Source organism: Sorangium sp. So ce1014, assembly GCF_051521505.1.
GTDB lineage: Bacteria > Myxococcota_A > Polyangia > Polyangiales > Polyangiaceae > Sorangium.
In genome coordinates this window covers 9,147,977-9,263,319 of the sequence record NZ_CP150356.1, presented here as the reverse complement: position 1 = coordinate 9,263,319, position 115,343 = coordinate 9,147,977, and the positions used below count along the sequence as shown (strand labels likewise).

Genomic DNA, 115,343 nt, shown 5'->3' with positions numbered 1-115,343 from the left:
CTGCCCGCCTTCCCGGAGCTGCCGGCGCAGGCTGAGGATCTCCTGGTCCACCGCCACGTTGATCACCCCGGCTTCCTGGAGCGAGCGTTTCCGGCTCCGCGCCGCTTCGAGGCGCACGCTCAGGGAGCGCGTCTCCTCGTTCGGGTAGCTCGGCGTGAACGGGAGCGGCGGCGGCGCGTCCGCGGCGGCGAGAGGGACGGGCTCCGTTCCCGGCAGCTCGAGATCCATGGTGATGTAGGGTTCTCGTTCGGCGCGCGACAGGGGCCAGTAATCGTGGCATGTGGGTGTGTCCTGATCACGGTCCTGACGGGATGGCGTCAGGTCGAGCGGGCCCCCCGCTCCGAAGACGCGCCGGTAGATATCGTTTCGGAACGGCTTGATGCCGCGGCCGATGCCGACGAGCGTGAGTTCCTGCCGCGCTCGCTCGTCGACGTCTTGCCGGGTGCAAAGGCGCCGGAAGTTCGAGAGCAGCCGCGGGTTCTTGGTGGCCGTGTCATACATGCTGTTGAAGTGCACGTTCCGGGGAGCACCCTGCACGATCGCTTCGACCGCCACGTCGACGTCGGCTGCGCCGATCGGCGCTTTCGCGGCCATCGCCATGCTCCAGAGCTGCTCGAGCACGAGCTGGCACAGATAGACGGAGCCCCCCGTGTGCCTGAAGAGCCTCGCGTGCACGAACCCGTCGACGGCAGCGCCAGAATCGGTGAGGTGGAGCGAGAGCTCCTTAACCTGAGCCGGGGACAGGTCGTCGAGCTCGACCTCGATGCCCACGTTGAAAGGAGAGCGGAGCTCATCCTCGATGAGGCGCGACGGGTGGGCCGCCCCTGACAGCACGATCTGGAGACGGTCGAGCCGCTCTTCGACAGCTCGCAGGTTGAAGAGGGACCGAATTTGACTGAAGAACTGCTCCTTGAAGCGGGCGTCGATCAGCACGTCGATCTCGTCGACGAAGACGACGAGCCGCTCCTGGAACGTCGACAACCAGTAGAGGAAGGTGTCCTCCGGATAGTCCGGCTGGATGTTATCGCTGGCGAGCTGCGCGCTGCGAGAGACCGCGCTCAGGAAGCGACGCCAGAACGCGTCGTAGTCGTCGATGGGGAAAGGCGAGAGATCCACGAGCGCGCATCGGAACACGCTCGGCTCGAGGGCGCTCATCGTGCGCACGATCAGGCTCGATTTACCGCTCTGCCGCGGGGCCACGAGGTAGGGGTATCGCTGGTTTTCCTCGATCTCTTTCCTGAGCTCGCGGTCCGCGCGCCGTTCGATGTACGACTTCCCGCTGAACGTCCCCGCCGCGCGGTAAGGGATCCCGGAGCTCATCCGTAGTGCCTCTTGTCGCCGAGGCGCGCCAGGAGCACCTCGGCGGGGAGCCCTGCTCGCGCGGCCTCGAACAGCTCATAACAGATGCACTGAATCGCTCTCGGGTGGCGGTTCGACATGCGGATGATCTCGCTCCGGTGCGCTCGTGCCACCTTGTGCGCGGGGTGTGGCAACAGCGAGAGCAGCCTGTCGATCCCTGCGTCCGAGAGCGGCTCCACCTGGATCGCGAGCCACCCGTCCCTGTGCTTCGGGTTGTGGAGCCCACGCGCCGCGAGGAACTCATGGATGGAACAGGGCAGACAGACGACCACGCGCACGCTCTGCTCGTAGGTCACCGCCAGGTGATGGAGAGAGGGGACGAACAACCGGGCGACGTCCGGCGTGAGGTGCCCGAGCTCGTCCAGCAGCAGGGCGATGGGCTGCCGGTCGGCCACCTCGGCGAGGTCCACCCAGTCGTCCGCCTTGCCGAACTGGCGTCGGACGAGCTCGAAGAAGCGCTTGTAAAAAGCGTTTACATCATCGGTTCGAAGCGACTGCAGATCGAGGTAGCATGTGCTCCTGCTTCGGCTCAGCTGCTTGTGGGTACGCACGAGGAGGCTGGATTTGCCCACCTCGTAATCGCCGCTGATCACGACCAGCGGGTGCCGCTCGAGCGCGGCCCCAAGCTCATGATCGCATGTGCGCTCCACATAAGAGGGCTTATCGAGCTTGAGGGCGCCGCGCTTCTGGAAAGGGTTGTCCCGCGGGATCTCGGGTATCTCCGGTGGATCCGGCGGGGGCTGCTCGCCGGGGGATTTACGTGGCAGCGCTTCCCGGAGGCCGATGATGACGTCCTTCCATGCCTCGTCCCGCACCGCCCAGCTCGTCACGGCCTTTCCGTTCCGCGGGAGCGCCTCGAGCTCGGCAAAGGGCGCATCTTGCCAGACGCACTCGCGCAGGATGATCGGGATTACCTGCGCTTCACCAGCGCGGCACCGCGCAAGCGCGCGCTTCACCTCGAGCTCGTTGCAGTAGTCGGACGCCAGGAAGTCAGCGCTGACGAGGAGCAGGATCACATGAGCGGCCTCGAGGTGCTCGTCGATCGCAGCCTGGGCGTCGTCGCCGGCGTCGATTTTCCGATGGTGCCAGCCCCTGATCACGCCGCGCCGCATCAGCGCTGCGAGGTGGGCTTCGAGCTCATCCCGCAGCGATTCGTCCTTGTAGGAGTAGGAGAAGAAGACGTCGATAGGGGTTGGCATGGTGCTTCGCCGAGGCGGCGCGGCCGACGGTGCGGAGTATACACGACCCCCTGCCGGCTGGGCAGCGGCCCCTCGCCGAGCTCGATGAGCTGCGTGGCGCGCCCGGACCATTGCACGTGCCGAGCGCGGGCGCTTCGCCTACCGGCCCGATGGCGACGGCTAGGCGATCGGTCACCGCACCTGCGCGGTCCGCGCCGAGGCCGCGAGCTTCACGGTCACGCCCACGGAGACCGCGGGCGACATGGCCGCGGCCGCGCCGGCGCGCTTGGAGACGGTGTCCATCGCGCGCGGCCTCGCGCAGCGCGCGCTCGGGCCGGGCGAAGGGCGCGTCGAGCAGGACGGGCACCTCGCGCTCGCGCGCGGCGACGTGATCGAGCACCTGCGCAGCGCAAGGGCGCTGGCGCTGGACAGGGTGGTACGCTATGGGCCGGAGCGATGAGTGAGGAGCGTGAGCCGATGTCCTCGAGTGCCCAACTTGCAAGGGGCGGATGAAGCTCGTCGCCATGGTGACCGAGCCCCGGAACATCGCCCGCTTCCTCTCCGCGCTCGGCGAGCCGACGGATGTTCCAGCACGCTCTCCCGGCGTCCACGCGGCGGCCGCCGTACTGGAAGAGCACCGTTCTGCGCCGCAAGGCGCCCGGTGACGCCGCATAGCGTCTCGCGACGCGCCCCCCGGGCCAGACCAACGCCCGGACGGACACGTGTGCCCACGGTACGCCGATGGGCCCCGTAGCGCGCTCGGCGCCGCCCGGACCACGCTCCGCTCTTTCGACCCAGGACCGAGCCATCACGACGCTCGCGGTCCCACCCTTTCGGTTTGCTGCGCTACACTTCTTCGCGCTGCGATCCGGCTTTTTTTACCTACGCGCTGCTACCAGGCAGCTCGCGACGGAGCACGCGCTCGATCTCCTCTTGCACGACGCCGACTCGCGCGTTAAACACTGAACCACATGGTTCAGTGTTCGAGTGCCCGCCTCGATGCTTCCTTCGCCGCGCTTTCCGACGCGACCCGGCGCGGCGTTCTGGAGCAGCTCGGACGAGCCGACGCTTCGATCACGGACCTCGCCGAGAAGTTTCACATGACCCTCACGGGCATGAAGAAGCACGTCGGCGTCCTCGAGCGGGCCGGCCTCGTCACCACCGAGAAGGTCGGCCGCGTGCGTACCTGCAAGCTCGGTTCGCGCCCGCTCGACGAAGAGACGGCGTGGATCGAGAGGTACCGCCAGCTCTGGGCCGCACGCTTCGACGAGCTGGACAAGGTCATCGAGGAGCTGAAACGAAAGGAGAACGTCGATGGACGCAAGTAAAGAGAGTGAGCCCAGATTGACGAGTGATCGCACGACGGTGGAACCGAAGTCTGATCGCGAGATCGTCGTCACACGGACCTTCGATGCCCCGGCGCGCATCGTGTTCCAGGCGTGGACCACGCCGGAGCTGTTCAGGCGGTGGTGGATACCGAAGTCGATGCCCGTGCCTCTACTTTCCTACGAAGCGGATATTCGCGCCGGCGGCGGCTACCGCCTGGTCTTTGGTCACGACGCCGCGCAGCCGATGGCGTTCTTCGGCACGTACCTCGAAGTGACACCGCATTCGCGCATCGTGTGGACGAACGACGAAGCGGGCGACGATGGCGCCGTCACGACCGTGACCCTCGAGGAAAAAGGCGGCAAGACGCTGCAGGTGCTGCACGAGCTCTATCGATCGAAGCAAGCGCGCGACGCCGCCCTGGCCTCGGGCGCGTACAGCGGGATGGGCGAGACGTTCGAGCAGCTCGATGAGCTCCTCGTCACGCTTTGTACGACGGCGCGATCGTCCTGAAGCCATCGCGCGGGAGGGGCGCCGGGGAGCGCGACGAGCGCGGTCCTCCTTCTCGGCGCTGCGCATTCACGCGGGCGGCGCGAGGCGCACGAGGGCCGCCGCCTCGGCACGCGCGCGAAGAGGGCGCGGAGCTCGGGCGGGATTCTCTGCAAATGCACGCGTCGCGGAGGGCGCGACGGATTTTCTCTGGATGATGCTGCTCGGCGCAGGCAGCTTCCTCGGGGTGGACGTGGCCGTCGCCGCGGCCGCACTCAATACGCTCGGGCTCGTCGTGCTCGGTTATCTCGCCATCGCGCTCCTGCGCAGACGCTACGAGGGCAAGACGCTCGTCGCCGCGTCAGCATGCGCGCTTCTCGGGATCGGCTCCTCGTAGATCGCCGCGATGTCCGCGGCGGGATTCAGCGCGGGTCTTTACAGCTCGGTCGCCGCGCTCGCGTTTTACATCCTCTACACGCGCCGCGGCGCGGCCTGCTTTCCGGCGGCCGGTCGTCATCGAGTGGTGTTCCTGGCGGGACTGTTCCGCGGGGGCGAACCGGTGCGATCCGTCGGATGCTCCGCGGTTTTGGGAGAGTGTGACGACGGATCGCACCCCTTCGGGAGGCATGGGCCCAACCCGGGCCCAGCGGCCACGCCCCGGGCCTGGGGAGCTTGCCCTGACCGAGCCGTCACCTCGGGCGGCCGTGCTCGCCTCGCTCGCCAGCGCCCTGAGCCGCGCCGTCTCCCTCGGGGATGAGGTGGCGGCCCGGGTCGTTCACGAAGCGATCGGTCGGCTGCTCGGGCTGCCGATGGCACTGGAGGGGTGAGCAGGCCTGGGCCGAACGTCAAGCCCGCCGCATTCTCCGTCCCATCCCTGCCTCCTGGTGCCTCCGGGGGTGTCCACGGAAGCGGGGCAGGACCATCCCGTTTTCGTGGACGTAACCGTCGGGCAAGGCTCGCAAGTCGATGTCGGGGCGCATGCGAAGGCAGGGCGCATCGGTCCGTCAGCGGCACACCGCGCGGAGGGCGATGAGACCATGCTCTCGCGCGCCGACCGCTGCGCGGCCCGCTCCGGCGCGGGGCTCGACCTGGGGTGCGTACAGGTGTACGTTCATACCCATGGGACGCCTCTCGACCGTGCTCCGCGAAGCCCGCCGCGCCGCCAAGCTCAGCGAGCGGATCCTGAGCGGCATGGTGGGCCTGACGGAGGAGCGGCTCCTCAGCCTGGAGGCTGGAACGGCCGAGGCGACCCCGGAGGAGCTCGATGCCTACGCGACCGTCTTCGGGCTGAACATAGCCGACTTCGCGGAGGGGAAGGCGAGGCAGGCGCGCCTGACGCAGATGTTCTTCCGCTCGAGCGCCGATGGCGGCGCTGCCGCCCTGGATGAGCTCATCCTGACGGGCGCTCAGCAGGGGATCGGCGAGTTCGTGCGCTGTACGCGGGACATCGCCGCGCTCGAGGCCCTGCTCGGCCACCCCATGCCAAAGGCGCTGCCGGTCCCCCCGACCGCGCTCATCGAAGGCGACAGCGCACCCCCGCATAAGGCCGACCGGCTCGCGAGCTGGCTTCGGGCGGAGCTCGGGCTCGGCAGCGAGCCTATCCCTTCGATGATAGAGCTCCTCAAAGACGTGCTCGGCGCTCACGTCGTCTGGGTCACGCCCGATCAACTGCACCCGACCATCGAAGGCGCCCACGCGAGCGAGCCGCGCGCGGCGGTGCTCGTGAACCTCGTCGAGGGGCCCTCCTGCTGGTGGCGCACGCGGATGACGCTCGGTCACGAGCTCTGCCACCTGCTCTGCGACCAGGATCAGAGCCTCGATCGCATCGCGCTCTTCAGCCCGCACGCCGAGAGGAAGGAGCTGCGAAGGCGTTGGAACCTGTTCGACGGCTTCGAGCGCATCGAGCGCCGGGCGAGCGCTTTCGCGGCCTGCCTGCTCGCCCCGGAGGAGGCGGTGAAGGCAGCGGTCGGTACGCGTGACGTTACGAGCGAGGAGGCAATCACGCGCGTCGGCCAGACCTTCGGGCTGGGCCGGACGACGGCCATCAACCGCCTTCAGCATGTCTTCGGGCTCAGCCAGGAGGTCCGGCGCGCCATGGCTGCGAGGAGCGCGAGCCACTGGCCGTTCATCGACCATCCCGACTGCGTTCGCGGAGGCATCGGGCTGCGCGACGGCGTGCTCCGGGATCTAGCCATCGACGCCCTGGCCGCTGGGAAGATCGACCGGGTGCGTGTGCGCGGGTACCTGCGCTTGCCCCTCACGGAGCCTCTGGCGGAAGATGCGCGTCTGACGCCGGAGCAGCGGGCGCCGGTGCGACGGCGGGAAGACCGGATCCGGGCGATCGCGCAGCAGCACGTGGAGGCGAACCTGGAGGACGGGGCCGCGTACGTCGCCGCCGAGGTGCGCGAGGAGAGCGGAGCGTTCCGGGTGGGGCTCAAGCGGCGCTATCCGGTCGAGGGTGAGGGCTCAGCATCCTGCGGCTACGTGATCCTCTCGTATGGGCTCGGCGTCGTCGACGCGCGGCTCGAGGGCTCGCGGTCCTGAACGGCTCAGGGGGGCCGAGGGCTCGGTGTCCTTCGGTTCGCCCTCCTGAAAAAATCGTGGCGGCGATCCCTCAGCATTTCCTTCTGCCGGTGTACTGAGGCTCATGGCGAACGTCGTAGGTCCACAACGGGGCGCTGAGGTCTGCCACCGGGAGCAGTCGAGGCCGAACCGTTGCGTGCCCGCGTGCGCGTGCATGGTCTTGGCGCGGCTCGGCCGCGCGATGGAGGAGGACTCGCTCTGCGCCGCCTGGGTCGGGAGCAAGAGGGGCTTTTCTTTGGCGGATGCGGCCGCCGCGGTCGGCGGTCATTCGATGGGCCTGGATATGGATAATCCCTCCAGCTATGTCTACCTGCGCACGCGGCTCGCCGAGCCCTGCTGGATCATCGCCCAGATGTTCGCAGCGCCGCTGATGCGTATCGCCCAGGCCCTCGCGCGCCCGCCGGCTCCCTCCCGCTTCGGCGCGCTCACGAACGAGCCTTTGGGGTCTCTCCACGCGGTCGTGCTCGTGAGCGCGGATGCCGCGGGCTTTCACTATCTCGACCCGTTCTATCCCGTCGACCGTCAGCCGCTGGTGCTGTCAGAAGAGCAGTTTGCCGAAGCCTGGCAGGGCCAGGTCGTGATCGTCGCGACGTGAGGGCCAGCGTTACCCGCGCGCGTCGCCGGCGGGCTCGCGCGCCGGGTGGGCGCCGAGCTGCTCTGCGTAGGGCGCGGCGCGCTCCTCGACGTCGGTCCGCACGAAGACCTCGCCGCCGTCGACGAGCAGCCGCGCGAGGCTATCGAGCAGCGCCGGGCCCATCGCGAGGCGCTTCTCGTGCCGCTTCTTCCACCACGGATCGGGGAAGTGCAGGAAGAACCGCGCGACCGACGCGTTGGGACGGAACCGCGCGAGGCGCGCGCGAGCGCCTCGCGCGCGCCTCGCGCGCGTCGGCGTTGAGCGCCCGCACGTGCCCGCCGAGGCCGCGCTGCTTCAGGCGCGCGTCGACGACCGCCGTCCACTTGAGGCAGATCTCCAGGCCGAGCAGCCGCGCCTCGGGGCTGGCCGCCGCGCGCTCGAACAGGAAGCCGCCGCGGCCGGGGCCGATCTCGATCTCGACGGGGCCGGAGGCGGGTAGGAAGTCTAAGAGCTTTTGTGGATGTCAGGAAACTTCGCTCTTTCTAGCCCTCACGTCGAGTCGAGTGCACACACCCTCTTCTGTTGCGATCTCGCTCGCGTGAGGAAATCCCAGAAAAATGAAGATGTTGGCTGACCATGTTGTGAGCGAGGTCCACCACCGTGAGCTACCGTGACCCCTTGCAATCGGGCACGCGCGGGCGAGCCTCAGTTGGAACGCATCGAAATTATTAACCTTTGCGCGGAACGCACTTCCGTCCCAGGAAAGATCTGGCGGGATTTCTGACACACGCAATTAGCCGGACCCATTGCGCTTCTGCGCCGACCTCCGCCGCCATTCCGGCAAGCGGACGACAAGCAGCGCGATCCCGGGGAGCAGCACGATCCCGGCGAAGAGCAGCAGGACCGACGTGAACCGCGCGGCGGACGCGCCCAGCGCCGCGTAGGTGGCCGAGATGCCCAGGTTGGCCAGGGCCGTCACCGTGAAGAACGCGCGGCGGGGCATGCGGCCCGCGCCGGCGAAGACGACCGATGCCTCCGAGAGCACCGGCACGCCGCGGAAGAGGAGCAGGAACCAGGGGCCGTGTCGCTCGGCGGCGCGCGTGAGCCGCGCGAGCTCGGCCTCGCCCACCATTCGATGCAGGGCCGGCGCCCCCGCCCGCGCGCCGAGCAGGTAGCCCAGCCCCGCGCCCGCCGTCATGCCCGCCCAGGAGACCGCCGTCCCGCGCCAGAACCCGAGCAGGCCGCCCGCGGCCGTGCTCACGAAGCTCGAAGGCACCGGCAGGACCACATCGCCCGCGAGCAGCCCCCCCAGCACGAGCGCCGCCGCGCCGCCCGAGGGCGGGGCCGCGAGGAGCGCCCGCGCCGCCGCCTCGAGGCGGTCCGCGAAGAGGAAGAAGGGCACGAGGATGGCCAGGAGGAGCAGGCCGGAGAAGCCGGCCCAGCCCCGCCAGGAGCGCCGCGGGCGCGCCGGTGCGCCGGGGAGGCGGGGGCCCGCGGGGGGAGGGGTCGATCCAGGGGAAGGCGGCATGCAGCGCTCGGGTCCGGGGAGGGGCCGGCCCGTCGCGAGGAGGAGCTGGCCGGCCGGCGAGGAAGTATAGGTGTTCTGGCCCACGCGGCATAACATCGACAGGCGTCCGCGGCCGGGGCTCCCTCCCGGCGCCGGGCGCTCGCGCCTCGCTCGCGCGATCTCGCTGGAGCAGGAGACACTTAGCATGACAACCCCTGACGATCTGTGCGCCGCCCTCGGCGCCCGCAATCTCTTCGACCCCGGGCACCCGGCCGATCCCTATCCGTTCTATGCAGAGGCCCGCCGCGGCGCCCCCGTCTTCTTCAACGCGCCGGCGAACAGCTGGTTCGTCACGCGCGCGGAGGACGTGATGGCGGTGCTGCGCGACACGGAGCGCTTCTCCTCGAAAAACCTGATGAGCCCCAGGACCCCGCTGGCGCCCGAGGTCGTCGCCGTGCTCGGAGACCCCGAAGCGTGGCTGCCGACGCTGCTCACGACCGATCCGCCCGACCACACGCGGCTGCGCGGCCTCATCAACAAGGGCTTCTCCCCGCAGCGCGTCGCCGCGATGGAGCCGCAGATGCGGGCGCTCGCCGACGAGCTGATCGACGGGTTCGCCGCCGAGGGCCGGGCGGATCTGGTCCCGCGGTTCGCGTTCCCGTTCACGGCGCTCGTGATCGGCGACATGCTCGGGATGCCGCGCGCCGACATCGATCTGCTCAAGCGCTGGTCCGACGGCTGGATCAAGCTGGTCTGGAACGCGGAGCCCGTCCCGCAGCTGGTGGAGGCGGCGAAGGGGCTGCGCGCGTTCCAGCGCTACTTCGCCGAGGTGATCGCGGAGCGCCGGCGGAGCCCGGGCGACGATCTGCTCTCGGCGCTGATCCGGGCGCATGAAGACGGCGAGGCGCAGCTCAGCGAGGAGGAGCTGATCGCCGTGCCCATGCAGCTGATCCTGGCCGGGCACGAGACGACGCTCTACCTGATCGGCAACGCGCTGGCGCTGCTCCTGGAGCACCCGGCGCACCTCGCCGCCGTGCGCGAGGACCCGGCGCGGCTCGGCCACGTCGTCGAGGAGACGCTGCGGCTCGACTCGCCGCTCCTCTGGCTCGCGCGGCAGACGACGACGGAGGTCGAGCTGGCCGGCGTGAAGGTGCCGGCGCACGCGACGGTCCAGCTGGCCATCTGCTCGGCCAACCACGAGGAGAGCGTGTTCGGCGAGCCGACGACCTTCAACCCCTGCCGGCCGAACGCCGATCGGCATTTCTCCTTCGGCCGGGGCACCCATTTCTGCCTCGGCGCGCCGCTCGCGCGGCTGGAGGCCCGCGTCGCGCTGGAGCAGCTGCTCGCGCGCCTTCCGAACCTGCGCCTCGACCCGGATCATCCGCTGGAGCGAGCCCGGATCATCGGCTTCCGTGGCTACGAGCACCTGCACACGCTCTGGGGTTTCTGAGGCGGTCGCCCGCTGCGGGTGACCGACGCTATCGGACTCCCGTGTGAGCGCTATGCCTGGCAGCAGAACGTCGATGGCGCGACCGGCAGCCGACGAAGGCAAGTTTGGCGTCTTGCTCATCGACGCAAAACTGTGGTAGCGGCGTCGAGCGGATCATCTGCTCCAGGTAGAAGCGCCGCAGCCGGCGTCGAGGCGGCCCAGCACGGCGCGGCCGGCGTCGAGCTCCTGGAGCGCGAGCGGATCATCTCCTTCAAGCGAGGCGGCTCAACAGCTGGCCTTCTTCGGGAGGCGCCCCCCTGGCTCTCCAGGGCCTCGATGCCGGCCGCGCCGCGCTCCAAACGTCGGCCACGGCTCCAGCGCACCGGAGTCACGGCGCCGACGATCCTGCTTTCGGCTTCGTTAGTTTGAACTCCGGGAACCCGGTCCATGCCTCGTCGAGCCACGATAGCCGGCCATCATCCTCATAGTTAACGAGCATCGCCGGAATCAGGTAGAGCGCACTATATAGCGCGTGAAAAGCATCGATGCCGACGCCTTGTGTCTTATGGGATCTCCCCGCTCCAGCAACTTCCACATCAGCTTCCCAAAACGGAGAGGATGGCTTGGGTCGGTGCTCGGGTGCCCACACTCGAACCCGGATGCTATCTTGCGTCCCACTCGGAAGCGTCAGACTGATGGTACGTTCCGCGATCACGTCCCGCATGCCCCACCAGCTAGCGCGCTCTTTGGCGATGTCAAGCGCACTGGCTCAACAGGAGCCCAGGCACTTCTTCTGCCCGTTCTGGCGCGCCTGTTCGCAGATGCTCCTCATGAGCATGGGCGCGCGCTCGTCACAGTAAAGCTCCCATCGCGTCGACAGTGCAAAGCATGCAGTAGGGCAACTGGAACGGCATTTCTTGTAGCCCGTAGCCCGCCCTTCGTTGCTCTCCGAAAGGCAGTGAAACGTTTGCGGACGCGTCATGAATACCTCCAGCGCCGATCCGCACATAAGTCTCCATACGTTGACCCCAACATCTACCGCATCTTGACACCTTTCTTCTGCTGTGGTCGACTCGCCATGCTCTATTGTTTCCTCGTCCAACAGAGCCATTGATCCAGATGTCGGATTAGCCGTGCATGAAGGTATGAAACAGCAAATGAGAGCGGCGGCGATGGTGTTGAATGTTCGCATGCCCACGCTATTGCGACCTGTGTGCCTGGCTTGAGTGTGCTGCCAAGAGCCGCACCCAATGAACACAAGGCGTTTCGGTTTCTCAAGCTTCAGACTGAAGGCGGTTGAACAGTCATAGCCCGCCGAACGGCCAAAGGGCGCAAGGCGGCAGGTCGTCGGCCCTATGCTTCCGTTTGTAGCGGAAAGCCCTCGGTGGAGGTGTTCGTCAGCCATCTGGTTGGCGAACAGCCACCGCTCAGAAACCCGCAGCGCCGCGATGATTCGGCTTGACTATGGCGACGCCATCGCCCTCACGCGACGTGCACCTCGACCGCTGCCAAACCTAGCGGCGAAAAGGGGCCGCGCCGAGCTCACGCCCGGTGCCGAACTCGCCGGCGTCGCGCCCGCTCCGCGCCGAGGGGCGCGCGCCGGGCGAGGTGCTGCGCGAGATCGCCGCCCTGGCGAAGCTGGCCGAGGACGGCGGCGGGTACGGCGCTCCCCCAACGCCATTGGATGCGCGTGGTTCAGCATCGCTGCCCGGCAGAGCAGAAGCCAGCCCCGCGCGTGGGGCCACCCGCCCCTGGTCAGAAAGTCGGCCCGCGCGGCACGCAGCTTGCTCCTGGCCATCGGAAGCGGTCCTGGCCGGGTAGGTGAGCTTGCCCCCGGCATCGGAAACGGTCCTGGCCGGGTAGATGAGCATCCCCCCGGCATCGGAAACGGTCCTGGCCGGGTAGCTGAGCTTGCCCCCTGGCATCGGAAACGGTCCTGGCCGGGTAGCCGAGCTTGCCCCCGGCATCGGAAACGGTCCTGGCCGGGTAGGTGAGCTTGCCCCCGGCATCGGAAACGGTCCTGGCCGGGTAGCTGAGCTTGCCCCTGGCATCGGAAACGGTCCTGGCCGGGTAGCTGAGCTTGCCCCTGGCATCGGAAACGGTCCTGGCCGGGTAGCTGAGCTTGCCCCTGGCATCGGAAACGGTTCTGGCCGGGTCGCTGATCGACCCGGATCATCGCTGGAGCGAGCCCGGATCATCGGCTTTCGTGGCCACGAACACCTCCAGACGCTCTTCTGAGGCGCGGGCACACCGCCGGCGCGATGCATTGTAGTCTGGACGGGAAGATTGCCACGGCGCCGGCGCTGTGCGTGCGGCAAGCGCCGCCCGAGGCGCGGCGCGGCCGTACCGGCGCGTTTCAGGGGCGGTTAGCGCCGCGCGTCAGGAATTCACGCTAGAATATAAACGCCCCGACCGAAGCGTGTTAAGCAGGCGCCGTGTCCGACCAGCTCAGCTCGGATCTCGCCTCGCTGCGGATCCAGCGGGACGTCGATCCCGATCGGCGGAGCCCGCTCCGCACCGCCCTCATCGCCGTGGTCGCGCTCGCGGCGGTCGCCGGCGCCGCCGTGCTCGTCGCGCCGAGGGCGCAGAGCGCGATCTTCAAGACCGAGGTCGCCACCACCGAGATCGCGCTTGTCTCGCCAGCGCAGGCGTCGATCTCGGTGACGTCGACCGGGTATGTGGTCCCGCAGGTCGTGTCCCGGGTCGGGGCCAAGCTCCCGGGCCGCATCGCCCGGGTGTACGTGAAGGAAGGTGACGTGGTGAAGGCGGGCGACCCGCTCGTGGACCTCGACGACGCCGACCAGAAGAGCCTCGTCGCCGCGGCCCACGCCAAGGTCGCCGCGGCGCGGGCGCGCGCCGTCGCCTCCCGGGCGAGCATCGTCGAGGTGGAGCAGCAGGTCGCGCGGGAGCGGGCGCTCGTCGAGCGCCAGGTGACCGGCCGCGCCGCGATGGAGGACCTGACCGCGCGCGCGCACTCCCTCACGCAGTCGGCCGCGGCCGCCGAGGCCGAGGTCAAGGCCGCGGCAGCCGACGTCGAGAGCCTCCGGATCACGCTGGCCGACAGGAAGATCGTCGCGCCGATCAACGGCACGATCATGTCGAAGCCGCCGGAGATCGGGGAGGTCGTCGGCCTCGAGCTGCCGCACCTCGTCGAGATCGCCGATTTCACGTCGCTCGTCGTCGAGACCGATGTCCCGGAGACACGCCTCCACCTCATCGAGCCCGGCAAGCCGTGCGAGGTCGTCCTCGACGCCTATCCCTCGAAGCGCCACCGGTGCACGACGGTCGAGATCGGCAAGCGGGTGAACCGCGCCAAGGCGACCATCCCGGTCAAGGTGAAGTTCGTCGGAGAGGCGAAGGAGGCGCTGCCAGAGATGAGCGCGCGGGTGAGCTTCCTCGCCGAGGCGCTGTCCGAAGAAGCCATGAAAGAGCCGCCGAAGCGGGTCGTCCCGGAGGCCGCGGTGGTCGAGCGGGCCGGCGCCAAGGTGGTGTTCGTCGTCGACCAGGGCGCGGTGAAAATGGTGCCGATCAAGGTGGGCGGGCCGGCGCCGGGCGGGCTGGAGCTGCTCGACGGCCCGGCCCCCGGGACGCGCCTCGTGGTCAAGCCGTCGGCCGACCTCGAGGATGGCCAGAAGATCAAGGAGAAGGGAAAGGGGAGCGAATGACCGACGGGTATCGCGACGCAAAGCCGAAGGCCATTGTCGAGCTGCAGGGGGTCGGCAAGACCTATTTCCGCGACAAGGAGCCGATCGTGGTGCTCGATGACATCACGCTCGATGTCCCGGAGGGGTCGTACGAGGCGCTGATGGGGCCCTCGGGCTCGGGCAAGTCGACGCTCCTGAACCTCATCGCCGGGCTCGACCGCCCCACGCGCGGCACCGCGCGCGTGGCGGGGCAGGACCTCACGCGGATGAGCGACGGCGAGCTGGCGCGCTTCCGGTCGAAGACCATGGGCTTCATCTTCCAGGCCTACAACCTGATGCCCGTCCTCACCGCCGCCGAGAACGTCGAGCTGCCGCTCCTGCTCACGAGCCTCTCGGCCTCCGAGCGGCGGAAGCGCGCGCAGACGGCGCTGCGCGTGGTCGGGCTCGAGGAGCGGATGGGCCATTATCCGCGGCAGCTCTCCGGCGGCCAGGAGCAGCGGGTGGCGATCGCGCGGGCGATCGTGAACGACCCGACGATCATCGTGGCGGACGAGCCGACCGGCGATCTCGATCGCAAGAGCGCCGATGAGATCCTGACGCTCCTGGAGAAGCTCAACAAGGAGTTCAGGAAGACCATCCTGATGGTCACGCACGATCCTCAGGCCGCCGAGCGCGCGACGGTGACGCGCCGGCTCGACAAGGGGAACCTGTCATGAACCTCGTCTCCGTCGCCGCCAGGAACGTCCTCCGGAACAAGTTCAGGACGCTGCTGACCGTGATCGGCGCGGCGGTGGCGGTGCTCGCGTTCGTGCTCCTCCGGACGGTGCTGTCGGCGTGGAACGTCGCCGCCGACCACGCCGCGAAGGACCGGATCGCGACGAGGCACAAGATCTCGTTCATCTTGCCCTTGCCGAAGCGTTACATGACCACGCTCCGCGAGGTCCCCGGCGTGACCGAGGGGACGTTCATGAGCTGGTTCGGCGGCAAGGACCCGCGCGACGCCAGCAATTTCTTCGCCTCGATGGGGGTCGAATCGGCGACCTTCTTCAAGGTCTACGACGAGATTGTCGTCCCGCCCGAGGACATGGAGCGGTGGCAGGGCGACCGCAAGGGCGCCATCGTGGGCGACGTCCTCGCGACGCGGCTCAAGGTGAAGGTGGGCGACACGGTGACGCTGGAGGGGTCGATCTACCCCGGTCCGTGGCAGTTCAACGTCTCGGGGATCTACACGGCGTCGCGCAAGTCGATGGACAGGTCGCAGTTCATTTTCCATTACGACTACCTGAACGAGTCGATCCCCGAGCGGGACCGCGACCAGATCGGCTGGATGGCCGCCCGGATCGACGATCCCTCGCGGAGCGCCGAGATCAGCGCCGCCATCGACAAGATCTTCGACGAGAAGGACATCCAGACGGCGACGATGAGCGAGCGGGCGATGAACCTGTCGTTCATGGCGATGATGTCGGCCGTGCTGACGGCGCTCAACGCCGTGTCCATCATCATCCTCCTCATCATGATGATGATCCTCGGCAACACCATCGCGATGGGCGTCCGGGAGCGGTCGCGGGAGTACGGCGTGCTGCGCGCGCTCGGGTTCGAGCCGAAGCACGTGAGGATCTTCATCATCGGGGAGGCGGCGACCGTCGGGCTGCTCGCGGGGCTCGCCGGGCTCGCGATCGCCTATCCGATCATCGAGCTCGGGATGGGCCGGTGGCTGGAGGAGAACATGGGCGGCATGTTCCCTTACTTCCGGATCGAGCCCTCGACGATGGTGCTGGCGGTGCTGCTCTCGATGGGGCTGTCGCTGCTCGCGTCGCTCCTCCCGGCGTACAACGCCTCGAAGCTCTCGGTCACCGACGCGCTCCGGCGCGTGGCCTGAGCGAACCGACGTCGCAGCCTGTCCACGACCCCCTGAAAGCGGGAGAGAGCGCTCATGATCCCCGTCGCCTACAACGTTCGAAATCTGGTGGTGCGCAAGACGACGACCGTCGCGACGGCGGCCGGGCTCGGCCTCGTGGTGTTCGTGTTCGCCTCGGTGTTGATGCTCGCGAACAGCGTGGAGCGGACCCTCGGGCGCACCGCGCAGAGCGACGTCGCGCTCGTGATCCGGAAGGGATCGGACGCCGAGATGGCGAGCAGCGTCGAGGAGCAGCAGATCGGCTTGATCCTCGCGAGCGCCGAGGTGGCGAAGCGGCAGGACGGCAAGCCGGACGGGGTGGGGGAGGTCGTGGCGGTCATCCTCCTCGACAAGCTCGGCACGGAGGGCGTCTCGAACGTCCAGGTGCGCGGCGTGACCGATGACGTGCTCGCGTTCCGCTCGCACGTGAAGATCGTCGATGGCCGGCCGGCGCAGCCGGGCACGGACGAGGTGATCGTGGGGCAGGCGATCTACGGCCGCTTCAAGGGTCTGTCGATGGGCGAGTCGTTCGAGCTCCGCAAGAACCGGCCGGTGAAGGTGGTCGGCGTGTTCTCCGACGGCGGCTCCTCGTCGGACTCCGAGGTCTGGGCCGATCTGCACACGGCGCGCTCGGCGTTCGGCCGGGAAGGGAGCGTGTCGTCGGTGCGCGCGCGGCTCGCCTCGGACAGCAAGTTCGACGCGTTCGAGGCGTCGATCGAGCAGGACCGGAACCTCGGGCTCGAGGTGATGCGCGAGAGCGACTATTACGAGAAGCAGTCCGAGGGCACGAGCATGTTCATCAAGGGGATGGGCGTGCTCATCGCCGTGTTCTTCTCGATCGGCGCGATGATCGGCGCGATGATCACGATGCACGCGTCGATCGCCAACCGGCAGCGCGAGATAGGCACGCTGCGGGCGCTCGGCTTCTCCCGGATGAGCATCCTCACGTCGTTCCTGATCGAGTCGATCCTCCTCGCGATGGTGGGCGGGGCGCTCGGCGTGCTCGCCGCGCTCGGGATGCGGTTCGTGCGCTTCTCGATCATCAATTTCGCGAGCTTCTCGGAGATCGTGTTCACGTTCGAGCCGACGCCGGGGATCCTGATCGGGTCGGTGCTCGTCGCGGTGGTGATGGGCGTGCTCGGGGGCTTCTTCCCGGCCCTGCGCGCGGCGCGGATCAGCCCGATCCAGGCGATGCGGGGGTAGCTCGGGCGGGACCCGGGCGCCGGGGGTCGAGCACCTGGGCATGGCCCGCGGCGTGCTCTACGTTCGCCCGGGGGGAACGGCATGCCCACGGTCACCAAGGCGATTTACGTGAACTTCGCGGCTGGGAGGAGCGCGGACCGGATGGAGCGGCTCTCTTCCCTGGTCCAGCGGACGGAGCTGAACTCCCTGGTCATCGATGTCCGGTCGAACGGAGGAGCGCTCCTCCTGGAGAGCGACGAGGCCACGAGGGCCCGGCTGGAGGCCCTTCGTCACGCCGGCATTTACCTCATCGCCCGGCTCGTCGCGTTCAAGGGCGGTCCACGCGGCTGGTACGATCCCGGCTCGGAGGAGCGATGGCGCGAGATCGCGGAGATCTCGCTCCGGGCGTTCGACGCGGGCTTCGACGAGGTGAACTACGATTACGTGCGCTATGGCGCGGCGCGCGAGCCGCGGTCGCGGACTCCGATCCACGAGAGGACGCCGACGATCCGCGCGTTCTTCGAGTTCCTTCGCGCGGAGGTCGGCGACGCGGCGTCCCGCCCGATCTCGGCGGACCTGTTCGGGATCACGCTCCTCGGGCCGCAGGACGGCATCGGACAGCGGCTCGAGGATGCGGTGGAGCTCTTCGATTACGTGATGCCGATGCCGTACCCATCGCACTGGGGCCCCGGCAGCTTCGGGCTCGCGAACCCTGCCCATCACCCGTACGAGACCCTCCACGCGTCGCTCTCCGCCGGCTGGCGCCGGGTCGCCGATCTGCCGGGGCGGATCGCGCAGCTGCGCAGCTGGGTGCAGGCCTTCGATCTGGACAGCTCGCGTCCGATGCGGCGGTACAAGTACACCCCGTGGCACATCCGGCAGCAGATCCGGGCGATCGACGACGCCGGCTGCGCCGGCTACGCGGCGTGGAACCCCCGCTGCGACTACGAGGAGAGCGCGTTCCTCCCGGCGCGACCCGACCTGGGTTGAGGTGAGCCCGCCTGTTGCGGCTGGACGAGGGCGGCTGAAGGGTCGCTTGTGCCCGCCGCTGATGCAGCCTATCGTGGGCGTGGACGATGCTGCTGGGACACGACGCGCTGAGGAACCTCTGCCGGGCGCGCGACCTGCTCTCCGAGGTGCACGACGCGAAGCTGTCGATCGAGGACGTGGCGCGGGAGGTGGCGATCTCTCCTTATCACTTCATCCGGCAGTTCGAGGCGGTGTTCGGCGTGACACCGCACCAGTATCGCATCCGGCAGCGCCTTGACCTGGCCAAGCAGCTCCTGGCGGCCGGGCGGCACTCGGTGACCGGCGTGTGCATGGAGGTGGGATTCTCCAGCCTCGGCAGCTTCAGCGCTCTGTTCGCGCAGCGGATCGGCGTGCCGCCTTCGGCCTACGGGCGGCGGCTGCGCGCGAGGGTCCAGGTGCCGGGCACCCTCCCGTGGGAGCTCGTCCCGGGGTGTCTCAGCCTGATGGGACGGCTGCCGCCGGACGCCTTTCGCAGTTTTCGAGAAGCGTGAGCCGGGCGGCCCTGGCAGAGTCGGCCCAGACCCATCCGCTCAGCGAGGAGAACGATGAAGATCAAGCTCAACAGCATCATGGTCGAGGACCAGGACCGAGCGCTGAAGTTCTACACGGAGGTGCTCGGCTTCAAGAAGAAGCACGACGTTCCCGTCGGCGAGTACCGGTGGATCACCGTTGTATCGCCGGAGGGGCCCGACGACGTCGAGCTCGTGCTGGAGCCGAACGCCAACCCGGCGGCGAAGACGTTCCAGCAGGCGATGTTCGCGCAGGGCATCCCGCTCACCGCGTTCGAGGTGACGGACCTCCGGGCCGAGTTCGCGCGCCTCAAGGAGCGCCAGGTCGCGTTCACCCAGGAGCCCACCCCGATGGGCCCGGTCATGATGGCTGTGCTCTCGGACACCTGCGGGAACCTGATCCAGCTTTACCAGCCGCTGTAGTGGCTGGCGCCCAGGCGCCGCTTGCCTGGAGCGCGGTTCATGGGGGTCCGTATCCCTGCGAGGGGTTGCGCAGCGCCCCGCAGATCCCTCCGAGCGCCTCTCCCACCCTCGGCGTCCAGCCGAGGCCGCGCAACCTTGTCGCGTCGAGGGCGGCATCCCTGGCCAGGAAGCTCGCCAGGGGGCCGTGCGCGGCCTGGGCCTCGGCGAGGCTCCACGAGCGCACGGGCACCCCGGCGACCTCGCCGACCGCCGAGAAGAGGGTCGCCATGGGCTCAGGCGACGCGTCGGCGGCGTGGAACACGCCCGTCGCGTCCGACTCCAGCAGCATCGCGTAGGCCACCGCCAGATCCCGCACGTGGACGGTGGACCAGCGGTTTGCGCCGTCGTCGATGTAGCGCGCCACCCCCGCCGCGCGGGCGGTTTGCACCATGTGCGCCACCGGACCTGCGCCGTCGCCGTAGACCATGGGCGGCCGCACGACCACACCCCGGGCGCCCTTCGCGCCGAGCACGCGCGACTCGGCCGCCACGAGCCACTCGAGCGGCCCACCGGGGTTGACCGTCTCGTCCTCCGACACGGGCACCCGCGACGACCGGGCCCTCGGCGCCCCGGTGGTCGTGATGAAGACGCCGCCGCGCATGGCCGAGAGCATCGCGGTGACCGCCGCCGCGTCCGTGGCCGCGCGATCCTCTCCCATCGTGGCCGCGGTGTGCACCACGCCGTCGCCGGCCGCCGCCTCGCGCGCAAGCACCTCCGGCTGATAGAGATCGCCCCGGATCGGCGCCGCTCCGCAGGCGCGCACCCTCGCTTCCGACGCGTCGCTGCGCGCGAGCCCGCGCACGCGGTGGCCGCGCGTGACCAGGGCGCGCGCGACCGCCGCGCCGATGAATCCGCTCGCACCGGTGATGAAGATGTCCATGTCTGGCTCCTTGTGGGTTGGTGGTCGGAGCCTGGCGGACGCCGGACCGGTCCTCCATGTGATAGCGTCCACCTCCCTTTTGCGATCGTCCAATGCCCGATGTCCTCACCTCGCTGCTCCGCCACGTGCGCATCGAGACCAGCCTCTTCGGCCATATCGAGCTCGGCGCCCCCTGGGGGGCCCGCGTCGGCCCGCGAGAGGTCGTCTTGCTGCACCACGTCCTCGAAGGCGAGATGTGGCTGGAGCTCGATGGCCGGGAGATTCATGTGGATCGGGGAGACCTGCTGCTCTTGCCGCACGGCGCTCCCCACTGCCTCCGGCACCGACCCGGGGCGCCGGTCGCAGACGAAGGACGCTGGCCCTCGCCTCCTGCGCCGGGGGTACAGGCGGTGCAACACCGGCTGGGCGGTGACGGCCCGAGGACGGTGGTGCTCTGCGCCGCCATGAGCCTCGCCGGCGCCGGACGGTCGCTGCTGCTCCGCGCGCTGCCCTCGGTGGTGCTCCTCGACGGCGGCGCGGGCGAGCCGGTGCCCGGCCTCGGCCGGCTCCTGGACGGCATCCGCGACGAGGTGCGCAGCCGGCGGCCGGGCGCGCCGGTCATGGCCGCTCGTTTTGCGGAGCTGCTCCTGCTGCAGGCGATCCGCGCGGAGCTCGAGCGGCCCGCGCCTCCTGGCTCCTTTCGCGCCGCCCTCGCCGACGAGCGCGTCGCCCGCGCCCTCGACGCGCTCTACCAGGCCCCGGAGCGCACATGGACCGTGGCCTCTCTCGCGCGGCAAGCAGGCATGAGCCGCTCGGGCTTCGCTCACGCCTTTCGCGAGCAGGTGGGGGAGAGTCCTCTCCGGCACCTGATGCGCTGGCGCATGGAGCTGGCGAAGGAGAAGCTGCGAGAGCGCCCCGAGCTCGCCCTCGCCGAGCTGGCGTCGTCGGTGGGCTACCAGGACCAGGCCGCCTTCAGCGTGGCGTTTCGCCGGGAAGTCGGGGTCCCGCCGGGCGCCTACCGCTCACCGCATCGGCGGATCTCGTGACGGCGTTGTTTTGATCTGCTCGACGAGACCCTCGAGGAGGTCATCCGCCCCGGGCTCCGCCGCTACTTCGATTGCTGACCTACCCCTCCGTGAGATCGCACGCCCCGCGGTTCGGAGCTTCCAGGCGGGCCGGCACCAGGATCCGGACCGGGGGCGGCGCGCTCATGGCAGCTCCCGGCCCGGGCGCGAGCGTGAGGCGCAGCTCTCCGCCCGCCGGCATCGACCGGAGAGCGATGTATACGCCGCCGCCGCGAGCCGCCTTGATGGCGCCCAGCAAGACGCGAAAGAGCGCGCGCGTGAGGGTGTGAGGGGCGGCCTCGACCACGACGGGCTCGACCTCCTCGAACGTTGTCGTGACGTCGCAGACCGCCGACTCGACTTCGAGCAGCTCCGCGATGTCTCGCACCAGCGCGTCGAGCACGACCGGGCGCGGCGCGAGGGGCTCGTCCAGCGCGAGCGCTCGCCACAGCGCAGCGCGGCGCCGGAAACGGCGCACCAGGGTGGCCGCGAGCTGGAGCAGATCGCGCGTCTGGGTGAACAGGTTCGTGGCGAGATGCTCCGCGGCGATCTCGATCCTGAGGCGCGCCGCCGCCTGCACCTGGAAGATGTCGTGGAGCAGCCGCTGCAGCTCCTCCGTGGGCACGTCCCGCGCGGCGAGCACACGCTCCATGTCCCGCTCCAGCCGCCCGGCCAGAAGATCCATCTCGATGCCGTGCGCGGCGCAGAGCATGATCTCGTGGAGCCGCCTGCCGACCTCCGGCCTCCTGACCGAGACGCTGAGCACGCCGGACACGGCCCCTCCCTCCCGGAGCGGGATTCCATGGCACGCATGATCTTGGAATTCTTGAATGAAATGCTCCGGACCCACGATCTCGGTATAGCCGCCTTCGGCGAGCGCGGTGCCGACGCCGTTCGCGCCCGAGGTGCTCTCCTCGAGCAGCGCACCGGGGCCGGGCACGCGATCGAGACCGTGGACGCTCTGCTCGTCACCGCGGACATCCAGGACAATCGCTCGCGCGTCTCCCAGAACGACCGCGTGGCGCTCGCCGCCCGAGGCTCGGCTGAGCGCGCAGAGGTAAGGCTCGGCAGCGTGAAGGAGCCCTCGGTGCCGCTCGCGCAGGCGTTCGGTATCGAGCGAGCTCAGGCCGTCGGCGCGAGGACGGTTCGGGTTGGCTCCTCCCTCATGCGAGCGCACCCAGGCCCGAAGCACATGAGGACGCAGCTGGTCCGCATCAAGGGCGCCGATCGAGCGGTAGAGACGTCCCGCCTCGAGCGCTGATTCCAACCACGCTACCATGAGCCAGCCCCCGTCGTTCGAGCGCGCGGTTGCGCTCGCCCTCTTCTGCGGACCTGCATGGATTGTACCCTGTAGGGTCCCACAAGGGGGCAGTCGTGAGGGATGGAACTAGTCAATTCTCTCCCCTCTCAGGAAGATCGCGGACAGAATGCAGGTACCCACCGTCCTGATCGTGGATCAACGTGATGCACAACGCGAGGCGATCCGCGGTACGCTCGAGGTCGCAGGGCTGCGGGTCAAGCTGGCGGCGACGATCGCGGAGGGCCTCGAAAGAGCCCTTGAACAGCCAGATCTGGTGTTGCTCAGCCTCGATCTTCCGGAGAGCGAGCGGTGTGATCTCTGCCACCGCCTCCAGGTGTCGCCGGACACCGCGGCCCTCCCGGTGCTGCATGCCACGCAGTCCCCTGCGGCCGCCGGTCAGCCCCCGACGTTCGCGACGTTCAATTGCTGCCGTGCCAGCTCGCGTGCATGGCCGCCCGAGAGCCTGCTCCTGATGACGGCCGTGCGCGCGCTGCTCGAGGTGCACGCGGCGAAGGCCGAGAGCGCCGAGAGCGAAGAGCGGTTCCGCGCGACCTTCGACCAGGCGGCGGTGGGGATGGCCCATGTCTCGTTGGATGACCGCCTGCTCCGTGTGAACCCGAAGCTCTGTGAGCTGCTCGGGTACACCCGCGAGGAGCTGATGGCGCTCCGCGCCCGGGACCTCCGGCACCCGGAGCACGCAGAGGGAGCGCTCCGGCAAGTCCACGCGCTGGGCGATGGGGTGATCCGCTCCTCCACCACCGAGGAGCGCTGCCTGCGGCGGGACGGCTCGATGCTCTGGGTCGCGGTCACGCGCGCGCTCGCTCGCGACCGCGCGGGGGCGCCGCTGTACATCGTCGAGGTCGTGAACGAGATCGTGCGCCCCAAGCCGACCGAGGAGGCGCGGGAGCGGGCGCTCGCCTGCGAGCGCGTCGCGCGCATCCGGATCGAGCTGGCGGAGGCGCGCCTCGTGCGCCTCCAGACGTTCACGTCGGCGCTCTCGTGTGCGGTGACGCCGGCGCAGGTGGCCGAGGTGGTCCTCACGCTGGGGCTCGCCGCGCTCTACGCCGACGCAGGGTACGTCGCGCTCCGCGCGGAGGAGGGCATGCTCGATGTCCTCCTCGCGCCCGGGTACCCACAGGAGATCATCGAGCGTCTCCGCCGCATCCCCCTGTCCACGCGTCTACCAGCCACCGACTGCATCCGTACGGGCCAGCTGCTGGTCTTCGAGTCGCCCGAGGCGTATCGGGCTGCCTATCCCGACGCGCCGATAGGGGATTGGGCGAAGACCCGGATCTGCGTCCCGTTGACGCTGGGCGACCGGACACTCGGCGTGCTCGGGGTCACCTACCTCGACGCCTGGCGGATCGGCGAGGACGACCGGCGCTTCATGAGCACGCTCGCCCAGCAGTGCGCGCAGGCCCTGGAGCGCGCGCGCCTCTATGAAGCCGAGCTGCGGGCGCGGCGGCTGCGCGAGGAGGCGCTGGCCATCGCGGCGCACGACCTCCGGAACCCGCTGTCGTCGATCCTGCTGGCGGCGTCCCTGCTCGAGCGGTCCGCCGCGGCGGACGCGGCGGGACAGCCGATCCGCGATCGCGCGCAGCGGATCAAGCGCGCCGCGGAGCGCACGATCGAGATGCTCCGCGAGCTCCTCGACGCCGCGACCATCGAGGCGAAGAGCCTGAAGCTGGACATGCAGCCGTGCGAGGTGGGCTCGCTCGTCAACGAGGTCATCGAGATGCTCTCGCCGATCGCCGAACAGAAGCAGATCCGGCTCCGCGCCCTCTTGCCGGGGAGCACCTTGCAGCTCACCTGCGACCGTGGTCGCCTGCTCCAGGTGCTGTCGAACCTCGCGGGCAACGCCCTGAGGTTCACCCGTGAAGGGGGCGAGATCACGATCGGCGCGGAGCTCCAGGGCCCCCATGTCCGCTTGTCCGTCAGCGACAGGGGCGCGGGGATCGAGCCCAAGGACCTGCCGCGCCTGTTCGATCGCTACTGGCAGGCGCGGGCGACGCGCTGCGCGGGCGCGGGGCTCGGGTTATACATCGTCAAGGGCATCGTCGAGGCGCACGGGGGGCAGATCTCGGTCGACAGCACGCTCGGGGTGGGGACGACGTTCTCCTTCACGATCCCGGTCGCGAGCGAACCTTGATCCTCTCCGCCTCCGCGGGCGCCAGGGTCTGCCGCACCAGCTCTCGCACGTAGACGAGGCGGTCGGCCGGCGTGCCGAGCGCGCTCAGCCCCTCGTAGAGCCCGGCGAAGAACGCCGGAAAGAAGACCGCCGAGAGCGCGGCCACCACGCGATGCGCGGCCGCTCGCTCATCGAGCCCGGGCACCGCCGCCCGGACGAGATCGCGCAGGCGCAGGATCACGGGCGCGAAGAGCGTCGGGAAAGGACCGCTGTAGTCGTCGACCTGAAACGCGTCGTGCAGGTGGGCCCTGCTCAGGTTCGGGTAGCGCAGGCAGCCCTCGAGGTAGTAGCCGAGCAGCTCGCCGAGCGCCGCCGTCGGATCGTCGGGAATCCGGGCGAGGAGCTCCTCGCCGTCCTCGAGCATGTGGCGAATCGACCCCTCGAGCGCCGCCGCGAGCAGCGCCTCCTTCGAACGGAAATAGTAGTTCACCGCGGCGATGTTCACGCCGGCCGCGGCCGCGATCTTCCGCACCGTCGCCTGCCCGACGCCGTGCTGCTCGATCTGCTCGATCGCGGCGACGATGAGCCTCTGGCGCGGATCGTCCGCGTGGGCGGGGCGGTCTCGATCGTTCATACGATTGTTTGAAACGCACCTTGACGACCCGGCTCGCAGGCGTCAACAAGTAAAACATATGTTTCAATCATCTGTTTTACCAGGCGCTGGAGGTGCACCGATGGTCGATCGGCGGAGGTTTCTCACCCACACGGCGGTCGCGGGCGGCGCGGCCGCGCTCGGCTACGCGTCGGGCCGCCGTGGGCTCGACAAGGAGGTCGCGTCCGCGCGGTTCCACGGCGACGACGTGCTCGGGCAGGGCCAGGCGGCGGGCGTCTGGCACCGCTACAAGTTCATCGGCCAGCCGGTGATGGACGCGCAGATCGTGTTCTGGCTCGGCCTCTCGTCGATGGGCCTGACCGACGTCGGCGAGGTGCTCGACACCGCGACGCGCATCCGCCCGGGCGAGGAGCGCTCGTGGTTCGAGCAGTGGCTGGCCACCGCGAAGCGCGTGCAGGGCTACGGCGAGGAGGCGGAGGCCCGCGGCCATACGCGGAGCGCCGCGTCGCACTTCCTCCGCGCGGGCGCGTACTACCGGGCGGGGCTGATGCGCTATGCGGATCGCGCCGATCCTCGCCTCGTCGAGGCGACCGTCGCGGGGCTCGACCTGCACGGGCGGGCGCTCCGCATGCGGGGCTACGACTCGAGGCAAGTCGACATCCCCTACGAGAGCGGAGTGCTCCACGGGCGAGTCCACTACGCGCCCGGGGTCGCGCGCGCGCCCACGATCGTGCTGCAGCAGGGCCTCCACGCATGGCCCGAGGATACGATGTGGGTCGTCGACGGCGCGCTCCAGCGGGGCTACCACGTGCTCTCGTTCCACGGCCCGGGCCAGGGCGCCTCGCTGCGCCTCCACGGGCACCCGTTCCGGCCCGACTGGGAGGTCCCCGTGGGCCGCGTGCTCGACTTCGCCGAGCGCGACGAGCGGCTCGACGCCGGCCGGTTCGTGCTGATGGGCCTCTCGTTCGGCGGCTACCTCGCGCCCCGAGCGGCCTCGCGCGAGCGCCGCCTGCGCGCCCTCGTCGCCAACCCGGGCGTCGTCAGCTGGCGCGACGCGATGCTGCGCCACTTCGCCTCGATGCCCGGTCTGCTCGAGCTGCACAGGCGCGGGCCCGCGGCCTTCGACCGCGCCATCGACGCCGCGTCGGTCGTGCTGCCCGACGCCCGCTGGTACTTCGACGACGTGACCTGGAAGCACGGTGTCTCGACGCCGCACGAGGTGATCGACGAGCTCGGCAAGTACGACAACAGCGACGGCGTCGCGGACATCCGCTGCGAGACGCTGGTCATGGAGGGCAGCGCCGAGGACGCGTCGCCGGGCGAGTCGGAGCGCCTCTACGGCGCGCTCCGGTGCCCGAAGCACATGATGGTGTTCGACGCGAGCACGGCGTCGCAGGTGCATTGCCAGGGCGGCAACCAGCTCCTGGCCCAGGCGCGGCTCTTCGACTGGCTCGACGAGCGGGTGGCGCGATGAGGCCCGCCGATCGTGCCGCCGCGCGCTCCGCGGAGAGGCGAGGAGGGGCCCGCTCCCGACGCAGCGCGCGGACCTCGCGGCTCCTCGCCCTCGCGGCGCTCCTCTGGGTCGTCGCGCCGGGCGCGGCGTGGGGCCAGTTCCCCGACCTCGTGGACCTGAGCGCGCAGTACATGCCGGGCACCGCGCTCGAGGATCCGCGCCCCACGCGGGCGCAGGTCACGTCGTACGAGGTGAGCGCCAACGTGCCCATCCCCCTCGGAGAGAAGACGTTCCTGATCCCGGGAGCGGCGTACCACGTCGAGGCGGTCTCCTACGCCGACACCCTGCCCGGCTTCGACTCGCTCCGGGCCTTCCACTCCGTCGATGTCCCCGTGCTGTTCGTCCAGCTCCTCCCCCGCGACTGGTCGCTCGCGCTGCGCGTCGCGCCGGGGCTGGCGGGCGACTTCGAGGGCTTCGACGGCGGGCTCGCCCGCGTCAGCGCGCTCGGGCTCGCGACCCACACGCTCTCGGAGCGGCTCGTCCTCGGGGGCGGAGCGCTCGCGTCGTTCAGCTTCGGCACGTTCCTCCCGCTGCCAGCGGCCTATGTCGACTGGACGCCGACTCCGTACTTCCGTTTCGAGGCCTTCCTTCCCGGCTTCGCGACGGCGAAGCTCCTGTTCTCGGATCGCGTCGAGATCGGCCTGCGCGCGGACGTGGCGGGGAACGCCTACGCGGTGCGTGACGCGCGCGTCGCGGGCGCGTGGCCCTGCGCCGCCCAGCCGGCCGACGACCCGGCGACCGAGCAGGATGAGCGGTCGGCGCGGCCTGAACAGTGCGTCGATCACATCGCCTATTCGGTCGCGACCGCGGGCGTGACCCTCGGCGTGCGAGCCGTCGGGACCGTGTGGCTGACCGCCCAGGCGGGGCACAGCCTGTTCCGTCGCTTCGAGCCGATGAACGCCGACGACGACGGCATCCCCGGAGGTGGGCAGAGCATGCCGGACGTGTTCTTCTTCCGCGCCGGCGCGACGTGGCGTATCCCGAAGAGCTGAGGCGCGTGGGGGCGAGGCGCACACGAGCCGCCCCCGCCGCCGGACCGTTGATGGCGGCTCGACGCCGGTGCATCCTCCGCCTCATGCGCCCGGGAGAGGTCATCGACAGCCGCTTCGAGATCGAGCGCGTCGCGGCCTCCGGCGGGATGGGGACGATCTACCGCGCCGTCGACCGGGCCACCGGGGCGCCGGTCGCGCTGAAGCTCCTCGGCCAGCCCGACCGCAGCGCCTCGCACCGCTTCGAGCACGAGGCCCGGATCCTCGCCGAGCTCGATCACCCGCGGATCGTCCGGCACGTGGCCCACGGCATCACCCCCGACGGGGTGCCCTACCTCGCCATGGAGTGGCTCGACGGAGAGAGCCTCGCGCAGCGCCTCGCCCGCCAGAAGCTCGACCTCGAGGAGAGCCTCGCCCTGCTCCGCGCGACCGCCGAGGCGCTCGGGGCGGCGCACGCGCGGGGCATCGTCCATCGCGACATCAAGCCGGGCAACCTCCTGCTCGTCGGCGGCGAGGTCGCCGGCCTCAAGGTGCTCGACTTCGGCATCGCCCGGATGAAGCGCACCATCGGCGCGCTCACGCGGACCGGCTCGGTGATGGGGACACCGGGCTACATGGCCCCGGAGCAGGCCACCGGCGACCGCGACCGCCTCGACGCGCGGGCCGACATCTTCTCGCTCGGCGCGGTGGTCTTCGAGTGCCTCACCGGCAGGCCGGCGTTCCAGGGTCAGCACGTCATGGCCCTCCTCGCCAAGCTCCTCATGGAGGACCCGCCGCGCGTGCGGCACCTGCGGCCCGACCTGCCGCAGGAGCTCGACGACTTCGTCGCCCGCATGCTCGCGAAGGACCCGGAGCAGCGGCCGCGCGACGGCTCGGCCGTGCTCGAGGCGCTCGAGGCCCTCGAGCGCGATCCGAGCAGCGGCCTGGCCGCGCCGTCGGTGCTGTACGAGGCGATCACGACGGGCGAGCTCCGGCTGCTCTCGATGGTGGCCGCGAAGGAGCTGCACCCGGCCGCCTCCGACGGCTCGGCCAGCACGCTCGTCGTCGCCGCCATGCCGGGAGATCTCACGAGGAAGCTCCACGCGAGCGCGCAGCCGTTCGGGGCGCGGGTGGACGCGCTCGCCGACGGGACGATCGTGCTGTCGATCACCGGCGTGGGCGACGCGGTCGAGCAGGCCGCGCGCGCGGCGCGGTGCGCGCTGACGCTCGGCCAGGTCTTGCCGGACGCCTCGGTCGTGCTCGCGACCGGCCGGGCCGAGCACACGGGCCGCTTGCCGGTCGGGCCCGTCATGGACCGCGCGGCCGCGCTGCTCGCCCTCGCCGAGCGCGAGGCGTGGGCGCGCCCGGAAAAGAGGCCCGATCCGGTGCGGATCGACGACGTGACCCGGGCGCTGCTCGACGCGCGCTTCGAGATCGAGGCGGCGCGGTCCGGCACGTTCTTCCTGCTGCAGGAGCGCGAGGTCGGCCGGTCGGCGCGGACGCTCATCGGAAAGCCGAGCCCCTACGTCGGCCGCGACAGGGAGCTCCGGAACCTGCGTGAGCTCCTGGAAGACAGCTTCGGCGGGCCCGAGCCGCGCGCCATCGTGATCACCGGGCCGCCCGGGATCGGCAAATCCCGCCTGCGCTTCGAGCTCATCGAGGTCCTGCGGGAGCGGCACCCCGACCTCACCATCGCGGTCGGTCGCGGCGACTCGCTGAGCGCCGGGTCGCCGTTCTCGCTCCTCGGCTCCGCGCTCCGGGGCGCGGCCGGGATCACCGGGGGCGAGCCCGCCCCGGCGCAGCGCGAGCGGCTCCTCTCGCTCGTCGCGCGCGCCCCGGCGCTCGGGCCGGGTCAGACGACGCGGATCGCCGCCTTCCTCGGCGAGATCGTCGGCACGCCGTTCCCGAGCGAGGCCGATCCGAGGTTCCAGGAGGCGCGGCGGAGCCCGGCCCTGATGGCCGACCAGATCCCGCTCGCCTACCTCGACTTCATGGAGGCGGCGTGCGCGGCGGGGCCGTACCTGCTCGTGCTCGAGGACATCCAGTGGGGCGACGCGGCGTCGCTCAAGCTCATCGCGCGGGTGCTCCGGGAGCTCCGCGACCGGCCGTTCGCGGTGCTCTACCTGGCGCGCGTCGAGGTGCGCAAGGCCTTCCCCGTCCTCTGGGAGGGCAGCGAGCTCCACGAGATGACGCTCGGCGCGCTGCCGCGCCGCGCCGCCGAGGAGCTCGTGCGGCAGATGCTCGGCGACGGGTTCCCGCCCTCGGAGGTGGCGCGCCTCGTCGAGCGCGCGAGCGGCAACGCCTTCTATCTGGAGGAGCTCATCCGGGCGGTCGCGGAGGGGCGGGCGGACAGGCTGCCGGAGACGATCCTGGGCATGGTCGAGGCGAGGCTCGAGGCGATCCCTCCGGAGGCGAGGCGGCTGCTCCGGGCGGCGAGCGTCTTCGGCGAGACGTTCTGGAAGCAGGGGGCGCTCGCGCTGCTCGGCGACGCCCGCGGCTCGACGCTCGCGGTGGACTGGCTGCCCTGGATGCTCCAGCGCGAGCTCCTCGAGCGGCGCGAGCAGAGCCGCTTCGCGGACCAGGAGGAGTACGCGTTCCGGCACGCGCTCATCCGCGACGGCTGCTACGCGATGCTCCCGGAGCACGATCGCGCGCTCGGCCACAGGCTCGCGGCCGAGTGGCTCCTGCAGGCGGGGGAGCACGACGCGAAGGTGCTCGCCGAGCATTTCGAGCGGGGCGGCGAGTCGCGGCTCGCGGTGGAGTTCTACCTGGACGCGGCCGAGCAGGCGCTCGCCGGGAGCGACTCGGTCGCGGCGAGCGCGCTCGCGGAGCGGGGGCTCGCCCTCGGCGCCGAGCGGGACGTCGAGGCGGCGCTCCGCGGGATCCGGGAGGGGGCGACCGGCCCGCGGAGCCAGGGGGGCGCCGCCCTCTCGTCCAGCTCGTGAGCGCTCAGGGCGGCCGCTTCCGCGGCCTGCCAGAGCTGTCTGCGCCTGGCACACGTGGCGCAGCGCGCCGGCGAGCGCGCTCGAGAAAGCCCCCAAATTTCGCGGAGCGGCGATGGAACGGTTGCTGCCAAGGCTGCCAGGGTCGACGCTCGCGTCGAGTCCGCCGCGGCCCTCCGGGACATTGCGCCTCAAGGAGGAGGCGCTCCGGTTTTCCCCTCTACAGCGCTCTCGCGTGTTCCAGGTGCTCCCCATGAGATCTTTTCTTCGCGCATTGACCCGCTGGCGAGCGACTCCCGTGTTCACCCTTGCGCTGCTGTGTCTCCACTGTAGCTCGAGCGTCGAGGCGGGCTCGATGGGCGGTGGCGGCTCCGCCGGCGAGGGTGGCGGGAGTAGCTCCACCGGCGAGGGGAGCGTCGACAGCGCCTCGACCGGCGCGGGTGGCGGCGGCAGCTCGAATGGAGCGGGCGCTGGCGGCTCCACAGGGGAAGGCGGTGGCGGCAGCTCCACGGGGGTAGGCGGTGGCGGCGGGTGCCGCCTGCCGGACGAGCCCGCGGTGTTCGAGATCGGGACCGGCGAGAGCTGCTTCGAGAGCATCGAGGATGGCGCCACGCTCCCGGTGATGGCCGGGCCCCAGGGGGGATACCACCTCTGGTTCGCTGTCGGATGCAGCGATTGCGGCGCGAGGGTCCGCGTGCGGTACAGCGTCAAGGACCCTGCAACCGGGGACCTCTTCCCGTCGGGCGTGCCGCAGGAGGGGATGATCGAGCTCAGCCCCGGGGAGTTCCCGCGCGCGTTCGGGCTCATTGCGTTCCTCCCCGGAAGGCAGTGGGCTCCGGCCGAAGTGCTCGCGGAGGGGACCCACGTGATCCTCGCGGCCGAGGCGCGCGACGACGACGGCTCGACGAAGCACGCGGCGCAGGTGGAGGTCGTCCTCGGCGCCACCGAGGCCTGGGGGCTGCCGTGCAGCGACGATCCGGCGACCTGCGGCGCCCCCGGCGGGGCGCCGTGCTGCAGCGACTGAGCGATGCAGCAGCGGCGCGGCGTGGAGCTCAGGTTTTCCACGAGCCGGCCCGCTCACGCGCGAGCGGATGGAGACCATGTGAGCACCAGCAAGACCCCCACGACCTCTTGACGCCGGCTTGCTCGGGGTCGCGAGCCGAGCGGCGGAGGCGTGGATCAGAAGACGACGGCGCCGGGCGTGCAATACTGGTCGAGGAGGCGCGAAGGCGTCGCCGACACGTTCGCGTCATCCACGTAGTACACGGCCGGCCCGCCGATCGTGTAGATATAGACCTCGTTGTTGAGCGACGTGCCGCAGGTCTGGAGGTACTCCCACTTTCCGGTCTGGGTCGAGGTCCTGGTGGTATAACCCGTCCCGCCGCTGCCGAGCCCGATCGTCACCTGACCGGTCACGGTATAGACCCAGACGCTGAACCGCAGGTAAGCGTTGTTCGGCGGCGGGCTGGCGGCTGTCCAGTACTGCTGGGCGATGCCGCCGTGGGTCGTCGTCGCGGACACGAGGAGGCTGCGCCTGTTGGGCGTGTGCACGACGTCGGTCTTGAGCCATGTCGCGATGGCGCCGTAGTTCAGGTCATTGCTCGTGGCAGGCCAGGAGTCCGCCGCGGTGCCCCAGCCGGCGAACCATGAGGCGCTGGCGTTGCCATGATCGATGAAGCCCGACGGGATGCCGGCCTGCGCGTTCTCGAAGCCGGGGTTATAAAGCAGGTTGACGATCGGGAGCTGGAGGAGGACGAGGGGCTGCGCGCCGCCGGAGCTGACCGCGATCTCTGCGCCAGACTTCCCGACGGGGCTCAGCGTCTGCTGGGCGAGGGCGGCCGCGGCCGGCGCGGTGTTCCGCGCGCCGATGCCTTCGGACGGCTGCGCCTCCGCCGGGGCGCGGGCCGCCTCGGGGAAGGCGGCGGCCTCCTCGACGTCCATGAGCCCCTCTTCGTGAGGTTCGGAGTCCGAGAGGCAACCGACGAGGGCGAAGGGGACAACGAGGCTGCCGAGGATGGCTGCGGTCGATTTCATGATGGGTTCTCTCCGGTCGGGGATTGATTGTTCGACGGGCTGTCCTTCCTCCTGAGCACGCTGCGTGCCGGTGCGGTGGGCGCGGATTTCCGGCGATCTTGAGGGGGCGCTCGTGGAGCGAGCGCCGGAATGGGAGCACGCCAACACTGTTGCTAGAATGCTCCAGGCGCCGGTGTGGAGGCTATGGCCTGGAGGCCATGACCTCCAAGCGCGGAGGCGCGCCCCTCCAGGATGCCGCGCTGAAGGCGCTGCCTGCACGCAAGCGCCGCGCAGATCGTGGACGCGCTGCGCTGGAGCGTGCCGTGGCGCCGCCGGGCGTCGACCCGGCGGGAGCGGGGCGTCAGCCCGGCGGGAGCAGGGCGAGCAGCGCTCTGGCGGCAACCTTCTTGTCGAGGACGAGCACGCTCCGGATCATCCTTGCGCTCCCCGTGAGCTTCTCACCCAGCGCGTCGCCCGAGACCTCGATCCGGTAGGCCAGGAGGCGCTGGGGATAGCGGGAGAGGAGCGCGTCGCAGTCGCGATAGAAGCGGGTGCTGCCGTTGCTCGCGAGAAAGAGGATGCGCGACGCGGCCGAGCTGTCCGACGCCCGCGACGTGGCCGAGCTCGCGCGTCATGGACCGCCATGGCCGCGGGGAGCGCGGGCGTGTCCTGGACGAGCGACGGGACCGGGACGAGCGCCGATGGCGCCGTGAAGGCGTGCGCGTTGACTGGATGCAGCAGACGGCGCGCCGGATTCCTGGACGGTGCCGCCCGGTTCCTGGACGGCCGGGCCCGGTTCCTGGACGGCGCCGCTCGTTTCCTGGACGGCGCCGCTCGTTTCCTGGACGGCGCCGCTCGTTTCCTGGACGGCGCGGCCCGGTTCCTGGACGGTGCCGTCCGCTTCCTGGACGGCGCGGCCCGGCTCCTGGACGGCGCCGTCCGCTTCCTGGGCAGCACGGCGCCCTCGCCGCCAGCGCATTCTTGCTCTCTTCGGGGCTCCCGGTCGAGCGCTCTTGCCGTTCCTCTCGCTCCAGTGCGCTGACGAGCCAAGGGGCGCAGGCCGATCAGCTGATCGAAGCCTCCGTCCCAGAGAGACCGCATCTCCGCCGAACGCAGGTATTCGGGCGGCGCTTGACGTGCGCGAGATATCCATGCGCTCCTTGCGCGAGGGAGGCCGCGATGGCGCTGTTGCTGCGAGGTGTCGTGCGGGCCCTGATCCCGCTCGCGATGTTCATGGTGTGCGTGCTCGCGCAGGCGGGGTGTACGTGCATGCCGGAGCTGCCGCCGGTTCATCCTCACAGCACCATCGCCTGCCGGACGCGCGCCCCGAGCGATCCCGTGAGCGCCGGCCGCGCACCGGGGGTCAAGACCGTCGCTGCCGGCGCCATGGCGGGGACGTTCTCGATCACGAGCACGGGAGAGGCGACATACGTCATGCCGCTCGTCTCGGTCCCGGGACGCGCGGGGGTGGAGCCGCGGCTCGCGCTCCACTACGACAGCGCCGCCGGCGAAGGCGTCCTCGGGGCGGGGTTCTCGATCGCCGGGTTGTCGGCGATCACGCGGTGTCCGAAGACCCTGGCCCAGGACGGGGAGATCCGCGGCGTCCGGTACGATGCGGAGGACGCGCTCTGCCTCGACAACACGCGGCTCGTCGCGGTGGGGCGAGCGCCGGGGATCATCGAGTACAGGACGCTGCCCGACACGAGGGTCAAGGTGGTTGGCCACTACGCTGCGGAAGGGGACGCGCCCGCCGAGGCGCTCTTTTTCGAGGCGATGATGCCGTCCGGGCTCGTCATCGAGTATGGGCACAGCGACAGCGGCAAGCCGCTCGCGCTGGGCGGCGCCCCGCGCGCGTGGCTCGCCACCAAGGCCCGCGACGGCCGCGGTAACGCCATGACGTACGACTACTGCCTCGCCGACGCCGAGGACGGCTTCACTGCGGAGTACGCGCTCGACGAGATCCGATACACGAGCTTCGAGGGAGAGCCGGAGCTCGATCCCTCGCGGGCAGTGCGGTTTGTGTATGCCACGAAGGAGCCGGCCGAGGTCCGGGGTCATTACGCCGGCGGCATGGAGCTTCAGAGCGCGCTGCGCCTCGACGAGATCCAGATGCTCGGGCCGGACAACACGCTTGTGCGGCGCTACGGGTTCACGTACGAGGTGAGCGAGACGACGCGGCGGACGCGCTTGACCGAAGTCGAGGAGTGCGCGGGCGACGGCGTGTGCAAGCCCCCCACGCGATTTCAGTACAGCCGCGGCGAGGCGGGGTTCCAGCGGATCGCGACGAGCGTCGCCAGGCCGACCTCCAGAAAGGCGAGCCCGATGCTCCTCGACATCGACGGCGACGGGCTCGACGACCTCGTGCTCCCGGACACGGTCGCGGGGCTGAGCACGCCCCGAAACCCCATCACCGGCTGGCTCGTCGCGCGCAATCGAGGGCCGGGCGCGGACGTGCCGTACCCGGAGCCGGCGACCCTGGCGCTCTTCGAGGACTGGCCCGTTGTCGACCCGTCGTTCGAGGCCGCCGATCCGGCTTTCCTTCAGCCCGAGCTCGGGACGAGTATCGATTACAACCAGGATGGCAGGACAGATATCCTGCTGCACGACGTTCACGACGCCACCGACACCTGGCATGTGCTCCTGGCCCGGCCGGACCGCACCTTCGAGGTCCACGATACCGGCATCCGCCGGCCGTTCCCGCTCGGCGTCCGTCCTACGCCGCCGGGATTGAGCCTGCCCGGGGGCGCGATGCACCTCGCCGACGTGGACGGCGACGGCGTGCCCGATCTGATCCAGTGTGACGATCACAGCCGCGAGCTGACCCTGAACCCGCTCGACGCGACGTGGCTCGTCCACCGCTGGAAGCCCGAGCGCGACGGGATGCCGGCGGGGTTCGACCGCGCGGGGGAGTCGCTCGAGCCGCTCAACGGGTTTCCCTGCGAGATGGAGATCCAGACGCTCGACCTCAACGCGGACAGCAAGGTCGATCTCGTCGTGGCGACCGTGCTGACGTTCAGCGATGGCGCGATGTTCCCCGCGTCGACGTGGGCCGCGCTCACCCGCCGGCACGACGGCAGCTGGGAAGTGTTCGACACGAAGCTCCCTCAGATCGGGGGGCGCGTCGTATTTCTCGACGTGAACGGGGACGGCTTGCCCGACGCCGTGCAATCCGGCTTCAGCTACCGCGGGCTCCGCACGTACCTCAACACGGGGGCGACCTTCGCCACGCCGGGGGTCGAGAGCCTCGGCCCGGTGGGCTTCATCGTGAGCCTTGCCCCGGAGGACCTCGGCGACAGCCTCGCCCTTGACCCGGCGGAGCTCGGCGCACAGGACACGTTCTTCCAGCTCGCGACCCCCCTGGACTACAACAACGATGGAATGCAGGATTTGCTGATGCCGGTGCCGCCGGGGATGCTGCCGGGCTCATCCCTCGCGCTGCCGTCGTGGGCCGTTCTGCAGGCCACGGGTGCGCGCGACGGGCCGACGTTCGCGCTCGTCGACCCGAAGATCCCGTTCGAGGCGGCGGTCGGGGAGGCCGTCACGCTCGCCGAGCCGCACGGGCCGAGGGTCGGGGATATCAACGGCGACGGGGCCCAGGATGTGGTGCTGCCGATCGACGGCGGATTCACGATCTTCCAGAACCTCGCGGCCGATCAGGATCTCCTCGTCGCCGTGTCCGACGGGATGAACGCGCACGAGCCGGGCGAGCCGGGCTTCGTGCCGAACGTGAGCGTCGCGTACGGCCATCTCACCGACGCCTCGATCACGAACGACACCGCCGCGGGAGATCCGGAGCGGGAGGGCATGCTCTACGTCTCTCGCGACGACGCGGCGAACGACTGCGATTACCCGCGCCGCTGCGCGGTGGGGCCTCGGCGGGTCGTCAGCGGCTACGCCGTCAACAACGGCGCGGACCGGCCGCGGCGCTTCGAGGTGCGCTACCGCGATGGGCGCTACCACCGCCTCGGGCGGGGGTTTCTGGGGTTCGGTGAGCGCATCGTCGTCGATCTCGACACCCGCGCCGGGACGGCCGAGCGGTACGACAATGCCACGTTCGACGAGGATCTCGAGGTCTTCCCGTTCACGGGGCAGGTGAGGCAGCAGCGGCGCTGGGCTCCGGGGCTGCCGGGCCAGCCGAGGCCGGACCGGATCGAGCTCTCGTTCCTCGACGTGAAGCGGACGCTCGTTCCGACGAACGAGGGCGCGAGCTATTTCACGCTCCCGACCGAGCGCCGGACCCGGCGAGCGCAAGGGGTGGTTCCGCCGGAGAACGGCGAGGCGCCCACCGTGGAGGCGTACGTCGAGCAGGTCGCGTCGGGCGACGGGGACGGGGCGACGATCCTGCGCGACACGCTGGCGGAGGTGACGGACTTCGACGCGTTCGGCAACGTGATCACCGAGGAGGTGTCGACCCGCGATGTCGACCTGACGCTCGACATCACGCGCACCTACAAAAACGACACAGAGCGCTGGGTGCTCGGCCAGCTGGCGACGGAGCAGGCGTGCAGCGCGGCCGCGGGGCGCTCGCAGTGTCGCCTGCTCACGCGAACGACGACGGATTATGGCGAGATTGACACCGAGTCCACGGACAGCGACGAAGGCATCCCGGATACGAAGCTCGATGTCGTGTACACGCGGGACGACTTCGGGAACGTCACGGGGGTGACGGCGGACGACGCGTTCGGCCACCACCGGGCGTGGAGCACGACGTACGACCCCGAGGGGATCTTCCCCGAGACGCACGTCAACGCGGCCGGCCACACCACGCGCGTGGAGCTCGATGAGGGGCTCGGCGTGCTCGTCGAGCGGGTCGATCCGAACGGGCTCGTGACCGAGTGGAGATACGACGGCTTCGGCCGCCTCGGGCTCGAGATTCGGCCCGATGGGACGCAGACGACGATCGAGCTGTCGCGCACCAGGGACGGCGGACCGGACCAGGACGGTTGGCGCGTGACGCAGCGGACCACGACGCCCGGCGGCGCCGACGATACGGTCGAATACGACAGCCTGGGCCGCCCGATCCGGTGGTTCTGGTACGGGTCTTTTGTGGAGGGCGCCAGGGACGAGCTTCCGCGCTTGATGCAAGAGATCGCGTACGACGCACTCGGCGAGCACATCGCGCGGCGCTCGGTGCCGGCTCGCGAGGGGACGCCCGAAGGCGAACTCCTGCACGACGCCTACGAGCACGACGCGTTGGGCCGCGAGGTGCGGCACACGACGCCGTGGAACGCGGTCGTGGAGACCGACTACGACGCCTTGCGCGTCGAGGTCACCGATGCGCTCGGTCACGTGACCGCGGTCGAGAAGGACCCGCTGGGGCGACCGGTGGCCGTCACCGATGCGGCGCTGGGCGTCACGCGTTATGGGTACGGCCCGTTCGGCGCGCTGCACGCCGTCACCGATCCGGGCGGCGCGGTTACGACCACGACCCACGACGCATTCGGCCGCGTCCGGCGGCGCGAGGATCCCGATCGGGGCACGACGGTGTCCACGAACGATGGCTTCGGGGAGCTCGTCACCTCGACCGACGCGCTCGGGCGAGTCACGACGTTCGAGTACGATCCTCTCGGGCGCCCCCGAGCGCGCCTGGACGAGCACGGCGCGGAGCGGCGGACAACGACGTGGATCTGGGATACGGCGGCGAACGGCATCGGCAAGCTCGAGGCGCTCGCGAGCCCCGATGGACAGAAGACGTACACCTACAACGCGGAGAGCAATCTCGAGACGGTGACGCTCCGCATCGACGGAGAGAGCGCGGCCCTGGAGAGCAGGCTCGACTACGACGAGTTCGGCCGCGTCGAGACCATCACGTACCCCACGCCGGCCGGCGCGGCGCCGTTCGTGGTGGCCCACGACCACGACGCCCACGGCCACGTGCTCGCGGTGCGCGACGCCGCGACGCGCTCTGCCTACTGGCGCCTGACCGACGTCGACAGCGCAGGCCGCTACCGAGAGGAGGCGTTCGGCAACGGCACCGTCACGGAGCGGAGCTACTTCGCCGACAAGCAACGCCTAGAGAGCCTCGTCACCCGGCGCGGCACGGCCGAGGTGCAAGACCTGTCGTACGACTATGACGCGCGGCGGAGCCTCACGCTCCGGACCGACGCGCTCCAGCCGACGCACCGGACCGAGCGCTTCCGCCATGACGCGCTGGAGCGGCTGACGTGCGCGTACTTCAGCGCCACCGACAGCGCGTCGGTGCCGTGCGCGCTCCGCTACGAGATCGCGCCCGACGGCAATCTCACCTTCAAGTCGGATGTCGGCACGCTCGCCTACGACGACCCGCTGCACCCGCACGCCGTCACCGGCGCGGGCACGGACCGCTTCAGCTACGACGCCGTCGGCCACCAGATCGCGCGCCCGGGCGGCGTGACGGTGCGTTACACGCCGTTCGACCTGCCGGAGACCATCACGCAGGGCGCGAGCACCGTCTCGTTCGCCTACGACGGCGACCAGCAGCGGATCCGCAAGACCACGCCGGACAAGGAGACGCTGTACTTCGGCGATCTGTACGAGCGGGTCACCGAAGCGGCGGCGGGAAGCGCCGAGCATCGGTACCACGTCCACTCGCCGGAGCGGCTGGTGGCGATCGTGACCCGAGGGGGCGCCGCGGCCGGCACGCGCTACGTCCATGTCGACCACCTCGGCTCGGTCGATGCGCTCACCGACGAAGACGGCGACGTGGTCGAGCGGCGGAGCTACGATCCGTTCGGCCAGCGGAGAGACCCGGTGTGGGGACAGCCCGTGCCGGCGTCGTTCTCCAGCGAGACGACGCGGGGGTTCACAGGGCACGAGGGCGATGACGAGCTCGGCCTCGTCAACATGAAGGGGAGGATGTTTGACCCGAGGATCGGTCGGTTCTTGACGACCGATCCGATCGTGCAAGCGCCGCTCTCGGGCCAGAGCTGGAACCCGTACAGCTACGTGCGCAACAGCCCGCTCAACTACGTGGATCCGAGCGGGTTTCAGGAGGAGCCCCAAGCCGCCGGGGGATTGCCAATTTCAGCGGTCCACGGGAGCGACGGAGTCGTCACCCCTTGTGTGCGCGGATGTTCGGTAACGATCCAAGGAGTTCGGCCTGCGAGACCCAATCGCGAGTCCGTGACGGTCATCGCCGCGAGCCCCAGTCGCGAGCCCTTGGAGGTCGGCGCCACGACGGCGCCTGTCGACGTGGGCACGACCGGCACCTCGTCCGGGTACGTGCCGCAGCCGGTGACCGTCTCGCCGGAGCACGCCGGCGCCGGCGGCCCGGGCACCATCGTGGGCCAGACCTTGCTGGGCGCCGCGGAGGGCACGGGCGACCTCGGCTTCGGCATCGCACGGTCGCTGGTGCTCAATGCGCTGACGTTCGGGATCTACGGCGGATACGAACTGGGCGGCGCGCTCTGGCAGGGCTACGAGCAGGACGGGATCCTCGGCGCGCTCAACGCCGTGAACCCGCTCTTCCACATCGGGCAGGGCGCCGCGGACACGGCGCTCGCGATCGACCGAGGCGACTACCGGGCAGCGGGCGCGGCGGGGACGAGGTCGGTGATCCTCGCAGCGGCCACCGTCTTCGGGATGGGGAGGGGGCTGGGGGCGCTCGCGGAGGAGTCGGTTGCTGCGGCAGGGGCCGCAAGGGCGGGAGCGAAGGCGCTGCCGGAGGGGTCCTTCTCAATTGTAGATTGGACGGGATATCCCGCTGGCGCGCCGCGACCCTCCGGTCCGTTTCGGCTGCTCAGTGGCGCTGAGTATGCCGAAGCTCGGAGCGCAGCAAACTATGCGAACCAGGCTCTGCACGCTGCGGACCCCACGCTAAGAGGTCTACAGGTTCACGAAATCACCCCTGTCAAATTTGGTGGAAGTCCCACGAATCTCTCCAATAAGATCGCGGTTACGCAGGCTGAGCACGCGCCATTAACGACGTTTTGGAACCGCATTCGAATTCACATAGAAGGGGGAGCCAACAAATGATTAACATCGATTCACTGGCTGCGCAGCTCGAGCGGAATCCGCCTGCGTTGGCGCGAGACATCGCCAGCTTTGCATCGAATTCACAATTGAGTCTCCCGCCTGGCTACATCGAGTTCATGCGGCAGTCCGACGGTGCCGAGGGGCCGATCGGAAAGAATGGTCGCTATCTGGTCCTTTGGTCCCTGGCGAAAATTTTAGAGCTAAACGCGCAGTATCACATCGATGAATTCGCGCCACACCTGCTCGCCTTCGGATCGGATGGAGGCGGAGAGGCGTTCGCGTTCGATCGTCGGACTGAGCCAGCGACGATTGTTCGAGTCCCGTTCATTGGCCTTGATGAGGAAGTGCATTATGGGAATAGGTTTGATGGTTTTTTGCTCAGGCTAAGCAGAGAATAGTCCGAAGCTCTGCCTTGATTCTATCGAAATGGACCAACCCGAACCATGCTGCTCGTGCACCACGGTATCCCGGATACGAAGCTCGATGTCGTCTACACGCGGGACGACTTCGGGAACGTCACGGTCTAACACCGCAGGCGCTGGCCATCACACGTGCGATCTGTCCGCAGTGTGCAGTGTCGATCGAATCGAGCGGCGGCGTACTGATAAGTCCAACAACAGTCACATGGCCCAGGTGACAACAATGCGAAGGTTCGACGAAGCGAATTTGATCTCTAACCTGGAGCGCTTGCCCGTCCCGTTTCGGGTTGCTTTCGCAGCAGCGTGCGCCGAGCGACAGATGCCAGCCTATCGATTCTTTATAACGCAGACAGAACGAAACCCCACGAACCCTATGGAGATAGCCTTGGAGATGGTATGGGCGGACCCCAACGCAACAAACTGCGCGACCGGCCTCGAGCGCCAGATCGAGGCAATCATGAATCTAATCCCGCAGGAAGATAGCATCGAAGGACCTTGGACGCAGGAGGCCACGAACGCACAGAACGCCGGCATGGCCGTAGCCTACGCCTTGCGCGCGAAGCTGGCTGGCGAAGCGCAGGAGGCCGCATGGGCTGCGCGAGTCGCGTACGAAGCGCTCGATAATTTTATCATCAACAAGGAGAGCGTCGACATGAACACACCAGGCAATGAACTGCGTGTGTTCTCGCATCCACTTATTCAAGCAGAGCTAGGTCGACAGGAGCGAGATATTCGCACTCTACTCGCCGCAAACAATCGAGAAATTGCCAGGGCAGTCCAAGAGATCCGAGATCGAGCAAGAGCCGAAGCCGCCGCGTTCTTCGGACTGAATTGACGAGCACCACACCAATCACAGGCAACAGCAATGAAATCCGTCCCCGTCCACCTGGCCGACCGACCCCGATCCGCTCCGCCGCCCCTGTCGCCTGCTCCCGCGACGCGCCGGATGCATTCCGAATGAGCGCCTTGATTTCTCGCCAGCCGGGGGCCCTCCTTGCAGAAAATTGCGTGCATGCTGCGATCCACTTGCCCGCCCCGAGGTCGATCCATTTCGTCATCCGACCGCCGTGCCCCGAGCGCTACACGGGCGCGACAAGTGGATTTGGACTCGGCTCACACAAGCTTCGATGATAACATCCGCCCGGATGGACCGGCCCACTGGCGTGCGCGCGACGCTTCTCCTCCTGCCCTTGCTGGTCATGACCGCATGCGTGGCCACGACAGCCGCCATGCCAGGTGCCGCGCAACAAGACGCAGCGCGCGAGCCTCCATCGACTCATTTGAGATGGGCCTGTCCTTTCCCCGAGGAGGCAGACAAGAACGGCATCGACACGGCGAGCGTCGTCCTCCAGGCCTCCGTGGAAATTGACGGCTCCGCCCGCTCGGTAACGGTCCTGCACGATCCTGGGAACGGGTTTGGGCAAGCCGCAGCCGAGTGCGCCATGAGGAAGGATTACACCCCAGGAAAGGACCAATCTGGAGCACCGATCGTGGCCGCAACACCGCCAGTCACCGTCCACTTCGTCAGAGGCGAGGCCACGACAGCCTCCATACCCGGTGCCGCGCAACTGGACGCAGCGCGCGAGCCTCCATCGGGTAGTGCGGTGTGGGCGTGTCCTTACCCCGATGAGGCAGACAAGAACGCCATCGACAGGGGCACCGCTGTCATCAAGGTGTATGTGGAGCCCGACGGCTCCGCCCGCTGGGCGGTGGTCCTGCACGACTCTGGGTACGGCTTCGGGGCCGCCGCAGCCCAGTGCGCCGTGAGGAGACATTACGTGCCGGCGAAAGACATATCTGGAGCACCGTTCGGTAGCTGGACGCTGCCAATCACCGTTACTTTCACGAGGGAGCCGCCGTAACCACGGAGGACGAAGCCACCGCCTCTCGCACGGCGAGCCGGCGCCGAGCCGCCTCGTGCGGCGCGATGACGAGCGGCCCAGCGGAGTCCCGGTCTGGCAGCACGCGACGATCGAGCAGGCTGGCCGGCGAGCGGGGGTCCTTCAACTCGTACCCAAAGCGCAGCATGCGCCCGGTCGCTCGTGAGCGCTCAGGGCGGCCGCTTCCGCGGCCGCGGGATGCCATACGCGTCGATGCGGTTGATCAGCGTGCGCAGCGAGATGCCGAGGAGCTTCGCGGCGCGGGTCTGGTTGCCCGCCGACTGCTCGAGCGCCTCGAGGACGCGCTGGCGGTCGACGGCCTTCATCTCGAGCCGGAGCCTCGCCATGGCGTCGGCGCCCGGCGGCGGCGCGGCGGCCTCTGCCGGAGGCCCGGTGCCCTCGGCGGTCTCGCCCTCCGGCCCCCAGCGCGCCGGGGTGGCGTCGCTGGCCGGCGGCGGCGTGGAGCCTCTCGACGGCGGCGGCGCGGGTCCGCTCGGCGGCGGCGTGGAGCCTCTCGACGACGGCGGCGCGGGTCCGCTCGGCGGCGGCGTGGAGCCTCTCGACGGCAGCGGCGGCGAGCCGCTCGGCGGCGGCGTGGAGCCTCTCGACGGCAGCGACGCCGAGCCGCTCAGCGGCGGCGCGGGGCCATACGCCAGGTGCGGCGGCAGATCCACGGGCTCGACCGAGTCCCCCGCGCACAGGACCGCCGCGCGCTCGATCACGTTGCGCAGCTCGCGCACGTTCCCCGGCCAGAAATACGCCTCGAGGACGGCCAGCGCCTCCGGCGAGATGCGGGGCGCGCTGCGCTGCTCCAGCTGCCGGCACGCCTCCTCGAGGAACCTCACGGCGAGCGGGCCGATCTCGGAGACCCGCTCGCGCAGCGGCGGGACGACGAGCGAGATGCCGTTCAGCCGGAAATAGAGATCCTGCCGGAAGGCGCCGCGGGCGATCTCCGCCTCGATATCGCGGTTTGTCGCCGCCACGAAGCGGAGGTCGATCCGGCGGGGCGCGCGGCCTCCGATGCGGAGCACCTTCCGGTCCTCGAGGACGCGGAGCAGCTTCGCCTGGAAGGCGAGCGGCAGCTCGCCGATCTCGTCCAGGAAGAGCGTGCCGCCGTGGGCCGACTCGAGGAGGCCCGGGCGCGCCTGGGTGGCGCCCGTGAAGGCGCTCTTCTCGTGGCCGAAGAGCTCGCTCTCGAGGAGCGACGGCGGCAGCGCGGCGCAGTTCAGCTCGACGTACGGGCCGCTGGCCCGCGGCGAGCGCGCGTGCAGCGTCCGGGCGAGCACCTCCTTGCCCACCCCCGTCTCGCCCAGAATGAGCACGCTGATGAGGCTCCGCGCGGCGCGGGCCGCCTGCTCGTACAACCCCAGCATCGCCGGCGCCCGCACAACGACGCCGGCGGGCACGTGGCAGCAATCGGGCTCCGTGGCTGCTTCCGCGGGCGCGCGGCCGACCACGATCGTCGTCGCGCCGAGGTTGAAGCGCTCGCCGATGCCGATCTCGGCGCTGTCGCGCGAGAGGCGCCGCAGGCGGTGGGTCCGCGCCGTCAGCGCCGGGAGCTGCGGCTCGCCGACGAAGGTGCCGTTGGCGCTCCCGAGATCCTCGATCCGGAGCGGGGGCCCGACGTGGAGGACGGCGTGCCGGCGCGAGACCGAGCGATCGTCGATGCGCACGTCGCACCCCTCGTCGCGGCCGAGGACGACGCAGCCGCGGGGCGGCAAGGGGGCGAAGGCGATCGTGCTGCCCGCCACGATCGCGAGCCGCAGGGGCGTGCAGGAGCCCCGCGCATCGCTGCCGGGAAAGCCTTCGTCCACGAGCACATCCTACGCGGCGCCGCGCGCCGGTTTGCACGAATCATGCAAATCCATGCAGTTCGTCCGGATCGTGCAGGCGGATGCACGATCGGCGCGCCGGTCGCCGGGAGCGGACGCGCGGCGGCGCCGCAAATTGCTGGGTCCGCCGCCCGGCACGCGTCCTGCTCTCTGCTCTGCGACCGCTGAGGACGGCGACGGCGACCTGATCGACAGCGCGCGGAGAGCCTCCAGGCGGCCTCCGCAGCGGCGCGGAGCGCCTCCCGCGGATCGCGGCTCGTCACCTCACGGATCAGGAGCGATCATGTGCATTGAGCATGGACCTTTGAATCGCAGGCGTCTTCTTCAGGGGCTGGGCCACACGGCGGCGGTGGCTGCGTTCGCGCCGTCGATCCTGTCGACCGGGGTCGCCGAGGCGCACGCGCCGACGCACGCGCCGACGCACCCGCCGACGCACGCGCCGAGCTACGGCGAGCTCGTCCCCGGGCGTCCCGAGCGCGCGGGCATGAGCTCGGAGCGCATCGAGGACGTCTTCGCGCGCATCGAGCGCCGGGTGAAGGACGGCCTCTTCCCGGGCGCGGTCGCCCTGATCGCGCGGCAGGGGAAGATCGTGGGGCACCGGGCGTTCGGCACCCGGGTCCGCGGCGAGGACGAGCCGGTCACGCTCGACACGCTGTTCGACCTGCTCTCGATCACGAAGGTCCTGGCGACGGCCACGTCGGCGCTGATCCTCGTGCAGGACGGCGTCCTGCGGCTGAACGATCGGGTCGCCGACTTCGTGCCGGACTTCGCGGCCAACGGCAAGCACGCCATCCGGGTGCGGGACATGCTCCGGTACGCGGCCGGCCTGCCGATGGACGTCCCGTTCCAGGACGATCCGGACTGCGAGCACGTCTGGCGGAGCATGGCCGAGGCGCCGCTCGACTACGTGCCCGGCACGCAGGTGCTCTACAGCGATCTCACCTACCGCCTCCTCGGGCGGGTGATCGAGGCCGCCGCCGGCGTGGATCTCGACACCTTCGCGAAGGAGCGTATCTGGGGTCCGCTCGGCATGTGCGACACGACCTTCAACCCGTCGGCGGCGCTGATCCCGCGGACCGCGGCCACGGGCTACTCCGAGATCCGGGGCCGGATGGTCCGCGGCGAGGTGCAGGACGAGCAGGACTACGTGCTCGGCGGCATCGTCGGCTGCGACGGGGTCTTCTCGACGGCGATCGACATGGCGGTCTTCTGCCAGATGATCCTGAACGGCGGCCGCTACGGCCGCGCCCGCATCCTGAGCCCCCAGGCCGCCGCGGCGATGGTGACCGACCAGACGCCCCAGGTCACGGCGGCGGAGACCGACGTGTCCCCGATAGCGAACCTCCTGTCGACGCCCAAGGGCTACGGCTGGGAGCTCGCGACGCGCCGCTTCTCCAACGGCGGGATGCGCCTATCGAGGGGCTCTTACGGGAAGGCGGGCGGCACGGGGACCTTCATGTGGATCGACCGCCGCCGCGAGCTGTTCGGGATCCTCTTGACCAACCACGGCCTGCCGAATCCGTTCGACGAGATCGGGTGGAACGGGATGCTCGACGCGGTCGGGAACGCGGAGTTCTTCGACGGGATCGTCCACGCGGTCATCGACGAGTGAGGCGGCGCGGGCTGGCCCGGTGAGGGCGTGAGAGGGGCGGGGGCGGCGACTCGTCAGTGGATGCGGCGGACGCGGATGCCGTGACCATCGGCGCGCTGAACCCCGCCCGCGTCGATGTTGCTGATCGGAGCGAGCCCGCGCACCGCCATGTCCCGCCCGTGGTTCAGCAGCTCGATGACGAGCAGCCCCGGCGTGGAGCCGGTCGAGGCGTGCGGATCGCCCGAGAGTGGGTTCGGGCCGCGCAGCGAGAGGTACACGTACTTGCCGTCGGGGGCTTCACCGGCCAGATCGGGCGTGGGGTCGCTCGAGAAGGGCGAGATCAGGCTCTCGGTCTTCACGTACGCGCCGGTGGCCGCCCGGTAGATCTCGACCACGTTGGCGGCGCGATCGAAGAAATACACGTACTTTTCATTGCCGGAGCGGGCCACGCCGTGAGCGTCGCGAGGTTTGCTCGTGTCGTGCGAGAGGATGAGCGGCTCGGGGGTGTTGACCGGGTTCAAGGGGTCGTACACGTCGGGCCCGGCTTCCGGCAAGCGCCAGAGAAACCACCCGTCCGGGTTCGCGGGGTTACCGCCGCCGCCGTTGCCGAACACGAAGCCCTTGGCCTGCATGAAGCCGCAGCCGTCCCGCGGGATATGCTCGGCATCATATTCGGCGACGATGCTCATGGGCGTGGTGAACGGATCGATGGCGAGCATGCCGCCGCCGCGCAGCGACACGTACGCGGGGTAGCCGCTCTGCGGAACGAACGGGCAGATCGGCGCGTTGTCGGGGCGCAGCAGCGCGTCCTGACAGGGCAGCCCGTTAGGCGTCGTGCAGGTGGCCAGGTTCAGGGTCGCGGCCGGGTCCTGCGTGAAGGTGTTGGTGGCGAAGTTCGTGTTGATGCGCTCGAACTTCTTGCCGTTCTGATTGGCGACGAGCACGTAGCTGTCGTCCGGCGCCGGCCAGACCGCGTGGGCCTGGCGCGCGCCGCCCGCGCCGACCTCGGTGCGGAAGCAGGCGAGCGGCGCCCGGGTCACCGCGTCAAAGAACACGACGTGGCCCGACGCCACAAAGGACAGCACCGCGTGGGAGTTTTGGTCGTTGAAGACCAGCATGTGCGGGCGCACGGGGTTCACGCCCGTCTGGGCCATGCACAAGCTGGCGGTCGCGTCGGCCAGGTCGATCACCTCGGGCACGGCCGTGGCGGCGTTGCGCCGGACCTGCTGGTCGTCGTAAATGAAGATCCGGCCGCCGAAGCTCGCGCCGGGGCTGTCCGACTGATCGACGAGCCACACCTCGTGCGCGAAGGCGCTGGCCACCTTCCAGTACTTGCCGTGCTGCGGGGGCACGGGCTCCGGCGCGGGCGGCACGTAGACGCCGCCACTTCCACCGGGTGTGCCGTGGTCAGCCCCCGCGATCGACACCGCCATCGCGCTCGCCGCGAGGGTCCCCAAGAGCGCGTACCAATGCTGAATTTTTCCCACTGAAGTTTTCCTTGTGTGAAGTGATTTGCGACACAGTAGCAGCCGCCCTGCTGCGCGCAATGAATCACGGTGCAACACGACGGCGCGAGTGACGCCGTGATCAGGAGGATTCGCTCCGGCAAGGCGATGAGGAGAACACGTCGACTCGAGTCGATTGGATAGGTCCGCCGCATGTCCTTGAGTGCATGCCGCCCGCGCGGACGATGAGCGGTCAGCGTCCGCGCCTGGAGCTCGACGTCACCGAGGCGTCTGGAGCTCCTTCTCCTTAAGCCTCCTGGGACGAACGAAACGAACGACACGGCACGTCGTGACGGCCTCGTCTCATCTTCGCCGACGTCGAGACAGGCATCGGGGTCGGGTTCACCATGTTCATGGGGAACACCGACATGCACATGTTCAAGACGTACGGCGGCCAGGTCTACGGCGTGAGCGCGATCCTGGGCGCCGCCAGCAGCTCGGGTTGGGCGTGAACGAGCTTCGTTTCCACGTTGCCCCGCCGCTCTGCTGACGGCCGACCTTCACTCCACAGCTGCGGGGCTCCCACGGACCGGGGTCTCATTCCCCCTCCGCCGCGCTCCCTCCGCACAGCCCGATCGCCTGACGCCGCGCCGCCGGTGGGCCCGCGCGGCCGTGGACCGCGCCCGCGCGGCGGTGGTAGGAGAAGACATGGCGAAGAGGCGCGCAGCATGGATCTGGGCGGCGTGGACGCTCACAGCCGGCGGGTGCACCGCGCTCGCGGGGCTGGACGACAGCTACCACCTGGTGGAGGGAGCGGGCGGCACGTCGGGCGCGACGGGCGGTCTGTCGTCGGCCTCGGCCTCGGGCGGCGCGGGGGCGGGGGCGGGCGGGGGCGAGGGGGTCGTGCCCACGGACGTCGAGTGGATCGACGACATGGAAGACGGCGATGGCGCCATCGATGAGGCGGGTGGCAGGGTCGGCTACTGGTACAGCTACAATGATGGGACGGGCACGCAGACTCCCCCGGTCCACACGGAGGAGATGCCCGCCGGGTTCATCCCGGAGGCGCTCACGCCGCCGCGCGGCCAGAGCACGAGGGCGATGCACACGTCCGGGTCCGGCTTCACGATGTGGGGCGCCGGGGTCGGCTTCGCGCTGAACGGCCCGGACATGGGGCTCTTCGCCTACGACGCGTCGGCGTACACAGGTATCGTGTTCTGGGCCAAGCTCGGCGACGCCGGCGCGGTGACCACCATGAAGGTCAACCTCTCGGACAAGGTCTCGGAGCCCGCGGGCGGGATCTGCGATGAATCGGGAGAGGACGAGGCCAAGAAGTGCTTCGACCACTGGTTCTACACCGCGCGCCTCGGCACGGAGTGGGCCCCGATCGTGATCCCCTTCGAGGAGCTCACGCGCGACGGCACGGGCGCCGAGCCCACCGCCGAGGCCGTCGACGTCGCAGGGCTCTACGTGATCGAGTTCCGGTTCGCGCAGGGCGAGGATTTTGACGTCTACATCGACGACGTCGGCTTCTACAGGTGATCCCCTGAGCGGCGCGCGGCCAGGCGCGGCGCGACGCCGACCCCAGGCACGTCCAGGCCCCCTCTCGCCACGGCCATCAGGCGATGCGCGCTGCGCCGCGCTTCGCGCCGGCTGGGCGAAGACCTCCTGTCGTCAGCTCGTGAAGGGCTGCCGCCAGGGACGAGTACGTGGACAGATCGCCGAGCTCCACGTCCACGAGGCTCCTGGCGATCTCGGGGCGCAGGCCGACCAGGATGACGCGCGCGCCGAGCAGGGCGACCGCGCGGCTGGTCTGGCCCAGCGCGTGGGCGACCTGGGCGTCCACGGCGGGCACGCCGGTGAGCTCGAGCAGCACGAAGCGCGCCTCATGCCGGCCCACCCCCTCGGCCACGGCCGTGAGCACCTGGAGGGCGCGGCCCCGGTCGATCGCGCCGATCAGCGGCACGAGCAGCACGCCGGGCAGGAGCGGGATGAGCGGGCAGCCGAGATCACGCACCGTCTCCGAGAGCGTGCGCTCCATCGCGTAGGCGCCCTGCAGCTCCGCGTTCTTCGCCGAGAGCGACTGGACGAGCTCGTTGCGCTCGAGGGCGGCGGCGAGCAGCGACGCCCAGACCCCGAGCGTTCCCTCGTCGCCGGCCAGCTCGCGGAGGGTCGGCCCCATGAGCGCCAGGATCCCCCAGTCGCGCTGGGCGGTGCGGATCGGCAGGAGGATCATCATGAGCGCACCGCTCGTGGCCAAGGGCGGCAGTCGATCCACAGGAGGAAACGCCTCCAGCCGATAGCGGCCGCCGATCGGCGGCGTCGCGCTGCCATCGCGGCTGTAGGCGCCGGCGACGACGAGCGTCGTCGCGTCCTCCCGGAGCGCAAGGCAGCCCCAGAGCGCGGCGGTCTTTGCAAGCCATGAGAGCGAGAGGGATTCTTGCTGGGAGCCGCTGAGCAGCGCGAGGCCCACGTCATAGTTGGACCTCACGAGTTTCCCGAGCTGCGTCACGGCGTCTGTCTCGACGTTGAGCCGAGCCCGAGCGAGCGAGAGGTGCGCGCTGTCCAGGAACGCTTCGACCCGCTGCGCGGACGCCGCATCTCCACCCAGCCGCTCGCGACGCCGCTCGTGGGACCGGCGGAGCAGGCGGACGATCGCCATCGAGGTGCCCATGTCGGGCGCGATGCTGACGGCCTGCAGATAAGCGCGCTCCAGCTCCTTCGCCGGAGGGGGCGCGGCGCCCTCGAGCGCCGCCGAATACGCTTCGAGCACCAGGGCGACCCCTGGCCATACGGCGGCGGGCGACGTGCTGGGCGCGAGGCGCTCGGGCGCGAGGAGCAGCTCGACCATCCGCCGGTCGAGGTCGCCGCCGGCGCCGTCCCTGGACGCCGCGTCCTCGTCGAGCAAGCTCCGGATCACGTCGCATCCGCACGAGAGCCGCTGGATCAAGGTGTTCGGCGTGAGCACGAGGTCGGGCGGGGCGGTCTCGCCGGCGAGCATCGAGACGACGAGATCGCACGCGGCGCTCCCCATCATCTCGAACCGCTGGCGTACGGTGGTCAGCGGCGGATCGACGGCTTGCGCCTCCGGCACATCGTCGAAGCCGACGATCGCCAGCTCCTCGGGGATACGGACGCCCGCCGCCTTCAGCAAGGGTATCATCCCGAGCGCATTCTTGTCCGTCCCGAAGACCGCCGCCGTGCACGCATGCCGCTGCGCCAGGAGCTGCGGAGCGGCGTTCTCGCCTCCGGTATACCAGTTGTCGTCGCTCCGGATGACCAGCGCGGGATCGAACGGTATCCCCGCCTCGGCGAGCGTCACTCGGTAAGCTTCGAAGCGCACGCGCACATCGGACTCGTGGAAGCAGCCAACGAACGCGATGCGCCGGTGCCCGTGCTCGATCAGATGGCGCACCGCGCTCCGGATTCCGCTGTGGTTGTCCGGAATCACGGATGGGCAGTTGCCCTGGTGGACATGGGTGCCGACGACGACGAGCGGGATCCGCTCGGCAGCGAGCTGCTCGATGCCGTCCACCCCGATCACGACGATCCAGCCATCGACCAGTTCTCTGGCGAGCGAGGGGGCCTGGAGCGCGGCGGGCGTGCCGCGCATCACCAGCGTCCGACAACCGTGCTGCTGCGCTGCCTCGTGGATGCCCTTCAGGACCGGGTTCCAGAACGAGCCGTCGAGATAGGGGGTGATGACGCCGACGGTATGAGCACCGGCCGCTTTACGGGCGCCTTTTCCGCGCTGGGGTGGCTCGGCGAGGCGACCCGCATCGCGCGTCGAGCCGCCGGCACCTGCTCCCGTGGCGTGTCGTCCGGCCACGCGAGCTCCCTGGACCGAGCCGCCTGGTGGGCTGCCCGACGGCTCCGGCGACTCGACTTCACTGCCCCGGCTACCCTGAACCATCACCGGCTCTCCCTGCTCCCCCGTTTCATGGCTGCGCTACCCTGTCCATCCATACCATGATCCGGACGGGTTCTTCTGCCACGCATCGGTGGCGTCGAGCCCATGGACGCGAACGCGCGACGACGGCGCGCCGAGGGTGACATCGACCGGTCGCCTCGTGCCACCGCAAATCGGTCACTGGGCGGCGCGGTTCTCGCTGCGTCAGTCGCGGGCTTCAGCAGGGCGGCTCGGGCGCGCCGGGGTGGGCCGGCTGATCTCCTGCCGGGGGCGGCGGGCGACCCGAAAGAGCACCACCAGGAGGGCGACCGTCATCGCGCCCATGCCGGCCCACACCGCGGGGGGCGCGTTGCGCAGGAAGTCGAAGACCTTCTGACCGAAATAGGCGGTCGCCAGCAGGGGCAGGATGTACCCGGCCAGCGAGCCCCAGAAATGGGTCCAGAAGCGCACCCTGGAGACGCCGAAGAAGGCGTGGAGCATGGGCGGCATCCAGAAGATGAGGCGGAGCATGAACACCGTGAACAAGGCCCGCTTCTCCAGCGCCTCGTCGTAGGCGCGGAAGCGCGCCGGCACCCGCCGCGATATCCAGTCGCGCGCCACGAAGCGCGCGAACGAGAAGCCCACGACGCTCGCCGCCATGGTGCCCGCCATGGAGAGCGCGAACGCCACCGGCCACGGCCAGATGAGCGGCGCCGCCAGGATGAACACCGTGCCCGGCACGCCGAACGGCTGGAGCGCAGCATACGCCGCCACGAACGCGACGTACCCCCACGGCCCGAGCTCGACGAGCGCCAGCTTGATCCGCGCGGGCTCACCGAACGTCTCGAACAGGCCGGCGCGCTGCGCGACGACGAGGAGCGCGACCACCGCCGCCACGGCGCCGATCTTCCCCCGGCGACCGGCGCCGGCGAGGTCGGGCGGCGGCGAGACAGGGGCGACGGCCGCAGGCGGGGCGCCGCCTGGCTCGGGAGCGCGATCGGCCGGGGGGTCGGACTGCCGCACTCGACGAGCGTGACGAGCCCGGTACAAGCTGTCAAGAAGCGAGCATTGACAGATTGACCTATCGTTGTCAAAATCGTCACCCGTGAGCGGAGCGAGCTCCACCGACAGACCCGCCGAGGACGCGCGCCGCCGCCGGCTGATGGACGCGGCGCTGACGGTGTTCCTGCGCTTCGGCTTCCGGAAGGCCTCGATGGACGAGATCGCCCGCGCCGCGGGCGTCTCGCGGCAGGGGCTCTACCTCCACTTCGCCACGAAGGAGGAGCTGTTTCGCGCGTCGGTGGAGCACTTCCTCGACGGCGCGCTCGCGGCCGTGACGGCCGCGCTCGGCGACGCGGAGCTATCCCTGGAGAGGCGGCTTGTCGGCGCGTTCGACGCGTGGGTCGGCCGGTTCGTCGGCGCGCTCGGTCCCGGCGCCGCCGACCTGTCGGCCGCCTCGGACGAGCTCGTCGGCCCCATGATCGCGCAGCGCGAGGGGCAGTTCATCGAGGCCGTGACGAGGGCCCTGCGCGCCGCCGGGCTCGTGGCCGTCTACCGGCCGCTGGGGATCACGGGGCGCCAGCTTGCGGCCACGCTGCACGCTTCGGCGCGCGGGCTGAAGCACAGCGCCGGGACGCGCGAGGCCTTCGTCGAGGGCATGACCATCGCCGTGCGCGTGATGTGCTGTTCGCGCTCTCCCGGGGCCAGCGCGCGGCCGGGCGGCTGACGGGGGCGCCGCCGCAGCGCGCGCCCCCGGCCAGCGTCACCCCCGCGGCGCGACCGTCACGGGCCGCAGCCGGCGCGCCCCGCCCCGAGCGCGAGATCGTCGTACCACATCGTCTTGTTCTGGCCGTGGTACTTCTCGAATCCGAACTTGAAGAGCTTGTAGTCGTACGGCCCCCAGTCCGTGACGTGCATCGCGTCGACCTCCTTGTCGTCCACGAACACGCGCACCTCCCTGCCCGGCCCGTCGTAGTAGAACTCGAGGCAGTACCAGGTGTTCGCGACGAGCTTCACGCCGCCGGTGCACGAGTACATCCCGCCGTTCGAGAGCTTCTCGGCGTCGTCGGACTTGCGGTTCAGCTCGAGCTGACACTGGTGCTCGCCGATGCGGATGGCCTCGCCGTTGTTGGGATCGCCGTCGGCGGTCGTCGCCGCGACATAGGTGTTGTGGCCCATCTGGATGTCTGTATCGCTCCTGAGGTAGACCCTGCCCCAGAACGTGGTCGGCACGGGGACGCCGAGCATCTGGCTGAAGTCCGTCCCCGAGACCTTGACCGAGCTCGCACCGCTGTGAGCCGTGCTGTCCAGCTTGACGTAGTCGGCCGCGCTGGCGCGCAGGTGCACGGGGAAGAACTGGAGCTCGGAAGGCAGCGAGCCTCCCTCGAAGTCGGAGCAGAAAATGCTGCACGCATCGGAACCCGTGCTGCCGGTCGACGTGCTGGTCGTCGTGTCGCCGCCGCCGGTCCCCGTCGCGGCGCTGCCCGTGCCGCTTGTGACGCTGCCGCTTGTGGCGCTGCCGTTTGTGGCGCTGCCGTTTGTGGCGCTGCCGCTTGTGACGCCGCTGCCGCTGACGCCGCCGCCGGCCGCGCCGGCGCCGGCGGACGTGCTCCCGGGGCCCGCGGCGTCACCGCCGGAGCCGCCGGAGCCGCCGCCTCCGGAGTCGGATTCGCCGCCGCACGCGGCCGCGGACGCAAGCGTGAGCGCAGCAAAGAAGGCAAAGGAACGAGCCGATAAGGACATACTGGAGATCTCCTCAACAAAGGGCGCAGAATGGCCCAAGCGATGCGTGCGACTCTACCAGTGAACCCCGCGCATGTCAGGCACAACCGGAGGAGTGGACCGCGCCAGCGTCGCTGCGGGCGTGAGGACGAGGCGGCGATGCGCGCGCCCGCGTGGAGACAAGCCCTCTGCGCCGGGCGCGGTCGCGCGGCGCGCTGGAGCTCGTGCGCGGGCGTCGGCGATCCCTCCAGGTCGAGCTGATCCGGAGATCGTGTCGGTGCCGCCCGCGTTCCGGCCCTCCTTCGAGCTCACGAGCCGGCGCGTCGCGCGGCGTTACGAGGGCCTGGGCCGCGTCATCGGGGGGCTCGCGCTGCTCCCGATCGTGGTGCCTTTCGTCGTCAGCACGATCGCCGTCGTCCTCGCCCAGATGCTGGGCGATTCGAGCCTCGATCGATTCGCGCTCAGTGCGCTCGTATCGATCCTGCTCGGCGTGCCCATCGCCTTCTGCCTCGCCCTGGTGAGCGCCTTGCTCAGCACCACCGCCTTCGGCCGGAAGCGTCCGGTGCGCGTGGTCGCCGGGGAGGACGGGCTGCGCCTCACCTTCGGCGCCGTGGAGCGTTCGGTCCCGCGCGCCGAGATCCGCTCGGGCCTGGTCGTGTCCGCGCTGCGCGTACGGGTCGATCTCCACCTGCGCAGGGGGCGGGTGCTCGAGGTGCAGGTCGCGCGGGAGCGGGAGGGCGCGCGCCTGCTCGCGGCGCTCGGGATCGGCCCCGCGGAGCGGCGCGTCGCCGTCTCGCTGGGCGGCGTCAACCGCGAGCTCGCGGCCAGCTGCGTGGGCATGCCGGTCTTCATGGCCCTGTGGCTCTTCGCGAGCGGGGCGATCTCCAGGCCGCTCTTCAGCCACGCCGCGCTGGTCGTGGCGTGGCTGGCCCTCACCCTGGGGTCTACCTGGCTCTTCCGCCGCGCCGTTCGGCGCACCCGGGTCGTGGTGGGCAGCGACGGCGTGCGCGTCGAGCGGCCGTTCGCGAGCGTCTGGCTGCCTTACACCGACCTCACCGCGGTCCAGACGCGCGGCGATCGGCTCCTCCTCTCTCACGGGCGCAGCGGGGCCGCGGTCGTGCTCGGGACGGGGGAAGACCTGACCGAGTCGCTCGCGCAGCGCATCCGTGAGGCGCACGCGTCCGCGGTCGGCAGCGCGGCGCCGCGCGGCGCCGCGGCGCTGGAGCGGCGCGGCCGCGACCTCGCGGCGTGGCGCGACGAGCTCCGCAAGCTGATGGCCGCCGGCGACTACCGCGCCACGACCCTGAACCCCGAGGACGTGCTCCACACCCTCGACGACGCCGACTCCCCGCCGGATCGCCGGATCGGCGCGGCGCTCCTGCTGCGCATCGCCGGCTACCCCGAGGCGCGGGACCGCATCCGCGTCGCCGCCGACGCCACGGCCGACGACGCGCTCCGCACGGCGCTGGAGCACGCCGCCGAGGAGGAGGTCGACGACGCCGCGCTCGCGCGGGCCCTGCGCTGAGCCTGAGCCACGAAGCGTGAGCCACTCTGGGCCACGGGGGACGGGGACTTCGGGTCACACCCACAAACGACATGAAATCCAGGGATTTCTGGCGCCGATGGGATGGCACATGTCGTGCACGATGCAGAAGCGGAGGTGTTCATGTCACGGTTCTTTCTTTCGGACGATGCATCCTTGTTATCGCCGCGGCCCACGCCCCCGCCTCGGACGGCGGCCCTGGTTCGGGGGGTATCCCGCGCTGCCGCTGCGGCTGCTGCCGTCTTCGTGGTTGCCTGTGGTGCGCCCGGCGTCGAGGATGGGAATCAGGGTGATCAGCCCACCACCGAGCCTCAGCCTGACGAGGGCTGTGGCGGCACGACGGTGATCCCGCCGATGCATCCTCCTCTCGACGACGAGGGCGAGATCATCCCACCGATGCCGCCGCCGGACGGGGAGGGGGGCGAAGCCATCCCGCCGATGCCGCCGCCGATGCCGCCGCCGATGCCGCCGCCGTGCGGCGACGAGGGCGAGATCATCCCGCCGATGCCGCCGCCGGACGGGGAGGGGGGCGAGATCATCCCGCCGATGCCCCCGCCTCCGCCGTGCGGCGACGAGGGCGAGATCATCCCGCCGATGCCGCCGCCGCTGGACGGGGAGGAGGGCGAGATCATCCCGCCGATGCCGCCGCCGCTGGACGGGGAGGAGGGCGAGATCATCCCGCCGATGCCGCCGCCGCTGGACGGGGAGGAGGGCGAGATCATCCCGCCGATGCCGCCGCCGATGCCGCCGCCGTGCGAGTGAGGTGTTCGAGGGGCGCGCCGGTGCATCCGTTGATCTCGTGAGGTGGAAGATGGGCGAACGTGAACGCGAGCTGGAAGTTGCGCCCGAGTGGTGGCGCTGGGCCACGGAGAACCTGCTTCGTGGCGTGTCGGAAAGCGTGGTGTCGGAGCAGCTTGAGGCAGCGGGCGTGAACAGCGCGCAGGCAAGGGAGCTGCTCTCGACGATCGTCCGTTCGCCCATCTTCCTCGCTGCCCGGCCCTTTGCCCGGTCGGCGCGGCAGCAAGAGATGCTGGTGCGGCTGAAGCAGAGGATGGCGTCGAACGCCCTCGATCCGACGGGGATCCCGCGGCGCTCCGGCGTGTCAGCCGCGGAGTTCCGCGACGTCTATGTCGCCGGGAACCTCCCGGTCATCCTGACCGACGTGGTGACGCGCTGGCCCGCGTTTGGCCGGTGGACGCCGGCCTATCTCGCCGAGGCGTTCGGCGACGTCGTGGTCGATGTCACGACGGGGCGCCAGAGCGATCCCGACTACGACATGCACGCGGCGCGGCACACGCAGAGCACGTCGCTGCGCGACTTCGTCGCGCGCATCGAGGCCGCGCGCACGGAGACGAACGACTTCTACATGGTCGCCAACAACCGTGTCCTCGAGCGGACGAGGCTGGGCTCGCTGCTGAACGACGTGGTGCTCCCGGACGGGTACTGCGCCGCGCAGCGGCTCCTCGGCAGCTCGGCGCTGTGGCTCGGCCCCGCCGGGACCGTCACGCCGCTGCATTACGACACGTCCAACATCCTCTTCGGGCAGGTGTACGGCAGGAAGCGATACCGCATGATCGCGCCGTTCGAGACGTCGCTGTTCGAGGGCGCGCGCGCGATGTACGCCGAACGGGACCCGGAGCAGGACCCGATGAGCCCGGTGCTCGTGAAGGACGTCGTGCTCGATCCGGGCGAGGCGCTCTTCATCCCGGTCGGCTGGTGGCACCATGTCCGCGCGCTCGATGTCAGCATCAGCGTGGGGATCAACAGCTTTCCGTTCCACAACAACTTCGACTGGTACCGGCCGGGCAGCGTCGTGTAGCGCCCGATGCGGAGCAGCGCGCTTCAGGCGGCCCTGACCTGGCCCTGACCGGCGCGCGGGGCAGGGCTGGGCACCGGGCGAGGGGGTGGCGAGCGGGTCTTCGACGTCCTGCTCGCCCCTCAGCAGCTCCGCGCACGCGTCCTCGGGCGGCGGGCTCGCGGCGGGCACGGTTCTGAGGTAGTCATCGGCGCTCAGGGCGGCTCCTCGCAGGAGCGAAGACGCCCCTCACTCCCGGAGGGTCTCATGAGGGTTCCGATGCACGCGATGGCGGTCGACTCGTCGGTGATGATGCTGCGCAACCTGCTCGGCATCCTGGACAAGGGGGAGGCGCACGCGCGCGCGAAGGGCTTTGACCCTGCCGTGCTCGTGAACGGGCGCCTCGCGCCGGACATGTTCCCGCTCTTCAACCAGGTGCAATTCGTCTGTTACGGCGCCGAGGACTGCGCGGCGCGCCTGATGGGCAAGGAGGCGCCGCCTCTGGACGCCGGCGAGGAGACGCTGGAGGCGCTGAAGGCGCGGATCACCAGGACGATCGCTCGCCTCGAGGCGGCGCCCGCGGCCGCGTTCGAGGGCGCGGAGGATCGGGAGATCTCCGTCCCGCTGCGCGACGACCTGGTGCTGGAGCTCAAGGGGCTCGCCTACCTGAAGGACTGGGCAATCCCGCAATTCTATTTTCACCTGGTCACGGCGTACGCCATCCTTCGCCACAACGGGGTCGATCTCGGCAAGGCGGACTACGTGGCCGGTCTCGGCAACGCGATCCGCAAGAGAGGCGGCGGAGGGGCGCAGGAGTAGCCGCGCCTCTCACTCGGGCGTGCCCACGGCGCGCTAGCGAAGCGCGTCGCGCACCGCCGCGTCGAGCGTGTCGAGCACGAGGCGCACGCGCGGCACCTTCCGCAGCTCTCGATGGTAGGCGATGTAGATGGGCAGCGACGGCAGCTCCGCGTCGACCTCGAGCCGCACGAGCCCCATCGAGCGCACCGCGGTCTCGGACATGAGCGCGATCCCCTGGCCCTGCAGCGTCGCTTCGAGGAGCGCGTGGTGCGAGTTCGACCGCAGGACGAAGCGCTTCGCGCCGTGAGCCGCGAGCCACGTCATCTTCGTCGTCGGCCCCATCATCCCTTCGTAACCGACGAAATCGTGGCGCTCGAACTCCGCCGTCCTCAGCCGCCCGCCCCGCAGCCTCCGCTCGACGTAGCTCGGCGCGGCGTAGAGCCCGAACGAAGCCCGCCCGACCAAGCGATGGACGACCACGGGAGACGACGACTTGCTCGAGCGCATCGCGATGTCCGCCTCGCGCCGCGCGAGGTCGACGAGCCGCGTCTCGGAGAGGATCTCGAGCTGCAGCGCCGGATACAGCCGACGGAGCTCGCAGAGGAACTGCGTGACGGGCCGCACGATCTCATCGCTCAGCGACACGCGCACCGTCCCGGAGAGCGTCTCCTCCCCCTTGTCACGGCGGATCGCGTGTATCCCGCTCTCCATTTGCTCGGCGAGCGCCACGAGATCGAGCGCGTCGGGCTCGACCGACGTCCCCCCGTTGCCCCGGCGCACCAGCGGCCGCCCGAGCGCCGCTTCCAGCGCGTCGATGCGCCGCGCCGCGGTGGAGGTCGAGACCCCGAGCGCCCTGCCCGCGGCGAGGAAGCTGCGATGGCGGTGCAGCGCGAGGAGCACGCGGAGATCGTCCCAGAGCGGAGGGCCGGCGTTTTGCATCCGTGGAAATCGGATTACCACCGATGTCCGTTGTCGACAAGCGCGCTGGAGGCCATCTTCCAGGCATGAATGCTTTTCATTTCGAGGGCAAGACGGTGCTCATCACGGGCGCCTCGATGGGCATCGGCGAGGCGTTCGCCCGCGAGCTGTCGCGGCGCGGGGCGACCCTGGTCCTCGTCGCCCGCGGCGAAGAGAAGCTCGCCGCGCTGGCCTCCGAGCTCGGCAAGGCGCATGTCATCGCCGCGGATCTCACCGCTCCGGGCGCCGCGCAGCGCGTCTTCGACGCCGTCAGGGCCAAGGGGCTCGACGTCGATGTCCTCGTCAACAACGCCGGCTTCGGCGTTCAAGGCGCCTTCGACGGCCTCGCTCTGGCGACGCAACGCGAGCAGATCGATCTCAACGTCGGCGCGCTCGTCGAGCTCACGCATCTCTTCATGCCCATGGTCGAGCGGCGTCAGGGGGGCGTCATCCAGGTGGCGTCGATGGCGGCCTTCCAGCCGATCCCGTACTTCGCGGTCTACGCGGCGACGAAGGCGTTCGTCCTCTCCTTCGGCGAGGCGCTCTGGGCCGAGTACCGCCCGCGCGGCGTGCGCGTCCTCACCTTGTGCCCTGGCGCGACGGAGACGCCGTTCTTCCAGCGCTCGGGCGAGGTCCCGGGGACCCGCAAGAAGGCGCGGCCCGAGGACGTGGTGCGCCTCGGCCTCGCGGCCTTCGTGGCCGGCCGCGCCTCGGTCCTCCACGGCGCAGGGAACAACCTCTCCACGTTTCTCCTTCGCTTCTTCAGCCGCGAGTTCACCGTGAAGACGTTGGCCCGCCTGATGAAGCCGCAGGCGCCCGAGCTCCCCGGCGCCGCTCGTCGCGCGGCGTGACCTCGAGGCTCCCCCGGCGCCCCGGTCGCGCCGCTGGGCGGGCCAGGTGCGCTGTCGGCCTCGATGCGTATCGCGGTGGGCGCTGCGCGCGCGGGGAGGAGGGCCACGGAGTTGCGCTGTTCGCCGTCGCCGTGGCGCATCCTCCGTGCCCCGCGCTCGCGCCGGAGCCTCGCTCCAGCTCAGTTGATGAGCAGACAGCCGACCTGTTGGGCGACCTGATGGCACGACGGCGTGCCGGCGAATGCAGCGCCGCCCGTGCGTTCCCGGGCGCAGTGGAGCCCATTCGCGAGGACCGTCAGGCTGGCCGCCGCCCTTCCGAAGGGGGCCCCGGATGACATCGAGCACTGGAAGATCGTTCCCGGCGGGAGCCACGCGTCCACGACCTCTCCGGGCGACGCGTCATCGAGGCCCGTGTCGGCGGCGTCCGAGGGCGCGGCGCCGGCTGCGAGGGTGAACGCGGTCACGAGCGTGAGCCCAAGGCCTGCGCACATTGTTCGAAGAGTGCTCATTGGTAACCCCCTTGTCGATCGCGATCGAGCGTGCACCGTGCACCAATCACGATCTCACGCTCACCTGTTGCAACGGCGATGCCCAGGGCGTCCGCCACCGGGCGACACGATCTCCGGCGACCGCGAGGCAGCATCATGCTCGTGGGTTTCGCTGCCGCCTGCTGCGTGATCCCGCGTGTTCACTCGAGGCACCTGGGGTCTGCGCAGGTGTGGGCGGTCGCGTTGCCTTTTTGGGCCCCTGCCGACGGCAGGAGCCGCACGCGCGGACAACCCGCTTGGAAAGCGCCTCACGCGGCCAGGAAGACACGGACCCTCGCGATGATGAGACACGGGCCAGGCTGCCACCCCGGGCGTGCGCAGCGCTTCAGCCTCGCCATCAGCGAGATCTGGATGAGCACCGCGATCGTGCATACGACGTTCATGTCGCCGGTGCGCCTGAGACGCAAGTGCGCCGCGCGGGCCGTTTCCAAGGGAACCTCGGGAGCATCGCGAGCAGGCGGAGCGAGTGCTCGGTGTATATCCAGCGCTGACACGAAAAGCTTGTCTCTTCGATGCGCAGGGATGCGCCCGGTGACGGGAATATCGAACGTGTGAGAAAAGCGCGACGCGAAGGTCTCGAGCGGGTGCTCCGCGCCGGCGACTCCAAGCCGGCCGCTCCACGGCAGGGCCTCAGTCGACGCTGACGGTGGTCACGGCGGTCCAGTCGTTGCGGCCGCCTTCGGAGACGAAGTGGAAGCGGAGCGCGTCCTCGTGGCGTGCCGTCGAGACGACGGCCGCGCAGGCGCCGACGAAGTCGTCGTCGTGGCACGTGTCGCGGAGATCTCCGCCGTCGTCGAGCACGCCGACGCGGACGGGCGCCGCGTTGTCGCGCAGGTACGGGGCGGCGATGAGCTCGGCCAGGGCCGACGGGGAGGGGACGGGCGCGTCGAGGTCCCAGAGGCGAAGGTGCTTTGCGTCGGCGAGGTGGGCATAGAGCCGCTCGACCTCCTTGCCCGCGTCCTCCTCGACGGCGAGGGCGAGGAGGAGGATGCGGTCGTCCTCGCGGGCGCGAGCGCGGGCCTTGAACGAGAGGGGAGCGCGGAGGGTGAGCACGACGGGGAAGCGGCCCTCCGGCGCGCTGAAACGGACGAGGGTGCGGCCGAGCGGGCGAGGCGGCGTGAGGCGGGTCGGGGCGCCCGGGTCAGGGGGGACGAGGAGGTACGCGGCGAGGAGGAGGACAGGCTCGGGCGCGCCGCGGAGGAGGCCGTCGTGGCCGGAGGCGAGCTCGAGGGCGGTGAGGTTGAGGCGAAGGCGGAAGGAGCGCACGCGCTTCGCGGGCGGCTCGGCGGAGGCAGGCGACGCGGGGGACGCCGGGGCAGGCGCGGGGGACGCGCCGGCCTTGCGGGACTTGGATTTGCGCTTTCGGGCCATCGAGGGAGCAGGGAGATACCATGACGGGCGGCGCACGGGCGATCGGCGCGCGGGCGATCGGCGCGCGGGCGATCGGCGCGCGGGCGATCGGCGCGCGGGGTGGCGAGGGCGGCGGCCCGCGGCGCCGCTATCGGCCGGCCGGGTCCTGCCGATAGAACACCTTCAGCTGATCGTAGAGCTCCGGGTGCTTCGCCCTGAGCTTGCGTGGCTTCTCGAAGAAGGCCTCGGTGACGACGGCGAAGAACTCGGCCGGGTTCGTCGCGCCGTAGGGGTCGATGACCGTGCGCTTGAGGCTCGCCTCGTCGCGGAGCAGGCGCTCGTACTCGCGGCCGAGGATGCGCGCCCACGCGGCGTACATCGAGCGCTCCGGCAGCTCGGGCGCGCCGTCGGCGGGGCCTTCCTCCTGGTCGAGCTGGTGCGCGAACTCGTGGAGCACGAGGTTGTGACCGTCGCTCACGTCCGCCGCGCCCGCGAGGACGCCGTCCCACGCGAGCACGACCGCGCCGCGCGACCACGACTCCCCGAGCCGCGCGCGGCCGCCCTCGACGACGACGCCCCCGTCCCGCACCTCCCGGCCGCGGGCCACGTAGGTGCTCGGGTAGACGAGGATGACCTCGAGCTCGGGGTAGTAGTCCGTCTCGCGGTGCAAGAGGAGGAGGCACGCCTGCGCTGCCACCGTGACCCGGATCTCGTCGGTGATCTCCAGGCCGCCGCACCCCTCGAACGGCTTCTCGGCCAGGAAGACCTGGATATGCCCGAGGAGCTCCTCTTGGTCCTCGGTCGGGAGGCGGCTGAAGCAGGGCACGTTCCGGTCGAGGATCGCGCGCCACGCGGGTGGAAAGGGCGCGCGGCGGACGGCGGCGCGCCGCCGCCTCCTGAGAAAGGCCAGCATCGACGCCCATCCTACCCGCTCGCGCGGCCCTGCCGGAAGACGGGCCATGTCACAGATCGTCCTCCTCGGCCGAGGAGGGGTCATGAGCTCACGCTTCCGGGCCTTCGTCGCCGCGGTACCCCTCCTGGCCTGTAGCTCGCCAGAGCTCGCTCCCCGCGAGATCCGCGTCGCGCCGGCCCCTGCGCCTGCGCTCGTGCGGACCCCCGTGCCCGCGGCGAAGTCCGCGCCCGGCCCGACCTCCGCGCACGCGTCTGCTCCAGCGCCCCTCGCCGGGCCCGCCCCCGCCGCGGCGTCCTCCAGCGCCATCGTTGCTCGCGCGCGCCTCGAGGTCGCCCGGGGCGTCACCTACGATCCCGCCTGGGTCGCCATCGGCTACCCGGGCGGCGATCCGGCCCCCGATCGCGGCGTCTGCACCGATGTCGTCATCCGCGCCGTCCGCGCCACGGGCGTCGATCTCCAGAAGAGGATTCACGAAGACGTCCTCGCGCGCCGCGCCGCCTACACGACGGTCGAGCGCCCCGATCGCAACATCGATCATCGCCGCGTCGGACCGATGCTCACCTACCTGCGCGCCCACGCCACGCCGCTCCCGAGGACGTTCGACGAGGCCGCGGTGAGCACATGGAAGCCTGGCGATATCGTGGTCTGGGCCCTCAAGCGGTGCCCCGCGTGCGCGCCGGATCACGTCGGCATCGTCAGCGACCGCAAGGGGCCGCGCGGCCTCCCGCTCGTCCTTCACAACATCGGCCCGAGGCCGAGCGAGGACGATGCGCTCGACGCCTGGACCGTGCTCGGCCACTTCAGGGTTCAGCCGGCGGCGGCGCACGAGGAGGTCGAGGAAGCTCGAACCGGCTCCGGCCCGTGAGGGCCCCCGGAGCCGTCCGGAGTGACCGAGGGCGGGCCGCCGCAACCTCGGTCGGGTCGCCAGTCTTCACCTCGCGACCTCTCCCGTCTTCAGATCCAGCTTCAGATCCCGCACCACCTCCGGTTCGGCGCACACGATCTGCGGCGTCGAGCCCTGCACATCGGTCTTGATCCGTTCCTGCAGCTTCTTCGCGAGATCCCAGCTCGGCACGAACGCGGCGAAGAAGCGCTGCCCCCTGTCGCGCGTCACAACGAAGCGCGCCGGCGAGAACTCCGTGCGTCCTTTGAGCGCCTTGCGCGTCAGCGGGAAGTCGTAGTCGTCCGGCGCCGTCTTGCTGAACGTGTAGAGCACAACGAGGTTCTGCGGGCACTTCGGCCCGCCGGCCCTGGGGATGGGCCGGTTCGCCCTGGATTTCGGCGGCGGCCCCTGCTGGAGCTGGAGGGTCCCCGGCGCCGCGCCCGCGGCCTCGCCGGCGCCGCCGTGCTTCAGGATCGCCCCGCCGGCCGCCACCCACACCGCCCCGTCGCTCCCCACGGCCACGTCCTGGGCCTTCACCCCGTCGGGCAGCGGCGCCGGCTCCCAGGCCTCGCCCCTGCGCGCGAACAGCGCCCCGTCCGCGATCGCCCACAGCGTCCCGTCCGGCGCCGCCGACGCCGTGAGCACGTGCGCGCCCTTCGCCGGCGGGTCGATCGGCGTCGGCTCCCCGCCCTTGTAGTGGAGCACGCCCCCGTCCACGATCCACGCCTCGCCCTCGCCGGGGCCCGGCAGGATCAGCGTGAGCGCATCGTCGGGGCTCTGCCCCTCGATCAGCGCCGGGACGGGCAGGAGGGTCGCGCCCTTTTCGCCCGGCTTCCACACCTCCAGGGCGCTCTCCCCGCTGCAGCCGTCCCCGTAGCTCAGCGCGGTCCCATCGCGCGTCGCCCCGAAGGCCCGCGGGCGGACCTCGGCCTCCGGGTAAGGCAGCGGCGCTTCCCACCCGCGGCATGGCCTCTTCTTGGGGGCCGGCGTGATCGTCAGCCCCACCCTGGGCCCGCGCAGCGTGATGAATTTCGGGACCCCCATCATCGTCGGCCCCGCCAGCCCCACGAGCGAGCTGCCCATCCTCGCCACCCCGGTGAACGACAGCCCCTGGTCGCTCACCCGCCGCACCCAGCCCTGCGCCCCCAGCACGTAGTGCTCGGCAATGCCGGTGCGGCCCGTGGTGCCCGTCGCGATCAGGTCGAGCTGGTCAGGATAGCGCCCGTGGACGCCGGTCACGGCCACCCACCACCCCGGCAGGTGCAGCCGCTTCGGGAACTCGATCTTCCCATCCTTCAGCACGCCGACGGCGGAGGCGATCTGCTCCCCCTCGGGCGTCATCAGATTGATGGTCGACACGAGCAGCGCGCCCTCCACCGGGTGCAGCCGCAGATCGATCTCCGCCGGGACCTGCGCCACAGGCGTGAACACCGACCTCGGCGGCGGCGCCGGGGTCGGCGCCTCGTCCGCCTTCACCCCGCCCGCCGCGCCCACGGCGCCCACGGCGCTCGATGCGCCTGCCGCGCCTGCCGCGCCTGCCGTACCCGACGCGCCCGGCCCCTCTGCTGCGGCCTCCGCGCGCGGCCCGTCCGCCGCCTGCGGCGCCGGCGCCGGTCCGCACCCGGCCATCGCCATCACGAGCCCGCCCAGCCCCCACCACGCCCTTCGCCTGATCATCGCTCCTCCTCCGTCCGCTCACGGCGCGAGCCTCCCCGACGCCACCCGGATCTCGCCCTCGATCTCCGCCTCGCGCAGGTCCACCCCGTTCGGGTGTGCCACCCGCTGGTAGGCCACCTGCCACGCGATCGTCCGTCCCTCGCCGGCGGTCCCGACGTCGAGCTCCACCGTCACGGGCTCCGCGTGCACCCGATCGTCGGCCACGAGCTTCCGCCCGATCGTCCCGGGCCGCAGCACGAAATGCCGCGTCAGGTAGCGCTCGTCCTGCCCCAGCACCAGCTCGTCGGGCCCGAGCGCCTCGGCCGACACCTCGAGCCTCCGGAACAGATCCCCCGTCGGGAACGCGTGCCCGGCGTTCGCGGGCGCGAGCGTCACCGCCACGCGCCTCGCCGAGAGCCGCCGCGCCGTCACCGCCACGGCGCTCCGCACGAGCGCCTCGTCCCGCGATCCTGCGAACCCGTGGCTGCGCCGACCCCCCGGCCCGCGCGGCATGTGGCACGCCGCGCAGGGCTGGTCCGCGGCCGGCGACGCGCGGTGCTCGGCGACGGTCGACTGCATCAGCTCCGCGGCCGACCGCCCCCGCGCCGTGGGGAACGCGAACTCGTGGCAGGCCGCGCACGCGTCCGCGCCCCCGAACCGCGCGTCCCGGATCACCGCGTGCGGCGCCGCCGGCGGCGACCCGCTCCCCGCCCACGGCGCTGCGAGCACCGGCGCCACCGCCGGCCCCGCGAGCTCGCCCTCGCCGTCGCTCGTCACGTGGCACGTCACGCACCCCACCCCGAGCGCCCCGAGCGCCTCCGGCTCTGGCTCCTCCGGCCTCGCCTCGGGCGCGTGGCAAGCCCGGCAGAACGGCATCGGCTCGATCGCGAACGCCCGCCGGTAGGCCGGCTCGGTGTTCGCCCGGTGGTGGAGCGACGCGCGCCACTCCCGCGCCACCTCCTCGTGGCACCCCTCGCAGGCCCGGTTCGCGCTCACCGCCGCCCCGAGCCGCGCCCGCGCCGGCCTCGGCATGGGCACCCGCGCCGCCTCCGCGGCCCCAGGCAGCGCGCTGAAAGCCGGCGCCTCGACCTCGCCTCTCGGCCGCGCGGGCGCGTCCGGCGCGGCAGCGCACGCGCCCGCGAGGGCGCCCGCGATCAGCAAGCCAAGGCCAGGTCCACAGCGCGGCACAGCGATCGTTGCGGCTACAACACCCCCGCCGCTGCGTCACCTCCGAGGCACCCGCGCGACGCCGGCCGCTCCGCCACGGTGTCCGCCGGGTGTCCGCCGGCGCAGGCGGCGCGGCGCCGTAAGATCCCGCGGGCTACCGTGTTTCCATGTCCATGAAAGCGCTTGCTCTGGTCCTGTGCCCCCTGCTGCTCCTCGCCACGGGCTGCGCCGCTGGGGAGCCCGAGCCGGCGGGGCCCCCTCGCCCGGACGCTGACAACCCCTGCGCGCCGGGGGGAACGCCGCGGCCTCCCCGCCAGCACGTCGTGGCCACCACGGTCACGCCGGACGGCCAGATCGTCGACTGGATCCCGGTCGAGTCCCAGACGCCCGACGGCAAGATCGCCACGCCTCCCGCGGGGCCGACGGGCCCGGAGGGAGCCAATCCCCCGCCGCCAGCGAGCCCGGACGGCGCCGCGCCGGCGCGGTCTCCGGCGGCGACCGCCGTTCAGCTCGGGCCGAGAGGTCCGGCCGGCACGGTGCCGGTGCTGCGCCCCCGGCGGCCGCAGTGCGACTGCTTGCCCGGGTATGTCCAGCAAGCCGACGGCTCGTGCGCGGCGCTTGCGTCGCGCTGCTCGGGCGAGGGAGGGATGGCGTCGGGCAAGTCGTTCACGACCTGCTGCCCGGATCTGACGCCCATCGCGAGCATGGAGCGCGTCGACGGTGCGTGCGTGACCACGGCGCCCGACGCGCACCTCTGCGCGAAGTGCGGCGACGGCGCCTGCGGGGCGGGTGAGAACGACTGCAATTGCCCGGGCGACTGCGGTGGAGCCCGGCCCTGAGTGACCCGACCCAGGTTGAGCGACCCAGGTTGAGCGTGCCGACCCAGGTTGGGGTGGCGGGGGTAGCTACAACCTTCTACCCAGCTTCGACGGCAGAGGCCGCGCCCCTGGCAAGCGTCTCGGAGAGCGAGGCCACCACGGCGGCCCGAGGCGATGGCTCGACCATCGCGAGCTCCCCGGGGCCGGGGCTCGCCGGTTGGGCCCGTCGCGTTGGGCCCATGCCTTCCGAAGGGGTGCGATCGGTGGCCAGGTGCCCCCCAGATCGCGGCAAACGCGACGGATCGCGACGGTTTGCCACGGCAAATTCGTTGCCCAAGGACGAATTTGCGGTGGCGAACCGTGGCGATCCGTCGGATCCGCGGGGATTTCGGAGGGACCTGACGACGGATCGCCCCCCTCGGAAGGCATGGACCCAACGTGGGCCCAATCGGCGAGCCTTGGGATCAGAGAGCTCGCGCCGACCGACTCCGTCGCCGCGCGCCGCCATAGTCGCCTCGCTCGCCAGCGCCCTCAGCCGCGCCGTCGCCCTCGGGGATCACGTCGCGGCTCGTGTCGTCCACGAGACGATCGGCCGGCTGCTCGTCGTGCCCGCGGCGTCCGGCGACGGGGGCGAGCCCGCATTGATGGCAGCCCTCCCCCACGAGCGGAGTCGGTTCACTCGAAGGTAACACCGAGCACGCACCGGGCAGAGGACACAAGTCACGCTTGCTCGACCCCCATCTCGGCCGTCCGCCAGCTCGAACGAATCGACGCGTCCCAGGCACGATGCCGGCCACGGCCGGAGCTCCGGCGCGTCGCGCTGGCCGGCGCAGCACCCGAGCGTTAACCGCCTGTGGATGAGCTGCTGGCGCCGCAGTGCCCGCCGGTTCCATCGGCTTGTTCGGCGTCCCAGGTGACGGCGCGGCGCTCCGCCTTGGCGTCGCCATGCCTGAGTTTCCCACGTGAGATCCCATCGACCCGCGTCGGCACGCCGCCTGCGAAGGCGCGCGCGTCGGCGACAGGCGATCGTCGGCGGTGGTCGAGCGATCGTCGGCGGAGGGGCGGCGAATGCCGCCCCGGGTTCGGCGGTCGTCGATGGTGGACGGCTGATCGGCGCGCCTTCTGCGGCGATCGTCGATCGTAGCCGGCCACTCGCCGCACCACGGAAGGCGATCGACGCCCGCTGGCAGCATTTTGCCGTGCAGCGGGCGGCACTTGGCGGATGGCTCCGCCTCAGAAGACGCTTCCGGCCCGCGCATCGCGACGAGTAACATGCGGGCAGGCAGGCGTATGGACAAGCTCTTCGACACGTCCGTGGCATCAGGTACTGGACAAGAGAAGCGTGGGCGCCCCTTCGGTGCTCGACTCGATCCGGGATCCCCGGCGCGGTCATGACCTTCCTGGAAAACGCGCGGCAGTTCGTGCGTGAGCGCTTGGCCGAGGTGCGACGCGAACTTGCAAGGCTCCAGGAGCCTTATGTCCGCCGGTTGGTGCTCAAGGAGCACCGTCCCGTGGACGAGTACGGCAGCAGCAACCCACTCCTATGGTGGCCGCATGATCGTGACAGGGCCCGGGCGCTGGGCGTGCTGCCGGACAACGAACTGCACCGCGAGAGGCGGCTCGTACTGCTCGGGAATGCCGGGGCAGGCAAGAGCCGCATTCTCCAGTTCGCGTTTGAGCAGGCTGCGGAGCGGTTCCTCGCTGACGAGGCGGCCCCGCTTCCTCTCTTCGGTGACTGGTTGAAGCTGCTCAGCTCGCAGACGCCGATCGAAGAGGTGCTGGACCGCAAGAGCGGCGGGCTCTTCCGGCGCGCACGGCAGGAGCACTCCGCCGGATGCGCGCTCTTCCTCGACGCCCTCGATGAGGCACGGCCGGACACTGGGCGCATTGTCGACGTCGAACACTTCTTCGGCACGCACGCGGCCACGCTTGCCCATGTGAGCGTGACCTGCCGGCGCGTGGCGTACGATCCGCGCTGGCTGGTCGACGAGGGATTCGTAACCTACGGCGCGGACCGCCTCGACGACGCAGCATACGCGCAGATCGTGCCGAACGCCGCAGACCTGCGTCGCTTCAGGGAGCAGTGCTACGAGCGCGGGATCGAAGGGCTGCTGGAGACGCCCTTCGACGGTTTCTACCTGGCCCGCGAGTTCGCCGCCGGCCGTCCTCTCCCTCCTTCCAGGAGGATCTGCGTCGACCAGCGCTTGAAGGAAATGCTGCGACGGAAGCCGAAGGATGTGGCGCGTGCCCCCGGGCCTTCCATTGAGCAACTCCGGTTCCTGGCCATCCAGATCGCCTGTCTTGCAACCTTCGTCAACGCGGAGTTCTCCGAGCAAGAGATCGTCGACTGGCTGGACGAATCGCGCTCTCTCGGAGAGCACCGGCACCGACCGTCGGCGGAGGCGGTGAGCGCGCTGGTCCAGCAGCCCCTCTTCGTGAAGCAGGACGGGCGCTGCCGATTCGTGCACCAACTCTATCACGAGCACCTGACCGCCGAAGGGCTCGACGGGATGCCGTTGCGCAAGCAGCGGCAGATCCTGCGCGTCCCGGCGGACGGCCCGGAGCGCGTGCATGTCAATCTTCGGGGCGTCGCGATGGCGCTGGCGGAGCGCAATGAGCGCTACCGTGACCACCTGCTTGAAGACGAGCCTATCATTGCAGGCCTCGCAGAGCCCGCGGCTCTACCTCAGGAGGTGCGTGACACCCTGGCGAAGAAGATCATCGAACGGGGCATGGCCCAGGATCTCATCCCTTGGGCCGGCGTGCGACCTCATGGTCGATCGCCTCAGGATGCTCTGCGGAAGTTCCGTCCGCATGATGTTGCCGCGTTGCTCGCGCCTTACCTGAGTAGCGATGATCCCCGAGCGCGAGACTGGGGGGTGGCCGTCGCAAAAACGTGGGGCGGGGCAATGGACCTGAACCCGATCATGGTGAAGCTCGCGCTCGACACGACGCAAAACGTCAACGTACGAAACAGAGCGCTCAGGGGGGTCGCCGCGACGATGGATATTGCGTCGGTGCGTCGACTGCGTGGCTTGTTCGACGACGACTCCGATGACATCCGCGCCTCGGCTCTCGAGGCGTATGCTCTCGTGGAGGCCCCCTCGCCTGCTGATTACTTTTCGAAGATTCTCCGCGGAAGAAGAGACACGACGACGCACGGTCCGCTGGAGGGAGAGATCTACCGCTACTGCTTACGGCTCACGCCCGAAGCGCTGACGGAAGCGTTCTCCGTCATGCCCTCCGTTCAGGAGCAGATGGGCGATCTGTGGCGGCGCGCCCTCCAAGGACTGTACCAACACGCTCAGAAAATCGGCTTCTACGACATACCTGTAGACCTGATCCTAGAGGACTGGTCTCAGGCAGACTACGGCTCCGAGTTCGGTGATGCGACCGCGAGCCGGCTTCTTCAAGCAAGCCCGGCCTTGCTTCGCCGCGTCTGGGATCATGCGACGCAATCCCTTTCGACAGGGAACGCCTCGTTCGAGGTCTACAAGGTGTCGTCGAGGCTTGCCAAGGCGGCCGGTGATGCCCTGCTCGATCTGCTGCCGGGCTCCTGCGATGGACTCACAGAAGCTCAGGATCGTTTTCTGTCTCATGCGATCTATCGATGGTTGGAGGATCACCGCACCCCGGAGGCTATAAGCCTTGCTCGCTCTCGTGCTCCCGCGTTTTCGTCACGCTTCTGCATGATCCCGCAGCATGTCACGGTGTCATCGGAGCAAAGTTTGCTCGAATGGCGAGCAAAGCTCGCGGAGGTGGTTCGGGCCAACACGAACGAGCGAACGAAGGTCGAAAATATATGTCGGAAGCTCCTATCTCGCGGTAACCGTCAGGATTGGGCCGTGATCCTCGACGACTTGCGGCAGGCCGATCCGGATCTATGGCGCCGATGTATATTCCACATCCTCGAAGGCGAGGACTACTTCTTCATGCCCGGCACCGTGCTCACCTACCTGCGCGATCTCGGCAGCGATGTCTATGTGCACCGATGCCTGGAGCGGTTGGAGCGAGGAGACGTCCGGCCCCTCGGAGATCACGAGATGGTGCTCTATCTGGAGCGCTTCAAGCCCTGCGGGTATGAAGGGGCGCTGAAGGAACACTATCGTCGCGAGATTATCCGCTGCGACGAGATGAACCCGCGCTATCACGACGCTGTCACATTTTTGGCGTTGCTCCTCCTGCTGGAGGCTGGCGACGCCTGGGCCTGGTCCGAGTTGGAGGAGCGGATCTCGCAAGGACGCGTTCCGCTGCTCGATGACGACATCCTCTTTCCCAGATCCCATTCGGAGAAAGGCGGCGCGTCGCTCTTCATGTCGGCCGCTGCCCGCGCCTCTGCGAACGCCGTGCGCATGCTCGCCGATTGGTACGCCCTCGTTCGCGCGACCCCTACGACGAACCGCTGGCATCGGTCGGACTCGCTACAAGCGTTCCTCCTCGGCATCATGGAGGCCGTCGATCGCGCAAGCACCATCGGCGAACTGGCGCGCCTACGCGCAGCGGCCAACTACGTGGATGCCCGCTGGCTGAGCCACGTCAGCGAGGACGTCGAGAGCCGCCTTTCGATGTCGGCCTGGTCGGCCGGATACCTGCTCGACTTCATCAATCGAGAGCGCGTCGGCGCTGTACACACCGAGCGCGACCTCTTCGAGTGGACCTGCGACGCCCTCGGCCGCCTGGCCGAAGGATTCGAGAAGCGCGCCGAGGCGGTCGCAGGCTTCTGGGACGACCAGGGCCCGAAACAGGAGACGGACTGCCAGAACGTCCTCTGGCCCCTGTTGAGGAAGGAGCTCCAGAGCGCCGGGCTTTCTGCCACTATCGACGACGAGATTCCGATCCGAGAAGGCTACTGCGACCTATTGATCCAGCGGCCCATGAGCGAAGGTCCACCATTTCGCGTCATCCTGGAGCTGAAGGTCGCACATGCATGCTACGGAGAACGCGAGCTGATCGATCGCCTCGAAGAGCAGCTCGTCGAGAGGTACATGCTCCCGACCGGAGCGCGCCACGGCGCGTTCATCGTCCTCTGGTTCAAATGTGATCGGTACGACTACCCCACTGCCTGGAGTGACAAGGCGGCTTTTGCGGCGGCGCTCGAAGACAGGCGGCGAAGTGTGGGGGAGAGGCGCCAGCTCACGCTCGCGTCCTACGTGTTTGACATGACGACGCGCTGGCGTGGCCAGCGGAAGGTGCGTAAGGACGAGCGCGAGCGCCGCACGCCCAAGACGAAGGCGCGCGAAGGCGCTGCCCGAGTTGCCGGAAAAACTCGGGCAGCGTCGAAGGCCACGCGGGCTTCCCAGCCGCGTGAGGGTGCGTCGACGCGCCGCTCCCGCGACTCCTGAGCGGCCTGCGACCACCGCGGTTCCCGGGGCAGTACGAGGACGCCGAGACCGGCCTCTACTACAATCGCTATCGCTACTACGACCCGGCCGACGGCATGTTCGTCTCCCCGGATCCGCTCGGCGTGGCCGGGGGGTCGGGGTACTACGGTTATGCGGTCAACCCGTTTGCGTGGATCGATCCTTTCGGCCTCGCGTCGCTGCGCGAGGCCGAGCGGCTGCTGGAGGACTCCGAGAACCGCAGCTTCGGCAACAACGTGGGGCACGCGCGCGCACACGTGCCGGGCCTGGGGCAGGATCCGGCCGCGCTCGCGACCTCGCGGCCGGCGAAGCAGACGAACACGGTCTTCCGTTCGCGCAACCAGGCGCTGCGATCGCTGCGGGACATCATGACCCGCGACGACGCGGCCCTCCGCTCCCTCGCGCCGGGGCAGGTGCACTCGGGCTCCTACACGCCCAGAGAGACGCTCGAAGGGCTGGAGTCCAAGTCAGGGCAGCCGGCCCAGCGCGCGTGCGTGAATCGCACCACCTACTCGATCGGCCGCCTTCCAAACGGTCAGCTCCACCTGCTACATTTCGCCCCTCGCCAGTCATGAGCTCATCCAGCCAGCAAACCCTCGTTATTCTCGACGAGCGCGGCGCCGCCGCGCGCCTCCCGTCGCAGATCGCGTCGCTCGTGCAGGGGTACCGGATCATCCACCTCTCCGACACGCGCCACGCTCCCTACGGCACGCTGTCGCGGGTGTCGGCGGCCCGCCTCGTGCTCCTGTGCCTCGACCTGGTGCGGGGATACGGCATCTCCGCGGTGCTCCTGGCCAGCGCGGCGGCGTCCCGCGCGGCGCTCCCGGCCGTGCGGATCGGGTGCGCGCGGGCGGGAATCGCGCTCCACGAGGGCGCCTCGCTGGCCGCGAGGGAGGTGGTGCGTCGGCACCGCTTCGGTGATGTCGCCGTGCTCGGAGGCGAGATCATGGACGAGCGCGCCGTCGCCGAGGCGCTCGCGGAGGCGGGCCTCTCGGCCCGCACGCGGGCGGTGTCGCTCGATCTCGCCTCGCTGGGCGAGGCGGGCAAGGACGCGCTGGGCCGGCTCGTGGAAGCGCAGCGCGCGCAGGTGGGGACGTACGTGCTCGGCTCGTCGGAGGCCGCGCGCGTCGCGGATCTGATCCGCCGGTCCGACCCGGACGCCGTGATCGTCGAGGCGGACGCGGCGCTCGCGGCGGAGGTCGCCCTAGCGCTGGAGGCCGAGGCGGCGGCGGCGGGGAAGACGGCGTCCACGGTGATTCGCTGCGTGACCGAGGCGTCCGAGCACTGGCAGGAGCGCATCGCGGAGCTCGCCGGCGTCCCGCCCGACGCCGTGGCCGGCCGGTGGGTGATGCCGGCGGGGCCGAGCGAGGGGCCCTTCGCCGTCGCGATGGACGAGGACGGGGATCCGCTGGACTGAGCCGGTCGCGCGACACTGCCCGGGCTCAGCGACCTGGGGAGTCGCGACCCGGCCCGGGTCGCGCGCCTCATCCCAGCAGCTTGTACGTGAGCGTGCCGGAGAACCCGGTCGGCCCGGGCGCCCCAACCTGGGTGGGGCCGGCCCGCAACAATTTCTTCGTCCCCCGTATCCTGCCGGCCGCGCCGTTCGTTGGTGGGCCATGACGACGACAACCCCGACCGAACGACGCCTCTACGTCTCCATGATCACCTCGCTCGATGGCTACATCGAGGGCCCGAACCGCGAGCTGGACTGGTTCCAGGACGGCAACCCGCAGTTCGAGCGGTACTGCGACGAGATGATCGACTCCGTCGGCCTGGCCGTGTACGGCCGCGCCTCCTACGAGCTGATGCTCCCGAGCTCTCGAGAGAGCGCCGGCGTGCGCTCAATCGATATGGACGTCGATCGTCATCGGCTTCCCGTCGCGGGTGATGCTCAGCGCGATGTGGTCGGCGGCGCCGAGCCGCGCATAGGCCTCGAGCGCCTTGGACACGTCGCTCAGCTCGAACCCGTTGATGCTGGCCAGCTTGTCACCAGTCTTCAGGCCGAGCATCTCGAGCAGCGAGCCGCCGCGGATCCGGGCGAGCTTGACGCCTCCCGGCTCCGGCGCGATGCGCACCGAGCGCATCAGATCGGACTGCTTCTCCAGGATCGCGCCGACGGCGCTGCGCTCCACGCGGAACTCTGTATCGCTGATCTTGCGGATCTTCGACGCGATCTCGGGCGGAACCGTGGACGCGGCCGGCCTCCGCGCAGCGCCGGACGGGGCCGGCTCCGGCGAAGGCGGGGCTCCCGGGGCGCCCGCGGGCGCCGGCTTGCCACCGAGGACGGCCTGGCATCGCGCGCCGCCGGTCGTGAGCCAGACCCGATCCCACCCCACCGTGTGAACCGTTTTCCCGCTGACCTCATCCCCCTGGCGACGCAGGATCGTCTTGCCGTCCGAGCCGGTCATCGCGGCGAGAGACCACGACGCGTCGTCTGCTCGAACGATGAGCAGCGCCCGGGTGGCGTCGCACGCCGGGTCTTCGTAGGGGTCCTTGTTCTCCGCCAGCACCTCGGGCCTGACCGGGCTTGTCGCCTTGCCGTCGAGCGGGCCCGTGACCGAGTCGAAGGGGTTGCGCGACAGGATCAACGCCGCGCTCGTGGCGTGAACCTGTTCGAGGCGCGCCGCAGGCGGCGTCCCGAGAGCGATCAGCGCGCGCGGCGACGGCGAGGAGGCGATGCTCCATGCGACGAGGTGCCCGATGCCCGCCGCCTGCAAATAGGCAGCCAGCGCGATCATCAGGCAGAATGCCACGCCCCGATACCGCTTCAGGAACATGTCGGATCCCATAAGCCCACGGCCGCGCTAGCGAGCGTCGTGCCAGACGGCGAGCGCCTCGATCGCCGCGGCGCTGCGCGCGCGCAGCGGGCTCGCGCGCCACTCTGGCACTCGGGCCGGGTGGATCGCCGGCCGGCCTTGCCAGAGTGGCAACTACGCGTTCGCCTTCTGCTCGGCGTCCGCCGGAAAGCGAGCTTCCAGCCAGGCGCGCCATCGCGGCTCGAGCTCCGCGGCGATCTCGGCCGCTCGATCGCCGTAGAAGAACAGGCAGACGGCGACGCGCGCCTTGTCCTCCAAGCGGTAGCTCCCGAGGAGCGCGATGCCCTGCGCCGGCTGCTCGAGACGCAACAGGACCTCACAGGTCTCGTCGTCTTGCTGGACGTGCTCGATGGTGCCGGCGAGCGGCGGGGCACCTGCCGGCGCCGACCGTCGCTCACCCAGGTTGGGGCCGTGGACGCCGAGCGCGGTGGCGAGCTGCTTCCAGACCTCGGCGTGCGTGCCAGGGGCTACGCGCAGCGCGCGCGCGGCGGCGGCGTTCTGGCCCGCGAAGTGACGCAGGTACTGGCGCAGGATCTGGAAGAAGCCGGGCCAGCCGCTCTCGAACCCTTCGATTTCATCGTCCCAGGAGTCGCTTGTCGAGAACAGGCTGTGCACGAGCCGCACGACGCACCTGTCGCCCGAGCGGCTGGCGATGACGAACTCCGACGCGAGGGGCGGCGCGTCCTCGCTCCAGCCGTGCTCCTCGTAAACGAGGCGCCTCGGCGGCTCCCACGCCGTGATCGTCCCCGAGGACGACACGCCCTCGCCGAAGGTGAACTCGACCTTCCCGCCGGCGCGCTCGTCCACGGTGGTCGGCGCGAACCAGGCGCTGATGCCGGGGCCCGTCGCGATGGCGTGCCACACCTGCTCCGGCGTCCCGGGCACCAGGAACTCGAGCTCGACCCAGCGTTTTTGTGCGTCGCTCCTTATCGGCATGTCTTCTCCTCTTTCGGTTCATCGCTCGGCTTCGGATAAGCCATCACGAGCAGGCGGTGGTCGCGCCCGCCGGCGGCGTTCGCGTCGTGGTATCGCGCCACGAGCGCGGTGATCGCCTCGCCGAGATCGGCGGTGAAGGCGGCGCGCTCCGCGGCCGACGCGAACCGGATCTCCGTGTCGATCGAGAGCGTCGCCAGCCGCTTCTTGGCGTCGAGCGCGCGGCGCCACAGCCCGCCGACCTCGCGAACGACGCGCGCGGCGAGCGCGATGAGGTAGCTCGCGGAGAGGCGATCCACCGTCCGCCGTGGATCCGCGGCGACAGCCCCCAGCGCTCCCGGCGATACGACATAGGCGCTCGCGGTCGCCACGAACAGGCGCTCCGTCAGGCCGCCCCATTTGCGCTCGCCCGCCGCCCGCACCAGCTGATGCGCTTCGAGCGCGCGCAGGTGATAGGTGACCTTCTGGCGCGCCAGGCCCACCCGCTCCGCGAGGTTCGCGGCGGAGGCCGGCAGCGCCAGCTCCGAGAGCAACCGGCTCCGGACCGGGTCGAGCGCGACGACCGCCGCGGCAGGATCCTCGATGACCTCAACGTCCAGCACATCGACCATCCTAGATTGACAATTTTTGTTGTCAATGGTTCGGGGGGGCGCCGTGTTTGCCCGCGCGCCCGCTCCGAGCGCGCGGGCGGCGCGCGCTTTCTTGCGCCGCGGGCGTCGCTTGCCGCTAGCATCGCGGCATCGCGCGCCCGCGCGCCGCCTGAGAAGGAGACCCTCCGTGCACCGTCGACATGCGCTCTGGATCCTGTTGCTCTGCCTGACTCCCCTGCTCGCCGCGTGCGGGCATCCCTGGAAGACCACCCGTCAGGCTGTGCCGAACCCGTTCTACGGCAAGGGGCGCTTCGCTGCCGTCCCGGTGGCGTTCCTCGCCCTCGAGGTCGGCGACGTCTCCGAGGCCGACTGGATGGCGGAGAAGGACGCCGAGCAGCGGCAGAGCTGGCAGGAGGACAAGGCGGGGATCAACGAGCAGTTCACGGAGGCCCTCATGGCGGAGGCAGCGTCGGAGGACGCCATCGTCGTCAAGGCGATCAGCGCGGCCGACGCGCCGTTCTTCGTCCGCGCGAACGTGACGTTCTACGAGCCCGGCGTCTTCACCGGAGTCTTCAACATGGCCACGCACCTCAAAGCGACGGTGCAGATCACCGACCCGGCCGGGAGGGTGCTCGACGAGATCCTGATCGAGGCGGCGTCGCCAGCGACGTTGTTCAACCCATCGACCGGAGGGCGCGCGCGGGACGCGGCGCGCCAGCTCGGCAAGCTGGCGGGGAAGTACATCAACCATCGCGTCAGCGGCGACGACTGAGCTGCCCCGGCGGCCCGGCGCCGGATCAAGGTAGCCGCTCGCCGGAGCCGGGCGCTGCGTCGTGCCGCGCCTGATCGACGACGGCTACCCGCCGCTGGCGAGAGACTTTCCCTGGGTCTCGAGCGCGGCCTTGATGACTCCGACCGCCTTCGGCCCCACGCCATGAATCGCCAGGAGCTCGGCCTCCGAGAACCGGGTGACCTGGTCGAGGCGAGTGACGCCAGCAGCGGCGAGCGCTCGAGTCGCCGGCTTCCCGATGCCCTTCGGAAGCGCGGATTCTGGTTGTTCCTTCGGTTTGCTCGGCAAGGGCCCTCTCCCGGTGGATTCGCCGCCCGCGAGCCGGCGCTCGGCGGCGCCGGCGACGCCAGCCTCACGATCTCACATCACACAGCATGCCAGGACGAGGGCCGCGCTACAATACCGCGGTACGGGGGCCCCGCGGCCTGACCCCGCCGGGTCTTCACGCCCCTGCTGGGTTGGCCACGCGGCCCATGAACAGGATCATCCCGGAGCGCAGATCGCGGAGGAAGAACAGAAACGGGTGATCGGCGCGAAACTCGGACGGAGGCGCTGTGGAGGCGGAGATCGCGCGGATCCCCACCGCGCTCGCCGCCGCCGCCTCGGTGCCCTTCTCATCGACCTTGACGAAGACCTTGTGGAAGACGTTGTCGATGAACAGCCGACCGCCGAGGCCAGGCGGGCTCGACATACCGGTGAAGTCCGCCTGCATCGGGTCGAACGCGAGCTTCATCCCGAGGCCGATGAGATGCTTGCTCAGCGCGAGCGGCTCGCTGGCGTCGATCTCGAAGCGAGGGATCCAGACGCGCACGCGCCCGTGCCAGGCGGCAGCGATCCAGGAGGAGAGCTTGTCGCTCGTGAGCCTCTGCTCCAGCGTGTCGAGCCCGTCCTTCGCGTCGGGCAGGACGAAGGTCATGGCGAGATCTTCGCCGATATACGGTATCTCGAGCACGCGCAGCCCGTCCACGGCGGCGTAGCGGAAGCTCGCTTCCTGGTGCATGGTCGGCACGTCCTTCGGACGCTGCGGCGTCGCGAAGAACGGCGCCGCGCGGGTCCCGCGCTCCGAGAACGAGGACGCCCAGGTGCCCCGGAAGTAGATCGCGTTGACCAGGACGAGGAGCGTCTGCCCGTCGACGCCCCCCCGCGGGATGATGTCCTTGATGCGGTCGTTCGTCTCTTTCGCCACCCAGGCGTTGATGCGCGCGCGGCTCGCCTCGGCCGCGCCCACGAAATCCGTGGGCTCGAGCGGCGCGCTGAAGGCCTCGCCGGTCTTCCTGATGAACGACGGCGCGAACGGATAGCTCTGCTCGCCGAAGAGTCGGTTCGATGCGCGCAGCGTGTACGCGGTCTGCCGCCGATCATGCCAGGCCGAGAGCTGGCGGCTCGCGCCGTCGAGCACCTGCGCTTGATCGGCGGAGAAATGGAGAACGTTGGCCATCTCCACCGCGGTCGCGCCCTTCGCGCCCGCCCACGTCATGGCCAGGGCCAGGCTGAGGCTGGCCGGTGATACGGCGAGATTGCCCCGCTGCGTACGCAGCCGGGCGTAGACACAGGACCCGACGCGGGAGCAGGTCGTCGGCGGCTGGGGGCCCCTGCGCGGTCAACAGCACGTTCCGCAGCCTGACGCTGGTGAACGCGCGCGACGACAGCTGCGACACGAACACGGAACAGGTTGACAGGCCGCGAGAAAGAGAGGTTTTGAACCACGGCGGCACAGAGGCACAGGACGATGTTCAGGAGGTCCGGCGCGGGCGCGCCTTCGTGCCTCTGGCGGCGCGCGCACCGGCGCGAGGCGCGGCGCTCGCCGGGGCGGCTTCGGGCTCGGCCGGGCGCTGCATGCGGGCGATCTCTTCGGCCATCAGCGCGGTCGCCTGCTCGAAGAAGTCGCAGATGAGCCGCAGCTCGTCGAGCGAGTAGCGCGAGCAGAGCACCGCCCAGCGCTCGCGGAACGGCGCGAAGAGCGCGCCGATCTCGGCGTAACGCTCGGTCACCGGCTCGACCACCAGCTGTCGCCGATCGCTCGGGTGCTTCACGCGGCGCACGAACCCGGCCTCCTCGAGCCGGTCGAGCACCCCCGTCACCCCCCCCGAGGTCAGCCCCGTGAGCTGCACAAGATCGCCCGGCGTGACCGGACCCGCCTCTGCCGCCCTGCGAACGACGTCGAGGTACTTGTGGTCGGTGCCCTTCAGCCCCAGCCGCGCGGCGATCGCCTGGTGAAAGAGCACCGACTGGGTGCTCAGCTCGCGGCCCAGCCGGTCGCCCAGGCCGTCGACCAGCTCGCTCACCGCCTTCGCGCTCGTTCGTTTCGCGGCCATCGCCTCTCGCCTCGATCCGCCCGCACTCTACCCGAGCCGCCGCCGTCTTGACAACCCATGGCAAATATCTTACTTACTAACAAAGTTACTTGCCTGGAGGTTTCCGTGGAGCGTTCGACCGATGAGGCGGCCATTCGGCGCATGTTCGAGGCCCTGTGCGAGGCGTGGGCGCGGGAGGGCGCGAGCGCCGTCGACGCGTTTTACACGCCCGACTCCGACTACGTGACGTTCGATGGCTCGTGGCTGCGCGGGCGCGAGGCGAACCGCAGGGTGCACGAAGAGCTCTTCGCCGGCATGCTCGCCGGCACCCGCCTGGTCGGCGAGGTCGAGGGCGTGCGCTTCGTCGGCCCCGACACGGCCGTTGTCGTCAGCACCGGCGCGGTGCTGTGGCCCTGGCAGAAGATGGCGCCCGCGAGCCGGCGGTCGCGGCAGACCCTTGTGGTGGTGCGGGGCGACGACGGGCACTGGCGGGTGGCGTCATTTCAGAACACCCGGGTGCAGCCCCTACCGCCGTCCGACAGCCTGTTCATGCGCCTTTTCGCGGCCGTGATGCGCGCTCGCCTCGCGTTCTGGCGACGGCGCCACCCCGCGGCCCTCGCGGCCTGAGCGCCGGGGGCGGCCGTCTCGGGCCCCGGGCGCCGGGGCGAAGTGTCCTCTGCGCCTCTGCGGTCCATTCTCGGTCTTCAGGCTGATCGGCGTGCTAGGGAGTATCCCCGCGCGGCGGAATGACGTCGAAGCGCCGGGTTCCAGGCTTCCCCAGGAGAGCCTGATCGGCGAAGTCGAAGATGGCGTTCCAGTCTTCCTCGGTGGCGCCGTGCCCACCGGGCCGGAAGTGCAGTCCCAGATGCTCAGGAACGCCGAGGAAGTCGTACACCGGTTGAGCACCGAGGTACGACTGCACGGCCGCGTAGGCCCTTCCGTACGGATCGTCGAGCGAGTTGCACAGAATGAACAGCCGCGGCGCGGTGAGGGCGGGGAGCCAGTGCTGGTCCGAGGGGAGGCGCTCCGTCTGGTTCCTGAACTCCGGAAGGAGCGGCCCGAACCAGTAGGTGTTCTGATCGACGATCTCGGTGATGCCCTGCCCGAGCCCACGGCCCATCTCGGCGCCCGAGAACCGAAAGGCCATGCCCCCCGCCACCGGGGCGGTGAGCGCGATGCGCTCGTCGAAGGCGCCCGCGAGCAGAGCCGCCTGGCCCAGGCGCGACACCCCCGTGACCATGATCTTGTCCCGATCCACGGCTGGATCGGTCATCAGATAGTCGACGGCGCGCGAGATCCCCCAGGCCCACGCGGAGATGTCCCTCCAGTCGTGGTCCGGGTAGGCCGGAAAGAAGGCGCTCGACGCGTAATCGGGAGAGTCCGCGCCGAGCTCCTGGTAGCCGATCGTGGCCACAGCGTAGCCTCGCGCGAGCGCACCGGCCGCTCTCCCCAGGCTGCTTTCGCCGGAGCCGGAGGAGAGCGAGATCAAGATGGGACGAGCCTCGGCCTCCTCCTCGGGAGAAGCCTCGGCCTTCGGGAAGAAGAGGCCCAGGTCGAAGCCGAGCTCCCCGCCTGGCCCGAAGCTCAGGTGAAGCTTGCGGTAGAGGGCGTCCACACCCGAGGCCGTCGTGATCTCCGAGGGGCCCGAGAGCGGCACGGCCGTCACGTTGCCCGGCGGCGGCGGCATGTGCCCGTAGGTGTAGTCCTCCAGGATCCGCATCATCTCCTTGCGGCGAGCCCGCCACTGCTCCGCCGTGCTGACCTTGGTTCCGTCGGCCAGGGTGAGCGGATCGGGCATCTCGGGGACGAGGGGGAGCTCGTCGACCGGGATCAGGGCGGAGTCGTCGACCGAGGAGCTCCCGCCGTCGGGGTAGGGATCGCTCGGAGCGCCCAGCCAGCAGCACCGCTCGCTCGGGACACCGCAGCTGCCCTCCACCTCCAGAGCTCCCAGGGCCGGACAGTCGTCGTGACAGGTGAAGGTGCACGGCGCGCTGGCCGAGCCCCCGCCGCTGCCGCCTCCACCTCCACCGGTGAGGGGCGGCGCATCGGTCCCGCCGCTGCCACTCGTCCCGCCGCTGCCACCCACCGGCGCCATGCCGCCAGAGGCCGCGTTCTCTACCGCGGGGCCACGCTCGGCGCAGCCCGTGAGCGTCCCGCACAACGCGCCGATGCACAGACTCGTGAAGCGGATGGTTCGATGCTCGAACATGAATGTCGCTCCTGGGGGAAATCAGGGCATCGGGATGACGAAGGGGGTGAGGGAGGGAGAAGGAGAAGCAAACGATTCGCGGATGTCAAGTGCGAATCGCCACGCTCACCTCGCCTCTGCCTTCAGCTTCCTCAGGTGTCCGTGCAGGGTCTCGGAGTCGAGGCCATGTAGCGTCAACCGGAAGCCGGCCTCGAGCGTCGAGCTGGGCACCATGGGATGATGGTTGTGCACAAGGGCGACAGGCAGCGGGTCGTCCAGGATCTTGCCGACGTAGAGCGCGATGATCTCGTCCAGCTGCAGCGAATTGCTCGCCCGCCAGAAATGGTGGTCAGACAGGAACAGCGCATAGAGCGGCGTGTAGATCTCGATGGCGGTCTGCAGGTCGACGACGTTCAGCCAGGTGTCCGGGAGGTCGTCGATGCTCGCGTCGTCCTCGGTGATGGCAGAGAAGTCGATCGACTTTCGGGGCTCGATCTCACGCCCCTGGGCGCGAAGCTTCTCGTTCAGCTCGATGATGAAGTTGTAGAAGGTCAGATCGTGGACCGTGAACGTGTTGTCCAGCAGGTCCTCCAGCCTCCTGGTCCTCAGCGGCGTTGTCGTCTCGAGCTCGATGCCCGGGACGTTGTCCTCGATGAACTTCAAGATCTCCGTGCCGATGGTGAAGTGGCGCAGGATGAGGTAATTGGCCTCCGGGGCGACGAAGAGCCTCAGACCCCAGTAAATGGACCGATGCAACAACCACGGAGATTGCCAGCTCGACGGGACGAGGATCTTCATGAGCTTGATGCCGGAGATCGACAGGCGGGCGAACGGCCTGACGATCGGCATCACGACCCTGCGCGTCGTGCTGCGCTGGCTCTTCAGGAGGGCGGCCTTGGCCCTCTCGTCGATGGGCAAGGACCGGTCGAGGTACAAGGCCAGCCACGGATCGGGATCCCTGGGGTCGTGCTTCATCTTCCTGAAAAAGTCCTGAAAATCCATGTCAATAGCTCCCGATCTCCTCGAGCTGGAGGCGGTAGAGCCGCGCGGTGACACGGGCGGTCTTGAGGATCCTCGGCGCCATCCGCGGGAGATTTAAGATACCACAGCGGAGCGCCTCTTCCAGCTCGCCCAGGTGATCTTCGTCGGCCTTCGCGTGATAGAGATAGAAGCTGACGGCCTGCGCCTCCAGGCGAAGGGCGGACTGCACATGCTCGGCCCACCGGGCCGCGACCCGCTTGCCGAGGCCTTCGATGATGTACATGGCGCCGAGGAGATCGAAGGGGTTCGGCTGATCGGCGCGATGGAAGATCCAGGCCGACAGGGCCTCGCTGCCGATGTTCAGCTCGTGCCGCGCGAGCCCGGCCGGGTCGCCGCCGCTCTGCAGATAGTCCTGCTCCAGCATCTGGTAATCGCGATGCTCCGCGGCCGCGTGGCGGATGAAGCGCGAGCGCAGCTCGGCGAAGTCGTGGCCGATGCTGGAGGCGGCGCGCGCGATCCAGAGCGCCCCGTTCATGACCTGCGCCCGGTGGTTCAGCAGGAGCTCGTGGTAGTCGGCCAGGCGAATGCGACGCTCGATCACGCGCCGCACGATCGGGATGTGATGCACCTGGGACTCGAAATCCAGCCAGATGGATGACAGCCCGCGCAGGACGGCCTGCGGTGAATCTTCGTCCAGAGGCGATGTACGTTCCAGAAGCATCCTGAACCTCCCTGGGATGACGGCGGGTCAGACGACCGTGAGCAGCATGAAGGCGATGACGCAGCGGCCGCTCTCCGGGATGAAGCCGAGGACCTGCTGGCCCGGCTGCAGATCCCGCTCCTCGAGCAGCTGGTGCAGCATGAGGAGAATGGATGCGGCCCCCGTGTTCCCCTGGGAATAGAGGTTCGTGAACCAGCGAGCTTCGGGCACCATCGCCCCGGTCTTCGCGAGCAGCTTGACCATCTCTCCGCGGAGAGAGTGGGACGAGTAGTGCGCGAGGAAGTGGTCGATGGCTTCCGGCCTCAGCTGTCGCCGATCCACGAGCTCGAGGTAGTGCTTCGCCCACACGGGGAACATGCGGTGAAGCAGATCGAAGTCCTGCTTGAGGACGAGGGCGCCCTGCTGCGCTGCGAGCGCAGGGCTGTCGTAGTGACTCCAGGGCTTCCTCTCGCCCGCCCGGTTCCTGGCGGTGCCCGCGTACATGCAGGGGTCGAAGCGGTCGGCGTAGGAGCAGAGCTCGATCCATTCCACCCTCAGGGAGCGGCGCCCCTCGTTCGGCCGGGTCTCCAGGAGCCAGGCGCCGGCCCCGTCGGAGAGGGTCCAGCGGAGGAACTCGGTCTCCATCAAGGCGGAAGAGTCCTCGCCTTCCTGCTCCCGACCGGCATAGAAGCCAGGTCGGAAGAAGCGGCTGGAGAGCTCGGCGGCGCAGGCCACGCCGCAGTCGTGCTCGCCCGCCTTCAGCTGGAGGTAGGCGGACTTGAACGCCATCATGCTGCTGGCACAGACGCTCTGAAAGCTCGCGATCTCCAGGGGCCGCAGGCCGAGCTCGCCGTGGACCGCGCTGGCAAAGCCGGGGACGAGGAGGTCGCCCTGGGTGGTGGCCGCCGCCAGGAAGGAGAGCCGCTCCGCGGCGATCTCGCTGCGGGAAAGCGCGTCCCGGATCGCGCGAGCCGCCATGTCCGCGCCGCTGTGAAGGGGCACGCCGTCCGGCGTCAACGCATAGTGACGTGTCTTGATGCCGTTCTGCCGGAGGACGAGGCGCCCGAGCCTGGAGCGCCTGTCGCTGATCTTGCCGATGTACTGCTCCATCTCCTCGTTGGGGACCGGCTTGCCAGGCAAGAAAGCGCCAGTGCTGGTGATGTAGACGGAACGATCCATGATCCCTCTCCGTGGCCGACATGGGCTAGGAGCTCGTCACGGCGGCCATCCACACTACCTCAGTCGTCTCGCCGTGCCGAGGCGTAACCATGTCCCGTCTCGCCCGCCGCCGGCTTCGCCCGCCGGACGCCGGTCCGCGGCTGCAAATTCGTCCCCGGGGGACAACCCATCAGAACTTGCCCGAGACCGTGAGGCCCGCGGTGCCGTCGGGGCCCGAAGGTGCGACGCGAAGGCCGGCCCTGCGGAGGTCCTGCTGGTAGGACTGCGCCGGATGATCGTGAGCCATGAGGGCAAACGACCACGCCGAGTTGAGGAGACCGCCGTCACCCCCGCGAGCGCGGCGACCACATCGTCGCAGGTGTCCCCCGCGACATCGCGGTCGGATGCCGTCCCGTCCGCCCCACGTACGCCGAGGCGCCCGGCGAAGCGGCCATCGCGCTTCTCGAGGGGCACGACGTACGCGCTCGCCGCGTCCGCTTCCGCGAGGGACCGGCGGAGGCGAGCGCCGACGCGCGCGCGAAGATCCGCCTCCGTCGGGCATCCAGCCTCCGCGCGATACGCGATGCGCAAGGGGGCGGCGGTCGGCTGAGCGCGCGACCGCGCCGCCCGCGAGCGGCTCTGGGGCATGCTCTGGCCCTTGCGCTCCACGTAAGCGAAATTGACATCACCGGGAACCGCCCTACAAACGAGCGACCTGAAAGCCGTCGACCCCAAGCGAGCAGGCTCAGACGATGGTCCCCACCTCTCGCCTCTCCCCCTTGGTCTGTAGATCTCTCTCTCCTCCCCGTCTCCCCGTCTCCCTGTGTCCTCTCTCTTGCTCTGTCTCCCGCCCAACAAGCCGCGGGGGCCGAGCAGCGGGTTCGCCCGCCTCCTCGGCGCGCCTTCTCCCCACGAGCTCCGCGCGCATCACCCGCGGCGGGCGCTCGAACCAGCGGTAGCAGCTTCGCGTGAACGCCGACTGCTCGCTGTAGTCGAGCAACGACGCGATGTGCGAGAGGGGCAGACCTCCCTGCGCCAGGTAGCGATGTGCGAGCTCCGCGCGGGCCTCGTCCTTGATCTTCTCGAAGCTCGTACCGTCGGCTTGCAACTGGCGCTGCAGCGTGCGCGGATGCATCCCCAGCGCCGAGACGACGTCAACGCTGGCGCTGTACCCGGTTCCCAGTGACCGCAGCACCACCTCGCGAACCCGCGCCGCGAGGGGCGTTTGCTGCGCGCCGAAGCGAGACTCGAGATAGTGCACCGCGAGCTCGCGCAGCTCGCGGCGGGCGGAGGAGATGCGCAAGGAGAGGTCGGCTGCGTCGACCTCGAGCGCCGCGACATCACGCTCGAAGACGACCGGCACCCCGAAGTGCGCTCGATAGGCGGCGATCGATGCGCAGCGCGCGTGAGGGAACCACACGCGCCTCAAGTGAAGGCGCCCCTCCGAGAGCAACGCGCCGACGCGCGCTGCGAACGCGACGGTCATCTCCGTGTCCTGAACGGTCGCCTGCGGGCGTTTCAGCCGGATCTCGTAGGCCAGCAGCACGCGACCGTCGCGTTCGGCGGGTCGCGTCGAGAACGCAACCGCCGAGCTGTGCGTGAACAGATACCGCGACGCACACGCCAAGGCGTCGCCGAGGCTGACGCTGTTCTGTACGGCGATCGCCAGCGGACCGAGGATGCCGATGTCGTGCCGCGCGGCGAGGCGCAGGCCGAAGTCAGGGCAGCGGAGCGCGCGCGCGGCGTCCTCGAGCAGACGGAACACGGACGCGATCGGAACGAGGTTTCTGGGGTCGTCGAGCACGTCGGTCCGGATGCGTGCTCGCGATAGGAGCGTCCCGGCATCTCCGCCGAGCTCGGCCACGAGGTCCCGGAAACCGCGGATAGCTTCCACGCTGACGACCGACATCGGACCTCCCTCGACCCCACCGTCCGGAGCCGTCATGTCGCCAAATGATAAAAGAATGTCGCTCGATGTCAAGATGAGGCCGGCTCGGAGTGGCAAGGAATGACGTGCACCATCTCAGCCCCGACAGGGCGAGGAGAGAGAGCTGTCCATGAGACATCCACATCTGTCCGGCATTTTCACCCCAGTGCGCGACGAGGACGATTTCGAGCTCTCGATCGTCGGACCTGTCCGGGGCCACGAACACGATTGGCCGCCAGGAGCTGGACGACCTCAGCAGCGAGCTGCCACGCGTTCGACGAACGCTACACTGGCCGCCCGTATCGACATGGCTGGTATCTGGCCGACACGCGGGCCAAGGGCTTCGTTCATTTCGACACCCTGGTTCACCTCGATCTGCGGACGGGTGCTCGGTCGACCTACGAGGTGGGGCCGTGGGATTCTCTGGGCGAACCTCTCTTCATCCCGCGCAGCGCCGACAGTCCCGAAGGGGATGGATGGGTCATCGCCCTCGCCCGCCGCGGCGAGAGCCAGTGCAGCGAACTGCTGGTCTTTGACGCGATCGACATCAGGAAAGGGCCGATCGGCAGGGCGAAGGTTCCGCGACTGGTGCCGACGGGCTTCCATGGGAACTGGCGCCCTGCCTGACGCGGGCTCGAAAGGAGACGCCCGGTCCGGGCGCAATCCGAAGGGGCGGTCCCTGGCGCTCCCTCCGCGCCGGCTTCATGCGCTCTTCCTGAGCTTGTGCAAGATGATGGTGTTGCCTTCGGTGTCTTGCATGACCGCCATGCGGCACACCGGCGATTGCACGTCGTCGGCCATGAACTCCACGCCTTCGCTCTTGAGCCGCGCGACGAGCACGTCCAGGTCTTCGACCTCGAACGCGATGCTCGCGCCGCCCGGAGCGGCTGCCGACTTCGGATCGGGGTGATTGAACAGCGCCAGGCAGCCGCCGCCCGGCAGGTCATATTCGGTCCACCCCCCGTTGTCCGAGTGGCTGCCCACGCGCAGGCCGAGCGTGCCTTCGTAAAAAGCGCGAGCGCGCGGCGTGTCCTTCACCGGAAACATCGTAAATGCCACTTTTTTCAGCATAAAGCATCTCCAATGCGTCGTGGACCGGCAGGCTACCCACGGCCAGGCTACCGGCTCCACGTCGCAGAAGATATCAGATCGCAACGTCGGTGAGGCCCGCGGACGTGAGCGCGCTCAGGAGCAGGAGGCGGAGCGCCCCGCGAGCGGCCCGAGGTGGGCAGCGGCCCGCGAGGCGCGCCGCGCGGCGGCGTCAGGGCTGGGTGGCGCCCTGGCCTTCTCCCTCGTCGCTGCCGGCGAGACCCGGGCACTTTTGCGAGATCAGATCGCACGCCGGGATGGCCGCCTCCAGCTCGGTCTCGGTGGAAGCGCACGTGAGCGCCCGGACCTGCGTGACGTGCGCGAGCAGGCACGCCTCGTACTCGGCCACGGTCGCGGTGCAGCCCGTGAGCGCTTCGGCCGGCGGCAGACAGCTCTCCGCAGGCGCCGCGGCCTCGTCCGCCCGCGGCTGCTGGGTCTCGGCCATGCACTTCTCCTTCACCACGCTGCACACCCCTCCGACCGTGGACCACAGCATGCCGACGAACTCACAGGTGTCCTCCTTGGAGAGCGAGAGGCTCGGCGTGAGCGACTGGCACGTGGACTCGACATCTACGGCCGTGAGGTCCTTGAGTTGCTTGCTGCTCACATCGGCGGGTATCGGAGCGGCCGCAACGTCCTTGCCGCCCCAGAGGACGAGCGACAGGAAGGCCGAGAGTGCTCCGAAGCGAATCAGTCGGTTCATTCGTTCTCTCCCTTGTAATTGCGGCCGTCTCCAGCCGCGGAGGGGCTCGGGAGCAACCGACGTACCGGGGGCCCCGTTGTGCACGATGGGACCGCGCGCGCCCGGCGCAGCAGGGCGGGCGGCGACGGAGAGCCATTCGCCCTCCAAGCTTCCCGTCTTCCTCGTCGGGCGCTCTGGCGAGATCCCATGAGATCCACCTTGCCGGCCTGGAAACCCGCGCGCGCTGGCCGGGCGGGCAGGATGGGTACAGGGCTGCTCGCCTCCTGGAGAGGGACAGAACACCGGGGACGGCCCGGGAGGAGAAGAGATTGAGCCGCCAAGGCGCCAAGGCGCAAAGAAGCGAATTCCTGGGCTCTGCTGGCGTCCTTGGTCTTGACGGTGTCAACTCCGGTCGCTGTGGCCGGCGAGGCCGAGCGCCGCGCCGGAGCGACGGAGGGCCCGGGCGCCGGCCGTCAGGCGAGCTCGCGCTCGCCGCCCGGATACACGAAGGAGTCGCGGGGCGAGTACCACGAGGCGCTCTTCACCACCTGGATCGGGCTCCCGGGGCGCAGGGCATACACCGGATGATCCTTCGCGAGGAACTCGACGGACAGGAGCTCGTAGGGATCGGCCATGTCCGCGATGTAGGGATAGTTGCCGGCCACGAGCCGATCCCCGATCTTCGTCACATAGGTGAGGTGGCCGCGCGCGACGACGCCGATCTTGTTGCCGACGTGCGCCCGCGTCCGGAGGATGGGCACGCCGTCCACCGAGGTCGTCGCCACGAGCTCCCTGCCGTGCAGCTCGAGCGTCGTCGACCCGGGCGACGCCGGCACGCCGCGCTCGCTCACGTACCGGCGCACCGCTTCGGAAGAGTTGAAGTAGTGCGTGAAGAAGCGGGCCGGGCCCGCGCCGTCCGGCGTCGTGTGACCCGCGAGATCCAGCCCCAGGTAGGTGAGCGAATACGCTCCGAAGCCGGAGGTCTGCTCCGGCTTGTCGACCACGTACTGGTTCATGTAAATGGCCCTGTTCGCGGCGGGCCTGAGTCCGTTCGGCAAGAGCGCCGCGGCGGCGTCCGGATCGGCCGGTATCCAGCTCGAATAGAGCATCCGGCTATCGATGACCATCTGCGGCGCGGCGAGCTTCGACTCCGACATGGTGCGGTCCTTCTCCCCCCCGGGAAGAACGAGCACTATCACAACCCGCCGCCCGGCGATCCGCGGCGGCCAGGGGGAGAATACGGAGACCTGGTTCGTCGAAGCTGGCTCGGAGGCTTCGACGCGAGGAGTCGGACAGGGGAACCCCACGTGATGAACCATGCTGCGCGGCGGGCGCGATCAACCTCGGGCCGCCGTCGCTCGGGCCGCCTCGGCGCTCGAGGTGGCAAGACGGCGGCGGTGCGCCTACCCGAGCGCCGCGGAGCAGACAACGTATCACCCCGAAGCGCGCCCGCCGGTCGCGCGTCCGGGACCGCCTGGAGACGGGGCCAGGCGCCCGCGGGCGGGGCAGGCGCGGTCGCCCCACCACGCCTCACCGCATCTCTGTACCTCTGCCCCGGCCATGCGTCGCCGTCGTCGCCGCGCTCCCGCGCGCCGCGCAACGCCGCCTCCGGCGGTTGAGCCCGCCCCGCCCGCGCCGAACCCCCGATCGCCGAGCCCATTTGGGAAACGCTCCTGTTACCTTGGGCGACGCTCCGCAGCGCACTGCGGGCGCAGGTTCGACGGCAGCGCCGGCACGCCGGCGCCTTGCCCCATCGCCAGCCGAGGTCCGGATCCAACATGCAGCAGGACTCGAAGAGCGCGCGCGTCTCGTTTCGTATCGACAACCTCGAAGCTGCGCTCGAGCAGGGGATCGACAACGAAGCAGCCGCGCTCGACGTGCTCGTGGCCGCCGCGGCGAAGGGAAGCCCGCACCCGGAGCTGTGGGCGAAGCTCCACGAATCCGCCGCGCACCACGACCGGTTCTCCGAGCTCGCGTTCGCGTACGAGCGCTTCGCCAGCGAGCGGCGGTTCGGGATGCTGCCGCAGGCCGCCCAGGCCGAGGTCCTCGTCCACGCCGCCGAGTTCCTCGCCGACTTCTTCGGCGACCCCGGCGGCGCTCGCCCCTATCTCGAGCGCGCGCTCTCCGTCCTGCCCTCGCACCCCGAGGCCTTCGTCCGCCTCGAGCGCATCCTCAAGGAGGCGAACGAGCCGCCCAAGCTCGCGGACCTCTACGCCCTCGCCGCGGGCTACCGCGCAGACCGCGCCGAGCAGCTCGCGCTGCTCCGCCGCGCCTACGAGCTCGTCGAGGCCAGCGCGAAGGAAGAGGAGCGCGCGGTCAAGCTGCTCCAGCAGATCCTCCGGACCGACCCCGGCGACTCGTCGGCTCGCTGGGCGCTCGAGGCGCGCTACGCGCGCGCCGGGCGGCTCCAGGAGATCGCGAGGATACTCGAGCCGGCGCTCGCCGCGGAGACGCCGCCGCCCGACGCGCTCGAGATCCGCGCGCGGCTCATCGACCTCTACAGCGGCCCGCTCAAGGAGATCGAGCGGGCGCTGCCGCACATCGAGGAGGTGCTCGCGCAGAACCCGGGCCACCAGGCCGCCTTCCGCGTCGCAGAGGCCCTGCTCGGGCGCAAGACCGTCCTCGTGCGCGCGGCCGCGGCGCTCGAGGCCGCGCACGCGCGGCGCGGGAGGTCGCAGGAAGCGGCGCGCATGATGGCCCTCCAGATCGAGAACCTCCGCGGGCCGCGCCGCGTCGAGGTGCAGAAGCGGCTCGTCGAGCTGCAGTTCCAGAGGCTCGGCGATCTCGCGGCGGCGTTCTCGCTGTCCGAGCAGATCCTCGCGGTCGATCCGTCCGACGAGGCCGTGCGCGAGCGCTTCCTCGCGCTCGCGTCGGTGCTCGACCGCCGGGCCGACGCGGCGCGCGTGCTCATGCGCGCCGCGTCCGGCGCCAAGGACAAGCCGCTCCGGGCGCACATCGCCGCCGAGCTCGGCGAGCTATACGACGGCCTCGGGGAGGGCCGGAAGGCGCGCGCGTCGTTCCAGCAGGCGCTCGACGGCGAGCCCGACGCCGCGGCCGTGCTGCGCGCGGCCCGCGGGCTGGCGAAGCTCTGCGAGCGCGAGCGCGACGCGCGCGGGCTCGCCGGCGCGCTCGAGCGGCTCGCCGAGGCCGAGACGGAGGCCGAGGCGCGCGAGGCCGCGGCGGAGCAGCTCGCGCGCCTCTACGAGGAGGAGCTCAACGACGCCGCGGGCGCGATCGCCGCCTACCGCAAGCTCGCGGAGGCGGGCTCCTCGCGCGAGCCGCGCGCCCTCGCCGCGCTCGAGCGGCTGTACGAGGCCTCGGCCGCGCACGAGGGCCTCGCGTGGGTCCTCGAGCGGCGCGCCGAGACGGAGCCGGACCGCCGCACGGCGCGGGAGCTCGCGTTCCGCGCGGCCGACCTGCGCACCCGGCTCGCCGACCTGCCGGCCGCCGTCGCCGCATGGCGCCGCTACCTCGCGTCGTTCGGGGCGTCGCGCGAGGCGCACGCGCGGCTCATCCCGCTGCTCGAGCAGGAGCGGCGCTGGGCCGAGCTCGAGGCGCTCCTCGAGGCCGAGGCCGAGCTCGCGGCCGGGCAGGAGCGCGCCTCGGCCCTGGGCCGGATCGGCGCGATCCGCATGGCGCGGCTCGACGATCCGGCCGGCGCGATCGCCGCGTACCGCGAGGCGCTCGCGCTCGATCCGACCGATCGGCCGAGCCGGCTCTCGGTCGAGAAGATGCTGGGCCCGTCCCCGGGCAGCGGCGCCGGCGGCGGGGACGCCTCTCCGTCGCGGCAGAGCGCCTACCTTCTGCTGTCCGACGATCAGCGGCTCGCGGCCTGCGCGCTGCTGGAGCCGATCGCGCGCGCGGAAGGCGCGGCGCAGCTCCTCGTGCGCGTGCTCGAGACCCGGGCGGAGATCGCGCCCGTCGTGTGGGCCCCGGGCGCGGCCGCGCCGGCGCCGGCTGACGTCTCGGGCAGGCTCGCGGCGCTCGAGGAGGCGGCCTCCGTCGCCGAGCGCGAGCTCAGGGATCCGAAGAAGGCGCTCGATCTGGCGGCGCGCGGGCTCTCGCTCGCGACCGCGGCCGCGCTCGAGCAGCTCGCCCGGTGGGTCGCCGAGGTCGAGCGGCTGACCGAGCATGGCAGCGAGTCCGCGCGGCGCGCGCCGACGCTCGCCGGGGCGCTCGGCGATCGCGCGGTGGACAGCGCGGCGCTGTCGCACCTCGCGCGGCGGGCGGGCGAGGCGCTGCTCGCGCGCGGCGACGTGACGCAGGCGCTCGCCCTCTACCGGCGGGCGCTCGCCTTCGAGCCGTCGTCGCGCGAGCTCATCGCGCGGGTGGACGCGCTCCTGCGCGAGCAGGGCAGCCCCGAGGAGCGGCTGGCGCTCTACCGCGAGGCGCTCGCGCAGCCGTGCCCGCCCGCGCGGCGGCGCGAGCTCCTGCACGCGATCGGCACGATCCAGCGCCGCGACGTCGGCGACCTCTCGGGGGCGGCCGCGACGTACCGCGCGGCCATCGAGGACGACCCGAGCGACGACGCGGCGTACGAGGCGCTGCTGGAGACGTACGCGGCGGGCGGCGCGTGGGACACGCTCTACGACGCCCTGGCCGAGCGGCTCTCGGGCGCCCCGCTCGACGAGCGCGTCGCGCGCGAGCTGCGCATGGCCGAGGCGGCGGCGAAGGGCGGGAAGGTCCCGAGCGCGGTCGCGCACTACCGCGCGATCCTGTCGGGCGGCGCGGCGCTCGAAGGCGCGGCGCTGTCTGCGATGGAGGCGCTCGCGCTGTCCGCCGGCGACGCCGCGCTGCTCCGCGAGGTGCTCGATCGGCGGGTCACCGCCTCGGGCGATCCGCAGGACGAGGCGCTCTGGCTGGAGCGCCTCGGCGAGCTCTCGGCGTTCGGCATCGGCGCCGCGGGGGCTGCGGAAGCCGCCGGCGATGCAGACGCCCAGGGCGCTGCGGGCGCCGCTGCTGCGCGCGCCACCCCGGGCCCGGGCGACGTCGACGCCGCGGTGGCGGCCTGGCTGCGCGCCGCCGGGCTCGCCGAGGGGCCGCTCGCGGATCCGGAGCGGGCGCAGAAGCTCTACGAGCGCGTGCTCTCCGTCTCGCCGAAGCACCGCGACGCCGCCGGCCGCCTCGCGGCGCTCTACCGCGGACAGGCGGCCTGGGATCGGCTCGCCGCCGTCTGCGAGGTCCTGCTCGACACCGCGACGACCGACGAGGACGCGCTCACCGCGCTCGCGGCCCTCGAGGACGCGGCGATCCGGGCGCGCGCGACGTCGCGCTTCGTCGACGCCGCGCTCGATCTCCGCGATCGCATGAGGACCGAGGGGGAGGGGAGCGCGCCCGCCGACAAGACGGCGGCGGCGCGGGTCCGCACGATCGACGCCGCCCTCGCGCGGGTACTCGCCGCCGATCCCGACCGGCAGGACGACGCCGCGTCCGTCTACCGGCGCCTGCTCTCGCCGCCCGGCGGCGGTGACGCCGCGCCTGGATCGCTCGATCCCGCCGCGCTGGAGGCGTTCCGCGCGTTCCTCGCGCAGAGCCCGGACACGCTCGCGCGCCGCGTGGACCGTCGCTGGCTCTTCACGCTCCTCGTGGAGCGCGCGCGCGAGGGCGAGCGCGTCAGGGCGCTCTCCGCGTGGGCCGCGTGGGAGGAGGAGAACGGCGACCGCGCGGCGGCCGCGGCGCTCTACGCCCGGCTGGTCGAGGCGGATCCCGAGAACGACGACGCGCTCGCGGCGCGGGGGCGCCTCCTCGCCGATCTCGGCGACCACGAGGGCGCGGCGGAGGTGCTCGCGATGCGCCGCGATCGCAGCGAGGGCAGCGCGCGCGTGGCGCTCGACGTCGAGCTCGCGACGCTCCTGCTCGATCAGCTGGATCGGCCGGCGGAGGCGCTCGACGCGGTCGCGCCCGCGATCGAGGCCGGGACGATCGACCCCGCGGTGCTCGAGATCGCGGAGCACGCGCTGGGGCGCCCCGAGACGCAGGCGCGCGCCGCGCTGCTGCTCGAGCGGGCGTGCGACGCGCTCGACGATCCCGAGGCGCGCGTCGCGCTGCTCGAGACGCTCCTCGCGAGCTCGCCCGCGCCGCTCCCGCCGGGCGAGGCCGCGCCCGGCGCCCCGCGCGGCGCGCTCGACGCGGGCAGCCTCGCGTCCGCGCAGCGCGCCGCCGTCCGCCGCGGCTGGTTCGAGCGCCTGCTCGAGCACCACGAGAGCGACGCCGCGCGGGGCCTCGAGGTGGCCCTGCGCGCGGTCTCCGAGCTGCCAGGCGAGCTCGCCCTCTGGGATCGGCTCGAGGAGATCGGCCGCCGGGCGAAGCAGCCCGAGCGCGTCGCGGCCGCTCACGCCGCGGCGCTCGACGACGTGGGCGCGGCGCTCCCGCCCGACGTCATCGAGGAGATCGGCCGGCGGGCCGTCGAGCACCACGAGGAGTGGTTCGACGCGCCGGAGGCCGCCCTCGCGCTGCTCCGCCGGCTCGTGGAGCTCGTGCCGGGCTCGCTCTGGGGCTTCGAGCGGCTCAAGCTCGCCTACAACGCGGCCGAGCGCTGGGAGGACCTCTTCGCGCTCTACGACGCGATGCTCGAGCGCACCACGGTGCCCGACGAGCGCATCTTCCTCCTGGAGGACGCCGCGGCCGTCGCGCGCGACCTCGCCGGCGACGGCGAGCGCACGATGCGCTACCTCGAGCAGCTGCTGCCGCTCCAGGACGACGCGCGCACCCGCGCCGCGCTCGAGCGGCTCTACGAGCGGCACGGCAGGCACCGGCCGCTCATCGATCTCCTGACGGCCGAGCTGCCGAGGCTCTCCGGCGAGGGCGCGGAGCGGCTCCGCGAGCGCATCGCGCTCCTCTGGATCGAGGGGGTCGGCGACGCGGCGTCGGCGCTCCCCGTGGTCGAGCAGCTCCTCGACGCGTGGCTCTCGTCGCGCACGTCCCGCGCGAACGACGCGCCCCCCGCGCCCCGCGCCGCCTTCGCGCTGCTCGAGCGGATCCTCGGGGCGATCCCGGCCGAGCAGGCGCCCGCCGGCGAGGCGGGCGCGCTCGCCGCGCGCGCGGCGCGGCAGCGCTCGGCCGTCCTGCTCGCGAAGCACTACCGCGAGGAGGGGCGGCCGGAGGACCTCGTGCGCGTGCTGGAGATCCAGCTCGAGGGCGCCGACGTCGACGACCGCCCGGCGCTGCTGCGCGAGATCGTGCGGCTCCGCCGCGACGCCCTCGGCGACGAGCCGGGCGCGTTCGCGCGGCTCGCCGAGCTCGTCGAGCTCAGGCCGTCGGACGCCGGCGATCGCGCCGAGCTCGCCGAGCTCGCCGAGCGCCTCGGCCGGCACGATCGCCTGGCCGAGGTCCTCGCCGCGGCCGAGCCGCGCGCCGGCGATCCGCAGCAGGCGCTCGCGCTCGTCCGTGACGCCGCGCTCCTCCGCCGCGACCGGCTCCGCGACGCGGACGGCGCGATCGCGCTCTTCCGCCGGCTCTCCTCGCTGGCCGAGCGCCACGGTGACGCCGCGGCCGCGCGGGACGCCTCCCGCGCGCTCGATCGGCTCTTCGCCGAGGGCGACCGCATCGCCGAGCGGTGCGACGTGCTCGACACGCTCGCCGCGATCGAGACGGACCCGGCGGCGCGGCGCGAGGCCCTGGGCGAGCTCGCGCGGCTCGCCTCGTCGCGACTCCACGACGAGGCGCGGGCGATCGCGGCGTACTCGGCGCGCCTCACCGACGACCGCCAGGACCTCGAGGCGCTCGACGGGCTCGCGACCCTCCTCGAGGAGGGCGGGCGTTACCGGGAGCTCACGGCCGTGCTGGAGCGCCGCGCGGCGGTGCGCGGCGGCGTGGGCGGCCGGCGCGATCTCGGGCGCGTCGCGCGGCTCTTCGAGCGCGAGCTCGGCGACGCCGATCAGGCCATCGCCACCTGGCGCCGCATCCGCGAGGAGCTCGCGCCCGATCCCGAGAGCGGGGACGCGCTGGCCGCGCTCTACACGCGCGCCGAGCGCTGGGACGACCTCGTCGCGCTGCTCGAGGTCGAGGCGTCCGCGGCGGGCGCGCTCCCCGGCGGGGCCGGCGCGGCGCGCAGCGCGGAGCTCTTCCGGCGGCTCGGCGACGCGCACCGCGATCGCACGCTCGCGTGGGAGCGCGCCGTCGAGGGCTACCGCCGCGCGCACGAGGCCGAGCGGGCCGCGCGCGGCGAGGCCGGGGAGCGCGGCGAGGGCGGGGAGGGGACCGCGCACGGGTCGCCCACGGCGCGCGCGGGCCTGGAAGAGCTGCTCCGCCGCGTCGATCCGGCGTCGGCCGAGCACCGCGGCGCGCTGGTCGCCGCCGTGGGCGCGCTGCTCGAGATCTGCGCCTCCGCGGACGACTGGCGCGCAGTTGTCGCGCTGCTCGAGCCGCGGCTCGCCGCGGCCGAGGCGGACGTCGAGCGGGTCGCCATCCTGAAGGCCTCCGCCGCGCTCCTCGAGGAGCGCGGCGGCGACCGGGAGGGCGCCTTCGAGCTCGCCTTCCGCGCGTTCCTCCTCTCGCCCGGCTCCGAGCCGCCCGAGGGCCTCCTGCGGCTCACCGATCTCGCGGCCCGCTGGCACACGATCGCCGACGCGCTCCCCGAGCTCGAGCGCCGCGGCGACGTGCCGGCCGGGGCGCTCCGCGACCTCACCTTTCGCGTCGGCCGCTGGCACCGCGACGCGCGCGCCGACGCGGACGCGGCCGAGCGCGCGTTCGAGCGGGCGCTCCTCCACGACCCCACGAACGGCGCCATCCTGCTCGACCTCGCGGAGCTCCTCCGGCACAGGCGCGGGCCCTCGCTCGTCCCGACCCTGCTCCGGCTCGCGGCGGCGACCGGGCACGACCTCGCCCTCTACCGCGAGGCCGTCGAGACCGCGCGCGAAGCGGGCGACGCGGCCCCGGCCCGCGAGATCGCCGCCGAGCTCCTCGAGATCGCCGTGCGGCGCCTCGGCGACGGGGAGGGCCAGCCTCCGGTCCCCGGCGCGTGGCCCCCCTCGCGCGCCGCGCTGTGGGCGATCGACGCGCTCCTCGGCATGCTCGCGGACGCGGGCGACAGGCCGCAGATCGTCGCGCTCTGCAGGCGCGGCGCCGCGCTCCCGTTCGCGTCGAGCGAGCAGCGCCGGCTCCTGCGCGTCGCGGCCGAGGCGGCGGAGCCCGAGGCGGCGATCGTCCTCTACAGCGGGCTCTTCGAGGACGAGCCGGCGGACGAGCCGGTCGGCGAGCGCCTCGCGGCGCTCCTCCGGAAGGCCTCGCGGCGCGAGGAGCTCGTGCGCCTGCGCGAGCGGCAGATCGAGGTCTCGGTCAACCCCGATCGCCGCGTCGCGCTCCGGTACGACGCCGCGGAGCTCCTCTCGGACACCGCGCGCGCCGCCGAGGCGATCGCGCTGCTCCGCCGGAACCTCGCGGAGAGCCCGGGGCACGCCGCGTCGATCGACAAGCTCGCCTCGCTCCTCGAGGCGGGCGGGCTGCACCGCGAGCTCATGCTGCTCCGTGAGGAGCAGGCGGCCGCGCGCGAGGCCGCCGGGGCCGGCCCGGCGGCCGCCGAGCTCTGGCTCCAGGCGGCGTCCCTCGCCGAGCACGAGCTCAACGAGTCGGAGCGCGCGATCGCGAGCTACGGCCGCGCCGCGGAGATCGGCTCCGTCGAGGCGCTCGACGCCCTCGCCCGGCTGCTCGCCCGCCGCGGCGAGCACGCGGCGGCCGCCGAGGCGCTCGAGCGGCTCTGCGCGGGCGCGCCGCCCGAGGAGCTGCACCAGGCTGCGCTCCGCCTCGCGGACGCGTACCTCGCCGCCGGCGAGCCTGACCGCGCCCGCGCCGCCCTCGAGCGGGCGGTGTCCCGCGCCGCGCAGCCCGCGCCGCTCCGCGAGCGGCTCGCGTACCTCTACCGCGCGTCGGGCGCGTGGAGCGCGCTGGCCGAGCTCATCGCGGGCGACGCCGCGCGCGCCGACGAGGCGCCGGCCCGGCTCTCGCTCCTCCGCGAGGCCGCGGACCTCTACCTCACGCGCGGCGGCTCGCCCGCCGCCGCGATCCCGCTGTTCGACGAGGCCATCGTCCTCGCCCCCGACGACCTCTCGCTGCGCCTCGCGCGGAGCCGCGCCCTCTCCGCCGCGGGCAGGACCGACGACGCCACCGCCGCCCTGCGCGCGATCATCGCCGATTTCGGCAGTCGCCGCCCCAAGGAGCGCGCGTTCGTGCATTACGAGCTCGCCCGCGTCGCCCTCACCACGGGCGACCGCGCCCGCGCGATGGCGGAGTTCGACCTCGCGCTGCGCGTCGATCCCGCGCACCCCGATGCGCTCCACGGCCTCGCCGGCCTCGCCCTCGAGGACGGCCAGCTCGAGCGCGCGCACCGCGCCTACCGCGCGCTGCTGCTCGTCGTGCGCCGGCCCCGCGACGAGGGCGAGGGGCTCGTCGGCGCGCGGCGGAGCACGATGCCGCCCATGCGCTCCAGCATGGCCCTGCCGGCCGCGACCTCGTTCAGCCGGGCCGAGGTCCTCCTCGCGCTCGGCGAGATCGCGCGGCGGCAGGGGGCGCCTGATCGCGAGGTGGAGTACGTCGAGTCCGCCTTCGAGGCGGCGCGCGAGAGCGACGCCGAGCACGAGAAGCTCCTCGCCGCGCTGCGCGCCCGCGGGCGCCACGACCTGCTCGCCCGCGCGCTCGAGGCGCGGCTCGCCGGCCCGGCCCTCGAGCCCGCCGAGGACGCCGCCGCGGCGCTCGGTGAGCTCGCGTCGCTCTACGAGGGGCCGCTCGATCGCCTGGAGCCCGCGCTCGCGGCCCGCCTGCGCGCGCTCGATCTCACGCCGGGCGCGGGCCCCGCCCACGACGCCGCCCTCGATCTCGCGCGCCGCCTCGACCAGACGCGCCGGTACCTCGACCTCGTCGAGCGGCTCGTCGCGCGGGCGGCCGGCGAGCCGTACGAGATCGCGCTCCTGCTCCGCTTCGGCCGCGCCCTCGAGCTCGCGCCGGACAGCCAGGAGCGCGCCGCGGCCGTCTACCGCCGCGCCGAGGCGAAGATCGCGGCCGGCGGGCCCTCCGCCGGCCGCGAGGCGGGCGTCGACGTCGAGCCGCTGTGGCGCTCCCTGGAGGCCCTCTACGCGCGCCTCGGCGACCGCCCGGCGCAGGCCGACGTCCTCCGCAAGCGCATCGCCCACGCCGACGCCGCGCGCCCCGACGCCGCGCCGGCCGCCCCCGCGAACCGCCCGGATCGCGCCGAGCCGCGGTACCGCCTGGCCGCGCTGCTCGCGTCGGACCCGGCGGAGGTCGATCCGGCGATCTCGCTCCTCGAGGAGGCGCTCGATCTCCACGCCGATCCGGACCGCGCCGAGGCGATCCTGCGGGACGCGCTGCGCGCCGATCCGAGGAACCCGCGCGCGATCCGCCTCTTCGAGCGCCTCGCCCGGCAGAGCGGGCGCCCGCGCGCGCTCGTGGACGCGCTGCTCCTCCTCGCGGAGATCGAGGGCCCGCTCGTCCTCGAAGAGGCGGTCCGCACCGCCCGCGCGTTCGGCGACCGCGAGCAGGCCGAGTCGATCTTGCAGCGCATCGTCGGCCCGGGCGCGCCGCCCTCGTCCGACCCGCCCAGCGCCGCGTGGGCGCTCGTCGCGCTGGCCGAGCTCCGCGAGGAGGCCGGCGATCTCGCGGCCGCCGCGTGGCTGTGCGAGCGCGCCGCGCGCGCCTCGGAGCCCGAGGACGAGCGCGCGCTGCTCCTGCACGCCGCGGAGCTCGCCGCGAACCCCCTCGACGACCTCTCCCGCGCCGCGCGCCTCTACGAGGAGCTCCGCGCCCGCGAGCCCGCCGAGCGCGAGATCTGGATGCCCCTCGCCGGCGTGTACCGCCGGAGCGGCGACGCCGCGCGCCTCTCCGCGCTGCTCGAGGAGACGGTCCCCCTCGTCGACGACCTCTCCGAGCGCTGCGCGCTGCGCCTCGAGCGCGCGCGCCTCCTCGCGCGGGAGTCGCCGGCCCAGGCGGCGCTCCTGCTCCGCGACATCCTCGACGAGGACCCGACCCAGGTGGAGGCCGCCATCCTCCTCGCCACGATGCTCGAGGAGGCCGGCCGCACCGAGGAGCTCGGCGAGCTCTTCGCCCTGCAGCTCGACGCCGCGAAGGACCGCGGCGACGTCGCCTCGATCGCGTCGATCTCGATGCGCCTCGGCGCCCTCCTCGAGCAGCGCGGCGACGATCGCGGCGCGCGCGACGTCTACCTCGGGGCGGTGGACTGGGACGCCTCGAACCGCGACGTCCTGCGCGCCCTCGTGCGCCTCGGCCGGAAGCGCGACAACGCCGACGATCTCGTCGACTCGCTCGAGAAGCTCCTGCGCATCGAGCAGGGCGGCGAGGCGGCCGAGCTCGCGCTGGAGCTCTCCGAGCTGCACGGCGCGCGCGGGGACGACGTCGCCGCCGAGGCCGCCCTCAAGGCCGGCTACGCCGTCTGCCCCACGAGCGACCGGCTCCGCGAGGAGCTCGCGTCGCGCTACGCGGCCCGCGAGGCGTGGCACGCGCTCGCCGAGCTCCACGTGCTCACGGCGCACGTCGCCGGCACCGACGAGGCGCGCGTCGGGGCTCTCCGCCGCGCCGCCGAGATCCTCCGCGACCGCGCGGGCGACGCCGCCGCCGCGGCCGAGCTCCTCGAGCGCGCCCTCCGCGTCGCCCCCGGGGATCGCGACGTCCTGCTCGCGCTCATCGACGCGTGCGGCGCGGCCTCCGAGCACGCCCGCGCGGCCCGCGCGCTCACGGCGACGCTCGAGGCGAGCCCGGACGACCCGTGGCTCTACCGCGCGCGGGCCGAGGTCCACGGGGCGCTCGGGCAGGGCGACCGCGCGCTCGCCGATCTCGAGCGCGCCTACGCGCTCGGCGGCGCCGAGTTCGCGCGCGAGCTCGTCGCCGAGCTCGATCGGGCGCTCGCGCGCGCGGCGGCGCGGCCCGCCGAGGCCGAGCCCGCGTCGGAGGGGTCGGCGGCCGTCGCGCCGCGCGCGCTCCGGCTGCGCCTCGCCGAGATCCTCGCGCGCTCGGGCGATCTCGAGCGCGCGCGCGGCCACCTCGGCGATCTGCTCCACGTCGACTCCAAGGATCGCGCGGCGCTCAAGGCGCTCGCCGGCCTCGAGGAGTCCGCCGAGCGGTGGGACGCCGCGAGCGCCGTCTACCGCCGGCTCATCGCGCTCGAGGAGGGCGACGCCCTCGTCGCCACCGCGCTCCGCCTGGCGGGCGCCTGCGCGCGCGCCGGCCACCTGAGCGACGCCCGCGGCGGTCTCGAGCGCGCGCGCCGCGCCGCGCCGGGCAACACCGAGATCCGCGATCGCCTGCGCGCGCTCTACGCCGAGATCGGCGCGAGCCGCGAGCTCGCCGCCATCACGCTGGAGGACGCCGCGGCCGCGTCCGACGTGGCTGGCCGCTTCACCCTCCTCGTCAAGGCTGGCCGTTTGCTCCTCGACGTCGGCGACGCGGCGCAGGCGGCCCCGGTGCTCCGCGAGGCGCGCTCGCTCCGCCCGGAGGATCACGAGGTTGCCCTCCTGCTCGTGGACGCCCTGACGGCCGCGGGCAGCCCCAGGGAGGCGCGCGCGGTCACCTCGGAGCTCATCGTCGCCAGCAAGGGTCGCCGCTCGCGGCTCCTCGGCGCCGTCTACCACCGCCTCGCGCGGATCGAGGACGCCGAGGGGAATTTGAGCGAGTCGCTCACTGCGCTCTCGAGGGCGCTCGAGAACGACCCTCAGAACGGCGAGCTCGCCATGGCGCTCGGCGAGAGCGCGCTCGGGCTGGGGGAGCAGGACCTCGCCGCGCGCGCCTACCGCGCGGTCACCCTGATGAAGATTGCCCCCGAGCCCGGCGAGGGTGGCACCACGCTCGCCGCGCGCGCGCTCGCCTATTACCACCTCGGGGCGATGGCGTTCGCGGCCGGCGACCGCCGCAAAGCGCGCCTGATGCTCGACAAGTCCGTCTCCGAGGACGGGTCGCTCGAGGCGGCCCGGGCGCTCCTCGACGAGCTGCGCGCCGGCTAAACCCCCCTCCCGCCCGTCTCCGCAGGTATGCCCAGGTCGCGGCGGCCGCCGCCCTCGCAGCCGCCCTCGCGGCCGCCCGAGGCGGCGCGCCGGGGCGCCGGGCCGCCCGTTTTCAGCGGTATTTTGCGGCCTTCTGGCCTCTCGACGGCGCCTCTCCGGCCCACGGCGGCGCCGCGCCGCCGGCCCTCCCAGCGGCTCGTTCCCCCTCTGGCGCGCCGCTCCGGCGCGGCCTTTCAGGGGTCCGCGCGATGCCCGCTCTCAGAAATCGCGTTTTCTCCCCGCATTTTTGTCTTTTTTTGTCCTGAGTCGTGTGTAAGGTTCACTAAGGCTGTGCGCGACGAGGTGTCGCGCGCGGGCTCATGTCCAGGAGAGTGCCATGGCAACTAAGAAGACGGCCGGGGGCGGCGCGAAGAAGACGTTGAGCAAGAGCGGCCTGATCCAGGCCATCACCGAAGCTGCCGGTGATGAGCTGAGCCGCAAGCAGGTGAAGAACGTTCTCGAGTCCCTCATCTCGATCGGTCATCGCGAGCTGAAGAAGTCGGGCGTGTTCACGCTCCCCGGCTTTGCGAAGTTCCGGGTGATCAAGCGCCCTGCGACGAAGGCGCGCCAGGGGATCAACCCGTTTACCAAGCAGCCGATGACCTTCGCCGCGAAGCCGGCGAGCAAGTCGGTCCGCGCTCGGCCGATCAAGGCCATCAAGGACGCGCTCCTCTAGACATACGCATCTCCAGCGGAGCGCAGGGCGGCCACGGCGACGTGGCCGTTCTTGCTCCATGGCCCCGCGCCGGCCTCGGGTCGCCCCGGGCGTGTCTGGCGGGGCCCGGCGCCGCCGGCCTGATCCCGCTCCGGGGGCCGGGCAGCGGCGGAGCCGCCGCCCGCGCCGTCACGTCGCTTCTTGCGTCATTTCTTGCGGCTGTAGGCCTGCGCTGCCACTGGACCCGATCCGGTGCGCGCTTTGACAACCAGCTTCACCGTCGCCGGGATGGGGAACGGCCACTGGTAGCAGCTCTGCTTGGCTCCGATGGCGGCTGTCGGGCCGGTGTCCGAGTCGACGGCGACCACCGGTTTCAGGTTGAACGCGGCGAGCCCCGGCTGTCCTCCGGCGTTGAGGTCGAGCTCCAGCTGGAGATCGACCTCGGTGACGGTGGGGAGCGCCTGCGCCAGGAACGTGTAGCAATGGCCCGGTTGGAGCATGAAGGTCTGCCCCGAGGCCGTCTGCCCCTCGGGCACCACGTTGCACACCGGCGCCCCTTCCGGCTGCATCTTCGGCGCCTCGCCGGTGGCGCGGCCCTGGAACATGGTGGTCATCGCGAGCGACTGGACTCCATCGCAGGGCGACGCCGTGGGCACCCCGACCGTCGGCAGGCCGGCGTCCGGGGGCGGGGTGGACGCTGTCGGCTGCGGGGGCGGCAGCGCCCCCGCGTCCGGGGGATCGTCCGCGAACTCCGACTCCTTGCTGCCGCCGCCGCAACCCAGCGCTGCCGCCGAGAGAGCCAGGAGCACTGCTGAACCCAACGACCTACCCGTCACCGTCATCTGCGGCCTCCTCGCGCACAGCCCCGCCGCACGCCGCGGCTCCTCGTTTGGACAGCTGCGCTCGCGGGCGCTCATACACCCGACAGGGGCCGGGGGCTATGTGCGAGGCGTCTTCGCGCAGGCGGGCCAGCGCAGGCGGCCGCCTCTCGCGCCGATCAGCCGGACCCGCCCACGAGCTCGCGCAGGATGCACATGCGCGCCACGAGGAGCGCCTCGGGCCGGATCGCGTCGTCGAGGTACGCGGCCGAGTTCGCCTCCGCCAGCGACTCGCGCAGCATTCCCTGCTCCAGGAAGGTGACCGCGCGCCCGAGGTGCAGCCGCGCCCTGTCGGCGGCGATCCCCATGCCCGCGCTCGCCAGCATCTCTCGTTCCAGGAACCACTGAGCAAACTCTCCGGGATGATCGAGCTTCGCGCGGGAGCCTTGGTCGGTCATGCTGTAGTTTACCTCACGTTTGGCCCTCGGCCAGCCGAGCCTGGCAGCAGTGACGCTGGAAATCGTGGCAGAAGCAGCATCAATCCGCCGGACGGGCGCGATGAAAGCGAGGGCGTGACACGTCCAAAGCGACATCCATCGGGCGGCCCTGGAGCCCGGTTGAGCGGGCCTCGGGGGTTCGCTCCGGGCAGCTCCCCGCGAGCGAACCGTTGCGTCGCGAGCCCGTCAGTGAGATTGAACGCGGCGTTCTGCCGGAATTCGAGGAGGTTCTTTTGCTCCGTACGATTGGCGTTCTGCCAGCCATGGTCCTCACCGCCGCCCTCGCTGCTGGTTGTCAACAGCGAGAGGCTTCCACGCCGCCGAGCTATGCGAGCCAGCCCCCACCCGGCTACTACCAGCAGCCGGGATACCAGCAGCCGGGGTACCAGCAGCCCGGCTATCAGCAGCCCGGATACCAGCAGCCCGGCTATCAGCAGCCCGGATACCAGCAGCCGCCGCCCGGGTACCAGCAGCCGGCCCCGACGCAGCCGGCCCCGACGCAGCCGGCCCCGACGCAGCCGGCCCCGGCGCCCTCGGCGCAGCCCGGCGGCTTCCCGTGGCCGTTCCCGCTCCCTGGCCAGCCGACCGGCGGCCAGCCGACCGGCGGCCAGCAGCCCGCCCCGAGCGGCGGGAGCAGCACCGGCAGCGCGTCGCCGGTCGACCCGAACTTCGCTACCGCCGCGACTATCCCGCTGAACAACCTCGCCGCGACCGAGGCGCCGGGCATGACGAAGGAGGGAGGGCCGATCGCGGGCCAGTTCACCGCCGGGCAGACGCTCGAGCAGCAGATCCAGCTGATGCCTGGCAAGTGCTACACGATCCTCGGCGTCGGCGCGGGGATCACCGAGCTCGACATCAGCCTCGTCGCCTTGACCCCGATCCCGATGGGCTCGTCGGTGCTGGCGCAGGACAACTTGACCGGCGCGAACGCCGCGCTCGGCGGCCGGGGCAACTGCTACCGCTGGTCGCTGCCCGTGGGCATCAACGCCAAGTACATCGTCAAGGCCACCGCCGGCTCGGGCGTGGCGGCCGCGCAGCTCTACGTGAAGTGACGCCGCAAAAGCACCGAGGACGCCGGGAGATCTCTCTCCGGGCGTCCTCGGGGGCTCGCCTCGTCGATCGTCGAGGTGTTACACGCGGATCCCGGGCGCCGGGAAGCCGCGGCAGAGCTCCGCGACCTCGGCGCCGATGCGCGCGATGCGCGCCTCATCGTTGATGTTCTGCGCCACGTCATCCATCCAGGCCGCCAGGCGCTCCATCTCGGCGACGCCCATGCCGCGCGACGTCACCGCCGGCGTGCCGATGCGGAGCCCCGACGGGTCGAACGGCTTGCGCGGGTCGAACGGGATCGAGTTGTAGTTCGCCACGATGCCCGCGCGATCGAGCGCCTGCGCATACGGCTTCCCGGCGATCCCCTTCGGGGTCATGTCGATCAGCAGGAGGTGGTTGTCGGTCCCTCCGGTGATGAGCCGGAAGCCGCGCGACTCCAGCGCGCGCCCGAGCGCCTGAGCGTTCTCGACGATCTGCTTCGCGTAGCCCCGGAACCCGTCCTCCGCGGCCTCCTTCGCGGCGACCGCGATGGCCGCCGTCGTGTGGTTGTGCGGCCCGCCCTGGAGGCCCGGGAACACCGCCTTGTCGATCGCGCTCGCGTGCTCCTTCTTGCACAGGATCATCGCGCCGCGCGGGCCCCGGAACGTCTTGTGCGTCGTCGACGTCACCACGTCGGCGATGCCCACCGGCGACGGGTGCACCCCGGCGGCCACGAGCCCCGCGATGTGCGCGATGTCCGCCGCCAGGATCGCCCCGACCTCGTCGGCGATCGCCCGGAACGCGGCGAAGTCGAGCGTGCGCGGGTACGCCGTCGTCCCGCACCAGATGAGCTTCGGCCGGTGGGCGCGCGCCAGGTCGCGGACCTGGTCGAGGTCGATGCGGTGATCGCTCTCGCGCACCCCGTAGGGGACGCTCTTGAAGTACTTCCCGGTGATGCTCACCGACCAGCCGTGGGTCAGGTGCCCGCCGGCGGGCAGGCCGAGGCCCATGATCGTGTCGTTCGCCTGCGCGAAGGCGAGATAGACCGCCAGGTTGGCCGGGCTCCCGGAGTAGGGCTGCACGTTCACGTGGTCGGCCCCGAACAGCTTGGCCACCCGCGTGCGCGCGAGCTCCTCGACCACGTCGACCTGCTGCTGGCCCTCGTAATACCGCTTGTGCGGGTAGCCCTCGGAGTACTTGTTCGTCAGCACCGAGCCCGTCGCCTCGAGCACGGCCCGAGACACGTAGTTCTCGCTGGCGATCAGCCGGAGCGTGTCCGCTTCCCGCCGCTCTTCCTTGCGGATCAGCTCGGCGATCTCCGGATCGACCTCGTCGAGCGGCCGCAGGCCCTGCACGTCGTTCTTCACGCTCATACCTCGAACTCCCCGCGTGAAAGGATGTCGGTGACGCGCCAGAGGAACGAGTTCGCCAGCACCCCGTCGATGATGCGGTGGTCGTAGGACAGCGCGAGGAACATGACCGGATGGATCGCGATCGAGTCCTCCTTGTCCTTCGTGACCACCACGACGCGCTTCTTGATCTCCCCCATCCGGAGGATGCCGACGTTCGGCTGTGAGATGATCGCGCCGCCGAACAGGTTGCCCTTGAGGCCGGGGTTCGAGACCGTGAAGGTCGTGTTCGCGAGATCGTCGGCCGTGATCTTGCCCGACTTCGCCCGCCCGGCCAGCTCGTCGATGCTCCTCGCGATGCCGCGCAGCGCGAGCTCGTCCGCGTGCTTGATGCTCGGGACGATGAGGCCGCCGGGCGTGTCCACCGCCACGCCGAGGTTGACGTCGCGCAGCACCACGTACGAGTTCTCGAGCACTCGAGCGTTGAGCTCCGGGTGCTCGCGCAGCGCGCGGACGGCCGCGGCGCAGATGAAGGACAGGAACGTCAGCGACGCACCCGCCTTCTTGAACTCGTCCTTGTGCGCGTCGCGCAGCTTCGACGTCTCGTGCAGGTCGACCTCGGCGACCGTCACCACGTGCGGCGACGTCACCTTGGAATAGACCATGTGGTCGGCGGTGATGCGGCGGCGCCGGCTGAAGGGCACCACCTTGTCGCCCGGCTTGGGCGAGTAGGGCGGCACCTTGTACGCGCCGAACCCGACGCCGGGCACCGGCGGCACGAACCCGCCGCTCGCCTGGATGAGCTGCGACAGCTCCGCCGCCGGGCTCGCCGCGCCTGCCGGCTGGGGCGGCGCGCTCACCTTCGGCGCCGGCGCCGGCTCGGCGGTTGCGCCGTGCGCCGCGCGGATCACGTCATCGCGGGTGATCCGGCCGTGGTCGCCTGTCCCCTGCACGCCGCGCAGGTCGACGCCCGACTCGAGCGCCAGCTTCTTCGTCGAGGGGCTCGACAGCGGGCGGGCGCTCTCATCATGTCCGTTGCTGCCCTGCGCCGGCGCTGGCGCTGGCGCCGGCGAGCCGGCTGCGGCCGCGCTCGGCGGGCGGGGCTCCGCTGTGGCCTGCGACTCCGCCGCCGCCTCGTCGATCTGGCAGAGCAGACCTTCCTTGGCGACGACGGTTCCCTCGGCCACCGCGATCCGCGCGACACGGCCGGCGATCGGCGCCGGGATCTCCGTGTCTGCCTTGTCGGTCGCTACCTCGAGCAGCGGCTGCTCGCGCTTGACGAAATCGCCCTCGCGCACGAGCCACCTCGAGACGGTCCCCTCGAGCACGCTCTCGCCGAGCTGTGGCATGCGAACATCGACCATCGCTTCTCGCTCCTCCAACGCACCCGGCCGTGAGCGCCCGTTTCTCGGGCAACGGCGGCACGGTCGTATACGCCGCCCGTCCTTCGAGAGCAACGACACAGTGTTCGCCCGCTGCGCATCCTTTTCGGGTCTATTCATCCTGCCGGTGCCCGCGCCGCGCTCAGCCGTCGGGGCGTCTCGGCGACGGCGAGCCGCCCCGCCGAGACGCCCGGCGCAGGAAGGCTGGAACCGCACGTCGACGCACCTAGACGCTGGCGCGCCCCAGCCGGTAAAAGGGCCCGGTGCGTGACGCCGCGCCGGATGGTACCGCGGTCCCTCGTCCTCGGGCCACCTCGACCGAGATCGCGCGCGAGCGCCTCGCCGCCAGGCCGGCGCGCGTCCCGGGCTCGCAGGCGATCCATGCGATCTCGCTCGGCGCCATCGCGTTCCTGCTGCTGCAGATCCTGACCTACGGCTACGGCCGCGATCAGGGCATCTACGCCATGGTCGCGCGCGCGGTGCTCGACGGTGGCATGCCGTACCGCGACGCGTTCGACTTCAAGCCGCCCGGCATCTTCTTGATCTACGCGCTCGCGCGCGCGCTCTTCGGCCCGGCGCAGTGGGGCATCCGCGTCCTCGAGGTCCTCGGCCTCGCCGGCATGTGCCTCGCGATGACGTCGCTCGCCGGCCGCGTCTTCGGCGACCGCCGGATCGGGGTCGTCGCCGCCGCGCTCGCCGTGCTCGTGCACGCCCAGCTCGATTTCTGGCACACGGCGCAGCCCGAGTCGTTCGGCGGCGTGCTCACCGTCGTCGCCCTGCTCGTGGCCACGCCGCGCGGCCGCGCCGGCGCGCCCCGTCCCGCGCCGGGCGCCGCCGCGCTGATCGCGTCGGGCGTGCTCTTCGGCGCCGCCGGGCTCCTCAAGCCGCCCCTCGCCGGCGGCGGCGTCGTGCTCGCCGCCGCGCTGGCCGCGCCCGCCCTCGTGGAGCTCGCGCGGCGCGGCTCGGCGCTCGCGCGGCGCGGCCCGGCGCGCGGCGCCGGAGGGGGCGCGCTCGAGGCTGCCCGGCCCGCGATCGAGGACGCGCCGGCGCGCCGGGCCGCGACCGCGCTCCTCTGGGCGGCGCTCCGGCCTGCCCTGCTCATCGCGCTGGGCGGCGTGCTCCCCGTGCTCGCCTGCGTCGCGTGGTTCGCCGCGAAGGGGGCGCTCGGCGATCTGTGGGAGGTCCTCTTCGTCTTCACGCCGCACTACACCGCGCTCGGGTGGCGCGACGCGAGCGTGCTCGACCTGGCGTGGCACGGCGTCGGCGAGTGGCTCATCCGGTACTCCGGCCCGATCGCGCTCGGGCTGGTCTGCCTGCTCGCGCTGCACCCGGATCGCCACGAGCGGGCGGGCGTGGCGCTGCTCTCGGGCGTGATCGCCATGCACCTCGTCGGCGTGGTGATGCAGGCGAAGTTCTTCCCCTACCACTACGGGGCCACCTGGCCGCTCACCGCGATGCTCGCGGCGCTCGGCCTCTGGAAGGCATGGCAGCGCTGCGTTCGGCACGGCGCGCGGGCGGCCGCCGCGCTCGTCGCGGCGCTCGTCGCGAGCGCCTTCGCCCGCTCTGCGACAAAGGACGTGGCCGACGACTACATCGACCGCTGCGCCGAGCGGATCGCGCTGCTCGCCGCGGGCGCGCGGGACCAGGACCGGCTCGATCGCCTCGCCTCGGCCGCCGACGTCAACGCCGCGGCGAACCGCGCGGTCGCGGCGTGGCTCCGCGAGCGCGTCGCGCCGGGGCGCCCCGTGTTCGTGTGGGGCTTCGAGCCGGTGGTCTACGACCTCGCCGATCGCCCGCCGGCGACGCGATACCTCTACAACGTCCCGCAGCGCGCGGCGTGGGCCCGGCAGGAGGCGCGCGATGCGCTGATGCGCGACCTCGCCGCGAGCCCTCCGACCGCGATCGTGGTCGAGCGCTACGACGTCTTCCCCTCGGTGACAGGCGACGCGATCGACTCGCGCGACACGCTGGACGGCTTCCCGGAGCTGGCGGGTCTCATCGACGATCGTTACGAGCTCGCCGTGGGCATCGAGGATTTCGAGATCTACCTGGAGCGCTGAGGGCGGCGCGGTCGATGCCGCCCTCGGCGCCGTCGAGGACGCCGTCCTCTCAACGGGGCTCCTGGCAGACCTGGTCGATGCACACCCCGGTGGGGCAGTCCGCGTGGACCAGGCACTGCACGCAGACCCCGCCGGCGTTGCACAGCCCGCCGTCGCCCAGGGAGCACGCGGTGCCGACCGCGGCCGGCTCGTGGATCGGGGAGCCTTCGCGGCAGGAGTCGGCCGTGCACTCGCTGCGGTCGTCGGGCACGTCGTCGTCGTCGTCGACCTCCGCGACCGCGCCGCCGCCGTCGCAGAGGCGCTCGCTGCAGTCGCCGGTCATCTGCATCTCCGCGGGGGTCCCTGCGGCCACGGGCTCGGTGGCGCACCCGCCGTCGACGCACCTCGCGACCGCGCACTCGCTCGCCGGCTCGGAGCAGTCCGCGTCGTCGGTTCAGAGGTCGCCGCCGGACCCGCCGTCGCCGCCGCCGTTGCCACCGACTCCAGCGTCGCCGCCGTCACCTCCGACTCCGCCGACTCCGCCGTCGCCGCCACCGCCGGAGCCACCGCCGGAGCCACCGCCGCCACCGTCGCCACCGCCGGAGCCACCGTTGCCACCGCCGGAGCCACCGTTGCCACCGTTGCCACCGCCGGAGCCACCGTTGCCACCGCCGGAGCCACCGTCGCCCCCGGCTCCACCGTCGCCCCCGGCGCCGCCGTCGCCCCCGGCTCCACCGTCGCCCCCGGCTCCGCCGTCGCCCCCGGCTCCGCCGTCGCCCCCGGCTCCGCCGTCGCCCCCGGAGCCGCCCCCGCCGCCGTCATTGCCGTCGCCCCCGGCTCCGCCGTCGCCCCCGGAGCCACCCCCGCCGCCGTCATTGCCGCCGACGCCGCTCTCTCCTCCGGCGCCTCCTTGTGCGCCGCTCCCGCCCGTACCCTCGCCGATCAGGCTGCGATCGGGCATCGTGAACAGCTGGCAGCCCGAGGTGGCCAGCAGCGAAATGCTCAAGGCGAGCGCGGATCCGTATCGATTCGATCTCGAAGTCATGGTCCACCTGTGTGCAGGTTGGCTGGGCGCCGCAGACCGTCGACGCTTCCCGCGCTGCCCCGCGGCGCGGACGAGCGGGCGGGCATCCTAGACGCACCGGACGCCTGTTGAAAGCGCGCCGCGCCGCCCGTCGCGGGGCCGAACCGCGCTGGCCGGCGGCGGCCCTGCGGCGTCGAGGCGGCTGACCCCCGCGCGCTCCTCGCTGGGGCGGGCGGGGGCCCCCTGCTGGCATGCTCGTTGATGTGTCGGACCCAGGGCATGCGCTCCGCCTCGAGCGGGGCCGAGCATGACGACCCGGTCGCGGCGCGGCGCCGCGGCGATCGAGGAGCAACGAGCATGCGAATCGCGATCATCTCCACCCCGTTCATCCGGGTGCCGCCCTCCGGATACGGAGGGACCGAGCTGTTCTGTTACGAGCTCGCCGAGGGGCTGTCGGCGCGCGGGCACGAGGTGACGCTCTTCGCGACGGGCGATTCGGTGGTCACCTGCCGCCGCCGGTCGCTCTACGGGAGCCCGTGCTGGCCTCCCACGCCGGAGGACGAGGTCAACCACGTCGCGTGGGCCGTGTCCGAGATCGCGCGGGAGCACAGGTTCGACCTGATCCACGTGAACAGCCCGATCGCCGTCCCGTTCACCCGCTTCGCTGGCGTCCCGGCCGTGCAGACCTTGCACCACGCGTCCTGCGACGAGAGCTCGCGCATCTACGCGCAGCACCCGGAGGTCGCGTACGTGGCCATCAGCGAGCGGCAGCGCTCCCTCGAGATCGCGCTCCCGCGCTCGTGCGTGATCCACCATGGTGTCACGTCGGCGCGCTATCCGGCGAGCCTGGCCGACGAGGGCTACCTCGCGCACCTCGGCCGTTATGCCGATGAGAAGGGGACCCACCTCGCCCTCGACATCGCGAGGGCCGCGGGCATGCAGCTCCGGCTCGCCGGCCGCGCGCACCCCAAGGATCGTCTCTACTATCTTCAGGAGGTGGCCCCGCGCCTCCGGGAGCACGGGGCATCGGACCTCGGGGAGATGGACCACCGTCGCAAGGTCTCGCTCCTGCGCGGGGCGCGCGCCGTCCTCTGCCCGCTCCAGTGGGAGGAGCCGTTCGGCCTGATCGCCATCGAGGCCATGCTCTGCGGCACCCCGGTGCTCGGCTTTCGCCGCGGCTCTTTCCCCGAGATCGTCGACGAGGGGGTCACGGGCTTCCTGGCCGCGCCGGGCGACGCCGCGCGCCTCGCCGCGCTCGCGACGGGGCTCGCGCGCTTCGATCGCGCCGCCTGCGCGCGCCGCGCCCGCGAGCGCTTCAGCAGCACCGTGATGGTGGGGAGGTACGAGGCGCTCTACCGGACCGTGACCGGCCCGCGGCGCGCCCAGGGCTTCAGGGCAGCATGAGCCCCGCGGGGCCGCGCTCGCGCGGGTCTCCGGGGCGTGAGGCGCCGTGGTAAGAGGCGGCCATGAACGAGCTCTTGCAGGCCCTGCTCCGGCGCCCGGCGCTCGGGCGCGCGGCGCGGGCCGCGTCGGACTGGGTGGATCTCCAGCTCACCCATGTCGTGGGCTCGCTCGCTCGCCTCGCCCCGCGGGCGCGCGGGCGGCTGCTCGACGTCGGCTGCGGCGACAAGCCGTATGAGCGCCTCTTCCTCCCCCACGTCCTCGAATACCTCGGCGTGGAGCACGAGGCGACCTTCGGCGCCACGGCCGCGCGCTCGCGCGGCAAGGCCGACATGCTCTATGACGGCGAGCGGCTGCCCTTCCCCGACGCGAGCTTCGACACCGTGCTGAGCGTGCAGGTCCTCGAGCACACCCCCCGCCCGGAGGCGCTCGTCGCCGAGATGGCGCGCGTCCTCCGCCCCGGCGGCCTGCTCATCCTGAGCGCGCCCTTCTCGTTCCGCCTGCACGAGGAGCCGCACGACTACTTCCGTTTCAGCCCCCACGGCCTCCGCGCGCTGTGCGGCCGCGCCGGCCTGATCATCGAGGAGCTCTGCCCCCACGGCAGCCTCTGGAGCCTGCTCGGGCACAAGGTGAACAGCTACCTGGCGCTCCAGGTCGCGCAGATCGGCGGCGTCGCGCAGGCGATGGGCAAGCTCGGCCATGAGGCCTCCGAAGGCCGCGAAGCGCGCCTGTGGACGCTGCCGCTGGTCGCGCCGGCCATGATCGCGGTGGCCGCGGGCGCGCGCGTGCTCGATCGCGCGCTGCCCGATCCCACCGAGACGCTCGGCTTCACCCTGGCGGCGCGGCGGTCTTCGGCCCCGGCAGCCTGAAGTCGAGGGCGACGATTCAGGAAACTGCCGGCCGGCTCGTGTGTGATGGCAGCAAGGGACCCGTCCTTGCGCAGCCACGACCTCGCCTCCTCGGACGTCGCCGAGGTGCTCCGTCCGCTCTCCTGCGAGCAGCGGTCGGATGCGCCTCCGCCGCCCGGCACGGCCTCCGGGCGCCCGGCCGAGGCGGCGCCGGCCTCGCGGTCGGCCGGGGCGGTCGAGGCGCTCTACCGCCGTCACCACCGGCTCGTGCACCGGCTGGCGCTCCGCTACGGCAAGGGAAACGTGGCGTGGGCCGAGGACGTCACGCAGGACGTCTTCCTCGACCTGTTCAAGGCGCTGCCCACCCTCACCGATCTCGACGACCTCGAGGGCTGGCTGTACCGGGCCACCACGAACCGCTGCTTCAACCGCCTGCGGCGCGAGCGCTTCCTCGCGCTCGCCCCGGTGCGCTGGCTGCTCGGCGCGCACCAGCAGGAGCCCCGGCCGCCGGACGTGCTCGCCATCGCCCGCGACGACCTCCGGCGCGCGTTCGACGCGCTGAACGCGCTGCCGATCAAGGAGCGGATCGCGTTCTCGATGTACTACCTCGACGGCAAGGAGCAGGAGGAGATCGGGCGGGTCCTCGGCCACTCGAAGAGCTACGTCTGCAAGCTCATCCAGCGGGCGGTGCAGCACGTCGGCGGCGCCGGATGGAAGGTGGATCATGGCGACGTCTGATCGCGACGACCTCGTCGCGCAGCTGCGGGCGCTCGACGAGCAGCTCGCCGGCGTGGCGCCGCGGCCCGAGATCGAGGCGCGGCTCCGCGCGCGCCTCTGCGCCCCCGAGGCGGGCCCGGCGCGGTCCGCGCTGCGGGGCGCCTGGGGCCTCCGGCGCCCGATCGCGGTCGGCCTTGTCGCGGCCGCGGCGCTCGCGTTCGGCCTCGACGACGGCGCCCGGAGCGCGGTGGAGCGCTGGGGCGTGGCCGCCCGCAGGCTGGCCGCGCCCGCCGATCCGATCGCCGGCGAGCCCCGCGCCGACGGCGGCCGAGCGGAGCCCGGTCCCGCGCGGCCCAGCGTGCCCCCGCCGCCCGCGCCGGTGGCCCCCGCGCCCGCCCCGCGCCGCCGCGCGCTCCCGCTCGATCCGCGCCGGCGGGCCGAGGACGCGCCGCTGGCGGACATCGAGGGCTCGCCCCGGGCGGCGCCGGACCGCTTGCCT

General features: G+C 71.2%; 91 protein-coding genes (2 of these 91 running past the window's edge). 49 read left to right on the top strand and 42 right to left on the bottom strand.

What is annotated here, in order from left to right; genetic code table 11:
* Both WME75_RS35095 and WME75_RS35090 read right to left on the bottom strand, forming a co-directional pair.
* On the bottom strand, window positions 1-1,320 hold the 5' portion of the coding sequence (locus WME75_RS35095) for a protein kinase domain-containing protein (RefSeq protein WP_437480109.1). 1,086 nt of this gene lie to the left of the window's left edge; 1,320 of the gene's 2,406 nt are visible here — the first part of the coding sequence; its start codon is at window positions 1,318-1,320; the stop codon falls past the left edge of the window.
* Window positions 1,317-2,558 (bottom strand): TIR domain-containing protein, encoded by a 1,242-nt coding sequence (locus WME75_RS35090; RefSeq protein ID WP_437480107.1) that lies wholly within the window; start codon window positions 2,556-2,558, stop codon window positions 1,317-1,319. Before WME75_RS35090 ends, WME75_RS35095 begins: the two co-directional genes overlap by 4 nt.
* Before the next feature lie 274 nt (window positions 2,559-2,832).
* On the opposite strand from WME75_RS35090, the gene WME75_RS35085 reads away from it, so the two are divergent.
* The 7 genes from WME75_RS35085 to WME75_RS35055 all read left to right on the top strand — a co-directional run bounded on the left by WME75_RS35085 (window position 2,833) and on the right by WME75_RS35055 (window position 7,530).
* Window positions 2,833-2,997, top strand: coding sequence for a hypothetical protein (locus WME75_RS35085; RefSeq protein WP_437480104.1), 165 nt, complete (start codon window positions 2,833-2,835; stop codon window positions 2,995-2,997).
* Between the two features lie 49 nt (window positions 2,998-3,046).
* Window positions 3,047-3,202, top strand: a complete 156-nt coding sequence (locus WME75_RS35080) for a hypothetical protein (protein ID WP_437480102.1) — start codon at window positions 3,047-3,049, stop codon at window positions 3,200-3,202.
* Between the two features lie 306 nt (window positions 3,203-3,508).
* Window positions 3,509-3,865: an ArsR/SmtB family transcription factor gene (locus tag WME75_RS35075; RefSeq protein WP_437480099.1), complete on the top strand. Its 357-nt coding sequence runs from the start codon at window positions 3,509-3,511 to the stop codon at window positions 3,863-3,865.
* Window positions 3,852-4,376 carry an SRPBCC family protein gene (locus WME75_RS35070; protein ID WP_437480097.1) on the top strand — a complete coding sequence of 175 codons (525 nt, stop codon included), beginning with the start codon at window positions 3,852-3,854 and terminating at the stop codon, window positions 4,374-4,376. The genes WME75_RS35075 and WME75_RS35070 overlap by 14 nt, the downstream gene beginning before the upstream one ends.
* 190 nt (window positions 4,377-4,566) lie before the next feature.
* Window positions 4,567-4,749 (top strand): hypothetical protein, encoded by a 183-nt coding sequence (locus WME75_RS35065; protein WP_437480095.1) that lies wholly within the window; start codon window positions 4,567-4,569, stop codon window positions 4,747-4,749.
* 722 nt (window positions 4,750-5,471) lie between these two features.
* Window positions 5,472-6,896 (top strand): ImmA/IrrE family metallo-endopeptidase, encoded by a 1,425-nt coding sequence (locus WME75_RS35060; RefSeq protein WP_437480093.1) that lies wholly within the window; start codon window positions 5,472-5,474, stop codon window positions 6,894-6,896.
* Between the two features lie 193 nt (window positions 6,897-7,089).
* Window positions 7,090-7,530: a hypothetical protein gene (locus WME75_RS35055; protein WP_437480090.1), complete on the top strand. Its 441-nt coding sequence runs from the start codon at window positions 7,090-7,092 to the stop codon at window positions 7,528-7,530.
* Window positions 7,531-7,539: 9 nt separating this feature from the next.
* Here WME75_RS35055 and WME75_RS35050 read toward each other — a convergent pair whose 3' ends face one another.
* From WME75_RS35050 to WME75_RS35040, 3 genes are all read right to left on the bottom strand, one after another.
* Window positions 7,540-7,743: a hypothetical protein gene (locus WME75_RS35050; RefSeq protein WP_437494982.1), complete on the bottom strand. Its 204-nt coding sequence runs from the start codon at window positions 7,741-7,743 to the stop codon at window positions 7,540-7,542.
* Entirely contained in the window at window positions 7,670-7,954 is a 285-nt protein-coding gene (locus tag WME75_RS35045; protein ID WP_437494980.1) for a hypothetical protein, read from the bottom strand. The genes WME75_RS35050 and WME75_RS35045 overlap by 74 nt, the downstream gene beginning before the upstream one ends.
* Before the next feature lie 348 nt (window positions 7,955-8,302).
* The gene (locus WME75_RS35040) at window positions 8,303-9,121 is read right to left on the bottom strand and encodes a TVP38/TMEM64 family protein (protein WP_437480088.1); all 819 of its coding nucleotides are present in this window, start codon (window positions 9,119-9,121) and stop codon (window positions 8,303-8,305) included.
* Window positions 9,122-9,221: 100 nt separating this feature from the next.
* On the opposite strand from WME75_RS35040, the gene WME75_RS35035 reads away from it, so the two are divergent.
* On the top strand, window positions 9,222-10,466 hold the full coding sequence (locus WME75_RS35035) for a cytochrome P450 (RefSeq protein ID WP_437480085.1): 1,245 nt from the start codon (window positions 9,222-9,224) through the stop codon (window positions 10,464-10,466).
* A 367-nt stretch (window positions 10,467-10,833) separates the two neighbouring features.
* On the opposite strand, the gene WME75_RS35030 is transcribed toward WME75_RS35035, so the two are convergent.
* Window positions 10,834-11,169 (bottom strand): DUF6968 family protein, encoded by a 336-nt coding sequence (locus WME75_RS35030; RefSeq protein ID WP_437480082.1) that lies wholly within the window; start codon window positions 11,167-11,169, stop codon window positions 10,834-10,836.
* Between the two features lie 1,711 nt (window positions 11,170-12,880).
* Here WME75_RS35030 and WME75_RS35025 point away from each other — a divergent pair.
* From WME75_RS35025 to WME75_RS34995, 7 genes are all read left to right on the top strand, one after another.
* On the top strand, window positions 12,881-14,110 hold the full coding sequence (locus tag WME75_RS35025; RefSeq protein WP_437480079.1) for an efflux RND transporter periplasmic adaptor subunit: 1,230 nt from the start codon (window positions 12,881-12,883) through the stop codon (window positions 14,108-14,110).
* On the top strand, window positions 14,107-14,805 hold the full coding sequence (locus WME75_RS35020) for an ABC transporter ATP-binding protein (protein ID WP_437480076.1): 699 nt from the start codon (window positions 14,107-14,109) through the stop codon (window positions 14,803-14,805). The genes WME75_RS35025 and WME75_RS35020 overlap by 4 nt, the downstream gene beginning before the upstream one ends.
* Complete coding sequence (locus WME75_RS35015; RefSeq protein ID WP_437480074.1) at window positions 14,802-15,968, top strand: ABC transporter permease; 1,167 nt, start codon at window positions 14,802-14,804, stop codon at window positions 15,966-15,968. The genes WME75_RS35020 and WME75_RS35015 overlap by 4 nt, the downstream gene beginning before the upstream one ends.
* Before the next feature lie 54 nt (window positions 15,969-16,022).
* Window positions 16,023-17,189 carry an ABC transporter permease gene (locus WME75_RS35010; RefSeq protein ID WP_437480071.1) on the top strand — a complete coding sequence of 389 codons (1,167 nt, stop codon included), beginning with the start codon at window positions 16,023-16,025 and terminating at the stop codon, window positions 17,187-17,189.
* Window positions 17,190-17,270: 81 nt separating this feature from the next.
* The gene (locus WME75_RS35005; RefSeq protein WP_437480068.1) at window positions 17,271-18,158 is read left to right on the top strand and encodes a putative glycoside hydrolase; all 888 of its coding nucleotides are present in this window, start codon (window positions 17,271-17,273) and stop codon (window positions 18,156-18,158) included.
* 86 nt (window positions 18,159-18,244) lie between these two features.
* Window positions 18,245-18,688, top strand: coding sequence for a helix-turn-helix transcriptional regulator (locus WME75_RS35000; RefSeq protein ID WP_437480066.1), 444 nt, complete (start codon window positions 18,245-18,247; stop codon window positions 18,686-18,688).
* A gap of 54 nt (window positions 18,689-18,742) precedes the next feature.
* A complete protein-coding gene (locus WME75_RS34995) occupies window positions 18,743-19,129 on the top strand; it encodes a VOC family protein (RefSeq protein WP_437480063.1) in 387 nt (128 codons plus the stop codon).
* Window positions 19,130-19,166: 37 nt separating this feature from the next.
* Here WME75_RS34995 and WME75_RS34990 read toward each other — a convergent pair whose 3' ends face one another.
* A complete protein-coding gene (locus WME75_RS34990; RefSeq protein WP_437480061.1) occupies window positions 19,167-20,048 on the bottom strand; it encodes an NAD-dependent epimerase/dehydratase family protein in 882 nt (293 codons plus the stop codon).
* 92 nt (window positions 20,049-20,140) lie between these two features.
* Here WME75_RS34990 and WME75_RS34985 point away from each other — a divergent pair, with 92 nt between their 5' ends.
* Window positions 20,141-21,073, top strand: coding sequence for an AraC family transcriptional regulator (locus WME75_RS34985; protein ID WP_437480058.1), 933 nt, complete (start codon window positions 20,141-20,143; stop codon window positions 21,071-21,073).
* Between the two features lie 79 nt (window positions 21,074-21,152).
* Here the strand turns inward: WME75_RS34985 and WME75_RS34980 are convergent, their stop codons facing one another.
* A complete protein-coding gene (locus WME75_RS34980; RefSeq protein ID WP_437480056.1) occupies window positions 21,153-22,031 on the bottom strand; it encodes a hypothetical protein in 879 nt (292 codons plus the stop codon).
* 487 nt (window positions 22,032-22,518) lie between these two features.
* Here WME75_RS34980 and WME75_RS34975 point away from each other — a divergent pair, with 487 nt between their 5' ends.
* Complete coding sequence (locus WME75_RS34975; protein WP_437480053.1) at window positions 22,519-24,540, top strand: ATP-binding protein; 2,022 nt, start codon at window positions 22,519-22,521, stop codon at window positions 24,538-24,540.
* Here WME75_RS34975 and WME75_RS34970 read toward each other — a convergent pair.
* Window positions 24,512-25,153, bottom strand: coding sequence for a TetR/AcrR family transcriptional regulator (locus tag WME75_RS34970; RefSeq protein ID WP_437480051.1), 642 nt, complete (start codon window positions 25,151-25,153; stop codon window positions 24,512-24,514). The two genes, WME75_RS34975 and WME75_RS34970, sit on opposite strands and share 29 nt — an antisense overlap.
* Before the next feature lie 100 nt (window positions 25,154-25,253).
* Here WME75_RS34970 and WME75_RS34965 point away from each other — a divergent pair, with 100 nt between their 5' ends.
* From WME75_RS34965 to WME75_RS34950, 4 genes are all read left to right on the top strand, one after another.
* Entirely contained in the window at window positions 25,254-26,606 is a 1,353-nt protein-coding gene (locus tag WME75_RS34965) for an alpha/beta hydrolase family protein (RefSeq protein WP_437480048.1), read from the top strand.
* On the top strand, window positions 26,603-27,637 hold the full coding sequence (locus WME75_RS34960; protein ID WP_437480045.1) for a DUF6268 family outer membrane beta-barrel protein: 1,035 nt from the start codon (window positions 26,603-26,605) through the stop codon (window positions 27,635-27,637). The genes WME75_RS34965 and WME75_RS34960 overlap by 4 nt, the downstream gene beginning before the upstream one ends.
* 83 nt (window positions 27,638-27,720) lie before the next feature.
* On the top strand, window positions 27,721-30,558 hold the full coding sequence (locus WME75_RS34955) for a serine/threonine-protein kinase (protein ID WP_437480042.1): 2,838 nt from the start codon (window positions 27,721-27,723) through the stop codon (window positions 30,556-30,558).
* 295 nt (window positions 30,559-30,853) lie between these two features.
* Window positions 30,854-31,579, top strand: a complete 726-nt coding sequence (locus tag WME75_RS34950; protein WP_437480039.1) for a hypothetical protein — start codon at window positions 30,854-30,856, stop codon at window positions 31,577-31,579.
* Between the two features lie 155 nt (window positions 31,580-31,734).
* Here WME75_RS34950 and WME75_RS34945 read toward each other — a convergent pair whose 3' ends face one another.
* Window positions 31,735-32,589 carry a hypothetical protein gene (locus tag WME75_RS34945; RefSeq protein WP_437480037.1) on the bottom strand — a complete coding sequence of 285 codons (855 nt, stop codon included), beginning with the start codon at window positions 32,587-32,589 and terminating at the stop codon, window positions 31,735-31,737.
* Window positions 32,590-33,747: 1,158 nt separating this feature from the next.
* Between WME75_RS34945 and WME75_RS34940 the strand changes: the two genes are divergently transcribed.
* The 4 genes from WME75_RS34940 (at window position 33,748) to WME75_RS34925 (ending at window position 42,802) form a co-directional block, all read left to right on the top strand.
* On the top strand, window positions 33,748-40,521 hold the full coding sequence (locus WME75_RS34940) for an RHS repeat-associated core domain-containing protein (protein ID WP_437480034.1): 6,774 nt from the start codon (window positions 33,748-33,750) through the stop codon (window positions 40,519-40,521).
* Complete coding sequence (locus WME75_RS34935; protein ID WP_437480031.1) at window positions 40,518-40,919, top strand: SMI1/KNR4 family protein; 402 nt, start codon at window positions 40,518-40,520, stop codon at window positions 40,917-40,919. The genes WME75_RS34940 and WME75_RS34935 overlap by 4 nt, the downstream gene beginning before the upstream one ends.
* Window positions 40,920-41,163: 244 nt before the next feature.
* Window positions 41,164-41,775 (top strand): DUF416 family protein, encoded by a 612-nt coding sequence (locus WME75_RS34930; RefSeq protein ID WP_437480029.1) that lies wholly within the window; start codon window positions 41,164-41,166, stop codon window positions 41,773-41,775.
* Between the two features lie 292 nt (window positions 41,776-42,067).
* On the top strand, window positions 42,068-42,802 hold the full coding sequence (locus WME75_RS34925; RefSeq protein WP_437480026.1) for a TonB family protein: 735 nt from the start codon (window positions 42,068-42,070) through the stop codon (window positions 42,800-42,802).
* Between the two features lie 188 nt (window positions 42,803-42,990).
* On the opposite strand, the gene WME75_RS34920 is transcribed toward WME75_RS34925, so the two are convergent.
* Entirely contained in the window at window positions 42,991-44,634 is a 1,644-nt protein-coding gene (locus WME75_RS34920) for a sigma 54-interacting transcriptional regulator (protein WP_437480023.1), read from the bottom strand.
* Between the two features lie 322 nt (window positions 44,635-44,956).
* Between WME75_RS34920 and WME75_RS34915 the strand changes: the two genes are divergently transcribed.
* Window positions 44,957-46,264 carry a serine hydrolase domain-containing protein gene (locus WME75_RS34915; protein WP_437480020.1) on the top strand — a complete coding sequence of 436 codons (1,308 nt, stop codon included), beginning with the start codon at window positions 44,957-44,959 and terminating at the stop codon, window positions 46,262-46,264.
* A gap of 53 nt (window positions 46,265-46,317) precedes the next feature.
* Here WME75_RS34915 and WME75_RS34910 read toward each other — a convergent pair whose 3' ends face one another.
* On the bottom strand, window positions 46,318-47,730 hold the full coding sequence (locus WME75_RS34910; RefSeq protein ID WP_437480018.1) for a hypothetical protein: 1,413 nt from the start codon (window positions 47,728-47,730) through the stop codon (window positions 46,318-46,320).
* A 666-nt stretch (window positions 47,731-48,396) separates the two neighbouring features.
* On the opposite strand from WME75_RS34910, the gene WME75_RS34905 reads away from it, so the two are divergent.
* Window positions 48,397-49,230 carry a hypothetical protein gene (locus WME75_RS34905; RefSeq protein ID WP_437480015.1) on the top strand — a complete coding sequence of 278 codons (834 nt, stop codon included), beginning with the start codon at window positions 48,397-48,399 and terminating at the stop codon, window positions 49,228-49,230.
* Between the two features lie 76 nt (window positions 49,231-49,306).
* On the opposite strand, the gene WME75_RS34900 is transcribed toward WME75_RS34905, so the two are convergent.
* Window positions 49,307-51,517, bottom strand: a complete 2,211-nt coding sequence (locus WME75_RS34900) for a substrate-binding domain-containing protein (RefSeq protein WP_437480013.1) — start codon at window positions 51,515-51,517, stop codon at window positions 49,307-49,309.
* Window positions 51,518-51,802: 285 nt separating this feature from the next.
* On the bottom strand, window positions 51,803-52,600 hold the full coding sequence (locus tag WME75_RS34895; RefSeq protein WP_437480010.1) for a TVP38/TMEM64 family protein: 798 nt from the start codon (window positions 52,598-52,600) through the stop codon (window positions 51,803-51,805).
* 82 nt (window positions 52,601-52,682) lie between these two features.
* On the opposite strand from WME75_RS34895, the gene WME75_RS34890 reads away from it, so the two are divergent.
* Window positions 52,683-53,303, top strand: coding sequence for a TetR/AcrR family transcriptional regulator (locus WME75_RS34890; protein ID WP_437480007.1), 621 nt, complete (start codon window positions 52,683-52,685; stop codon window positions 53,301-53,303).
* Window positions 53,304-53,359: 56 nt separating this feature from the next.
* Here WME75_RS34890 and WME75_RS34885 read toward each other — a convergent pair whose 3' ends face one another.
* The gene (locus WME75_RS34885) at window positions 53,360-54,319 is read right to left on the bottom strand and encodes a hypothetical protein (protein ID WP_437480004.1); all 960 of its coding nucleotides are present in this window, start codon (window positions 54,317-54,319) and stop codon (window positions 53,360-53,362) included.
* Between the two features lie 250 nt (window positions 54,320-54,569).
* Between WME75_RS34885 and WME75_RS34880 the strand changes: the two genes are divergently transcribed.
* From WME75_RS34880 to WME75_RS34865, 4 genes are all read left to right on the top strand, one after another.
* Window positions 54,570-55,823: a hypothetical protein gene (locus tag WME75_RS34880; protein WP_437480002.1), complete on the top strand. Its 1,254-nt coding sequence runs from the start codon at window positions 54,570-54,572 to the stop codon at window positions 55,821-55,823.
* Between the two features lie 372 nt (window positions 55,824-56,195).
* Window positions 56,196-56,603, top strand: a complete 408-nt coding sequence (locus tag WME75_RS34875) for a hypothetical protein (protein ID WP_437480000.1) — start codon at window positions 56,196-56,198, stop codon at window positions 56,601-56,603.
* Between the two features lie 139 nt (window positions 56,604-56,742).
* Entirely contained in the window at window positions 56,743-57,660 is a 918-nt protein-coding gene (locus WME75_RS34870) for a cupin-like domain-containing protein (RefSeq protein WP_437479998.1), read from the top strand.
* Window positions 57,661-57,903: 243 nt separating this feature from the next.
* Complete coding sequence (locus tag WME75_RS34865) at window positions 57,904-58,455, top strand: DUF1993 domain-containing protein (RefSeq protein ID WP_437479995.1); 552 nt, start codon at window positions 57,904-57,906, stop codon at window positions 58,453-58,455.
* A gap of 33 nt (window positions 58,456-58,488) precedes the next feature.
* Here the strand turns inward: WME75_RS34865 and WME75_RS34860 are convergent, their stop codons facing one another.
* On the bottom strand, window positions 58,489-59,373 hold the full coding sequence (locus WME75_RS34860) for a LysR family transcriptional regulator (RefSeq protein ID WP_437479992.1): 885 nt from the start codon (window positions 59,371-59,373) through the stop codon (window positions 58,489-58,491).
* A gap of 65 nt (window positions 59,374-59,438) precedes the next feature.
* Between WME75_RS34860 and WME75_RS34855 the strand changes: the two genes are divergently transcribed.
* Window positions 59,439-60,242 (top strand): SDR family NAD(P)-dependent oxidoreductase, encoded by an 804-nt coding sequence (locus tag WME75_RS34855; RefSeq protein WP_437479989.1) that lies wholly within the window; start codon window positions 59,439-59,441, stop codon window positions 60,240-60,242.
* 179 nt (window positions 60,243-60,421) lie between these two features.
* On the opposite strand, the gene WME75_RS34850 is transcribed toward WME75_RS34855, so the two are convergent.
* From WME75_RS34850 to WME75_RS34835, 4 genes are all read right to left on the bottom strand, one after another.
* The gene (locus WME75_RS34850) at window positions 60,422-60,733 is read right to left on the bottom strand and encodes a hypothetical protein (RefSeq protein ID WP_437479987.1); all 312 of its coding nucleotides are present in this window, start codon (window positions 60,731-60,733) and stop codon (window positions 60,422-60,424) included.
* Window positions 60,734-61,038: 305 nt separating this feature from the next.
* Window positions 61,039-61,173 carry a hypothetical protein gene (locus tag WME75_RS34845; protein ID WP_437479984.1) on the bottom strand — a complete coding sequence of 45 codons (135 nt, stop codon included), beginning with the start codon at window positions 61,171-61,173 and terminating at the stop codon, window positions 61,039-61,041.
* Between the two features lie 247 nt (window positions 61,174-61,420).
* Complete coding sequence (locus WME75_RS34840) at window positions 61,421-62,161, bottom strand: hypothetical protein (protein ID WP_437479982.1); 741 nt, start codon at window positions 62,159-62,161, stop codon at window positions 61,421-61,423.
* A gap of 127 nt (window positions 62,162-62,288) precedes the next feature.
* A complete protein-coding gene (locus WME75_RS34835; protein WP_437479979.1) occupies window positions 62,289-63,053 on the bottom strand; it encodes a zinc-dependent peptidase in 765 nt (254 codons plus the stop codon).
* A gap of 82 nt (window positions 63,054-63,135) precedes the next feature.
* Between WME75_RS34835 and WME75_RS34830 the strand changes: the two genes are divergently transcribed.
* Window positions 63,136-63,918: a DUF1287 domain-containing protein gene (locus WME75_RS34830; protein WP_437479976.1), complete on the top strand. Its 783-nt coding sequence runs from the start codon at window positions 63,136-63,138 to the stop codon at window positions 63,916-63,918.
* A gap of 66 nt (window positions 63,919-63,984) precedes the next feature.
* On the opposite strand, the gene WME75_RS34825 is transcribed toward WME75_RS34830, so the two are convergent.
* Entirely contained in the window at window positions 63,985-65,613 is a 1,629-nt protein-coding gene (locus tag WME75_RS34825) for a hypothetical protein (protein WP_437479974.1), read from the bottom strand.
* An 18-nt stretch (window positions 65,614-65,631) separates the two neighbouring features.
* On the bottom strand, window positions 65,632-66,753 hold the full coding sequence (locus WME75_RS34820) for a multiheme c-type cytochrome (protein ID WP_437479971.1): 1,122 nt from the start codon (window positions 66,751-66,753) through the stop codon (window positions 65,632-65,634).
* Between the two features lie 179 nt (window positions 66,754-66,932).
* Between WME75_RS34820 and WME75_RS34815 the strand changes: the two genes are divergently transcribed.
* The 4 genes from WME75_RS34815 (at window position 66,933) to WME75_RS34800 (ending at window position 74,354) form a co-directional block, all read left to right on the top strand.
* On the top strand, window positions 66,933-67,598 hold the full coding sequence (locus WME75_RS34815) for a hypothetical protein (RefSeq protein WP_437479968.1): 666 nt from the start codon (window positions 66,933-66,935) through the stop codon (window positions 67,596-67,598).
* A gap of 1,370 nt (window positions 67,599-68,968) precedes the next feature.
* Complete coding sequence (locus WME75_RS34810) at window positions 68,969-72,919, top strand: NACHT domain-containing protein (protein ID WP_437479965.1); 3,951 nt, start codon at window positions 68,969-68,971, stop codon at window positions 72,917-72,919.
* Window positions 72,916-73,512 carry an RHS repeat-associated core domain-containing protein gene (locus tag WME75_RS34805; RefSeq protein ID WP_437494978.1) on the top strand — a complete coding sequence of 199 codons (597 nt, stop codon included), beginning with the start codon at window positions 72,916-72,918 and terminating at the stop codon, window positions 73,510-73,512. Before WME75_RS34810 ends, WME75_RS34805 begins: the two co-directional genes overlap by 4 nt.
* On the top strand, window positions 73,509-74,354 hold the full coding sequence (locus WME75_RS34800; protein WP_437479962.1) for a hypothetical protein: 846 nt from the start codon (window positions 73,509-73,511) through the stop codon (window positions 74,352-74,354). Before WME75_RS34805 ends, WME75_RS34800 begins: the two co-directional genes overlap by 4 nt.
* Before the next feature lie 424 nt (window positions 74,355-74,778).
* Here the strand turns inward: WME75_RS34800 and gspC are convergent, their stop codons facing one another.
* From gspC to WME75_RS34785, 3 genes are all read right to left on the bottom strand, one after another.
* Entirely contained in the window at window positions 74,779-75,714 is a 936-nt protein-coding gene (gspC, locus tag WME75_RS34795; RefSeq protein WP_437479960.1) for a type II secretion system protein GspC, read from the bottom strand.
* A 153-nt stretch (window positions 75,715-75,867) separates the two neighbouring features.
* Window positions 75,868-76,689 (bottom strand): SRPBCC family protein, encoded by an 822-nt coding sequence (locus WME75_RS34790; RefSeq protein ID WP_437479957.1) that lies wholly within the window; start codon window positions 76,687-76,689, stop codon window positions 75,868-75,870.
* A complete protein-coding gene (locus tag WME75_RS34785; protein ID WP_437479954.1) occupies window positions 76,680-77,288 on the bottom strand; it encodes an ArsR/SmtB family transcription factor in 609 nt (202 codons plus the stop codon). Before WME75_RS34785 ends, WME75_RS34790 begins: the two co-directional genes overlap by 10 nt.
* Before the next feature lie 175 nt (window positions 77,289-77,463).
* On the opposite strand from WME75_RS34785, the gene WME75_RS34780 reads away from it, so the two are divergent.
* Window positions 77,464-78,048, top strand: a complete 585-nt coding sequence (locus WME75_RS34780; RefSeq protein WP_437479951.1) for a hypothetical protein — start codon at window positions 77,464-77,466, stop codon at window positions 78,046-78,048.
* A gap of 84 nt (window positions 78,049-78,132) precedes the next feature.
* Here the strand turns inward: WME75_RS34780 and WME75_RS34775 are convergent, their stop codons facing one another.
* The 3 genes from WME75_RS34775 to WME75_RS34765 all read right to left on the bottom strand — a co-directional run bounded on the left by WME75_RS34775 (window position 78,133) and on the right by WME75_RS34765 (window position 80,381).
* Complete coding sequence (locus WME75_RS34775) at window positions 78,133-78,354, bottom strand: DNA-binding protein (protein ID WP_437479948.1); 222 nt, start codon at window positions 78,352-78,354, stop codon at window positions 78,133-78,135.
* Window positions 78,355-78,508: 154 nt separating this feature from the next.
* Window positions 78,509-79,603 (bottom strand): serpin family protein, encoded by a 1,095-nt coding sequence (locus WME75_RS34770; protein WP_437494976.1) that lies wholly within the window; start codon window positions 79,601-79,603, stop codon window positions 78,509-78,511.
* A gap of 196 nt (window positions 79,604-79,799) precedes the next feature.
* The gene (locus tag WME75_RS34765; RefSeq protein ID WP_437479945.1) at window positions 79,800-80,381 is read right to left on the bottom strand and encodes a MarR family winged helix-turn-helix transcriptional regulator; all 582 of its coding nucleotides are present in this window, start codon (window positions 80,379-80,381) and stop codon (window positions 79,800-79,802) included.
* A 105-nt stretch (window positions 80,382-80,486) separates the two neighbouring features.
* Between WME75_RS34765 and WME75_RS34760 the strand changes: the two genes are divergently transcribed.
* Window positions 80,487-80,987, top strand: coding sequence for an SgcJ/EcaC family oxidoreductase (locus tag WME75_RS34760; protein WP_437479942.1), 501 nt, complete (start codon window positions 80,487-80,489; stop codon window positions 80,985-80,987).
* A gap of 94 nt (window positions 80,988-81,081) precedes the next feature.
* On the opposite strand, the gene WME75_RS34755 is transcribed toward WME75_RS34760, so the two are convergent.
* From WME75_RS34755 to WME75_RS34735, 5 genes are all read right to left on the bottom strand, one after another.
* Complete coding sequence (locus WME75_RS34755; protein ID WP_437479940.1) at window positions 81,082-82,569, bottom strand: glucuronyl esterase domain-containing protein; 1,488 nt, start codon at window positions 82,567-82,569, stop codon at window positions 81,082-81,084.
* Between the two features lie 105 nt (window positions 82,570-82,674).
* Window positions 82,675-83,550: a DUF6999 family protein gene (locus WME75_RS34750; RefSeq protein ID WP_437479937.1), complete on the bottom strand. Its 876-nt coding sequence runs from the start codon at window positions 83,548-83,550 to the stop codon at window positions 82,675-82,677.
* Window position 83,551: 1 nt separating this feature from the next.
* Window positions 83,552-84,250, bottom strand: coding sequence for an iron-containing redox enzyme family protein (locus WME75_RS34745; RefSeq protein ID WP_437479934.1), 699 nt, complete (start codon window positions 84,248-84,250; stop codon window positions 83,552-83,554).
* 27 nt (window positions 84,251-84,277) lie between these two features.
* The gene (locus WME75_RS34740) at window positions 84,278-85,408 is read right to left on the bottom strand and encodes a beta-ketoacyl-ACP synthase III (RefSeq protein ID WP_437479931.1); all 1,131 of its coding nucleotides are present in this window, start codon (window positions 85,406-85,408) and stop codon (window positions 84,278-84,280) included.
* Between the two features lie 724 nt (window positions 85,409-86,132).
* On the bottom strand, window positions 86,133-87,368 hold the full coding sequence (locus WME75_RS34735) for an AraC family transcriptional regulator ligand-binding domain-containing protein (protein WP_437479928.1): 1,236 nt from the start codon (window positions 87,366-87,368) through the stop codon (window positions 86,133-86,135).
* Between the two features lie 174 nt (window positions 87,369-87,542).
* Here WME75_RS34735 and WME75_RS34730 point away from each other — a divergent pair, with 174 nt between their 5' ends.
* Window positions 87,543-87,941, top strand: a complete 399-nt coding sequence (locus tag WME75_RS34730) for a carotenoid oxygenase family protein (protein ID WP_437479925.1) — start codon at window positions 87,543-87,545, stop codon at window positions 87,939-87,941.
* Between the two features lie 75 nt (window positions 87,942-88,016).
* Here WME75_RS34730 and WME75_RS34725 read toward each other — a convergent pair whose 3' ends face one another.
* From WME75_RS34725 to WME75_RS34715, 3 genes are all read right to left on the bottom strand, one after another.
* A complete protein-coding gene (locus tag WME75_RS34725) occupies window positions 88,017-88,385 on the bottom strand; it encodes a VOC family protein (protein WP_437479922.1) in 369 nt (122 codons plus the stop codon).
* 190 nt (window positions 88,386-88,575) lie between these two features.
* Window positions 88,576-89,106 carry a hypothetical protein gene (locus tag WME75_RS34720; protein ID WP_437479919.1) on the bottom strand — a complete coding sequence of 177 codons (531 nt, stop codon included), beginning with the start codon at window positions 89,104-89,106 and terminating at the stop codon, window positions 88,576-88,578.
* A gap of 452 nt (window positions 89,107-89,558) precedes the next feature.
* Window positions 89,559-90,242 carry a hypothetical protein gene (locus WME75_RS34715; RefSeq protein WP_437479916.1) on the bottom strand — a complete coding sequence of 228 codons (684 nt, stop codon included), beginning with the start codon at window positions 90,240-90,242 and terminating at the stop codon, window positions 89,559-89,561.
* Between the two features lie 621 nt (window positions 90,243-90,863).
* Here WME75_RS34715 and WME75_RS34710 point away from each other — a divergent pair.
* Together WME75_RS34710 and WME75_RS34705 are read left to right on the top strand one after the other, a co-directional pair.
* Window positions 90,864-103,046: a tetratricopeptide repeat protein gene (locus tag WME75_RS34710; RefSeq protein ID WP_437479914.1), complete on the top strand. Its 12,183-nt coding sequence runs from the start codon at window positions 90,864-90,866 to the stop codon at window positions 103,044-103,046.
* Between the two features lie 376 nt (window positions 103,047-103,422).
* A complete protein-coding gene (locus WME75_RS34705; RefSeq protein ID WP_437479911.1) occupies window positions 103,423-103,761 on the top strand; it encodes an HU family DNA-binding protein in 339 nt (112 codons plus the stop codon).
* Window positions 103,762-103,946: 185 nt separating this feature from the next.
* Here WME75_RS34705 and WME75_RS34700 read toward each other — a convergent pair whose 3' ends face one another.
* Together WME75_RS34700 and WME75_RS34695 are read right to left on the bottom strand one after the other, a co-directional pair.
* Window positions 103,947-104,549, bottom strand: a complete 603-nt coding sequence (locus tag WME75_RS34700; RefSeq protein WP_437479909.1) for a hypothetical protein — start codon at window positions 104,547-104,549, stop codon at window positions 103,947-103,949.
* Between the two features lie 188 nt (window positions 104,550-104,737).
* Window positions 104,738-105,016 carry a hypothetical protein gene (locus tag WME75_RS34695; RefSeq protein WP_437479906.1) on the bottom strand — a complete coding sequence of 93 codons (279 nt, stop codon included), beginning with the start codon at window positions 105,014-105,016 and terminating at the stop codon, window positions 104,738-104,740.
* 302 nt (window positions 105,017-105,318) lie between these two features.
* Between WME75_RS34695 and WME75_RS34690 the strand changes: the two genes are divergently transcribed.
* Window positions 105,319-106,107, top strand: coding sequence for a hypothetical protein (locus tag WME75_RS34690; protein WP_437479903.1), 789 nt, complete (start codon window positions 105,319-105,321; stop codon window positions 106,105-106,107).
* A 78-nt stretch (window positions 106,108-106,185) separates the two neighbouring features.
* On the opposite strand, the gene glyA is transcribed toward WME75_RS34690, so the two are convergent.
* Window positions 106,186-107,457 carry a serine hydroxymethyltransferase gene (gene glyA / locus WME75_RS34685; protein ID WP_437479901.1) on the bottom strand — a complete coding sequence of 424 codons (1,272 nt, stop codon included), beginning with the start codon at window positions 107,455-107,457 and terminating at the stop codon, window positions 106,186-106,188.
* The gene (locus WME75_RS34680) at window positions 107,454-108,797 is read right to left on the bottom strand and encodes a dihydrolipoamide acetyltransferase family protein (RefSeq protein WP_437479898.1); all 1,344 of its coding nucleotides are present in this window, start codon (window positions 108,795-108,797) and stop codon (window positions 107,454-107,456) included. Before WME75_RS34680 ends, glyA begins: the two co-directional genes overlap by 4 nt.
* 281 nt (window positions 108,798-109,078) lie before the next feature.
* Between WME75_RS34680 and WME75_RS34675 the strand changes: the two genes are divergently transcribed.
* The gene (locus WME75_RS34675; RefSeq protein ID WP_437479895.1) at window positions 109,079-110,875 is read left to right on the top strand and encodes a glycosyltransferase family 39 protein; all 1,797 of its coding nucleotides are present in this window, start codon (window positions 109,079-109,081) and stop codon (window positions 110,873-110,875) included.
* A gap of 49 nt (window positions 110,876-110,924) precedes the next feature.
* Here the strand turns inward: WME75_RS34675 and WME75_RS34670 are convergent, their stop codons facing one another.
* Together WME75_RS34670 and WME75_RS34665 are read right to left on the bottom strand one after the other, a co-directional pair.
* On the bottom strand, window positions 110,925-111,227 hold the full coding sequence (locus tag WME75_RS34670) for a hypothetical protein (protein ID WP_437479892.1): 303 nt from the start codon (window positions 111,225-111,227) through the stop codon (window positions 110,925-110,927).
* A gap of 81 nt (window positions 111,228-111,308) precedes the next feature.
* Entirely contained in the window at window positions 111,309-111,860 is a 552-nt protein-coding gene (locus WME75_RS34665; protein ID WP_437479891.1) for a hypothetical protein, read from the bottom strand.
* A 375-nt stretch (window positions 111,861-112,235) separates the two neighbouring features.
* On the opposite strand from WME75_RS34665, the gene WME75_RS34660 reads away from it, so the two are divergent.
* The 4 genes from WME75_RS34660 to WME75_RS34645 all read left to right on the top strand — a co-directional run.
* The gene (locus WME75_RS34660; RefSeq protein WP_437479888.1) at window positions 112,236-113,282 is read left to right on the top strand and encodes a glycosyltransferase family 4 protein; all 1,047 of its coding nucleotides are present in this window, start codon (window positions 112,236-112,238) and stop codon (window positions 113,280-113,282) included.
* A gap of 62 nt (window positions 113,283-113,344) precedes the next feature.
* Window positions 113,345-114,148, top strand: a complete 804-nt coding sequence (locus tag WME75_RS34655) for a class I SAM-dependent methyltransferase (RefSeq protein ID WP_437479885.1) — start codon at window positions 113,345-113,347, stop codon at window positions 114,146-114,148.
* Between the two features lie 66 nt (window positions 114,149-114,214).
* Window positions 114,215-114,865, top strand: a complete 651-nt coding sequence (locus tag WME75_RS34650; RefSeq protein ID WP_437479883.1) for a sigma-70 family RNA polymerase sigma factor — start codon at window positions 114,215-114,217, stop codon at window positions 114,863-114,865.
* Window positions 114,852-115,343 carry the 5' end (the start) of a hypothetical protein gene (locus WME75_RS34645; RefSeq protein WP_437479880.1) on the top strand. The gene runs 855 nt beyond the window's last position, so the window shows 492 of its 1,347 coding nt (coding positions 1-492); it begins with the start codon at window positions 114,852-114,854; its stop codon lies beyond the right edge, outside the window. The genes WME75_RS34650 and WME75_RS34645 overlap by 14 nt, the downstream gene beginning before the upstream one ends.

Excerpts from the sequence above, each read along its gene's own strand:
- WME75_RS35090 (WP_437480107.1), bottom strand. The coding sequence starts at position 2,558 with ATGCCAACCCCTATCGACGTCTTCTTCTCCTACTCCTACAAGGACGAA.
- WME75_RS35080 (WP_437480102.1), top strand. The coding sequence starts at position 3,047 with ATGAAGCTCGTCGCCATGGTGACCGAGCCCCGGAACATCGCCCGCTTC.
- WME75_RS35075 (WP_437480099.1), top strand. The coding sequence starts at position 3,509 with ATGGTTCAGTGTTCGAGTGCCCGCCTCGATGCTTCCTTCGCCGCGCTT.
- WME75_RS35070 (WP_437480097.1), top strand. The coding sequence starts at position 3,852 with ATGGACGCAAGTAAAGAGAGTGAGCCCAGATTGACGAGTGATCGCACG.
- WME75_RS35065 (WP_437480095.1), top strand. The coding sequence starts at position 4,567 with ATGATGCTGCTCGGCGCAGGCAGCTTCCTCGGGGTGGACGTGGCCGTC.
- WME75_RS35060 (WP_437480093.1), top strand. The coding sequence starts at position 5,472 with ATGGGACGCCTCTCGACCGTGCTCCGCGAAGCCCGCCGCGCCGCCAAG.
- WME75_RS35055 (WP_437480090.1), top strand. The coding sequence starts at position 7,090 with ATGGTCTTGGCGCGGCTCGGCCGCGCGATGGAGGAGGACTCGCTCTGC.
- WME75_RS35035 (WP_437480085.1), top strand. The coding sequence starts at position 9,222 with ATGACAACCCCTGACGATCTGTGCGCCGCCCTCGGCGCCCGCAATCTC.
- WME75_RS35030 (WP_437480082.1), bottom strand. The coding sequence starts at position 11,169 with ATGCGGGACGTGATCGCGGAACGTACCATCAGTCTGACGCTTCCGAGT.
- WME75_RS35020 (WP_437480076.1), top strand. The coding sequence starts at position 14,107 with ATGACCGACGGGTATCGCGACGCAAAGCCGAAGGCCATTGTCGAGCTG.
- WME75_RS35015 (WP_437480074.1), top strand. The coding sequence starts at position 14,802 with ATGAACCTCGTCTCCGTCGCCGCCAGGAACGTCCTCCGGAACAAGTTC.
- WME75_RS35010 (WP_437480071.1), top strand. The coding sequence starts at position 16,023 with ATGATCCCCGTCGCCTACAACGTTCGAAATCTGGTGGTGCGCAAGACG.
- WME75_RS35005 (WP_437480068.1), top strand. The coding sequence starts at position 17,271 with ATGCCCACGGTCACCAAGGCGATTTACGTGAACTTCGCGGCTGGGAGG.
- WME75_RS35000 (WP_437480066.1), top strand. The coding sequence starts at position 18,245 with ATGCTGCTGGGACACGACGCGCTGAGGAACCTCTGCCGGGCGCGCGAC.
- WME75_RS34995 (WP_437480063.1), top strand. The coding sequence starts at position 18,743 with ATGAAGATCAAGCTCAACAGCATCATGGTCGAGGACCAGGACCGAGCG.
- WME75_RS34990 (WP_437480061.1), bottom strand. The coding sequence starts at position 20,048 with ATGGACATCTTCATCACCGGTGCGAGCGGATTCATCGGCGCGGCGGTC.
- WME75_RS34985 (WP_437480058.1), top strand. The coding sequence starts at position 20,141 with ATGCCCGATGTCCTCACCTCGCTGCTCCGCCACGTGCGCATCGAGACC.
- WME75_RS34975 (WP_437480053.1), top strand. The coding sequence starts at position 22,519 with ATGCAGGTACCCACCGTCCTGATCGTGGATCAACGTGATGCACAACGC.
- WME75_RS34970 (WP_437480051.1), bottom strand. The coding sequence starts at position 25,153 with ATGAACGATCGAGACCGCCCCGCCCACGCGGACGATCCGCGCCAGAGG.
- WME75_RS34965 (WP_437480048.1), top strand. The coding sequence starts at position 25,254 with ATGGTCGATCGGCGGAGGTTTCTCACCCACACGGCGGTCGCGGGCGGC.
- WME75_RS34960 (WP_437480045.1), top strand. The coding sequence starts at position 26,603 with ATGAGGCCCGCCGATCGTGCCGCCGCGCGCTCCGCGGAGAGGCGAGGA.
- WME75_RS34955 (WP_437480042.1), top strand. The coding sequence starts at position 27,721 with ATGCGCCCGGGAGAGGTCATCGACAGCCGCTTCGAGATCGAGCGCGTC.
- WME75_RS34945 (WP_437480037.1), bottom strand. The coding sequence starts at position 32,589 with ATGAAATCGACCGCAGCCATCCTCGGCAGCCTCGTTGTCCCCTTCGCC.
- WME75_RS34940 (WP_437480034.1), top strand. The coding sequence starts at position 33,748 with ATGGCGCTGTTGCTGCGAGGTGTCGTGCGGGCCCTGATCCCGCTCGCG.
- WME75_RS34935 (WP_437480031.1), top strand. The coding sequence starts at position 40,518 with ATGATTAACATCGATTCACTGGCTGCGCAGCTCGAGCGGAATCCGCCT.
- WME75_RS34930 (WP_437480029.1), top strand. The coding sequence starts at position 41,164 with ATGCGAAGGTTCGACGAAGCGAATTTGATCTCTAACCTGGAGCGCTTG.
- WME75_RS34925 (WP_437480026.1), top strand. The coding sequence starts at position 42,068 with ATGATAACATCCGCCCGGATGGACCGGCCCACTGGCGTGCGCGCGACG.
- WME75_RS34905 (WP_437480015.1), top strand. The coding sequence starts at position 48,397 with ATGGCGAAGAGGCGCGCAGCATGGATCTGGGCGGCGTGGACGCTCACA.
- WME75_RS34885 (WP_437480004.1), bottom strand. The coding sequence starts at position 54,319 with ATGTCCTTATCGGCTCGTTCCTTTGCCTTCTTTGCTGCGCTCACGCTT.
- WME75_RS34875 (WP_437480000.1), top strand. The coding sequence starts at position 56,196 with ATGCATCCTCCTCTCGACGACGAGGGCGAGATCATCCCACCGATGCCG.
- WME75_RS34865 (WP_437479995.1), top strand. The coding sequence starts at position 57,904 with ATGAGGGTTCCGATGCACGCGATGGCGGTCGACTCGTCGGTGATGATG.
- WME75_RS34860 (WP_437479992.1), bottom strand. The coding sequence starts at position 59,373 with ATGCAAAACGCCGGCCCTCCGCTCTGGGACGATCTCCGCGTGCTCCTC.
- WME75_RS34855 (WP_437479989.1), top strand. The coding sequence starts at position 59,439 with ATGAATGCTTTTCATTTCGAGGGCAAGACGGTGCTCATCACGGGCGCC.
- WME75_RS34850 (WP_437479987.1), bottom strand. The coding sequence starts at position 60,733 with ATGTGCGCAGGCCTTGGGCTCACGCTCGTGACCGCGTTCACCCTCGCA.
- WME75_RS34845 (WP_437479984.1), bottom strand. The coding sequence starts at position 61,173 with ATGAACGTCGTATGCACGATCGCGGTGCTCATCCAGATCTCGCTGATG.
- WME75_RS34840 (WP_437479982.1), bottom strand. The coding sequence starts at position 62,161 with ATGGCCCGAAAGCGCAAATCCAAGTCCCGCAAGGCCGGCGCGTCCCCC.
- WME75_RS34835 (WP_437479979.1), bottom strand. The coding sequence starts at position 63,053 with ATGCTGGCCTTTCTCAGGAGGCGGCGGCGCGCCGCCGTCCGCCGCGCG.
- WME75_RS34830 (WP_437479976.1), top strand. The coding sequence starts at position 63,136 with ATGAGCTCACGCTTCCGGGCCTTCGTCGCCGCGGTACCCCTCCTGGCC.
- WME75_RS34825 (WP_437479974.1), bottom strand. The coding sequence starts at position 65,613 with ATGATCAGGCGAAGGGCGTGGTGGGGGCTGGGCGGGCTCGTGATGGCG.
- WME75_RS34815 (WP_437479968.1), top strand. The coding sequence starts at position 66,933 with ATGAAAGCGCTTGCTCTGGTCCTGTGCCCCCTGCTGCTCCTCGCCACG.
- WME75_RS34810 (WP_437479965.1), top strand. The coding sequence starts at position 68,969 with ATGACCTTCCTGGAAAACGCGCGGCAGTTCGTGCGTGAGCGCTTGGCC.
- WME75_RS34800 (WP_437479962.1), top strand. The coding sequence starts at position 73,509 with ATGAGCTCATCCAGCCAGCAAACCCTCGTTATTCTCGACGAGCGCGGC.
- gspC (WP_437479960.1), bottom strand. The coding sequence starts at position 75,714 with ATGTTCCTGAAGCGGTATCGGGGCGTGGCATTCTGCCTGATGATCGCG.
- WME75_RS34790 (WP_437479957.1), bottom strand. The coding sequence starts at position 76,689 with ATGCCGATAAGGAGCGACGCACAAAAACGCTGGGTCGAGCTCGAGTTC.
- WME75_RS34765 (WP_437479945.1), bottom strand. The coding sequence starts at position 80,381 with ATGGCCGCGAAACGAACGAGCGCGAAGGCGGTGAGCGAGCTGGTCGAC.
- WME75_RS34755 (WP_437479940.1), bottom strand. The coding sequence starts at position 82,569 with ATGTTCGAGCATCGAACCATCCGCTTCACGAGTCTGTGCATCGGCGCG.
- WME75_RS34750 (WP_437479937.1), bottom strand. The coding sequence starts at position 83,550 with ATGGATTTTCAGGACTTTTTCAGGAAGATGAAGCACGACCCCAGGGAT.
- WME75_RS34745 (WP_437479934.1), bottom strand. The coding sequence starts at position 84,250 with ATGCTTCTGGAACGTACATCGCCTCTGGACGAAGATTCACCGCAGGCC.
- WME75_RS34740 (WP_437479931.1), bottom strand. The coding sequence starts at position 85,408 with ATGGATCGTTCCGTCTACATCACCAGCACTGGCGCTTTCTTGCCTGGC.
- WME75_RS34725 (WP_437479922.1), bottom strand. The coding sequence starts at position 88,385 with ATGCTGAAAAAAGTGGCATTTACGATGTTTCCGGTGAAGGACACGCCG.
- WME75_RS34720 (WP_437479919.1), bottom strand. The coding sequence starts at position 89,106 with ATGAACCGACTGATTCGCTTCGGAGCACTCTCGGCCTTCCTGTCGCTC.
- WME75_RS34715 (WP_437479916.1), bottom strand. The coding sequence starts at position 90,242 with ATGTCGGAGTCGAAGCTCGCCGCGCCGCAGATGGTCATCGATAGCCGG.
- WME75_RS34710 (WP_437479914.1), top strand. The coding sequence starts at position 90,864 with ATGCAGCAGGACTCGAAGAGCGCGCGCGTCTCGTTTCGTATCGACAAC.
- WME75_RS34705 (WP_437479911.1), top strand. The coding sequence starts at position 103,423 with ATGGCAACTAAGAAGACGGCCGGGGGCGGCGCGAAGAAGACGTTGAGC.
- WME75_RS34695 (WP_437479906.1), bottom strand. The coding sequence starts at position 105,016 with ATGACCGACCAAGGCTCCCGCGCGAAGCTCGATCATCCCGGAGAGTTT.
- WME75_RS34690 (WP_437479903.1), top strand. The coding sequence starts at position 105,319 with ATGGTCCTCACCGCCGCCCTCGCTGCTGGTTGTCAACAGCGAGAGGCT.
- glyA (WP_437479901.1), bottom strand. The coding sequence starts at position 107,457 with ATGAGCGTGAAGAACGACGTGCAGGGCCTGCGGCCGCTCGACGAGGTC.
- WME75_RS34680 (WP_437479898.1), bottom strand. The coding sequence starts at position 108,797 with ATGGTCGATGTTCGCATGCCACAGCTCGGCGAGAGCGTGCTCGAGGGG.
- WME75_RS34660 (WP_437479888.1), top strand. The coding sequence starts at position 112,236 with ATGCGAATCGCGATCATCTCCACCCCGTTCATCCGGGTGCCGCCCTCC.
- WME75_RS34655 (WP_437479885.1), top strand. The coding sequence starts at position 113,345 with ATGAACGAGCTCTTGCAGGCCCTGCTCCGGCGCCCGGCGCTCGGGCGC.